Origin of the sequence: Lentibacillus sp. (assembly GCF_035301675.1) — a bacterium.
Taxonomy (GTDB): Bacteria; Bacillota; Bacilli; order Bacillales; family Amphibacillaceae; genus Lentibacillus.
Genome location: NZ_DATGTT010000047.1, coordinates 115,343 through 200,801, shown reverse-complemented (window position 1 = coordinate 200,801; position 85,459 = coordinate 115,343). Strand labels below are relative to the sequence as shown.

Below are 85,459 nucleotides of genomic sequence, written 5' to 3'. Positions count from 1 at the left end.
CTGTTGCCCTGCAGCAGTTAATCGAGCTTCTTGAAGATACTCTGAAAAAGAGTAATAAGAAAATGCAACAACTTATTAAAAGTCAACTACAACAGTGGATTGCGGGTCTGCCGAATTATATCAAGGCATACCTGCCTATTTCAGTCTGCGAAAGTTGAGTTATAATATAAGAGTATAAATTTTTGGCTTTATGAATGCTTTATCAAAAATAGCCACGTCCGGCTCCAGCGCTAAAGCTGTAGCGTGACTTCCTTCACCTCCGTCCGATAAGTCAACAGCGATTCCAGAGTTCAAGGAAGGCCGACTAAACCCGGGCTTTGCGCCCAACGTCGGCATACTCCCCATGAGGGGGCATGTTTCCTTTATCTCCTGCGGCCAGTGGGGCAGATTGGCTAAAACCGCCGCGATGCGCGGCAACGCCGACCCACCTGCAGCGCTGAGCGCAGTCCGTACGTCGCTAAACGGGCGCCCCGAGCCTTTGTTCTTGTTAAGAAACTATAAATTCCGTGGTTATGGATAATTTTGTGATTCTGCGGCGGGATTGGGGGTTGAGGAAGGTGAGGGGGTTGAGCAATTTGCACGAGGTTGGTGGATATCGCGCAGCTCCCATGGAATTTCGCGCGACATCCACAGGATTTCGTGCGAGGACCGGCTGATTTCGCGCCACGTCCACAGGATTTCGCGCGATGCTATAAAAAGTTGGTGCACCCCTTCGATAATGTTGATTTTCGGCAGCCGCCGAAAATCGTCATATCCCACTTCGAAAACCCGATGTGACCATTCCAAGATTATCCTCATAATTTCCACGGATTCCAGAGATGAAAGAAGACGCTAAAAAGATGGGACGCGGCTACTCATGGCTCATGGCGAATATCGGCAGAAGAAGCCGGGAATCTGCAGAAGAGAAATTAAATCAACGGAAGAGCGATATTATCAACAGATGACAGGAAAAAACAACAGATGAGCGGCAATATCAACAGAAGACGGGAGAAATCAACAGAAGAGGAAACTTATCTGCAGAAGATAGGATATATCATCAGAAGAATCAAAGAATCTTGGAAAAACCATCTATCCTCTAGTAAAACTGGCTGATTTGTTTTGAAAAAATAGGAGCGGGGTAAAATGCACCAATTATAATATCCGGCTAGTGCGGATTCTTCTTTAATAAAAAGAATTTGTCTCAACAACGTCCTGACTTAAAATAAAGACCGGCCGTCATCTGTTGAGGGATGACAGCCGGTTTTTGCTTAATTCGACCTGATTTCCTGCCGCATGAACAGCATGTAAGCAATCGCGAAACAAATTAATGTTGCTGCGATCAGGCCGGTTAACTGCGGCCAGATTAAAAGGAGGCTCTGATCCAGCGGCAGAGGGCTTGGTATGGCTCCTGAAGTCTGTCGTGTGGTCATAGGTCCAAGACTGCGTACGGTTGGTGAAAGCAGTGTTGTTGTTGATTCACTGAACAGATAATTCGGCGACAGGCGCATGAAATTCAAAATCGTCCCTTGTGCATTGATGGCCTGTTCCTGACTGGTAATGCTTCCTGATGAAAGCATGGACTTGGCAGCCATTTGGACGATCATATTGTAAAAAACACTGAAGAAAAGCCATGCAGCAATGCTGGAAAGGGCTGATGTTGCCGCTTGCCGGAATAACACGGAAAACAGAATTCCAAGGTTCAGCCAGAATGCGATATAGGCGATACATAGAGTGAGAAAACAAAAGACCCTGGCGAACTCCTCAAAGGTCGGCGGTATGCCAAGAATAAGAATGCCAAGTGCCATTACCAGAAAACCAAGTGAAAAAAACAGGACGATATTCAACAGTAATGCACCGATGAATTTGGCGTTCAACACATAATCCCTCGGTATTGGCTGCGACATCAATCTGCTCAGTGTTCCTTTGTTCCGTTCGGAGTTAATTGCATCAAATCCAAGCGCAATACCGAGTAAAGGCCCAAGAAAGGTGACAAAAGTGACAAAGTTTGGCAGGGTGCCATCTGATACGGTGAACAGTTTGAGAAATAGATAAGCATCCTTCCCGATTTGCTGACCGTTTTCGCTACTTTTGTCGATAGCGTCCTGAATGGTCGTAACGGCTGTATACAATGATCCAAAGCATGTCAGGGTTATGATCGCCAGTAAAATGATGATCCGCCAGCTTGTAATATTATCGGTGAACTCTTTTCTGACCAGAGCGAAAAAAGCATTGCGGTTTTCATTTGTTTTTTCCCTTTTATCTGTAATTGCTGCCGGCTTGAGTTTTTGTAATCGGCTAGACAGATTCATGCTGTTCACGCCCTTCAAAGTAACGGTGATAGATTTCATCAAGCCCGAAGTTTTTGTTGCTTATCTGAAGCAGTGCACTGCCGGAATCAATCACCGTCTTACTGATTTGCGGCGTGACATCCCGGCTGCAGTATACTTCGAGATATGACTTGTCATGATCGACCTTGTTCACACCGTCTATCAAACTGATTTTTTGCATCAAATCGGCATCAATCGGATCTGCCGATACTGTCGTGACAAACGTATCATCCACTAATAATTGTTCAGCCAGACTTGGGATATCGCCTTCCGCTAAAAGTGTCCCCTGCACAAATATTCCTGCCCGGTCACATATTTGCTGAACCTGATGCAAATGGTGGGACGATAGCAAAACGGTGATGTTTTCCAGCTCGTTCAAATTTCGAATCATTTTAAGCAATTCGCGAACGCCTTCTGGATCGATTCCTAAAGTCGGTTCATCAAGGATGATGACCTCGGGGTTTTTCATCAGGACATCCGCTAATCCAAGCCGCTGTTTCATTCCGCGTGAATATTTTCCGGTCTTTTTATCAGCGGATTCGTTCAAATAGACTTTCTGCAGTAAATCGTCGGCACGTTTTTTGGCTGTATTTTTCGGGATGTTGTTCATTTCCGCTGTAAATAACAGATTCTCAAGACCCGTCATATTGTGATAGAATCCCAGGTCATCGGGCAGATAACCGACTTTGCGTTTCACTTCAATCGGCTGACGGGTGGAATTGATGCCGGCGACGCGTACCTGTCCTGATGTTGGTTCACTAAGGCCAAGCATTGTGAGAATGGCGGTTGTTTTACCGGCGCCGTTCGGACCAAGCAGACCGTAAACTTCACCTTTAAAAATAGACAGAGATAAATGATCAACCGCAAACTGATCATCGTATTGTTTGGTTATGTCATTAAGTTCAATGATCGGCTGCGTCATAGATTATCTCCTCCCGTATTTTCTGAAAATGTAATACAACCCGCCAATAACCCCCAGAATGATGAGGACACCGATGACCCCCCATAGAGTTGATGTCTCGACTGAAACACGGAATTTCGCGTCGGATGATGCCTGCGCTGTTTCAGCGGTAAAGGTGGTGACATAATCACCTGCGATTGATTCATCCGGTGCTGTCATGGTTGCTTGTACTTTTGCTTGTTCGCCGGCCTTGATGGCTGAGATGCTTTTTTTGTCAAATTCTACGTCCCAGTCAGGCGGCGGTGATGCACTGAGGCTTACGTCTGTAAGATCAGCTGTACCATTATTTTTGACGACCAGATCGACCGTTTTATCCCCGCCTGCAGTGATTTCAGTACTTAAATTGCCTTTTGGTGTTGTTAGTTTTAGACTGTATGATCCCGTTATAACGGTTTCCAGTTTCAATTCCGCTGATGTGCTGCTCGTCGCTGCTTTAATCGGGATCTTATAGTTTTGGGCTTTTACATTTTTGGGCGGTTTCACTTCCACTGTAATATCTTTGGATCCATTTGGTTTCACAGCTGCCGAGGTGATTGACTTGCCGCCTGATTTAAACGTGACGCCCCATCCCTCAGATGCTCCGGAGCTCAGGGCATAATTTTGTTCTTCGGCTGTGCGGTTTTTCAGGGACACATTATATGTAAATGTGGAATCCGCATGTCCTTCCATGTTTTGCTGTTCGGTTGTCAGTTCTGTTTCAAAGGTCCCCTGCTCTGATACCGTGGTTTTAAACGGTAATTCCGCATAGCCATCACCATTACCATCAGCCGCTAACGTAAAGTTATAATCAGCTTTTTCAACTTCAAGCGGAACGGTTACTTCAAGTGTGATTTGCTGTTTTCCGCCCGGCTGAACGGACAGCTGTTGAATATCTCTTCCGTTTGCCGTTATGGTGCTGTTCCATCCGTCCGGCAGACCTTCCAGGGAAAACGTCAGATTTTGGATGGCTGAAGCGCTGTTCTTAACATCCACCTGATAACTGACCGTCTCACCAGGTGTTACCGATAAGCCGGTATAAGGGGTGAATAGTGTTAATCCGCCTGCAGCGTAGGTTTGGTTTACTGCCGGTGCTGTGCTCAAGAGAAGCATAACGACTGTTATGATTGATAGAATCTTTCTGAACATTTCCATTGACCTCCTGCTTGTTTATTTTTCATAGAAGTTACGGACGAAAATGCACTTTGGATTTGTTAATCGGTAAAAAAATTGATAAATTATTAGAAAACAGTTTTAACAGTATCCTGGGGGAAGTAACATGGGCAAAACTATGGAAAGCGTCCAGTTATTGAAGAATATTTCAATGGGTTCCCGCCATTCCTTTGATTTGCTATACGAAAAACATATATCGTTTGTTTTTCGTATAGCATTGCATGTGACCGGGAACAAACAAGAAGCAGAAGATGTTTGTCACGATGTTTTTCTTGAAGTCTATCAAAAAGCTGATCAATACCAGGTTTCCAAAGGAAGTGTTGAGGCGTGGCTGGCAATCAGAACAAAAAGCAGGGCACTTGACCTCGTCAGAAAGAAGAAACCGTTACTCCAAAATACATTGGAAGAATTGCTTTCAGGAGAAGAAGCAGGGGCTGATAAGCAGTTTCTTTCTGAGTTTAAAAAAGATACGGTTCTAAAAGCATTGGAACATCTGCCCAAGGAACAGCGGGAAGCCATTTACAGATCCTATTTTCAGGAGAAAACACATAAGGAAATTGCCAGCACGATGAATAGGCCGCTTGGATCTGTGAAATCGCTGATCCGGTATGGTCTGAATAATCTGCGTAAACAAAAATCCTTATTCAACAAGATGGACACCGGTGGGGGTGAAAAAGATGGCATCTCGTAAACATATACCCGAACAGACGTTAATTGATTTTGCCCTTGGAAATCTGGATGAAGCTGAATGTGAGAATGTCATATCCCATATACACCAATGTCCTAAGTGCGAGAGCATATTGGAGGGCTGGGAGCGTATGCTGCCGGCAGTTAATGAAGAGAAGGAAGCCCCTTCGAGCACGCTGAAAGACAGGCTGGATCAACGTATCGACGAGGAAAACAAACCAGCGAAAAGGAAGCGGAGACCTAAGACGGTTTACTGGCTTGGCGGGGTGGCTGCAGCACTTCTGTTAGCGTTTGGACTTACCACATTCAATAGCGGCAGTAATACTGCGTTAAATGAGGATGTTATCTATAATGACGAGATAAATGAGGCACAGGTTCAGTCAAGACCTGACACCAAAAGGCTTGAAATTATTCCTGTTTCCCGGTTTGATCATGTGTCCGGCAATGTATGGATTAATAATTCCACCCGGGAGATTCTGGTTGAGATTGATGGTTTGGCAGATCTGTCAGGGAAAAATTATCAGATATGGATGATTGATACGGATGATAATGTATACGGGGAATTGCTTCCGATTCAGAATGGCTCGGTCCGTATTTTATATCAGGGAGAAGGCGTTGATCAGTTTAAATTGATTAAAACGAGTGTGGAACCGGCGGGCGGCAGTGAACAGCCGACAGGTCCGGAACCTTTTTCAGTTGATTTGCCCCGTTAATCATTGATATGTATTGTTATAACATTAAAAACCGGACCTGCCATTTGCCGGCAGGTTCGGTTTTTAATCTATGATATTTTACGGGCTGGTGTTAGCACCACGCTGCGCCAACGATGATAAGCAGAATGAATAATACGACGATCAGCGCAAAACCGCGGCCGCCACCGCCATAGCCACCGCCGTAGCCGAATCCGCCACCATAGCCGTATCCGGGGCCGCCATAGCTTGCTCCTGCGACTTGGCCGCCGTAGCCACCGCCATAGCCGCATCCACATCCTTGATTATTTCCAAATCCCATTATAATCCTCCTCAAAAGTTTTGTATTTTTGACAGATAAAGAAGATCTTTCTTATCTGCATAAGAAGGCTCTCGTCATAAAGGCTTGACGATAAAGCCAAGTATTCTATTGTTTGCATTAATAGCCAACGTAAGCAACGCCGACGATAATTAACAGGATAAATAGGACTACGATTAGGGCAAAACCTCCACCGTATCCTGCTCCACCATATTCACTCATTCATCAACACCTCCATAACCGTTTGTTAGTAATATATGTAGGTGAATGAAGATTGATATGGGTACATCCCCAAATTACGGTAATTGGGCTCAGGCAAATGCCGTTTGGGCTGATATGTTTTTCCGCTGATCCCCCAATACAGCTGCCTCTTACTGAAACTTTGCCAAATACATATAATGTCGTGAGTTTCAGTAATATGGAGGTGAAAGGATGTCGGCCAGGTATTATCATGAATTATGCTGTAAAAATAAAGGCAGACCTGTCAAAATAACGACCCGTGATGGTGGGGTTCACCGTGGCATTATCCGAAATGTTGATAATCATCGTGTGTTTATAGAGCCGTTTCGCCGCAGGGGGAGTTTAGGCGGTTTCGGGTATGGTTTTTACGGACCGGGGTATGGATATGGTCCGGGTTTTGCCTATGGTATCGCATTGGGCGCGATAGGTACTTTGGTTTTGCTTCCATTTTTCTACTGGTAAAGGCTTGTTTCTTTAAAATCGAATAAAACAGGCGATCAGGCTTCGTCTGTTTTTTCGATTATTTGTTCCGATTTAACTCCCAGTAAGTCTTGTGACGGTACGTTTTCTTTACTCATGTAGTTTTTTACCAGGTGATATCCTGCGCAATAGCCGGCCATTTTTGGGAAAAAACCAAAACCATATAATAGCTGTGCATGCTTCCGGCCTGATTTCGGGGTATTCCGGTTCGGCAGTATCAGGTTCATGCATATCCTTTCCAATTGTGTATTGGAATAATATGCTGTCCATTGAGCTGTATACTGGTCACCGAACCTTTCACGGACGGCGTTTTCAGCCAGCCCTTCCAATATCACGGTATCAAGTAATGTGTATTCAGCTTCCTTTTTGCTGTATTTGGATAATCTGCAGATGTGATTGTATTCATGGGTCAACAGCGCGCGGATTTCTTTTTCCGTATTCATTTCTGAAACAAATAAAAACAGTTTGTCGGGAAAACTTAGCCCCGATTTTCCATTTTGTTCATGCCTTAATTTTCGATTATTTGTATCGGCAGGCAATATGAAAATCGGAATAACCGGTCCGTTCCATTCTTTCTGCAATTCTTTCGCTTCTTGCTGCACAATCTGCCAGATGCGGCGCTTCTGCAATTCTTTAATCAATTCATCCCCGTTTTTGAGCGGTTCGCGGTACATTCCATGCACGATTAAGTGCTGATGGATTTCCCCGGCTGACACATCTTCATCAAATAGATGTTTAAGTTTTTCGCAAAGTTCAAGCGGCTGATCATAAGCATCCAATAACCATTTATCAGTTCGAATGACACGCATAGCATTCCTCCTAAACATTTTGTATCTGATAGACTATGTCATTTGCCATGTCTCTGTTACTGTCCATATCTTAGACGGACACCTTTTCATATAGCTGGCTGTTTGAATAGGATATATTAAAGCGTAAATAGGGAGGTGTTCTCATGATTTATCTTGGAAGACCGCGCAGGCCTATGCCCCCGCCACGTCCTCCGATGCATCCGCCCCGTCCGCCAATGCAGGGAAATCGGCATCCGGCCGGGCAAAATATCCTGAATCAATTCCGGGATCAGGAAGGAAATTTGGATATTGATAAAATCACCACAACAGCACAACAAGTCGGCAAGCTGTACGGACAGGTAAGCCCACTGATCACAAAATTTATTAAGCGCTGATTCAGCAAGTTCATAGGAGTTGTATAAACGGATGACGATTCGAAAAGCAACAGAACGTGAAACCCGGGAGATTATCCGCCATTCAATGGATGTTTTAAAAGAATCAAGTGTGGGGCATATTCCTGAGGAACAGGAAAAAGCCCAGCAAATGATTTCTCCGCTTTTGGCTTCCGGGGGCTATTATCTGGTGCATACAGGCAATGGCAGCCTTCAGGGGTGGATAGGTGTCGGGAGTACAATTGACTATTATACAGACAAACCTGTAGGTGTCATTCCAGAACTTTATGTCCTGCGGCAATACCGGAAGCAGGGGATTGCAACAAAGTTATGTAAGGAAGCTATAGCAAGGTTGCAGCAGTCGGGGTATGCTGCCGTTCAGCTTAATGTGTTTGCCGGCAATTCAATTAAACAGCTTTATGGGAAACTTGGTTTTGAGGAAGTTACAACATTAATGCAAAAACGGCTCGATTAAGCAGGCAAATTTGGATGAGAGGACTGCCATTGCAATTGATAATGGCAGTCTTTCATTATGAATCATAAAAGCTGAATCAGTTGTGTTCTGACCATTTTCATGATAATTTAATTGACAGAATAGAAAAAATATATCGTATATAAAATGTTTGGAATGTTGAACGGAAGTTGACCTGGAAGGTGATTGGATGAATAATACACAACATAATTGGCAGGTTATCCGGTTTGATGGGGAGGACCCATTATCACTGGATGATGAGATCGCCACAGAATTTCCTATGACAGTTATATTAAACGGTGCAGAATTTGCTACAATGGTATGTTCACCGACCGATTTGGAGGAACTGGCAGTAGGCTTTCTTGCGTCAGAAGGGGTTATCCGTTCGTATAATGAAATCAGCAGTATATCAGTCGATGAAGGCAAAGGGTTTGCTTACATCGATATCACTAAAAATATCGACACCATCCCGCAGGATCACTCAAAACGTTTTATCGGATCCTGCTGCGGGAAGAGCCGGCAGTTTTATTTTAAAAGTGATGTCAGAACGGCCAAAACAGTCTACAGCCGTCTGTCAGTCACAGCTGATCAGTGTTATACCCTGATGAATCAGCTGCAATCGGAATCAGAACAATTCATCCGGACCGGCGGTGTTCATAATGCAGCCTTGGCGACGCCTGATGAAATGCATGCCATTCGGATGGACATTGGCAGACATAATGCCCTCGATAAAATTTACGGGCATATCCTGCAGCAGCGTGTTCCGGTTAAAAATAAATTGATTGTGTTCAGCGGTCGGATTTCCTCTGAAGTGTTGCTTAAGATATCTAAAATCGGCGCGGGAATTCTGATTTCAAAATCTGCACCAACAGACCTGGCACTCCAATTGGCAAATGATCTGGGCATTACGGTCATCGGATTTGCCAGAGCCGGCAAAATGAACGTCTACACTCATTCGCATCGTATTAAAGAAGCGAATTAGGAAACTAAAACCAACCGAATTTGCCGGCGATTGGGCAATTACAATTCCAGAAAAAGGAAACATTACAACCGGCAATGTTTGGACAACCTAACAAGAAATGAACCAAATGGAGGGTTAGGAATGTCGAAAAAGAAGCGAAATAAAGTTAATCCGGAAGACAGCCGCAACATTGCCGAGAAGGACTATGAACCGGAAAATTATTTCGGCAATACACAATTTGATAAGGGGATGGCGGAAACGCACGAACAAGTATCAGATGACTATAAAGAAGGAACGATTGACCGAAAGTTGGAAGAAAGATAACCTTTTCACAGCGTGGAACCTGGGAGTCAAGCGCCTGTTTTTACGGTCAGTCCTACAATCGCCCTGGCAAAGCCGCCACTGCAGCGTATTGTATATTAACTGGCCTGCAGTATGAGGAGCCAGCGCTCATTCAATTTTCACCTTAACGGAAAATGGAGTCTCTTTCTCAAAAAGAGGCTCTTTCTTTATGCTGAAAATCGATTATGAACGGTATAAATTATCTGCACTGAGTACATCATTTTGGAAAGGTCCTATACAAAGAAGGATTTAATACTGACTACGGCGAAATATGATATGAGGTTTATCGGGGTGATTCTTATGACCGCAAAACATTATAGCTTTGGAATGCTCTTTCTTTTTATAACCGTTTTATTGGCAGGGGCATTCGTTGTCAATAAATCGGACCATACAGAAAGCGAGGGAGGAGAGCGCGGTACGATGAGTGAAAAACTAAATCATTTGATTGAAAATGAACCGAAACTGCAAGGGGCTATTACGGGGATAAGTATCCGTGATGCGGAAACAGGGAAAAAGGTTTATGATCATATGGGGAATGTCAGGCTGCGGCCGGCTTCCAATATGAAATTATTAACCGCTGCGGCAGCACTTGCTGTATTAGGCGAAAATCACACGTTTTCCACAGAGGTGCTGGCTGGCAGCTCCACTGCAAATAATCAATTAAACGGAAATCTGTTTCTAAAAGGAAGAGGTGATCCGACACTAATGCCTGAAGACTTTGACAGGTTTGCGAAGAAAGTGAAGGAAAACGGGATTGATATGATTGACGGGGATATTATTGCCGACGATACGTGGTATGACGATGTTCGCTTGTCGCCTAATCTTGTCTGGAGTGATGAGCATTGGTATTATGGGGCGCAGATTTCTGCTTTAACAGTTTCACCTGATAAAGATTTTGATGCCGGTACGGTTATTGTTGAAGTCGATCCGGGTGATGCCGGGGAACAGCCGGATGTTACAGTAACACCTGATACAGAATATGTGCAGATCAGAAATAATGCTAAAACGGCTGTATCAGAGAGCGAAGAAGAGTTAACGTTCAATCGGATTCATGGGGAGAATAGGATTACAATTGACGGGTCCATCCCGGCCGATTCAGAAACCGTCAAGGAATGGATCGCCGTCTGGGAACCGACCGAATATGCGATGGATCTGTTCAGACAAGCACTGGTGAGAGAAGGAATCACATGGACCGGCAAAGTGAAGACAGGACAAGCTCCGGAGAAAGCTCACGTGCTGTATACAGATAAATCCATACCACTTTCCGAACTGCTCTTACCATTCATGAAATTAAGCAACAACACGCATGCCGAAATGCTTGTAAAAGAAATGGGTAAAGCTGTCCATAATGAAGGCAGCTGGGAAAAAGGTCTGGATGCAGTGGAGTCGGAAATGGAAGATTTCGGTGTTAAAATTGATACGACTGTCATACGGGATGGATCAGGGATTTCGCATATGAATCTCCTGCCGCCGGATGAAATATCCAAATTGCTGTATAACGTGCAAGACGAGAAATGGTTTGGGACATATTTAAATTCCCTTCCAGATTCAAGAAAATCAGACCGGATGGCCGGCGGGACACTGCGATATCGAATGGATAATCTCAATGTACAGGCTAAGACGGGGACAATTGATGGTGTCAGTTCGCTTTCCGGTTATGCACAAACGGAGAGCGGCGGAAAAATTATATTTTCTATCATGCTTAATAACTTGCTGGATGAAGATGATGGACCGGGGATAGAAGATAAAATAATTGAGATTTTGGTAAATCAATAGCAGAGGGAGCCCATATGAGGACTCCCTTTTTTTATCCCGTCAACTATTGTTGACTGTTGTTTTGCTGAGCTTGCTGAGCCTGTTGACGAGCTTGCTGCAGCTGCTGCTGAGCTTGCTGAGCCTGCTGATTTTGTTGTGCAGCGCCACCAGCTTGCTGTTGAGCATTTTGCAGTTGCTGTTCAGCCTGCTGAACCTGCTGCTGAGCTTGCTGCAACTGTTGCGGATCAGCACTTGCCTGTGCTTGCTGTACAGCCTGCTGCGCCTGCTGAGCCTGTTGAACCGCTTGCTGCAGCTGTTGCTGTTGTTGGTTTTGCTGTGCCATAAGTAGAACCTCCAGTTAAAATATTGCGCTGCAAAAGCGCTCCGTATCTATCGTGCCACATGTTTTGGAAAATATGTATTTGAATTAATACTTTTTCCACCCAGTTCCCTGTCCGAATGAAGGAAGTGAATCCAGTTTTTCGGGACTAATCATAAGGACATATAAGTCAATACAGATTGCTAACCCGTTATCCGGTATTGTGAATAATAACTTTCTTAATCTTTCATACTAAAGTCAACATATCGGTTAGTTCAGAAGGATGTTCTCATGAATAAGAAAACGTCGCAGAAAAGAGTGCAAAGGGATTTTGACAAGCTGTTACATGAATTAAAAAAGAAAGATGGATTTCTTTACTATAACCTTAATCATGATAACGGCACCATTCATTTAGGTTATTTAAAAACAGCTGTTGATCCTGAAAAGCTGGAAAAATATATTTTGCCGCGAATGCAGGAGTACATGTATAAAGATTTGACCGAACTGAAAGATCATATCCCGTTCACCAAAACCGAGTTATTGGATAATCCGGGTCAGAATGAAATTCATGAAAAGCTTGTGAAAGGTTTCGTATTTATTTACATGGAGAATGTCAGCCCGTCGTATTTGCTGATTCCGCTTCCGCTTGACGAAAAACGCCAGGTCACCATTCCCGAAGTCGAATTCAGTGTTGTCGGACCGAAAGAAGCATTTGTTGAAGATATTGATACGAACCTGAATCTGATCCGGAAAAGGCTGGCGATTCCCGAATTAAGTGTTAAGAAATTAAAAGTCGGTACGATCACGAAAACAGAGGTAGCTGTTGTCTCAATCGATGGAATAGCTGATGAGGAAAATGTCAATACCGCAGTACAGCGCATTAAAGATGTGGAAATTGATCAGGTGATCGACAGTTCATTTATCCAGCAGACAATTGCTGATAACAAAAATTCCCCATTTCCGCAGTTATTGGATACTGAGCGGTCTGACCGGATTGCCGCTGTACTGGCTGAAGGAAAAGTTGCCATATTTGTTGATGGTTCGCCACATGTTTTACTCGGACCGACAACATTGATTGAATTCTTTTCCGCGTTTGAGGATTATTTTTTAAACTGGATGACTGCGTCGGCATTCCGAATGATTCGTTTAATTGCCGTATTTTTCTCAATTTTAGTCACGCCGTTATACGTTGCAATCCTGACACATCATTTTGAAATCGTCCCGCAAACACTGCTTGTGACACTTGTCCATTCCAGAACGCAGGTGCCATTTCCACCGGTAATGGAGGCAATCATTCTTGAATTCACCATTGAATTGCTGCGTGAAGCGGGTGCCAGATTGCCGACCAAAATCGGCCAGACGATCGGTATTGTGGGTGGTATCGTTATCGGAACGGCAGCCGTAGAAGCCGGACTGACAAGTAATGTGCTGCTGATTGTTATTGCATTGGCCGCTTTGGGGTCTTTTACAACACCAGTGTATAAAATGAGTAACACGATCCGGCTGATCCGTTTTCCGTTACTGATTATTTCTCATGTTTATGGTCTGATTGGTCTGACAGTTGCTATTGCTTATATTATGGTGCATCTGCTAAGGCTGACATCACTTGGAAGGCCGTTCTTTGCACCGATTTTTCCATTCAGGCCTCAAGATTTCAAAGATGCCTTAATCCGTCTGCCGTTTAGCAAGCAAAATAAACGTCCATTTCAAGTACGTCCAAGTAAAGTTAAGCGGCCTGTTGCTAATGAAAATGACAAATAGAGGGATAGATGATGATTTCACGCGATGATAAAGTATCAGGGCTGATGGTCTTTTTTCTCATTTCAGCTTCCCAAATAGGTGTAGGATACCTTGGGTTTCAAAGCATCATTAATAAATACGCCGGTCATGATGCCTGGATATCAATAATCATTGCCGGTATTGGTATCAGCATCATCATATGGACTATGTACCAGATGCTTAAGAATGACGAGCAGGGCGATATTATTGCGATCCATCAGTTAACGTATGGGAAGTGGATCGGAAATTTTTTGACGCTTATATTTACGATCTATTTACTTTTAATGGCTACGGTCGTGCTGCGGACGTATATCGAGATTGTCCAAGTATGGATGTTTCCTCATTTGAAAGTCTGGGCAATGTTATTGCTGCTGCTGCCGCTGATTTATTATACGATATCTGATCAATTCCGGATAGTTGTCGGGGTATGTTTCCTAGGCATCGTATACCCGTTTTTTTTAAACCTGACGCTGTTTTTCCCGCTGAATTATGCGGATATTACGTATATATTGCCAATTATGGATCATACCATTACCGAAATTATGCAATCGTCAAGCTTAGCCGTTCTTAATTTTATGGGCATTTCAGCACTTCTTGTCTTTTACCCGTTCATACAAGAATCCCATAAATCGCAAAAATATGCCCATTACGGGAATTTCTATACGACAGGCTTATATCTGGCTGTTTGTCTGATTGCATATGTTTTTTATAATCAGAGTGAATTGGAAGAAGTCATTTGGGCAACATTGGGGCTCTGGAAAATTATCGAAATGCCATTTATGGAACGCTTTGAATTCTTTGGGATTGCCACACTGTTCTTTACGATTTTGTCAAACGTTGTACTGTTCATGTGGGCCTCAGCACGTGTGATCCACCGTACCTTTGGTGTTGCCCATAAAAAAGCGGCTGTTGTCCTGCTGATCATTTTATTCATAGCTTGTGTTATATTTTCAGGAAGAGAAGGTGTGAATATATTAAATGATACAGCCGGCAAAATTGGTCTTGTGTTACTGTTCATCTACATACCGGTGTTGTTTGTAATTAACTTTATTCGCAGGAAGGTGCGGAAAGATGTATCTTAAATATGTTGTTTTTTTCGTGTTTCTGATTACAAGTTTGCTGTTTAATGTTCAGATGCCGACGAAAGTGATTGATATGATTCAAATGATTACAGTAGTAGGGTACGATGCAACTGAACAAGATACGCTCCGGGGCACCGTTGTGGCACCCAAATATTTGCCGCAGGGTAAAGTGGAAGATTTTATTTATACAGATACCGCTGATACAGTATATGAAAATCGGGTTAAATTGAATGCGAAAGCGACTGAACGATTGTTGAGCGGTAAACTCAAGGTTGTGTTTTATAATCGGGAGTTAGCAGAACGGGGTATCAAAAATTTCGTTGAATTTATGAGGAGAGATCCATCTATTGGCGGTAAGGTATACCTGGCAGTAACAGAAGGATCGACGCTTGAGCTAATAAATTCAGTGCAAACCAGTAAGGGCAGAGGTATGTTTTTTACCGATTTATTTGAACATAATATCAAGCACGGGAATTTGCCGCAAACGAATTTAAAGGAATTTGAATCCGATTGGCAGAGTGAAACCACTGATCCGATACTACCGATGTTCAGTATTGAAAACAAAAAGCCGGAACTGCAGTCAATCGCACTCTTTGACGGTGATAAATATGTTGATAAATTACCGATCAAGGATGCGGATGTGTTTAAATTGTTATACGAAAATGTCAGTGATGGATCTTTCCAGCATAAAAATGACAAGTATTACATATCGATTGAAAATGTTGAATCAGACAAAGATGTGGCTTTTGAAGCCAAAAAAGAAAGCGGCGAGGTAACGGTTAATCTGCAGGTTCGGGGTGTTATCAGGGAATTCACCGGCCGGAAGCCCACAAATCGATTGCCAGCGATTGAAAAAGATATCCAAAAAGATTTAACACAAAAAGCGGAAAAACTGATCAAGCGTTTTCAGGAATTGAATATTGACCCCCTTGGAATTGAAGGGGATGTCAAGAGCAGTAACCGGAATTATGATAAACAGCATTTTAAGGAAGTCTATCCGGAAATGCCCATTAGCGTAAATGTGGATGCCAGGCTTACGGAAACCGGCACAAGGCGCTGAATTATCACAACAGGATGATGTTTCAGGGCAGCTTGCCCCGCACCCCGCCGGGAGTTCCCACTGATGAAGGTTCGAAATGCTAAAGTACACAAATTTGATATTTTGCAGATTACCGGGTGCCAGCCGTCAATGAATTGCTAATATCTCTTGATCTCATCAATCGACTGATATTTCTTATCAAAACCTAAATGAACGACTTCCCATAAATAAAACGAAGCGATAGTCAAATGGGGGTCCCAAACAGGTTTTTTATCAAGTAAAACCCGTCGGCGTTCAGACTTATCCACTTCATACAGCCACTTTGCGCCGCGCTGGATGCCGATATCATCAACAGCGAGAACATTCATCCTGCCGAGTGAAAAAATCAAAAACATCTCAGCCGTCCATTTTCCGATGCCCTTAATACTTGTCAGCAGTTTGATGGCCGATGTATTATCCATATCATTCATTTGGTTAAAGTTAATTGTGTTGTCATACGCTTTAGCGGTCAAGTCGCGCAAATATTTAATTTTTTGCCGGGAAAGGCCGGTTGTCCGCAACTGTTCATCGGATACCTCCAAAATAGCTGCCGGTTCAATACGATTCTCAAATAACGTTTCAAGACGTCCGAAAATGGTGCTTGCAGCCTGCACCGAAATTTGCTGGCCTACAATTGAGCGGACCAATGATTTGAAAAAGTCAGGGCGTGTCGAAACTGTTACATTCCCGACAATTTCTATTAGTTTATTCATTTGCGGATCGGACTCTCCCAACTCTTTAACAGCACTGTCATGTCGGTCAATCACAATTGTTCCCATAAGTCACCTCAAGCTAAGTTTATCCCGCCTTAAGGGGCAGTAAGGTCCCATTCCGGGTTTTCAGGAAGACCCGGGACAAGCATTCTGTTAATCTATAACATTCAGTGGGGAAAAAGCGCCCCGCTGAATGTAGTTTCACTTTAAATGATTTTAGTGTTTTTGACAAAAAACGGGTGTCAATGTATTGAATTGCTAGCCTAAATAGGGTAGATTTGATATGATAAATTTGACATGAAATATGCATCTTAACAGAGAGGCTTTAAACCAATCAGGAAAGGTGGAAGTTATATGAGTAAACCCAAAATAGTCGTTCTTGGCGCCGGTTATGCCGGAATGATGACCACAAAACGATTAATGCAAAAATTAAGTCCTGAAGAAGCGGAGTTGGTGCTCGTTAATAAGCATAACTACCATTATCAGACTACATGGCTGCATGAGGTGGCCGCCGGGACAAGAAATCAAAATCAGGCACGCATGATGATCAGTGACGTGATTAATCCGAGCCGTGTCAACTTGATTTACGATGAAGTTGTCGACGTGAAAAAAGACGAGAATCGTGTTGTCCTGAAAAACAGTGAGATTACATACGATTATCTTGTCATTTCCCTCGGGTTCGAAACGAATACATTCGGCATTAAAGGCATGGAGAAAAATGCGTTTTCCATTACTGATATCGACTCCAGCCGTATGATCCGCGAGCATATCGAGTATCAATTTGCGAAATACAGTACGGCCAAAAATCCAAAAGATGAAGATCTGGCAATTCTTGTCGGCGGCGGCGGTTTTACCGGCATCGAATTTGCCGGTGAACTGGTTGAGAAGGTACCGGAACTTTGCAAAAAATATGATATTGACCGCAGCAAAGTCCGTATCATTAATGTTGAAGCTATGCCGCGCGTGTTGCCTGGTTTTGATGATGACCTCGTCGCATATGCCAAGAAGTCTCTGGGTGACGGCGGTGTTGAATTCAGAGAAGGTGCAAAAATCTCTGAGTGCAAGAAAAACAGCTTTGTTATTGGTGATGGTGATGACGCTGAAGAAATCAAAGCCGGAACCATCGTCTGGACTGGCGGTGTAACAGGAAGTTCCATATTATCTAAATCCGGTTTTGAAATTACAAAAGGAAAAGTGACAGTGGACGGGGACATGCGTGCACCGGGCGAAGAAAATATCTTCATCCTTGGTGACTGTGCATGGGTTATGAACGAAGAAGAAGGAAAACCATTCCCGCCGACTGCACAAGCAGCCATGCAGCATGCTGATACATGCTCGGACAATCTAAAAGCGCTGTTGCGTCATGAACCATTAAGTAAATTCGTGTTTGATGATAAAGGTACTGTAGCTTCTCTTGGCAGTAAAGATGCTATGGGCACGGTATTCAGTGACAATAAATTGTATGGCAAACCCGCAGTATCCATGAAAAAAGTAATCGACAACCGCTACCTCTTCTTGCTTGGCGGACCGAAACTTATCTTGAAAAAAGGAAAACTACGCATGCTTTAATCAATTGAGGAGGGACATTTTCATGAAAAACGGAATATTATATGTGTTTTTGCTGGCACTTGCAGCAGTTGTAGGGTACACAGCGGCTACACGTTCGCTTGAGGACACAAGGGATTTCCGTTAATTGACGGAAGCCTGTACATGTAACCATCCTTGCCTCGCAGGCGGGGTGGTTTTTTGTATCTTCTATGAGTACACGGGGACATCCACTTTTGTTATTAAATTGTGATATATATCACGGTGTTCATGAAGTTATTCATATATAATAGCGATAGGGAGGTCTTATAATGAGTATTGAATTGATTGTTTTCCTGGTTGTTTTATTTATTGCCGCTATGGGCGGAACGTTTTTTGCATTTAAACAAGAAGAAAACAAAATGAAAAAGTATGAAGAGGAAGGCGACACGTCTGAAGAACAGTTAAGACGGTCACATGAATATGAATCATCTTCATTAAAATCCAATATACCCATACTACTGGCAATTTATGGGGTTACGATTGCAGCTTCCCTTATCGTCTTTGCGATTTATTTATTTTAATCTAAGTTTAGAAAACATTGTAGAAGGTCAGCTTTCAGTTTCAGCATTCATGTTTTTATCCTATTATCAAATACTACAGGACAGGAGGTGGTTGGATGATGACCGTTATCCTGTCCTTTTTATTGGCATCGGCGCCATTGACGGTTACCGACGATGATCAGGTGGTGGATAAAATCGTGAAAAAAGATTTTGAACTGTTTTATGCGGATCGGTTATGGGTGAACGATGCCAAGCTGGAACTGCAAATGGATGTTCTAAATGAAAAAATATATGAAGATCCTATTAATGCAAAATTGGATGAGGATGGACAAATCATAAAAGAAGAGCCAGGAAGAGCGCTTGACCGTCAGAAGTTCCACAAATTATTTTTGGGTTACTTTTATCAAGGAACACCTGAAGAGACAGCACTGCCTAAAAGGAAGGTCTATCCGCGGGTTGACAGCGAACTGCTTGCAGAAATCCGTGAACATAAGATTGGACACTACACGACAAATTTCAAAAAAAACAATGAAGAAAGGTCGCGAAATATCGAGCTGGCTGCCGAGGCGATTAATAATCATGTGGTTTTTCCGGGTGAGAGCTTTTCTTTTAACGATGTTGTTGGTAAACGCACGAAAGAAAAGGGCTATAAACGTGCGCCGGTTATTGTGAAAGGTGAACTGACCGAAGATATTGGCGGGGGAATTTGTCAGGTTTCATCGACACTATATAATGCGGTCAACTTGAAAAATATTGAGATAACAGAGCGTTATTCGCACAGCCGGAGTGTCCCTTATGTACCGCCCGGACGTGATGCAACCGTCAGCTGGTATGGCCCTGACTTCGCATTCACCAACAAGCACAAACGACCGATTCTGATACGTGCATCGGCTGACGATGGCAATATGACGATTGAAATTTTATCTTCAGAACCGTCATAATTTAGCGGGGTAAATCCCCGCTTTCATTTAACGGGGAATTTGGCTATAATTTAGAGGGGAGGGGAGTATTGGTTATGGCTATGGATATATTGAATTTGAATGATCATTTTCAGGATAATATGTCATCGAAATATAGGGAACAGCTTGAGGAGCTTTTGGAAGAGTTTAATCGCGAACACTATCCGAATGTCCTGTCAAAATCAGCAGATCTGCAGGCTGGAAGCGACTTGGATGGACAGCTTTCGGATAAATTGAAAATGGTCGATGCGATTTGCCACTCGGAAATCGGGGAAGGAAGAGCATCCTCCGAGATCATTTCCGAATTGTATGGTCACTCTGACATTGATTGGATGCTGCTTGGCGAATTGGCGTTCATGTGTGATTTTAAACTTGCCCGCCGTATTTTAAGCGCAGCTGTCAAGAAGATGGAAGACGATCATGAAGCCGATAGAATAAAATTGGCCCGTGGTTATCTAGTGCTGGCTGAAGCAGAGGAAAATCTGGAAAAATATGTGCGTGCCATCAAATATTTTAAACAAGGACTTGAATTTTTTCAGGAGGACGAAACACCTGATCAACATATGATTTTATACATTCATTTCAAAATCGGCATGATGTATTCAATGAAAAGAGAAACAGACGAATCACTTCATTACCTGACAAAAGTGATTGACATGGCCGGGGACACGAATCCGGACCTGAAAATCAACAGCCTGGTGACCATTGCGAAGACCTATGGCAGCAAGAATGATAACGAAAAAGCTTATCCATATCTGAAAGAGGCGCTCAAACTGCTGGAAGGGTCGTCACTGGAAGATGGAATGACCCATGCAGAGGCACTGACTGAGATGGCGTTTTATTACTTTCATGAGTCTAAATTGACTGAGGCAGTCTCATATTACGATGAGGCGATTGATATCTATAAACGTCTGCGGCATACATCGCACCGCAAACTTGGTATGATTTACATGCAATATGCGTATTGCCTTGAGCATATGGAACAGAACAGCATACAAAAAGCCGGGAAAAGCTATGAAAACGCCATCGAGCAGCTGGAGCTGACAAAAGATTGGGAACTTCTGGAAAATGCGCTTGCTGATGTGATTGCTTTTTATGATAATACCGGCAACCAGAGGAAGAAGCGCGAATATGAAAATAGATTCGTTAAAATGACGAATGCTTAAAAATATCTTGACAGGTCAGGTCATCCGACGTAATATTATAATTGATAATGAGAATCTTTTTCATTTATATCTCTTTTACAGGCAACGAGAACTCCGCTTTAATATTTTAAATAAATGAGTAAAGCTAAACAGGGTCAGTTGTCCGTAAATTCCCGGTTCGTTTTAACTAACATTCAGCGGGGAAAAACGCCGCTTGAATAAAGTTTCACTTTAATCTTTGAAGCAGGTGAGTGTCATCGATATTTTTGAAGTAATTCGGGGGAGACGAACCATTCTTCACTATCATCCCGAAGAAGTGGATAGAGAGTTACTGATTCACTTGTTTAATGAGGCGGCATATGCCCCGAACCATCAGTTGAAAGAACCCTGGAAAATTAAAATGTATGAGGGTGAATCGAGGTCAGCGTTTGGTGAAAAAATCGTTGACAGTTACATAAGACTCGGGCTCTTGGATTCGCTTACGGACGAAAAATTAAAACGTGCCCGGCAATCATATGATCGGTTTTTCCGATCCGTTCCGCACCATGCACTTTTTTATATGGAAAAGGAAGACGATGGTGGATACCTGGATGATGAGAATTATGCAGCGGTATGTGCATTCATTCAGAATTTCCAGCTTGCAGGATGGGCGAAGGGGATTGGGACAATGTGGACTGCCAAGCCAACACTTCGAGATGAAGTATTCATCAACGACATCGGCCTGTCACCTGAAAAACATCGGCTGGTGGCAGTTGTACAAATTGGTTATCCAAAATTAACCCCCCGCAGCAAAGGCCGGATGCCTGTGGAGGATTCCATCGAATGGTTTAACTGCGGGATGGAGGAGCGTGAATCATGAAGAAAATAGCGATTTTAGTTCTATTGTTGCTCATCGGGTTGTTAGCTGCATGCGGCAATAACGAGAGCACTGAACGGGAAGACAGTAATAAGGACAGCGGAGGCAGTGAAGACAGCAGCCAGTCAGTAACGATAGAAGACGCGATGGGTACCCAAACAATTGAACAAACACCTGAAAACATCGTTGCACTTGAATGGTCGTATGCTGAAAACCTGCTTGCTTTGGGTATTCAGCCGGCAGGTGTAGCCGATTTGGACGGCTTTGATCAGTGGGTGAATATCGATAAAGAATTCGATGAAAGTGTAGAGGACGTTGGGACACGGCAAGAACCAAATCTGGAAGCGATCAGACGCCAGGATCCGGACTTAATTATCGCGGTAAAATTCCGCCATGAGCAATATCTGGATCAGTTGAAAGAAATTGCGCCGGTGGTTACGTTTGCGCCCTATGGTGAAGAGGCAATTCAGGATCATTACGGCAACATGCTTAGTGAATTTAAAACAATGGCAAAAATAGTCGATAAAAAAGATGAGGCTGAGCAGGCTATTTCAGATTTAAATACATTTATCGATGAGCAAAGCCAGCGTGTTGCAGATGCAGGACTGAAAGGATCGCAATTTGTCGCAACACAGGCGTTCACGGCACAGAACACGCCGACATTACGCTTGTTCACAGATAATTCCATGGTAGGCAAAGTGATGAATAAACTCGGGTTTGAAAATGCTTATTCGGTCGATGAGCCGGAAGTATACGGGTATAGTGAGGTAACGGTGGAAGCACTGCAGAAGTTTCAGAATAAAGAGGACCTGCAATTTCTGTATATTGTTCAAGAGGAAGACAATATTTTTGAATCTGACTTTAAAGGAAACCCTGTCTGGGAAAATCTGAGTTTTGTTCAGAATGGCAATACACATCAACTGCCAGGTGATACGTGGACTTTCGGAGGTGTATTGTCTAATCAGGTGTTGGCCAAACAATTGGTGGATGCCATGGTAAAAGAGTGATTTGATGACTAATAATTTACGGAACTTAGTGATAGCGGTTCTCACCTTTGGAGGTGGAGCCGCGCTTTTGTGCATACTTACATTTATACATATTAACCAGGGAAGTGTCTCGCTAGCGCCCAGCACAGTTATTGATGCGATTATTGCCCCTGAGAATAATTTAGAACATCATACAGTCCGCACATTACGTCTCCCGCGTGCTATGATGGGCGTTATTGCCGGTGGTGCGCTTGCTGTATCGGGGGTCGTTCTGCAAACAGTAACGCGAAACCCGCTGTCATCGGCAAGTACGCTGGGAATTCATTCTGGTACGTATTTTGCGGTTGTATTCTGTACGGTGTTTTTCCCGGCAGCATTAATCGGGAATGGCATTGTTGTGGCATTTGCCGGCGGTGTGATAACATTTTTAATTGTGTTTACTCTCTCCGGCGGTAACAGGGCATCACCGGTTCGCATGGTATTGGCCGGTATGATTGTGACGTTTCTGTTTTCATCACTGACGAGTGTTCTGCAGATTTTTTATGAAAATGAAACAGCCGGCTTGTTTTTATGGGGATCCGGTACACTGGTGCAAAATGATTGGAGTGGTGTCCAATTTTCACTGCCGATTGTGGCAGCCGGTCTTCTGGTTATTTTATTAATGACTTTCAAGATGGACACGCTTAAGCTGGGGGATGATGTTGCGACTGCACTGGGGCAGAATGTGCACACAGTTAAATTTATTGCGGTCGGAGCAGCTGTACTGCTGACGTCTGTTACAGTCAGTGTCGTTGGCCCGATTGGATTTGTCGGTCTTGTGGCACCACATATCATTAAACTGATCGGCTATCGGAAACATTTGCCGCTTGTGATAGCGTCGTTTATTTGGGGAGCCAATGTCCTGCTGTTTGCGGATGTTTTGGCGCGTATTATTGATCCATCGTTTTCTGAACTGCCTGTTGGTGCCATCACCGCACTTATCGGAGCGCCGTGGCTGATTTATTTGGTTATGCAGATGAAAGGGTCTAAGTATGGAGATGAAAATGCCTCTATCATTGCCGGAAAAGCAACAGCAAAGATATCGCTGAAAGTTGTCATCCCCATTTTAGCTGTTATTATAGCTGTAACGATGTTCGTTAGTCTGGCATCCGGTAATTATGGGTTTGAACCGGTTCTACTATGGAACGCACTATTTGGGGAATCAGACGGTTTTATGCTTGGTCTGGTGATGGATTTACGCTTGCCCCGCGCTTTGGTCGCCTTGATCAGCGGGATGATTCTTGCTGTCAGCGGCTTGCTTTTTCAGGGGGTTCTGAGGAATCCGCTGGCAGATCCCTCGGTAATTGGCATTACTTCTGGTGCAGGAGTCGGGGCGCTGCTGACGATGTATGTTTTCAGTTTATCGGCTGCTTGGATTCCGATCGGAGCCATGGCCGGTTCATTTGTATTCTTCCTGTTTGTAATGCTTATGGCCATACGGGCACAATTTAAGCCGACTATCTTAGCACTGCTCGGTATTGGTGTGTCGGCTTTTGGTTCGGCAATTATTCAAATATTGGTCGTTCAGGCCGATATGGGTGTTGCTTCCGCTTTAACGTGGCTGTCAGGAACAACTTATGCCAGAGGCTGGTCAGAACTCATTAATTTATTGATTTGGCCTATTCTCATTTTGATGCCGTTGTTATTTATGCGGATTCGCATCCTTGATACATTATCTCTCGGGGATGATACGGCGAAAGGGCTTGGAGTCAATGTCATGCGCACACGGTTTCAGCTCGCATTAATAGCGACAGTACTGGCGGCGTTCAGCGTAGCAGCCGTTGGGTCGATTGGCTTTATCGGACTGATTGCGCCACATCTGTCCCGGCTGCTTGTCGGCTCATCAAACCAGCGGCTGCTGCCCGTGGCGATGCTTGTCGGGGGTGCGCTGCTGGTGGTTGCTGATGCACTTAGCCGCACACTGCTCGCACCAAATGAAATCCCATCCGGCATTTTGGTTGCCATTATCGGTGCACCATACTTCTTATGGTTAATGCGAAAACGGTCGTAAGTATAGCTGACATGAATAATGGAATTGAAAAACCCGTCTGCTCCCATTGAAAGGGAACAGGCGGGTTTTCTAGGTTAGGCTTTTTTCGTAAAAAGTGTTGCTTCTTCATAGTTGATATAAACTGCGACATAAACCAGAAGTTAGCGAGAATCTCTAACCACGCAGCTGGAATATACTCGCTTTCCGTGGGCTCATCAGCCGCCCGCGGAAAGCGGCGTGTATATCCGGAGCGGCAGAAGACGCACCAACTTATACCTTAAGTTATGTCGCAGTTTATGGACTTTGCGTCAAAGCAACAATTTTTTAGGAAGCAACCTTATATTATGACGTTGTATTTTGCTGGCGCTCTTTGATCCAGTTGATTAATCCGCCGCTCAGGACGACCTCGCGCTGACGTTCGGACAGATTATGTTCAGCAGTAATTTCATCACCGCTGTCTCCTACAGTCAGTTTTATATGGTCATCGTTTTTCACTTGGTTGCGCAAATCCTCAAAATGGAGGACTGTTTCTTGTTCAAGTTTTTCATAATCTTTTTCATTCGTAAACTTAAGCGGCAGGACACCGAAGTTTACAAGGTTCTGCCAGTGGATACGGGCGAAATCTTTTACAAGAACGGCGCGCAAGCCGAGGTAACGGGGCGCTAATGCTGCATGTTCACGGCTTGACCCTTGGCCGTAGTTAAATCCGCCGACAATGGCATGTCCGGATTTTTCTTTCGTCGCATTTGCCCGGTCAACATAAGTTGGGTCGACGATTTCATACGTGAACTTGCTGATTTCCGGCAGGTTACTGCGGTATGGCAGGACACGAGCGCCACCGGCAAGAATTTCGTCGGTAGAAATGTTTTCGCCGACTTTTAATAATACCGGCAGATCCAATGAATCCGGCAAACCGTCCATAGCCGGAATGGATGCTATATTTGGCCCTTTAACAAGTTCTTTGCTTTGTGCCTCTTCCGGCGGCAATGGTTTTTCAAGCAAGCGATCATCTACATTCGGCTCGCTTGGGTCAGTCACTTTCGGATAAGGAAAATCCATTGTTCTTGGGTCGGTAATTTCGCCGGTCAATGCAGATACTGCTGCTGTTTCCGGACCGGACAGGAATACACTGTCTTCTTTTGTGCCGGATCTGCCAGGGAAGTTACGCGGTGTTGTCCGTAAGCTGTTACGTCCTGATGCAGGCGCCTGCCCCATACCGATACAGCCGTTGCACCCGGCCTGGTGAAGTCTGGCGCCGGATTGCAAGAGGCTTGCAATATGCATCTCTTTCACAAGATTTGTAAGCATCTGTCTGGATGTCGGGTTGATATCGAATGATACGCCATTTGCTATGTTGCGGTTTTTTACGATTTCAGCCGCGACGGCGAAGTCCCCATATCCCGGATTGGCTGATGAACCAATGTAAGATTGATAAATCGGGGTCCCGGCAAGTTCCCGGGCAGGAACGACATTTCCGGGGCTGGTTGGCTTGGCGACCAATGGTTCCAGTTCGGAAAGGTTGATTTCTTCATGCAGGTCATATTTGGCATCATCGTCAGCAATCAATTCAATCCAGTCATCCTCACGGTCCTGCATGGCTAAAAATCGCTTGACTTCATTGTCTGAAGGGAAGACAGTGGCTGTTGCGCCGAGTTCTGCTCCCATGTTGGCAATGACATGGCGATCCATTGCTGTCAGTTCATCAAGACCAGGACCGTAATACTCGATGATTTTTCCGACACCGCCTTTTACATCATGGCGTCTGAGCATTTCCAGAATAACGTCTTTCGCGCTTACCCAGTCCGGCAGTTTGCCAGTTAACTTGACACCCATTACTTCCGGCATTTTAATGTAAATCGGTTCGCCGGTAATGGCCATTGCTACGTCGATTCCGCCGGCGCCCATTGCGAGCATGCCCATGCATCCGTTCGCACATGTGTGACTGTCCGATCCAAGGAGCGTTTTTCCGGGTATAGCTAACCGCTGCATATGCACGGGGTGACTCACACCATTTCCGGGTCTTGAAAAGTACAGACCGAAACGCTGTGCCGCGCTCTCCAGAAACAGGTGATCATCCGGGTTTTTGTTGTCTTCCTGGATTAAGTTATGGTCAACATACTGTGCAGAGGCTTCGGTTTTGGCATAGTCCAGTCCCATAGCCTCCAGTTCGAGCATGACCATTGTTCCGGTGGCGTCCTGTGTCAGGGTCTGGTCAATCTGGAGACCAATTTCCGCGCCAGGCTTCATTTCGCCGGATAGAAGATGCTCCTTAATCAGTTTTTGTGTAACATTCAAAGCCAATGTACATCCTCCTTTGGAATTACCTCTATCTATGTCTATGATACCCCATACCCCCAAATAGGTAAAATCAAACAATTAACTTAGGATGCTTAGTAAAAACAAATTCAGTCAGCGGGGGCTTAAAGCGAAGTAATTAAAAGCAGTGTCCAACAGCTTTGCCTATTTTTATATATCAACAGTTCAAAACAAATCAGACAGCTGTTTTATCAAGTGTAGACGCTTTTTCGGAGATTCTATTATTCTTCTGTTGATTTATCCTATCTTCTGCAGATTCCTGGCTTCTTCTGCTGATATTCGCCATGATTCCACAGGTACCGAATCGTTTAATTTCCTAGACAATGAAAAAATGCCACCGTTATGGTGACATTTTTTTCAGCTATGTTATTTGTGTGCTTCAATTTCGAAAGTGATTTTAACTTCATCTGAGACCAATACGCCGCCTGTTTCCAATGCAGCGTTCCAAGTCAGGCCGAAATCTTTACGGTTGATGGTTGTTTCGCCGCTGAAACCGGCTACTGTATTACCGCTCATTGGGTCTTTGCTTTGTCCTTTATATACAACGTCAAGTGTCACTGGTTTTGTTGTGCCAATCATTGTCAAATCACCGGTAACATCATAGTTGCTTTCGGATTTTTTCTTAATGTCAGTTGCAACAAATGTTGCTTTTGGATGATTCTCAACATCGAAGAAATCTGCAGAACGCAAATGATCATCACGATCATTATTTCTTGTATTAATACTTGATACATCAATGTTCACTTCAATTTTTGAATCTGTCAGGTTCTCAGGATCTGTTTCGATGACGGCATCAAAGTCATCAAACGTACCTTTTGCCTTCGAAATCATCATATGCTTTACTGAAAATCCTACTTCGCTGTGTACTGTGTCAACATTAAAAGTTTCTCTTGCCATGTAAATCCCCTCCAATAGTTACTTTACGTAACCAAGTATATAATTATAAATAAATATTGTCAAGTAATTATTCAATATTTATTTTGAATTCAGTATAAAATTCCCGGGTCTATATTTCGCTAAACTTGTTTTTCGTGCTATACTTATTATTAGATTTGGAGTGGTTGATCATGGCAGAGTTGAGCATTATTCCATGCGGAAGGAAAAAGATCTGGGATAATCAGCCTGAACTCGGGGCGGTGTGTGCAGAAGATGCTTATATCGGTACACTGCATAGGCGGTCAAGACAATATGCGGAAATGTTCACAAATCAGTGGGTGATTCTTTCTGCCAAGCATGGTTTTTTGTTTGCCGATGATATTGTTGACGGCCAGTATGATGTGACGTTTGGCCAAAAAAGTGATGAGATTATAACATTTGATAGATTAACCAGGCAGGTAAAAGATAAGCAGCTGGATCAGTTCGAACGGCTTGTTGTTCTTACGGGTAAAAAATATAAACCCGTCATTAACGGGGCTTTCGCCAGTGATATCCCCCGGGTCTATCCCCTTGTGCAATACGACGGGATTGGGTACATATTGCAGGCGCTGAAACAATCAGTCGAAACAAATACGCCCATTCATGGATAGAGTGAAACGTCAGTCAGCGTGACGCTAAACAGGAGAAGATATAATGACACGACCTTTACTTATAGCACTTGTTTTAATTGGTTATATGATTTATGTTGCCTTTAAGCATAAGGAAACCTGGAAAAAATTATCGATGGCACAGATTGGCGGGGTGTTCATCACGTTTGTCGGGATCGTCAGTGTGTCGGCAGTCATTTTATTTTATGGCAGCCGCTCTATCACATCTGCCATTTCAGGTGAAATTACCGCCTTTGTTGTTCAATTCCTGGCCATCATCATTATTATTGCTGTTGCAGGAATCAGTTTCGCCGTTATAGCCGGTAAAATAACAAATGGCATTATTCCAATTCAGCGAAAACATCAGAAGAAATAACTAAACCCCGCACAGGACTGCTGAGGGTTTTTTAATATGGATGGAATAAAAGCGGTTACATGAATTTTTCGAATGACAGCCGTTCCAAAAAGCCGTCTGTCTGCACAAAATAATAGTGCGATCTGCAATGACAGATAGGGGGAAGAACTGTGGATAAAGGCACTGTTATACGAACATCAGCACTTGCTGTGGCGCTTATAAACCAGCTTCTCGTTATGTTCGGAAAATCGCCGCTTCCGATTGACGCTGAAATGGTCGAACAGACGATTTCATTTTTCTTTATATTGGTTACATCCGTTTGGGCATGGTTCAAAAATAACTATGTTACCGAAACAGGGAAGAAACAAAAGGAAGTATTAATCGAAAATAATTGTTATAAGGGTTAACATCTTATAGTCAACAAGAATTATTTGTAAACGTTTTATCAATACGTTATAATACAAACAGCAAAAAAAGCATGACATAGAAGCCTGCAGGGGGAGCCATTTGGCTGAGAGTGAACAGGTTGCTGTTCTGACCCTTCGAACCTGTTAGTTAATACTAACGCAGGAATGGTGGCTTTTTTGATGGATAGATAGCAATGTGAGCGGAGTTCCCATCAGGAAGCTTCCCCTTGGCATTGCTTTTTTTGTGTTCAAATTTAGCAGATGGCGTGACGCCATCAGCAAAGGGGAGGATTTTGATGCGTTCCAAACGTACGTTATTTTTGATTGAAGTTGCTGTTTTTACAGCTTTGGCACTTATGCTTGACATTATACCGTTTTTATCAATCAAGCTTTGGGCACAGGGCGGATCGGTGTCGCTCGCGATGATTCCGGTATTTATCATTGCTTATCGCTGGGGTATGAAAGGCGGGCTCCTATCAGGGTTTTTATGGGGAATTCTGCAAGTAGCTGTCGGCACCGGGTATGTGCTGCACCCGATACAGGGGTTTATTGATTATGCATTGGCCTTTACTGTAATCGGTTTTGCCGGTATTTTTGCAAAACAAGTCCAGCAAGCAGTTCAGTCAGGCAATACAAAAGTGTATCTCACGTATATAACACTCGGAGTGATTCTGGGAAGCATGCTCCGGTTTGCAGCCCATTTTGCAGCAGGGGTGGTATTCTTTGAATCCGCTGTGGATGCGCAGTCTGTCTGGGTTTACTCATTTCTGTATAACGCTTCCTATATCATTCCATCCATTATTATCAGCGTGATTGCAGTTTTCCTGCTGTTTCACAAACAGCCGCGAACGTTGCTGCTGGCAGCCTAGGAAAGTTTGTCATCCGTATTAATTTTGTTTTGTTCTCTGGGAACGATGAGACATTTAAAGATTCTGTATAAACAATAGTCCTTTTTGTATACAAAGGGCTATTTTTTATGTATATACTGGAAAGAGAAGGGAGGCATTTCATGCGCGAACTTATCGGACAGTGTCAGGAATGCGGTGCAAACGTTTATTGTGAGAATGGTTTTTTTGACGGAGTGCAGGAAAATGGCAAACTTCTGTGCAATGAATGTGCTGATGAGAAAGAATCGACATAGATAAACCTTAATATCGACAAGCTGGTCCCTCAGAATCATAATTTGAGGTGCAAATTTTCACCGCTTCCTTTCGATGTGCATAGGCTATAGCACAGTTCAGAAAGGAAGTGTTTGACGTGGAAATAACCCTTTCACATTGGCTATACGGTATATTCACATTAACGATCATTTTAACGATGATTTTCCGTAAGGGTGTTGTTCTGCCAACCTTATTGGGAACATTTATAGTCGCATGGGTTTATCAGGGCAGTATTGTTGATGGCTTCACCGCAATTTTTAATGCCAACCTCGTTGCAGCGAAAGAACTTTTCAATATCTTTCTGATCATTACTTTTATGATTGCTTTATTGTATTCCTTGCGGGATCTTGGTGCGGATAAGCGAATGATTCAGCCTATCCAGAAGTTAATGGTCAATGGACACATTTCGTTTTTTGTATTGGTGGCGGTAACCTACGTGATATCTTTGTTCTTTTGGCCGACGCCTGCCGTTCCATTGATTTGTGCACTGCTTGTACCGGCCGCCATCAGGTCGGGTCTTCCGGCAATGACTGCCGCCGTAGCAGTTGCATTGGCGGGGCAGGGGATGGCATTGTCCTCTGATTACATTGTGCAGGTTGCTCCAAATCTGTCGGCGTCATCAGCGGGCATTGATACTGCACTTGTAGCGGATAAAGCAATTATTTTGTCACTGATTGCCGGAGGTGTTGCCATTGGAACAGCATACATCTTGTATCGGAAAACCATCCGTTCAACAAACAGTGAACAGAATGAAATTGAAATGAACCAGATACAAATGGAAAAAGAATCCGAAAACAAAGCAAAGTCAGCTCATTTAAACACGTGGAGCAGAGTGTTTGCGGTATTGGTTCCGGTATCTCTCTTGGCTGTTGTTATTTTCATGATGTACACAAAGCTTAATTCAGGCAGAATGACGGGGTTTGAAGGCGGGGATGGCGCAGCATTCGTCGGTGGTGTTGCTGTCATATTGCTGCTGTTGTCCACGATAGCATTCGGGCGTCAAAAAGCTTTGGACTACATTACAAACCACATTACAGAAGGGTTTGTCTTTGCATTTAAAGCAATGGGACCGGTTATCCCAATTGCAGGGTTCTTTTTCATGGGCAGTTCGGATTTTTCAGCAAACATTCTTGGTATCGAAGAAAATGCGCCCGGGTTCCTCTTTGATCTGGTTGAAGCTTCCCAGGGCTATTTGCCGGAAAGTGCGCTGCTCACGGTCTTTAGTATCCTGATTATTGGGATTATCACCGGGCTTGACGGTTCCGGTTTTTCCGGTTTGCCGCTGACCGGCGCACTGGCTGCATCGCTGGAAACCGCATCGGTTGATGCCGGTACACTCGCGGCCATCGGACAGATGGGATCAATCTGGACCGGAGGCGGAACGATAGTCGCCTGGTCTTCACTGATCGCAATTGCCGGTTTTTGTGGGGTCTCCGTTATGGAACTGGTCAGGAAAAACTTCGTGCCGGTGATACTCGGGTTATTCGCTGCTGCTATTCTTGCATTAGTCATATTCTAGCAATCATTCTGTAAAAATGTTAAGATTTTGTGATAAACGGTTATATGTAATATGAGTGAACCACCAACCATCCAAATAACAAAGACAGAAGGTGATAATATGGGGAACAGTACAGAAGCAATTGTCCAGGAATCATTGGATGCTCTGATGGAAGACCAATCATTTTTGCCGGAACTGAAAGATTTGGACCGGAAGAAAGCTTTTTCCTCCTTGCATTCAATTCTATCGACACCGGACCACGTCAACAAATCTTTTTTGCGGATTTCGCTTGAAAACGGCGAAGTCGAACGGATTCCTGCCTTTCGGGTGCAGCATAATAAAATGTTGGGACCTTATAAAGGAGGAATTCGTTTTCACCAAACAGTTTCTGAAGAAGAAGTGAGTAATTTCGCAGCACTTATGACATTGAAAAATGCATTGCACGAAGTTCCATTTGGCGGCGGGAAAGGCGGTGTTATTATAAACCCGAGAGAATACTCGGCAAAGGAACTGAATTTGATCTGCAAAAAATACGTGCAAAATTTCAATGAAAACCTTGGGCCGGATAAGGATATACCGGCACCGGACTTGGGAACCGGTGAACGGGAAATGGACTGGATGATGGGAGAATATAAAAACATCCATCCGGGTCTGCCGTACAGAGGCAGTTTCACCGGCAAAAGTGTTATAAATGGCGGTTCACTGGGCCGAAGAAAAGCAACCGGCAAAGGGGTTTACCTTTCTTTCCGTTACATGTTGAACGATTTTGTGAAAAAACAGGAAAAATGGCTTTCTGAAAGGGATAACAGATTTGCCAGAACCGCACTGGAACATGTCGATAAACCGTTATCGATTGCTGTGCAAGGGTTTGGCAATGTCGGTTCGGTTGCAGCGCTTGAAGCATATCAGTGCACCTATTTGAAAAATAAAGTGGTGGCTGTCAGTGACCATAACGTCACATTGTATAATTCGGAGGGCCTTGACATTCCGAACCTGGTTGAATATGCAAGCAATCATGAGGGCGACTTGCCGACAAATGAAGAACAGTTGGGTAAAGCAGAAGTTAAGGCGATTATCCGGAATCGTGACGATCTGCTGACAATGGATACAGATGTGTTAATCCTGGCTGCTCTGGAATCGCAAATTCATCAGGAAAATGTGAAAGATGTTAAAGCACGAATCATTGTTGAGGGTGCGAATGCCCCGATTACAAGGGAGGCTGACCAATACTTAAGTGATAATGGAGTCATCATCATACCGGACATTCTCGCAAATGCCGGCGGTGCGATTGTATCATATCTGGAATGGCTGCAGGGCAGGGACACACAATTTCTGAGTGAAGAGCAAGTATATGAACAAATGTATGATAAAATGAAACATACGTATGACACGATTTTTCCTGAATTCTATGGCGACCCGTTCCCGCTTAGACAAAATTGTTATATTCATGCAGTGATGAAAATTTCCACCATCATTTATCGGCAAGGGAAATTATTCTAAAACTGCGCATTGAAAAAGGCATTCTTTACAGGATGCCTTTTCATGTGTTCGGAAAAGTTTGACATGCTTAATTATACATGATAGTTTGTTTTTAAATATTTTTGAATAGATGATGTATTACGAAAATATGATTGTAAGCATGATGGATTTGAATATAAATTTTTGGGGGTATTTTGTAACCGATTACATAAATTTGGGAGGGGTAGCATGGAGAAAGTGAAAAATCGTTGGCTGATTGCTTTGTCAGGGGTTGGCATACATATTTGTATAGGCTCAGCGTATGCGTGGAGTGTATTTACAAACCCAATGGCTAATGAGTTTGGCTGGAGCACAAGCCAGATTTCATTAGCCTTCAGTATTGCCATCTTTTTGCTGGGGTTCTCAGCAGCTTTCATGGGAAAGTTTGTTGAGAAACGTGGACCTCGTATATCCGGTATGTTATCTGCTTTGTTCTTTGGAGCAGGTGTCATGGGTACAGGGCTTGCGACTGCTTTTGAATCACTGACCTTATTGTATTTTTTTTATGGTATCATCGGCGGAATTGGACTTGGTATCGGTTATATAGCACCAGTATCAACGCTTGTAAAGTGGTTTCCTGATCACCGGGGGCTGGCAACAGGACTTGCTATTATGGGGTTTGGTTTTGCGTCGCTGATCAGTGGTCCTGCAGGAGAGGCTTTGGTCAGTTCAGTAGGGATATCAAATGCGTTTTATATTTTGGGAGCAAGCTATCTCGTCATTATGATGGCTGCATCACAATATTTGGCTCCGCCTCCTGAAGGATGGAAACCCCGAGGAATGAGGGATGAAGAAGCTGATGACGCGAAGAATGAAAATGCGGATCTTTCGCAAATGACTGCCAATCAGGCAATTAAAACAAAACCTTTTTGGATGTTGTGGATGATGTTATTTCTTAATGTTACGACAGGTATTGCCATCATCTCGGTTGCATCCCCAATTGGGCAGGAAATGACTGGAATGTCCGCTGTTACAGCTGCAACAATGGTAGGGATAATGGGGCTGTTCAATGGTGCAGGCAGACTCGGATGGGCTGCTGTTTCGGATTATATTGGAAGACCGAATGTATACACCATATTTTTTATTATCGGGATTGTCTCATACTTTTTACTTCCGGTTATAACATCGGTCATTTTATTTCAAATTTTCGTGTATGCTATTGTTTCTTGCTATGGCGGAGGGTTTTCGTCGGTCCCGGCTTATATCGGTGACCTATTCGGTACCAGACAGCTTGGTGCAATACATGGCTATATCTTAACTGCTTGGGCGGTTGCAGGTGTCGTCGGGCCAATGCTGCTGTCATTGATCTATGATAATACAAATAGCTATCAATTGGTATTGATTATATTTGGCGTAATGCATGTTATTTCCCTATTAATTTCGCTTTGGATAAGAGTCATAATGCGGAAAATGAAAGAAGAAAAATTGAATATGGATAAGTCACAGGCTTCAAATTTTTAAGTCAAACAGAACCTAGGTTTAATTGTTTTTTAAAAGATATGAACTGTCTTTAAAAAGTGTTTTGCTTTTTCTTTTTCATTGATATGTTATAATATTTAAAAAATATAAAAATATATATTCATCGGATAAAATTAGATTATACGCGCTTTTGTAAGGGGATTCATCATATTTTTTGGAGGGGATAAAATGCAGGATCAGGAACATGTCGTGGTTACGATTGACGGGGAAGAATACCTGGCAGCTCCCGGGCAGAATCTGCTTGATCTAATTAACACAACAGGTAAATTTGTACCGCAAATCTGCTACAATGAATCACTTGGTCCCATACAGACATGTGACACGTGTATGATTAAAGTGGATGAATCGATTGTACGTGCCTGTGGAACCACCGTTGAAGCCGGCATGGAAGTGAATACTGAAATCGAACCAGTCAATGCAGCGCAGCAGGAAGCACTTGATCGTATTCTCGAAAATCATGAAATGTATTGTACTGTTTGTGATTACAATAATGGAACATGCGAAATTCATAATACGGTGGCGGAATTTGGTCTTGAACACCAGTCACGGCCGTTTGAGCCAAAGCCTTATGATATCGATGATTCAAGTCCTTTTTACCGTTATGATCCCGATCAGTGCATCCTGTGCGGACGTTGTGTGGAAGTCTGTCAGGATGTTCAGGTGAATGAAACGCTGCTGATTGACTGGGAGCGTGAACAACCGCGTGTCGTCTGGGATAATGATGTCCCAATCGATGAGTCTTCATGTGTCAGCTGCGGGCAATGTGTAACCGTCTGTCCGTGTAATGCGCTGATCGAGACGCCAATGGTTGGAGAGGCAGGTTATATGACTGATCATGAGCCGGGATTGCTGCGTTCCATGATTGAAGTAACCAAGAAGGCGGAACCTGGTTATGGACCGTTATTTGCTGTTTCCGACACAGAGGCATCAATGCGTGAGGAGCGCATTGAAAAAACCAAGACCGTGTGTACATACTGTGGTGTCGGATGCACATTTGACGTCTGGACAAAAGATCGTAAAGTATTGAAGGTCGAGCCGCAGCAGGATTCTCCTGCAAACGGTATTTCAACATGTGTGAAAGGGAAGTTTGGCTGGGATTACGTGAACTCGGAGGAGCGGCTGACAAAACCGCTGATCCGTGAAGGAGACTCTTTTGTCGAGGTTGAGTGGGATGAAGCACTGGAGTATACAGCAAAGCGCTTTGCTGACATTAAAACTGAAAAAGGTTCAGACGCTTTAGGATTTATTGCTTCATCAAAGGCTACCAACGAAGAATCGTACGCCATGCAGAAACTGGCACGTCAAGTGATTGGCACTAACAATGTGGACAATTGCTCGCGCTATTGTCAGTCACCTGCAACGAAAGGGCTTTTCCGCACAGTCGGACATGGCGGCGACTCCGGTTCGATTGATGATATTGCAGAAGCCGATATGGTCATCACAATCGGGTCCAACACAGCAGAATCTCATCCGGTACTGGCCTCACGGATTAAACGCTCACAAAAATTATTCGGACAGAAGCTGTATGTGTTTGACTTGCGGAAACATGAAATGGGACAGCGTGCTGATAAGTTCTTTCAGCCGAAAAGCGGCACAGATCTCGTATGGCTGTCGGCGGTAACGAAATACATTATTGATCAGGGCTGGGAAAACCGTGAATTTATTAACAAGTGGGTAAACGATTTTGATGCGTACAAAGAATCCCTGGAAAAATTCACATTAGAATATGCTGAGGAATTATCAGGCATTTCCAAAGATGAACTGAAACAAATTGCCGAGCAAATTGCCAGTGTCGATAAGCTGGCGATTTGCTGGGCGATGGGGGTAACACAGCACCAGCTTGGCAGTGATACAAGCACAGCCATTTCCAATCTGCTGCTGGTCACTGGCAATTATATGCGGAATGGAACCGGTGCTTATCCACTGCGCGGTCATAATAATGTTCAGGGATGCAGTGATTTCGGAAGTATGCCGGATTTTTTCCCGGGTTATGAAAAAGTTGCTGACGATGATGTCCGAAAGCGGTATGAAGATGCATGGGGTGTGGACATTCCAGCAGACCCCGGAAAAGACAACCATGAAATGATTGGGGCGATTCATGAAGGAGAGCTAGATTCACTGTATGTCCTTGGTGAGGACACCGGGATTGTTGATGCCAATATCAATTACGTGACAGCTGCTTTTGAAAAGTTGGAATTCTTCGTGGTTCAGGACCTGTTTTTAACGGAAACAGCGAAATATGCCGATGTTATTTTACCTGCTGTTCCAAGCCTTGAAAAAGAAGGGACGTTTACAAATACGGAAAGGCGGATCCAGCGTCTATATCAAGCTCTTGATCCTGTCGGCGATTCCAGACCGGATTGGGCGATCATCATGGATTTGGCAGCGAGGCTCGGCTTTGAGTGGGGATATAACAGTCCATCTGACATTATGGATGAGTCCGCATCACTTGCGCCATTATTTGCAGGTGTCAGTTATGACAGAATGACCGATTATAATAGTCTGCAATGGCCGGTTGCCGCAGATGGCACCGATACACCACTCCTGTTCACTGACGGATTTCCGTTTGATGATCATAAAGCGAAACTCTATCCACTGGATTATGAACTTATGTATGATACAAACGATGAATATGATCTTCATGTCAATAATGGAAGAGTGCTCGAACATTTTCATGAAGGCAATATGACTTATAAATCAGAAGCAATCTCGAGTAAAATGCCGAGTGCATTTATTGAAGTCGCGCCCGAGCTTGCGAAGGAGCGTGGCATCAACGAAGGTGCTGAAGTTAAGCTGATATCGGAAGCTGGTGAGGTGACCGGGCCGGTGCACATTACAGACAGAGTCAGCGGCAAGGAATTGTATTTACCGTTAAATGATAATGGCAGGACAGCCGTCAATTACTTAACCGACAATAGTGTTGATAAAGATACGAATACACCTGCTTTCAAAGAAATAGCCGTCAAAATGGAAGTCATCAAGAAAAAAGGAAAAAGTCCTCTTCCGCCAAATAATTACCGGCGGGGGAATCCGCAGCCGCAAATCGGTGTACAGCCTGAGCGGAAATGGGAACGAAACGACTATGAATTCCCGGGAAGTCAGGTGAAGCAGAATGGCTGAGCAAATTTCCAGGATTAAGCGCATGGAGGTATCTGAAGAAACCATTCGGGGGAGGAACCTTGATGAGGTCGTAAAGTCAGTCAGTGAAAATAAGGAAGCGATTTTAAAAGGGATCGATTTGCTGGAAGCCCTGAATCAAAGCGGGACACTGGATATGGTGAACGCATTTGTCAAACATCGTGAAGATGCATTGGAGTATGTAATGCGGGAGCTGAACAAGCCACAGTATTCAAGTATACTGGAAAACCTGACAAATCTGTTGTTGCTGTTGGGTGATATGAATATGGAGGATCTGCAGACATTTGCCGGCCGGTTGAATCACGGTGTGAGGGAAGCAGCTGCTTCAGAAGCAATGGAAAAAACATCATATATGGATTTGATAAAAGCATTAAAAGATCCTGAAATTAACCGAAGTATCACTATGCTGCTCCAATTTTTGCGCGGCATGGGAAAAGAATAGCCATGATTGCCCCCGGCAGCGTTCAGTATCGCTGCCGGGGGCAATTTTTAAAAGAAAAAGAATTCACAATATTTACTTTTAACTGTAATTAAAATAAAATAGAGTTGTATTAGTCACAGTCAATAATACATACCATGCACTGGAGGGTTCTGTGTTCAGAATCTTCCGAAACCAAAGGGAGGCAGGGAAAGTGAATAGTATTTTAATTGCAATTATTGGTCTTGCTGTTTTTGCACTGGGTTATCGTTATTATTCCAAGTTTATAGCGGAGAAGATATTCCGTCTTGATCCGGATTATGTTACACCGGCACACCGATATAAAGACGGGGTGGATTTTGTCCCGACAAACAAGTTTGTATTATGGGGCCACCACTTCACTTCGGTAGCCGGTGCAGCACCGATTCTTGGTCCGGCTATAGCTGTCTATTGGGGCTGGCTGCCCGCACTTTTGTGGGTGATTCTGGGCACCGTCTTTGCAGCGGGGGTCCATGACTTCGGTACACTGGCAATCTCAATCCGCAATAAAGGGCAATCAATCGGTACGCTGGCTAATAAACTGATTGGGCAGCGGGCTAAGATTCTGTTCTTATTCATCATTCTTATTCTCGTGTTAATGGTAAACGCCGTATTTGCCTGGGTCATTGCCAATCTGTTTGTTTCTTTTCCGGCGAGCGTTCTGCCGGTATTTATCCAAATACCACTGGCAGTTTGGATTGGTTATGCGGTGTATAAGGGTAAAACAAAAATGCTTCTGCCGTCTGTCATTGCACTTGCTGTAATGTATCTGGCAGCTGTCCTTGCCAGCCGCGTTGGTTTCCTGCAGATTGATTTGGTTTCATACTTTGGCGGTGAAGGAAGTGCCGGTATATTCGGACTCGGTGCCGTCAATAGCGCTTTTTTCATTTGGATCCTGATTTTAATGGTCTATGTTTATATTGCGTCGACATTGCCGGTCTGGAAACTTCTTCAACCGAGAGACTTTATTAATTCACACCAGCTTGTGGTCGGGCTTGCCATTTTATATTTAGGTTTACTGTTTACCAACCCGGAGATCACCGCACCAGCTACAAACCCAGGCGCTGATACATCATGGTTCCCGCTGTTATTCATCACAATTGCATGTGGTGCTATATCAGGTTTTCACGGACTGGTGTCAAGCGGTACATCTTCCAAACAGGTTGATAAGGAAACTGACGCACGTTTTGTTGGTTATTTCGGAGCAGTCGGTGAAGGTTCACTCGCGCTTATTTCCACTCTGGCGGTCGTCACATTTTTTGGCACCACGGATGAGTTTTTTGGAACGTACAGCAGCTTTACGGCAGCTAACGAGGCGGGTTTGAATGTCTTTGTTGAAGGGGCAAGTGTATTGGCTTCCGGATTAGGGATTCCGGCAGATATTGCTGCTACAATTGTATCGATTATCGTGGTCAGTTTTGCAGCTACAAGCCTTGATACGTCCGTAAGACTAATGCGTTATATCATTGCTGAACTGGGAACTGAATATAAAGTGCCTGCGCTGACCAAAACACATGTAGCAACATCTGTTGCGGTTATTTCAAGTGCTATCCTGGTATTGATGCCTGAAGGGTCAAAGGGATTTGGCTCCGGAGGCTATCTGCTTTGGCCGTTATTTGGTACATCCAACCAGCTTTTGGCCGGTATCAGTCTGCTGCTCATATCTATTTGGCTTAAAAAACGGGGAAGCAACTATTTGGTGACATTGATTCCAATGATCTTTGTGATGTTTATGACATTGTGGGCGATGTTTAAACAAGTGTTGTTTGAATGGTCCTGGTTCGGAAGCGATCCGAAAATGCTGCTGTTTGTTCTCGGTTCCATCATATTTGTCTTTGCGGTCTGGATTGTTCTGACAGCATTCAGCACATTAACACGCAATTCGTCGGGGGATCTGGATGAAAACACAAAATAGTGAAGACGAGGGATCAGGCACCTTAGCTGGTCCCTTCCCGATTGAAAATTCACTGGATAAAGGGGGGAGATCATGTTTGAACAGCTGAAGAAACTTGTGGCGTTCTATGAAGAAGTATTAAGTATGCCGCATCGCCAGGAAGTCGCCAGAGAACTGCGTGATCAGGATGATTTATTTTTATTGCTTTTATATTCGGAAATGATCGGTATCCCGAATCCGGTTTATTATTATACACTTGAATTATATCCGTATATGATTGAAGATTTTCATGACTGGCATTTGCGTATGGGAATGGATAAATCACCGCTGACCGGCATCAGATGCTGTTAGCAAGCACTGTCTGAGAAAGCCGGAACTGCAGCTGAGAGAAAGGGAGTCTTGAGATGCAGGTTTTAGACAAAAAAATTATCTTCGTTGGCGGCAAAGGTGGTGTCGGAAAATCGACTTCGGCTGCGGCAATTGCCTGGAAAGCCGCTAAAGATGGGAACCGGACGCTTTTAATTTCCACTGATCCTGCTCACAATTTGGGGGATATATTCGATGAATCGATCGGAGGCAAAATAACGGACATTTCAGAGAATCTCGCCGCGCTCGAAATTGATCCGGCCATTGAAACGGAAGAATATATTAAAGGGGTCAAAGAAAATATAAAAAACGTTGTGCATTCGAGTATGATGGAGGAAGTGCACCGGCAGCTTGATACCGCTAAAGCCTCACCGGGTGCAGATGAAGCGGCATTATTTGATAAACTGATTTCCATCATATTGGAAGAGAGTGATCATTACGATAAGATTATTTTTGACACGGCACCAACCGGGCACACCATCCGGCTGTTGTCGCTCCCGGAATTGATGGGTGTATGGATTGAAGGCATGCTGAAAAAACGGCAGAAAACAAATGAAAATTATACCCAGCTGCTAAATGATGGTGATCCTGTCGAAGATCCGATTTATGATGTATTGAAAGTGCGGAAGGACCGGTTTTCCAAAGCAAGGGAAATACTGCTGGACGGCAGTATTACGGGTTTTGCCTTTGTTATCAACCCGGAACGTCTTCCGATTGTGGAAACGGAAAAAGCAATCAAACTGCTTGATCAATACCACCTGCATGTGAAAACATTGATCATAAATAAACTGTTGCCTGACAATGCTGAAGGTGAATTTCTACTGAAGCGGAAGGAACATGAACAGCAATATTTGGATATGATTGAAGAAACATTTGCAGAACAGGAAAAAATCTATGTTCCATTGTTTCCACACGATATAACTGAGAAACAGCATCTAGAAGCATTCAGTAATCATTACTTGGAGGGGTAGTAGATGAAAGCATTTGTGCATGAAAATGGGGAATTGAAACTGAAAGACATGTACGAGCCATTTGCCGATCATGGCCAAGTTGCCGTTTCCATCCGGACGGCGGGCCTGAATCGAAGGGATCTTGCTGTGCCCGGACGCAGAGGGGAAGATGCCGGTGCGCTCATCCTTGGTTCTGACGGTGCCGGTGTGATTGAAGCCATAGGGGAGGGTGTCTCCGAATTTTCAGTCGGCGATGAAGTGATTATAAACCCTTCACTTGGCTGGTACGAAAACAGTGAAGCACCACCGGAACAATTTGATATCTTGGGCATGCCGGATAATGGGACATTCACTGAATATATTGTACTTCCAGCGGAACAGGTCGAACGAAAACCAGCACATTTGTCCTGGGAAGAGGCCGGGGTGCTCGCACTGTCCGGGCTGACCGGATATCGCGCATTGTTTACTAAGGGAAACATACAAGAAGGTGAAACGCTGTTCATGCCCGGTGCTGGCAGTGGTGTGGCAACTTATCTGATTCAGTTTGCCAAACAGGCCGGGGCGCGTGTGATTGTTACTTCCAGAAGCGAGGAGAAACAGAAACAGGCACTGGAACTTGGTGCTGACAGAGCTTTGGATACGAACAGCGATTGGCCGGCGGAAATTAAAGAGGAATCGATTGATATCGTGATTGACACTGTGGGACGGGCAACATTTAACCGATCGCTGGAAGTGTTGAAAAAAGGCGGTCGTATCGTTACGTTCGGTGCGACGACAGAAGATACAATTGAATTGAATCTGCGTGAATTTTTCTATGGTCAGTACAAGTTGATCGGCTCCACCATGGGAAGTCAGGAAGAGCTCCGTGCCATGCTGGAATTGGTTGAGGAATATCAAATCCATCCAATCGTTGACCGGACGTTTACTTTGAACGAGGCACACGATGCCATGAATTATCTCCAAGAAAGCAAACAGTTCGGTAAAGTCGCATTAAAGATCAGTGAATAAAAAATAACCGGACCCTCTGTGATGGGGGGGCTTTTTTCTTTCGGCTTTTTTCGTAAATTTTGTTGCGCGGCTGTTATAAGTGAAACTTCATTCAATGGTGCGCTTTTCGCACTGAATGTTAGTTGAACAGAATTGGACATTTACGGACACTTATCCCCAGCTTTGTGGAGGTTAGCTTCCGTTACATGCGGGAAAAACTGCGATGTACCTTTTGAGTAGAATTACAGGGGCTTAGTGCTGAATCGTTTCTGCGGAGAAATACTTGCTTTCCGCGGGGAACGTTTTCACTCTCCTCACTCACTATTGTTCGTTCCCGGGTCTTCAGACTGTTCCTTTCCCGCAGGAGTCTCTCATTTTTCTGCAGCTTCGGTTCAGACCCCCGCTTACAGAAGAGCAAGTGAATCAACAGAAGAAGAAAACAATCGACAGAAGAGCAAGTGAATCAACAGAAGAAGAGAAATATCAACAAAAGAGCCAAACATATCGACAGCAGAGCAGCGGAATCAGCAGAAGGCGAAATGTTTTTCCTGGTACATCAAAAAACGCCGCAGCTTATTGTAAGTACGGCGTTATTTTATCAATGGCCTCTTGCATTCGCTCGCTGTTTTTTTGATACAGCAGTTTGGAATCCTGGTTTTCTGTTTCCAGGGCAAATAATTCAAGGTCGGCCTGACATTTTTTCATCGAAGCAAGAAGCAGCGGTTTTTCTGTTGGTTGGGCAACAGCAAGTTTATCATCATACAAATCGACGGTTAATTGCCCGTCACTGTCGACCTGTCCGAGAAAAACGTTTTCGATACTGACATTCATTTTATCCAGTTCTGTTTCCAGCCAATTTGTGTTTAGCGAAGCGTTAGCCAAAGGTTCCAATAGTGCATGGCCATCCATAATGACCGTCTGGGGTTCTTTTTCAGGTGCAACTTGCGTACCGATTATTTTGGGCGTTATCGGCTGATGCTCCTTTTTAGGAAGTACATTCAATTTGCCTGTCGGTTCCAGAACGGCAAACTCGACATCAGCTGCATTGAAAACCTTATTATTGCGTAATTCCTCAAGCAAATTATCCGTGGTGAATCGTTCTTTCTTCAAATTGTCTTCCATAATCTTCCCGTTTTGAATAAGCACGGTACCCTTACCCTGAACTAAGTTGCGGAATCGTTTACTTTTCAGTGCAGTATATTCAATCGTTACTGTAATCAGGAACCAGACTGCCAGCGCCAGAAATCCATGTACAGCATTGGTCGTATAATCAGTCACATGTATAGCGACGATACTGCCGATAACAATTCCGGTGATATATTGAAAAATATCCAGTTGAGACATCTGTTTTTTGCCAAGTGCTTTCGTTATCACAAACAAGACAATTAAAAAGACAACTGAACGAACCACTACTTCAAGCCAGCCTGGCATGATATCCATCCTTTTCTTTATTGTTTAGGCAAAAATTTCATCCTTGTTGCCCGGTCGGTTGCTTAACTTTTATATTGCGGTTCTTCCTTTGTCAGGTACAGGACCTGATTTTCCAAGTCAAGTTGAACCGTTTTTAACGTGTTTTGAACTTCTTTAAAGATCTGTTCGGCTTCTTGGTCATTTGTTTTTGCTGCTAAGGTCTCTAGTGTTGCTTCAGCGCTTTTGATGGATGAAAAACATCCTTTTACCTGTGAGCTGACCGTCATAGTAATCCTATCCTTTCGGTTTGAAAATAATCGCACCGATGACACCAAAAATAATGGCAGCTGAGATACCGGCGCTTGTTACCTCAAAAATCCCGGTGACTACACCGATAATGCCGTGCTGTTCCGCCTCCTGCATGGCACCGTGGACAAGCTGATTCCCGAAGTTCGTTATCGGGACAGTTGCGCCCGCGCCGGCAAAATCGATTAACGGATCGTATAACCCCAGACCATCTAAAATCGCCCCTGTGATCACAAAAATGGTCAGTGTTACACCTGGGTTCAGCTTAAAAACATCAAAAAGAATTTGACCGATGACACATATCGTGCCGCCGACAACAAATGCCCATAAAAAAATCATGGCTTATCACTTCCTGACTCAATCGAGACTGCGTGTGCAATACAAGGGATGGAATCGTTTTGCTGAACACTTAATGGTGAATGAAGTGAGCCGGTTGCGACGACGAGAATACGTTTTAATTGCTTTTCCTTCAACAGCTTTAAAAAATGACCATAAACAGCGACCGCTGAACTGGCAGTGCCGCTTGCACCTGCGAGAACCGGCTGACCCTCACGGTAGATGGTCAAACCACAGTCCCGGTACATTTCATCGGTTATATTGATGTTTTTATCCTGCAGCATATCCATAGAAATTTCGCGGCCGATATGGCCGAGATCGCCCGTAATGATTAAATCATAATACGTCGGGTCAACATTCCGTTCTCTTAAATGCGTTTCAATTGTATCAACTGCAGCCGGTGCCATGGCAGCACCCATATTGAACGGATCAGAAATGCCCATATCGACAACTTTGCCAATGGTTGCTGATGTCACTTTCGGGCCGTCACCGTTTTTCGCAACCAATGCACACCCTGCCCCTGTTACTGTCCATTGGGCTGTCGGGGGCTTTTGTCCGCCGTATTCTGTCGGGTATCTGAACTGTTTTTCCGTTGCGGCATTATGGCTGGCAGTACCGCTTAAGATATAATCGGCGCCATTACCATTTATAATGAAAGCAGCGAGAGCAAGACTTTCCATTGATGTTGCACAGGCACTGAAGAGTCCAAAGTATGGCAAATCAAGTGTTTTGGCTGCGAAACTGCTCGGGGTTATCTGATTGATTAAATCCCCGCTTATAAAAAATTTCACTTGTTCTTTTTGAATCAAACTGTTTTTAACGGCAACCTGGCTTGCTTCTTCCATTAATGTCCGCTGTGCCTTTTCGAAGGATGATTGCTTAAGCCACATATCACCGTGCAAGATATCAAATGCATCCGGAATATTGCCATTAGCTTCAAACGGCCCGCCGACAGTTCCCGTTGAAATAATGACAGGTTCATTTTTAAAAATCCAGGTGCGGTGTCCGGTTAACATTATAAGCCACCCCATTGAATCAAAATCGTTTTAATTAAGGCTATGACAAATGCTGAAAAAACTCCATATACGATGACAGGGCCGGCCAGCTTGAACATATTACCGCCGACACCTAAGATAAACCCTTCTGATCGGTGCTCAATTGCAGCAGAAATGACAGAGTTGCCAAAACCGGTTACAGGAACTGCAGATCCGGCACCTGCAAATTGCCCGATCCGGTCATATACCCCAAATCCCGTTAAAAACATCGTGATAAAAATGAGGGTAGCGACTGTCGGATTGCCTGCTGTCTGTTCCGTAAAACCAAAAAAATATATATACACGGTGGAAATGATCTGGCCGATAAAACAAATAAAACCACCAATCAGAAAAGCCTTGATACAGTTTTTCAGCAGTGGACGTTTTACTTCCCTGTCTTTCGCAAAGGATTGATACCTTTGTGTATTTGGCGGTAAATTCTTCTTTTTTTTATCTGCCATACTTCCTCACACCTTTACGTTTTGTCCTTCATTAGCTTAATGAGACGGTTGACTTCTTTTTTTAAGTTTTTGCTTGATATATCATTCCGGGCTATTCTTTCTTCAAGTTTACTGATATCGAAAACCAGTCTTTTGTCAGTTGAAACCTCAACTTTATGGCCGGAGAATTTTTTTTCCATTTCTTTTTGTATTTTCTTGCCTATGTCAGCTAATTGGAACCGCTTGTTATGTTCAATTTCAAAGGCAATGATTAATTTCTTGTCTGTATTGACGGCATTAACGGCAGTGACCGAATCATGCCTGCTCACCTTTTCTTTTGCCTGGTTCGCAGCAGTTTGGTCAATGGATCCGCTGGTTGAAATTTTATTGAAATTGACATCTTGATTGTTTTGGGATGTATTATTGCCGGGTGAACAGCTTATCAGGAAAATCAGTGCCATCAGTGTCAGCAGAATTTGCAATGTTTTCATCGTATGTCTCCATAACGGCGAGGTTGGCTGAATCCGCCAACCTCGTCCAGTTAAAATCCTTTGTATTGTGGTTCTTCCTGCTCTATTTGCTGTACACGCGGTTCGACAGTCTGCAATATGGATTGCGTCTGTTGGGCTGCATCCTGATAAAGCTGCTTCGCTTGTTTGTTTTCTGTCTGAAGTGCGAATTGTTCAAAGCTCGCCTGTGCACTCTTCAAACCGGCAATGGTCTGTTTAACCTGCGATGAAACGGTCATGGTGATTAATCCTCCTTAAATTCGGGAAATTCCTTTATACCAAGTAAATAGAAAAATTTAGTTCCAATGACGGATTGATTTTTTTCTATGCACTTCACTATTTATAATTTTAATGATTGCCATTAATTATGCTTACTATTTTTTACCTTTTTAAAAATCATGTGGAACTTTTTGACGGGTCAAATCGTCATATTAGCAAGGGGGAGATGCGGATGAAAAAATGGGTCATTGTGTTTATTGGGACGGCATTTATCGTCACGGCCGTTATCTTCTGCTGGTTTAACGGGAAAGCCGATGCAGAGCTGGCTGGCAATGAAACAAGTCAGATACAGGAAGATGATTTTGTTTTACATATTCGGGCAGAGCCTGCAGACGGAGGTTTTCAGGTGTTCAGGGCAATTCAGTATGTCGGGGATGAATCTGTTGAAATCAAACACCAGACACCGCTTGTTTCGGTATCATTCAAGCAATCCAATCATGATTATACCGGGAAAACTGTTTCGAGCACGTTAGGTACGGGAAACAGTTATCATCCACAGGGTTCGAAAACGTTTGAAACACCAGGGAAAGGCATTTATACATTATTTTGCGAGGCTCGGTTCGTTGCTGATGGTGAACAAATGAAAATCACCCATCAAAAGAAACTGACCTTCCAATAGGAAAAGCATCCGTTAAATGGCAGGATGCTTTTTTACTGACTATCCTCAGATGCACCTAATGTGAACTCAATCTTTGTTGTTGGCTTTTCGCTATTTTCCCATTGTTCCAGAGTTTCCGGGGAGGGTGCGGTCAGATCGGGAACTGTTGCGGAAATGGTATTATCCTCATTCCATTCAACAGCTAGAATCGGCCTTGTATAATCCAGTACGTTCTCTTCGCTTGTTTGGCTGTAAAGGGTGGCAGGCTCCCACTTTTCCAGGTCCATCACAACAATGTCAGAGTAAGGGGGCTGCGATGATTGTTCTCTGTTAAAATGAAACAAAACTTTTGTCTTATCTGGTGAAATTGTCGTTTGAAACAGTTTAGCCAAATCGGCAATTAAAAAGGCTCTGTTTTCTTCCGTTTGATCAAGTAATAAATAGGAGCATTGCATGCCATGACAGGAAAATTCAAGTATATAATGGTTTTGATTTCCACTATTTATGCGATTCAGGTTCATTTCTTCAATTGCCTGTTGCCGGTCTTGCATTGTCTGTAAATAACTGTTAAGGATTGGGACCATCTTCAGATTAACCATGATCTCTTCTTCCGGGAGCGCAAACTCGATAAATTCATCCGTTTCCTCATCACCGTCACTCTCCTGCTCCACAATTTCCGGTTCCTGATCGGGATCTTCCGGTGGGGAGTTTGATTTGACGATTACCGGCTCCTCAGTACAGGCAGCCAGAAATAGTATCACAGCGAAAATAGCTGTCATCTTCTTCATATCCACACCCCCTTAAATTCACTGTATTTTTTCCAGCGTCTAACGGTCAATTGCATGCCGGAAAACGGCAGCTAACTTCCCGTAAATGTCAGAATCTGTTCAACCAACAGTGGGGGAGAAGCATCCCACTGAATGAAGTTTCACTTTGTATCATTATACTAAAAAAAGATGCGTAATGGGGCCTATTAAGAAAAAACACACCAGCCCTGGTGATTTTTGATACTGGGAATTCTTACAAAGGCTGTTCAAAACTCCCTGAACATTTCGTGACCATCAATTCTCATGATATCAATTTTCTGTCACTTTTGTTAAACTGATAGTACATACATTTATGGAAGGTTGATGGCAGATGGCAGAGATGCGAAAACCGATTGCGGTTGAAGACGCGATTAACCATGTATGGAAACATCGAATAGCAGGAGAAACAGAACATGTTTCCATAAATGATTGTGATAATAGAAGACTGGCAGAAGATATCGTTGCGAAACATCCTGTGCCGCCATTTCCCAAGTCACCATACGATGGTTTTGCGCTTCGTTCAGCGGATACGGCGGAAGCAAACCGGAATAACCCGGTGTCATTTAAAGTTGTTGAACATATCGGGGCAGGGCAGGTTCCGGAAAAAAGCTTACATAAAGGTGAAGCAACACGAATTATGACCGGAGCTAAGATCCCTGATGGCGCAGATTGCGTTGCCATGTTTGAAATATGTCAGACGTATGAAAAAGATAATCATTCCTTTATGTCCATAAAACGAACCATGGATTCGGGTCAGAATATCATCGGCGAAGGTTCGGAAGTTGCAGAAGGTGAAAAACTGATAGAGAAGGGGACCATTATTAGCCCCGGCGTCAAAGCGGTCTTGGCAACATTTGGCTACAGTCAGGTAAATGTTGCCAGGAAACCGGTCATCGGTGTGATTGCAACCGGTACCGAATTACTGGATGTGGGGGAGGAACTGCAGCCAGGCAAAATCCGCAATTCCAATGCTTATATGATTGCATCCCAAATAATCAGAGCAGGTGCCAGCTATAAATATATCGGGAAACTTGAAGATGAGTTCGACGCCAGCTACAACATGATAAATGAGGCATTGGAAGAAGTTGATATCCTGATTACCACCGGAGGCGTATCGGTTGGTGATTTTGATTTAATGCCCGCCATTTATGAAGAACTTGGAGCTGATGTTCTCTTCAACAAGGTGGCGATGCGTCCAGGAAGTGTCACGACTGTCGCGACAAATGGGCAAAAAATCCTGTATGGCTTATCGGGCAATCCCTCCGCATGCTACGTCGGTTTTGAACTGTTCGTCAGACCTGTATTACAGTATTATTTACACAGCGAGCATGCTTTTCTGCGAAGGGTTAAGGCAACACTTGCGGATGATTTCCCAAAACCGAACCCATTCACCCGATTTGTCCGCAGTTATTTAACATATGAAAACGGCCGGTTGCATGCTAATCTGGCTGGGATGGATAAATCCAATGTTGTCACATCGCTGGCACATACAACCGGCCTGATGGTGCTCCCAGGGGGAACCCGCGGATTTAATGCCGGCGATGAAGTGGAAGTATTGTTACTTGATGATCAACAGGGTCAGCGCGAATTTAAGGCTATATAGATAGAGATAAAGGAGAGGTTGTTGTGCAAAGTGAATCAGCACCAATAAAAGACCACTTCGGAAGAGTACTTAAAGACTTGCGTATATCGGTGATTGACAAGTGTAACTTCCGGTGCACCTATTGCATGCCGAAAGAAATATTCGGCGAGGATTATGTGTTTTTGTCGGAAAAAGAGTTATTGAGCTTTGACGAAATCATTCGGCTTGCTAAAGTGTTTGCAAAGCTGGGTGTCGAAAAAATCCGCATCACCGGCGGGGAACCTTTGATGCGCAGAAACCTCGATAAATTAATTGCTGATCTGGCAGCCATCCCGGGCATAAAAGATATTGCATTAACGACAAATGCCGTCATGCTGTCAAAGATGGCTGATAAGCTTAAAGCTGCAGGACTGAAACGGGTCAATGTCAGTCTCGATGCGATTGAAGATGACGTATTTAAATCGATTAACGACAGAGGTGTCGGGTCCAATCCCGTATTGAAGGGAATCGAGGCTGCCAAAAAAGCCGGGCTTGGCGTGAAAGTTAATATGGTTGTCAAAAAAGGAATGAATGACAGCCAGATTTTACCGATGGCTCGCTATTTCAAGGGAAAAGATATCATTTTGCGTTATATTGAATTCATGGATGTCGGCAATCATAATGGCTGGGATTTTAAAAATGTCATTTCCAAAAAAGACATCGTTAATACAATTAATCAGGAGATGCCAATTGAGCCAGCTGAGGAAAATTATTACGGCGAGGTAGCATCCAGATACCGTTATAAAGACGGTGAGGGAGAAATAGGTGTCATTTCCTCTGTGACGGATTCTTTTTGTGGTACGTGCACCCGCATCAGGCTTTCGGCGGACGGCAAGCTTTATACGTGTCTTTTTGCATCAGATGGATTTGATGTCCGGGATAAAATGCGCGAAGATGAATTGCCGGATAATGAATTGGAAGAAGAGCTGACCAGTCTGTGGGGCAGACGAAAAGATCGCTATTCGGAAGAACGCACTGAAGAGACCCGGCGCAATCGGAAGAAAATTGAAATGTCTTATATCGGCGGTTAAAATCATTTCTGTATAATGGGGGGTGATTGTGTGAAAACATTCAAGCTGAAATCTTTAAAAATAATAAATAATGAAGATGCTGATATGCTGGAACAATCAATCCCTCTGCTCGATGGTTTGATTATTAACAGGGAAGATGAAGAAAACCGCTGGGTAATAGAAGCATATGTTGAGCAGGAACAATTCGATTTTTTTCAGAACCTCCGCAGCCATAATGAACAGGTCATGATTGAGGTTAAAATTACAAAAGAGAGTAATGATCCTGCAACGTTCATTACAGCAATTACAAGTATTAATGAAATTGGCGATCATATGAATGTTCTGTTTATCGGCACCATTGTCGATCAGCGAAAAGAAATTATTAAGGAAAAGTTAAAGCTGCTGATTGAACAGGGCTATAAGGAAGAAGAACTGCTGCATAAATTTAAAGAACAGATCTAAGACCTATTTCCATTCGGTGGGAAAAAACAGTTTCACTTATGTTTTAATGGTACACAATCAAACGTTAATAAAGCCGGCGCGCTGCTTTTAAATTAGCGCCGGCTTTTTCAATGCTTTCAATGTTTACAGTTTGGCTTAAAAATTACCGAAATTGGAAGCATTAATCGTTGTTGACTGCTATAATGTGATTAAGATTTTTCAGGGCCAGCTGAAAATATAAAGCAAGTGCGAGGGGGTATTATATGATGAGGCATTCCTTGTTCCGATGGGTAAATCAATTATCACCGGTTCAACTGATTTTCCTTTTTTATTTTATAGCCGTTATTGCGGCTACGGCGTTGCTGGCACTCCCTGCAGCTCATCAGGATGGGGCAGACCCTCCATTCATTGATATATTATTTACGGCGGTCAGTGCACTCAGTGTTACCGGACTGAGCACCTTGACGATCGCTGAAACTTTCAGTACCACCGGGGCTACGATGCTTGCCGCTATTCTTCAGTTGGGCGGCGTCGGGGTGATGGCAGTCGGGACGTTTATCTGGATGATTATCGGTAAAAAGATCGGATTGAAGGAACGCCGTTTGATTATGGCAGATCAAAATCAGACATCTTTTGCGGGGATTGTCCGGTTAGTAAAAGAAATATTATTGGTTATTTTAATTATTGAATTGATTGGCTTTTTGATTCTTGGGACTTACTTTTTGCAGTATTTCCCGACAGCAAAAGAAGCTTATTTTCAGGGATTTTTTGGAGCGATCAGTGCGACGACAAATGGTGGTTTTGATATTACCGGTCAGTCTCTTGTTTTGTTTAAGGATGATTACTTCGTCCAGTTTATCAATATGCTGCTTATTATTTTTGGGGCAATCGGCTACCCGGTTTTGGTTGAAATTAAGGAATTTTTATTTGGAAAAGGGAATAGAGCCAATGCGTTCCGGTTTACATTATTTACAAAAGTCACGACCCTGACCTTTTTCATATTGGTTCTCATAGGTACCCTTTTCATCATGCTGCTGGATATAGGCGATTTTTTTGCCGGCAAACCCTGGCATGAAGTGCTATTTTATTCCTTGTTTCAATCAGTTACGACACGAAGCGCCGGGCTCAGTACGATGGATGTCAGTCAACTGTCCGAGCCGAATCACTTGTTTATGTCTGTACTCATGTTCATTGGAGCTTCGCCGAGCAGTGCCGGCGGGGGAATCCGGACAACTACATTCGCACTGGTTGTTATATTCATTATTACATATGCAAGAGGGAAGGGGAACATTCGCCTGTTCAATCGGGAAGTGTATGAGGAAGACCTTTTAAAGGCTGTTATGGTAACAATAATTGGGTTTATATTTGTATTTACAGCAATGATTATTATATCCATTGTTGAACCTTTCGATCTGACCGAAATCTTGTTTGAAGCAACTTCAGCATTTGGAACGGTCGGTTTATCTCTCGGCATAACTGATAACCTTTCAACTATCAGTAAAATTGTTCTTATGATTTTGATGTTTATTGGAAGAGTAGGGATCATTACCTTCTTGCTTATTTTCAAAGATAATAAGAAAAGCGGGAAGTACCGTTATCCAAAAGAGAAAATGATCATTGGCTGATGCTTTTTTCACTCTTTACAGTGTCTCTCCCGGGGGAGCGGGCAAACCGGACCGGCGCTTGTATCGGGGCATGCACCGGTCCGATTTATCTTACTCATCGGATTTCTTGATATCAAGAATTTTTAATTGGTCATTTTCGTGTCCAATGGTCAATTCATAGTTGCTTTTTTCTTCGTTTGTTTCTTCTTTTTCCGGCGATTTAGTTTCCGCTGTAACCGTGACAGTGGTTTTAACTTGGTTGTCATCTGTAACAGTGCTGGAAATGCCGGAATATTCAAGGTTCATAAAGTGGGTATAGCCCTCACGGAATTCTGAATAGGACTGGGATGATTGCATGGGACTTCCCAGCAGTGTGTAGGCAGCGATATAATCTCTGATGCTGATGCTTTCAAAAAAGTAATCTGCCACATACTCGGCATCCTCGATAAGCTGATCGGGGCTGTCGGTGGAGTTGATATCGTCGGCATTTTTGTACACCAGCTGATCATTTTGTGCCTCATTTGACCACGTTGTCACTTGCTCATAGATTTCATCTGCCGGGATGCTGAAACCGATCGTTCCATCACTTGTGCCCACCGAATTAATGCCAATAACATTGCCGGTTTCCCGGTTAATCAAGGGTCCGCCGCTGTTACCCTCGGTTATTTGCGCGGAAATTTGATAGACATTTTCATAGCTGAATCCATCAACTGTGAAATTGCGTTCCGTTCCGGAAATAATTCCCAGTGTTACTGTGTTTTGGAAGCCATGAGGGCTGCCCAGAGCGATGACTTCATCCCCAATTTCAGCTTTTGTTTCCGATTCAATGTTCAAGGCATTTTGATTGGCCAGCTGCTGTACACGGATAACGGCAATATCGGTATCCTCGCCTGTTCCAACGACAGCCGCAGGGTAGTTATGGCCGTTCGCTGTACGGACATTAATCACGTCAGCATTTTTTACCACGTGGGCATTTGTAATAATATCGCCTTTTTCATTAAATAAAAATCCGGACCCGGTGATTGTGCTCTGCTCATTTTGACCTTCTATCTGGACAACACTTTTTTCGGCATTATGAATGATAGATTTCAGATCAAGGCTGCGGGTATTTGATTCTATTTTTGTAATCGCAGGATTGTTTATTGAAACCGGATTTGATTGCCATGTATTGTATATAATAGTCAAAATGATTATGCCGGTTGCAACAAGCAATACAGATATAATCACCGGTCTCCTATTTTTTTTGTGCATATGTCCACCTCTTTGATTGCATGCTTTACTGTTCGGTATACCATTTGATTTTGTCGACTTTTATGTCGGTTTGATTGTTTTGATCAATATCAAAATGGGTGAACTCAAATTCACCGGTCTCATCCGGATAAAGTGTGTCCGGGTAGACATACACTTTATTTGATAAAAAGGCCTCATTATCATTCAGCAGTTCATATTCAACCAGAATGGAATTTATAGGAATGGTAGCGACACTTTTCACTTTTCCTTTTACGACCACTTTTCCCTGCTCATCGCTTTCGACATTGACTGACATGAGTTCGATCGCATCATTTTCATTCAATTTCCGTTCTTTCTCAGCTGAACTGATGGCCTGTTCAATGCGCTGCCGCTGAGCTGTCTCAAACGCCGTCTTTTCCTTTTCAATCGTGGTCTTCAGACTTTGCAGTTTTTCAGATTCCGGTGCATATTTTAACCCATCTTCAACCACCAGTAAGGCATCTGAGAATTGTTTTTCATTTAATTGTTCGCTTGCCTGTGAAAACGTATATTCAACAATGCGGGTTCGAATAGTGGCAGTTATCTCCTCAGCTTCATCGGTTTGAATGGCATCGCCTTCCCATAACAGCGTTTTTAATTTACTGATGTCCGGCTCCTGTTTCAGTTCATATTTGAGCTGTTCCAGTTTTATTATATTTCGCTTTTCTGTCAGCTTATCGATTAATGGGGTAACTGCATCCCCGTTAAAATTAACCAAACTGCTTTCAGCTTCTTTAATCAGTGACAGTGCCTTTTGAAATTCCTGCTGTTCCAGAAGTTTCGTCGCTTGTTCCATATCTTTTTCGGCATTTTTTGCAGTTTCGACAAAGCTTAGGGCTATATCTGCCTGCTTAAACGACTGATTGTGCTCAAGAGCGGACTTTAAGGATTCGCTTGCTTCCTGATATTGACCATCAATAGCACTTTCCTCGCCTTTATTGTATAATTCCTTTGCTTGCGATGTCTGTGCTTGTAAAAACAGATAATAAAAAACAGAAATCAGCAGGATGAGGGCAATAATCGATATGGGAAAATACCAGTTTTTATTGAATATTTTTGTGTTTGTAAGACGTTCATGGATATCTTCAGGAAGTTTTTTTCCGCATTTTATGCAATATGATTCATTATCCCGGACATTTGTGCCACAATAAGGACAGTGGTGCATCATTACACCCGCTTTCGGTGAGGTTATCAAAGGATGTATAGATAAGATCTCCTACATTCTCTTGTGTTAAGTTTATCATATTTTCACTTTTCCCCGCATTAACGGTCAGCAAATCCCCCACATTAAGTTATGAAGTAATCTAGGAAGGAAGTGGGAGACAGCTGTCCGTAAATGCCCGATTCTGCTCAACTAACATTCAGTGGGAAAAAGCGTCCCACTGAATGAAGTTTCGCTTTTCCCCGCATCTAATGGTCAGTAACCCGCCAAAGTACGGCGGCTAACTGACCTTAAATGCCCGATTCTGCTCAACTAACATTCAGTGGGAAAAAGCGTCCCACTGAATGAAGTTTCGCTTTATTTAAGACAGTGAAATTGATATGATAGACATGGAAAGTATGATTGCATAAATCGAAAGAAGGAGGTACAAACAAGTGTGGGAAACAGCTTTTGGTATCATTTGTTTTGGATTGCTTGCACTTAATATCGGCTATTGTATTTTTGATAATGAATAACAATAAGGGTCAGACGGTATGGGATGTGTCTGACCCTCTGAATTTAATTGGTCATCGACCATTCGTCTATAGGAAGGATAATAAGCTCTGATTTGCCGGCCACATCTTCTTTGCTTATAAAACCGAGCCCGTTACGGCTGTCTTTGCTCAGTTTTCTGTTATCGCCCATCACAAAATAACTGTCTTTTGGCACTTTGACAGGACCAAAATTTCCTGTGCTATTTTTGTTTGCTTTTGTAATAAACGACTGCTCGTATTTTTTACCATCAATATATAATCCTTGTTCGGTTGCGGAAATCGTTTCTCCGGGCAAACCAATAATCCGTTTCACATAACTTTTCCGAGGCTTGTTAATAATGACAATATCCCCTCGTTCAGCATCATTAAATAAATAGGTGAATTTGTTGAAAAGCACTACTTCACCGTCTTCAAGAGCAGGTTCCATACTTTCACCATCAACGACTGACGTAACAAAGACGAACGATCTGAGAAAAAAGGCGATTAAGAGGGCAACCAGGATAAGTTTCGCCCACTCTCCCAATCCACTTTTCTTCTGTGATTTCCCCACCAGATGACATCCTTTCATTTTTTTATATGCGCCGTGTTGCATTAGTAAAGATTGCTTCATGTTAAACAATCTTCTTTGGTTCATCATGATTCATTTTAAAACATGTTCAACTTCCTTCCAAAAGAAAAGAAATTTCCAGAAATTTCAATTGGAAGCTTGTCATTATTTGTTGAAATGTGCTAAAGTTAAGTAAGCTCTATAATGGAGGTGTCCTTTTAATAAATGTGTGCTGCAGACAAGCTTTTAAAACGCATCGAATACTTGCGGAACAAGATGGCTGATGTTGCCATGGAGAAAGGCTTTACAAGCCCGGAAGCCATTAGTATCAGCCAGGAACTGGACAAACTGTTAAACTTGTACGAATCTATGAAACATACGAATAACCGGAAAAAAGTAAAATGATTTGAAGCCCATCCTTCCTTTGATCGCCTTAAAATAATTCGAGGCGATTAGAGAACCTCTCTTAATTGTATTCATATCATATGCGTGATTACAAGCGCATATAGCATCCCCTCAATTGAAAATCAAACTGCCCGGGTTTCCCTTTTCGGCACTGGATTAATATCAGACTTAATTAATCTTGCCTGACTTACGAGGTGAACACCGGAATGAAACGGAATCTCCCAACCTTATTTAACTTTATCTTATTTAACTTTATTAAGTATCGTTTATTTCATCAGTAAAATTAAATATATTTTCTAGATCCAATCCATAGTCCAGCCCAAAGTTTCCTTTGTAAACCCCGGCCGGATGAAAGTGTTATAAAATGTTCAAATAATTTTGATTAGTATGATGAAAAATAGGGTATACTATAATTAAGACAAATTCAAAAAGTCAGATTTTGTCGCTTTTTGAATTAATAAAGGAGTGTATCACATATGAAACCAAGACATCAGAATTTTGAAGATCTGGTCAAGCAAAACAAACAAGAACTGCTTGAAGATGAGCAGAAAATCAAACAGATCGAACAACGGCTTGATAAAAAAGCAGCCGATCGAAACGCTGATAAAGTGAATCAATTATCGTAAAACAACCTTAAAAAGGGAGCATTCTGAAATGCTCCCTTTTTATGTTCCCGCTATAATTGTTTAAACAGTACGTGGTTTTCCAGATGAATGTGCTGGAATGTATCATTCTCCAGTTCTGCCAGCCGAGCATAGGTGATCCGATAGGAATTGCAAGCATCACTTGGCGGCTGGAATCCATTAGTGATCTCCCGCATGCGCTTCAGAATGTCACCACTGGCATCATGTTCATTTTCCAGACCGCCATTGGCTGTGTGGATTTGCTCCAAGAGTTCATTACTTGGGTTTTCTTCATATTCTTTAATCAGTGGGAAGACCTCTTCTTCTTCCTTTATCGAGTGTTCCTCCATATCTAACTTAAACTGGTTGTAAAGCCTGTGAAGCTCTTTTAAATGCGGATGATTTTTGCCATGGACACGAAAGATCTTTGAGACAAATTTCCCCAGTGCTGGCAATTCTTCATATAAGTAAGAATGATATTTATGGACGATATGATCGATTAACTCACTTGGTGTTTTGGCATCCCAGTCAATGACTTCATGATCTTCCTTTCGCCAATTCTGATAGGAATGATTAAGTTCAGCCATCACTGCTGATTCATCTATTTTACGTTCCTTAAAAACTTCCCTGAGCGGCCGGTCCCCGCCACAGCAAAAATCTATGCGGCGTTTCTTAAATAAATCACTTGCCTTCGGATAAATTTTGACGATGTCAGCGGGTTTATGTTCAACAGTAAATTCAGTCATCACAATTACCTCCTAAAATTGAACTTACCCTGATCATAACGGGTTTTTGTCCAAAATGACGTGATGGATATCACTGTTTTAGGATATTTTTGCCCGACGGGGGCTGATTTGGATAAGAATAACTGCGCCGATAATGCACAACATGCCAACCATTTGCACTGGCGTAAAAGCTTCCTGAAAAATAAATATACCAATCAATGTTGCTACAACCGGTTCTATCGTGGTCAGAATTGAGGCTTTGGATGCCTCGGTTTGGTTCAACCCGTATGTGTAAATGATATAGGCGAATGCTGTTGGAAGAAAACCCAATCCTGCGGCAAAAAATAAGACACGCGGCTCCATTAGCAAGGGCAATTTTTCCTGGTAGGGGAAGAATGGCAGTAATGAGATGGCCGCTATGATAAATGTGTAGGCTGTAATACTTAAAGTTGTGTATTTTTTCAATGCGAACTTACTGAAAACACTGTAAAGGGCATAGCCAAGTCCTGATCCCAGTCCGAATAAAATGCTTGTCAGCTGAAGGATATTTAAATCAAGAGGAATCAGACCGACAATAAGGGCACTTCCAATGACCGTAATCACAAGGGCTGTTATTTTCGGCTTTGTCAACGGCTCCCGGAAAAATATGAATGATAATATCATAACAAATGCCGGTCCCGTATAAAGCAGGGCAGTGGCCACAGGAATGGTTGATAAATCAATTGCAGTGAACATGCAAAAATTGAAAAAAACAATACTGAAAATTCCGGTCCCTATAAAATATTTCACATCAGAAAAGGATGCCAGTTTTAGTTTTTTCGGCTCCCTGATGATTAAAAAAAGAACCAATAATATCGCTGCAGACCACACTCTCAGCGTCACGACTTCCATGGGAGTGAAACCGTATGCATACAAATTCTTCACATACCAGCCAATCGTTCCCCAGAGTGCGGCACCGAGTATAATGTAAAGAAATGCTTTATTCAAAAACAGTATCTCCCCTTTGCTTCCTGCTGATAAGAAAGTAATAACAACATACGGCGATATATGTGTGTTGTCTGGTAATCCTCGTCTGGCTTGGGCACCAGGGTATTTTCGCCTCTATTTTATTATTATACCAGAGACTTTCGACGTATAATACGAAATTGATTGGTTTATATTGGATAATAAGCTGATAGGGAAGAGGTGAAGCACTTGTTGGATTGGATAGGTGCAGTGAAAGCACTGCAGATGCTTCCAGAACAGATTAATCCCGCATATATTTTTATTATGATAGGAATAACTGCAATCTATATTCTTATTCATCCGTTCATAAAATGGATCGTTGTTTCCAAATCAGTCAAATTATTAAACTACGTTATGAGCAGTTTGCTTGTCCTGGTATTTCTTTTAGGAGGAATTATGTTGACAGCTGTTTTCGAGATCCCTTTGTTGGAGGTCACGTTGCACAGTCTTGCTTTTTTTGGCGGATGTCTGGGGGTTATCCATTTATTGCTGCAAACCTTCCGGAATAAAAAGAAGCGCGTATGACGTACGCACTACCCTGGATCCTAAATTCTTCCTTCGTTTGTTTGATTAAGCGCAAACGTTAAAAAGAGCTGGAACATAACTTAAACGTTTAACATTAAAGGCGAATGATAACTGGAATATTTAAGTGTAATGTTAGGTTAAATCTTAACTACCGCTGCGGAAAAATGCTACACTAGTTTAGACGGAAACGAATTATACTATAAAAAATTCGAACTGATTCAAAGTCTAACTGAATCATCGATCGGATTTTTTCTTAGATTCATCACTTTTGTCCCAGCCTCACGTTAAAAGCACTTGCCTGGCAAGTGCTTTTAACGTGTTCTTCGTTTGGTTTTACTGGGAGGCCAGTCCATTTTTCCCAGTGACGATGGCGTGAAATAGGAGGACCGATATTTTTTTCGGCTGTTTTGAGTTTTTTTGACTGGCTGCCAGTCTATGTGACGGTAGACTATCTTTTTGGCCTGTGAAAGTGACATCTTTGTTGAAGGGTTTCGGTAGCTTTGGTCGAGTTCACCTAAATGCTCAAGTTTTTTGAAGTCGTCTTTCGTTGGGGGAATATGAAAAAAATACTTGTCCACTTTAACTAAAAGTGTTGAGTGCTGGTTACTGTATTTGGGATTGTTGGAGAAGTGCAGACCAATTTTTTCCGCACGCTTTTCTTTTAATAAGCGGTTGATTGATTCCTTTTTGATATAATAAAGGTGTTTGGGATCTGACGCTGTTTTAGCGTGGCGGTTTATTGTGAAAAGCGCCTTGGCAAGCTCATCAAGTGGAACGGTTTCTTTTTTGTGCATTCAGAGGACACTCCTTTCTATGTTTTTCCATCTACTGGTTAGTAACCCGCCAAAATACGTCGGCCAACTGCCCATAAATGCCCGATTCTGTTCAACTAACATTCAGCGGGAAAAAGCGTCCTACTGAATGAAGTTTCACTTTATAGTCTGGCGTGTTTCTATCGTACCTTATCATCATTTCAAATTCAATTTAAAATGAGGCCGGGGCATTACTAAAACGTTAAACATTAAAGACGAATGATGACCGGCTGCGAGGAGTGCTGCTTCACCGAAAAACTTTCAAGACAACGGGCACAAGGGGGGCTTACCAGCCGCCCGCGGAAAGCGGAGTGTGTTTCCGGAGCGGCATCATTGCACTCAAATATACTTTCAAAGTTTGTGTCAAAAACAACAATCTTGTAGACACAGCGAAAAGAAAAATCCGAACTGATCCGAAATTTAACTGACGAATTTGAATCATCGATCGGATTTTTTGATACATAATTTTTGTCCCAGCCGCTAGCTATTTCCCCGCATCTAAAGGTCAGTAACCCGTCGAAAAACATCAGTTAGCTGCTCATAAATGCCCGATTCCGTTCAACTGCCATTCAGTGGGCAAAAAGCGTCCCCACTGAAGGAAGGTTCACTTTACTTCATGGCTTGAATATCTTCTACTATTTTTTCCATGTTCGCGGCTTTTCGTCCATCATAGTTTTTGATGGCGTTTCCTTCCGGTGTGACAAGGAAAAAACTCGTCCCGTGCATAACCTGATCTGAGTCTGGGAGTTGTTCAACTGCTGATTTAAAGGACTTTACGGAAAACTCTTTGATTGTCTCAAAATCATAACCTGTAAGCAAATCCCAGTTTTCAAAGGTTCCGCCACGCTGCTTTGCATATTTCTTTAGCGTTTTCGGTTTATCATTTTTTGGATCAACACTAAATGAAACAAGCTTAACATCTTCAAGTCCGGCTTCCTTCAGTTGATCCTGAAGGGAGGCCATATTAGACGTCATTGGCGGACATACTGTTGTACAATTGGTGAATATGAAATCAGCTACCCAAAATTCACCTTCCAAGTCGCTTTTGCTCACTTTTTCACCATCCTGGTTTGTGAACGTGAAGTCCTGCACTTTATACGAAAAGTCACCATTATATTGATCACCGCATGCACTTAAGAATATAACAAATAATAATAGTGGAAAAACCCATTTAAATTGTGCCATGTGCTTTCCTCCTAATTGTAATCATTGTCAAGTGTAGCATGATTTCCAGAAAAAAACTATGAACAAAGTGTTACGAATGTATGGAGGAAAAGCGGGGTATCCGCAGTTCTTGCAGACTATTATGATGCCGGGTCCGCTTTTAGGGTATATGTATGGATTTCAGGCTTGCACAAGAATCTGTAAGGCAGTCGTGTCGTACCGATTCCACGATTGACATACAGGATGAATTCTCCGTTTTGAAATGTGTGTTTACCCTGCACATATTTGTGTGCATAAAGCGGGGTATAGAGATGACCTATAAATGGCAAGCGTACTTGGCCGCCGTGACTGTGACCCGACAGCTGAACATCGACGGGAAAGTGTACGGTGTTGTCTGCATAGTCCGGTTCGTGCGCAAGCAAAATGGTGTATAAATCCGGGTTTGCGCCGGTCAATGTGCTCTCCAGATCCGGGTCACCCAGCATAACATCATCGATTCCCGCCAGCACAATTTGCTGATTATCAATTTCAATGTTGGTGTGATTGTTCTGCAGCAGGCTGAAACCGGACTGATCCATTACTTTCTTGACTATTTCAGTTCCATAGCCGCCATGGTCGTGATTGCCATATATCCAGTATTTCCCATATTTTGCTTTTAAACTCTGCAGTATTCGGACGATTTCATTGTTCCAATGATATGTATGCGGTTTATCAACAAGATCTCCTGTAAACAGAATCAGATCAGGATTTTGAGCGTTAATCGTGCTGACTAGTTCCGAGAATTGTTCGATCGTGTAATGATAACCGATGTGCGTATCGGAAAACTGAACAATTTTAAAATCGTTGAAAACTTGTGGAATCTTTCCGGATACAAGTTCTTTATTATTAACATCAAGCATACTGGGTTCTATATCGTGTGCATAGTAATAGGTGCCTCCGCTTAGCCCAAGCAGGGCGAGCATACTTCCAATTGATCGCTTTAAGAACGTGCGTCTGTTCATAAGTGTCTACCTTTCAAAATGGATATCAATCATCATATTTATTTTAAATGGCTTTGAAGTATGATGCCAGTGAAATACGAAGATGTTAGAATCTGTTAATATTTTGACTTTTGTGTTAGCTAAATTTATTATTATAAATAAGTAGACAAAGAGAAAGAGGGGGAGACGATGAAGAACAAAACGGTGATTGTGACAGGTGCCTCGAGCGGCATGGGGAAATATATGGCTGCCAAATTTGCGGATGAAGGCGCAAACGCTGTGATAACAGGCCGTAATGAAGAACGTCTGAAGGCAGCACAAGAGGAACTGGAGAAAACGGCAGCAGGGAATGTGTATCCGATTCCGATGGATGTGCGTAAACCGGAAGATATTGAGCGGATGGCTGCAGAAACGGTTAATCAGTTCGGATCAATCGATCACCTAGTGAATAATGCAGCGGGGAATTTTATTGCACCTGCTGAAGACTTATCTGTCAATGGCTGGAACGCGGTGATTGACATCGTATTGAATGGTACTTTTTATTGCAGTCGTGAGGTCGGCAAATACTGGATTGACCAGAAAATAAATGGTTCCATACTTAATATGGCTGCGACTTATGCGTGGAACGCCGGGCCAGGGGTGGCCCACTCATCAGCAGCTAAAGCGGGAGTGCTTAATTTAACGCGGACGTTGGCTGTTGAATGGGGTAACAGATATGGCATCCGGGTTAATGCAATTGCGCCGGGACCGATTGAACGGACTGGCGGTGCGGACAAGTTGTGGGAGTCAGAAGAAGCTGCAAAGCGCACTCTTAATTCTGTGCCGTTGAAGCGATTGGGTAAACCGGAAGAAATTGCGGACCTGGCACACTTTTTACTCTCCGACAAGGCAGCATACATAAACGGAGAAGTCGTGACAATGGATGGTGGCCAGTGGCTCAATCAGTATCCATTTTGATGACTGGATGGTCAAAAGTGTGCAGCTATCCGTGCAGCACGCTTTTGTATCAGCTGATTTAATCAGGAATGTCCGGTTTATGGAGAGCATCCGGTATGGCATATTATCGTTTAGGATTTTCATATGGACATTCTTATTTTTGCTTTCGATATATGCATATTATGATGTAAGTGATTTATCATTGTTGCAATAATGACGGATTAATGATGGTATGAAATCTTATGACCAATGCGATTTGGGAAAACTTTAACTAAATGGAACTGTTTATACCGTGGTAAATCATGTTATTACTGCGTGTCTTATGGTAAACTATAAATGTGATCGATGTAATAAACTCCTTATTGTTTAGGATTGAAAAGGAGCGTTTTATTATGAGTGTAACACAGGATAAGAAATTAACAGATATAGTGATTGGCGATTTAATGATATCCTCGGAAAAAGTAGCACATGTGCAGGTTAATAATCCTTTAGAGCATGCTTTGCTGATACTTGTGAAATCGGGATACTCTGCTGTCCCTGTTTTGGATTCGTCCTATAAACTTGCAGGAACAATCGGTAAGACACGTATTTTAAATCAAGTTCTGGGGCTGGAACGGTTTGAAATGGAGCAACTATCCAACATGCAGGTTCATGAAGCTATGAATTCTGATATCCCGAGTTTATCAAAATCAGACACATTTATGGAGGGAGTAAAGGTAGTCATCAATTATCCATTCGTTTGTGTTGCTGATGAGGACGGCTATTTTGATGGAATACTGACAAGGCGCGCTATTTTAAAACAGATGAAACGGGATCATTATACATTTAAGTCGCATATATGAGATTCATTTATAGACACCCTTACCGCAGAATAGGGTGTTTTTTGCGTGAAAAGTAACTGCATATCTTTTCAAGTTCTGAGAAAAACTAGCTGTGAGATGTATTTGCAGCAGAGGAGGTATGCAACAATGGCGCGAATTGGTGTGGAGGAAACCATGACAGATGTGAAAGAAGCACTTGCAGAAATGGGGCATGACGTCGTAGATTTACAATCGGAAGATGACACTGCCTACTGTGATTGCTGTGTTATTTCGGGTCAGGATAAAGATGTTATGGGCATGTCAACGGCAAGTATCGCCGGTTCAGTGATAAACGCAGACGGATACAATGCCGAGGAAGTTTGTGATATGGTGAATGACAAATTAAACCAGCAGTAATCGTAAAAAAGCTTCGGCTGCAACTGAGCCGAAGCTTTATATCATTAACCCCGATTGTTTTGAACAGCAATCTGCTGAGGAAATGGTGTTTCAATTCCAGCATGATCAAAGGCTTCTTTAATTTGTTTCCGCATTGCACGTTCACATTCCCACTGAAGTCCGTTTTCAGTCTGACCGACAACACGCAGTACAATATCGGATGTGCCGAAACTTTGTACCCCGATGGCATCGGGTCCTTCTTTAAAGCGCTCATCGTCCTTGAATTCGGCACACACTTCCTCCAGCACTGTAATGGCTTTATCAAGATTGTCATTATACCGGATGCTGATGTCAACCAATGCCCGCATATTGCCGCGGGTGTGGTTTGCCACCCCTTCAATGTAGCGGTTTGGGACATAATTCAATGTTCCGTCAAAGCTGCGGATTTTTGTCGTGCGCAAACCGATTTCTTCTACAATTCCGTCATAGCCTGCTGTTGTCGCATAATCATCAATCTCAAGCTGACGTTCGAGCAGGATAAAAAATCCGGTCACAATGTCACTAACAAGCCCCTGTGCACCAAAACCAATCGCAAGGCCAATAATACCTGCACCTGCCAAAAGCGGTCCGAGTGGAATGCCGAGTACCCCAAACAACATTAATACCAACACAAAAAACATGACATAGGAAAACACGTTTTGTAATAATTTTTCCAGAGTTTTAATCCGTGACGGGGATAATTTTTGATTTGATCCCGCTTTATTCAGGGTTTTTTCAATGATTTTTTTGCCAATTGGGACCAAAATGATAAATGCCAGAATCATTAAGCCGATTTGTAAGATAACCGGTACTATACTCCCCAGTAAGCCGGCTAAATCAATGTTAATTCCAAAAATCTCCATATGTACTCTCCTTCCAGTAGACATTTTAAAACATATAACGAGTTATAACAACAAATTACCCTAATTGCAAAATATAAAACTCACGTACGAGGAAAGGCTTTGCGGCATATATAATATAGGAACCAATTAAAGAAATAAATTGGAGGTTTTAGGGATGAAATTGAGAGATCAGATGCCGGAATTGGGTCATTCCGGGAAATGGCTTAACAGCAAACCATTGTTCAAAAATGATTTAATCGGAAATAAACCGGTCTTAATCTATTTTTGGTCAGTCAGCTGTGAAACATGCAAAAAAGCAATGCCAAAAGTAAATGAAATGTGCAATGCCTATAAAGATCAATTAAGAGTTGTTACTGTTCATATGCCACGTTCCGAGCGTGATCAGGATTTATCGGAAGTTCGATCTACCGCAAAAGAACATAACATTTCGCATCCAATTATTATCGATAATCAGCATAGATTAACGAATCAGTTCAAAAACAGGTATGTCCCGGGGTATTACTTGTTCGATACAAACGGAAAACTGAGACACCGGCATTCGGGTTCGGGCGGATTGCAAATGCTGCAAAAAAGAATCAACAGAGCAGTGAACCAGACTGATAAAAACTGAGTTTGAAGCTTCTGCAACTACAGGCAGAAGCATTTTTTAGTTTTGGTGCTTCATGAACACCATGAACAAGTTGCTCAATTAAAAAGTTTTAAAAAATTACTAAAAAGGTGTGGCATTTTATTTCGGAACCCGTTATATTAGATATTATGGAAAGTCTTCGGGGAGGAATTTCACAATGAATACTTTCAAAAAATTAAAACAGTTTTATTGGCCGCATAAAAAATACCTTTTTACATCATTATTTTTCCTGTTTTTCGTGGTGGCCATAACAGTTGTCTATCCAATTGTGCTGCAGTTAACGATTGATGAAGTGGTATTACAGGAGCGGTATTCATTGATTCCATACATTGCTGCAGGATTCTTTTTTATCATGCTTTTCAAAGGAGTGGCTTCGTTTTTTCATCAATATATGGGGGATTTGTTTGGAATTACAACAGTTTATAAGCTTCGGGAAGCATTGTATGAAAAGCTTCAGGTATTATCATTCAAATATTATGATAATGCCAGAACAGGGGATTTGATGTCCAGGAAAACAACAGATGTGGAAGGCTTTCGTAATTTTATTTCGTTTGGGATATCCGATTTCATTGAAATCACAATGCTTATCCTGTTCAGTTTAGGCGTTATGTTCTATTACTCACTGCCGCTTGCTTTGATTACAATGGCAGCCATGCCGTTTTTAACTGTAGTGGTTTACAAATTTGATAAGCGGGTCCATCCTGCATTCAGAGGAATCCGTAAATCATTCGGCAGGCTGAACACACGCGTACAGGAAAACATCAGTGGTATGAATACAGTAAAATCCTTGGCGAAAGAGGACTTTGAAGTCGGACGTTTTTCTGCCAGCAATGATAACTACCGTCAAAATTATTTATCGACATCCGGTATATGGGCAAAGTATTTTCCGGTGATGGAATTTATCGGCAATATTTGCGTTGTGCTGCTGCTGGCATATGGCGGTTATCTGGTCATTAACGGAGACCTGAGCCTGGGGGCACTGACAGCATTTTTCAGTCTTGTTTGGTATATTATGGGACCATTGATGAACCTGGGATTTGTAATTAATATGTTTTCCCAGGCAAAAGCCTCCGGGGAAAGACTTCTGGAAATATTAGAGGCAAAAGAAGATGTTACGGAGATAGAAGGTGCCATCGATACGCCGATAGCCGGTCATGTCACATTTAAAGACGTGACATTAACGTATACGGAAGATGACGACAAAGCGCTTAAACATGTCACATTCGATGCACCGCAAGGAAAAGTCATCGGTCTGAGCGGAGCAACCGGATCAGGAAAAACAAGCATTACACAACTGATCCCCCGTTTTTATGAACCTGAAAAAGGAGAAGTGCTGGTTGACGGCAGACCGGTTGAGAACTATAAACTGAAAACGTTGCGCAGGCACATCGGTTTTGTTTTGCAGGAATCGTTTCTGTTTTCAACGACAATCAGAGAAAATATCCGCTACGGCAATCCGGAACTTCCCGAGGAACGGATCATTGATGCTGCCAAAAGAGCCCAGGCTCATGATTTTATTATGGGAATGCCAAAAGGTTATGACACGATGTTGGGTGAACGTGGTATGGGGCTTTCGGGCGGACAGAAACAGCGGATTGCGATAGCCCGGGCGATTTGCATAAACCCAAGTATATTAGTGCTTGATGATGCGACATCAGCCGTTGATATGGAAACTGAATTCAAGATTCAACAAGCACTTAAAGAGGTTATGAGGGGGCGGACCACCTTTATTATTGCCCATCGTATATCGTCACTGAAGCACGCTGATGAAATATTGGTACTGGAGCACGGAGAAATCGTCGAACGCGGCACGCATGAAGAATTAGTAAATCAACATGGTCCGTATGAACGGATTTACAATATTCAATATCAGGACCGGGAGCAAATTATTGAGACAGCAACATAGAGGGGGAGGAGCTATGGCTAAAGATACACCTGAAGAAAACCGTCATTTAAACCGGTTTTATTATACAGTTGACCATGCAGTGGAAAAGCCGTTTAACTGGCAGCAAATGTGGCGTTTATTGGGCTACTTGAAACCTTATGCCAAAACATATCTGCCTGGAGCGGTCATAGCAATGCTTTTATCAACAGCCGTACGATTGATTGTTCCCATCCTGATTGGTAAGGTTGCTTTTGATATTGTCATTGCAAATGAAAATATGACAATGCTTATCTATATGGTGATTGGTGTGGCTGTTTTATACTTGCTGAGCTATATTGGAAACGTCTTTCGGATAAAATGGGTGAACATCCTGGGTCAAAATGTTATTTATGATTTGCGGCAGCATTTATTTTCGCATATCCAGCGCCTGTCACACCGCTTTTTTGATACTCGTTCCGGCGGTTCGATTATCGTACGGATAATGAACGATACAAACTCCCTGCAAGAACTGTTTACAAACGGGATTATCAATCTGCTTATGGATGTTGTCACTTTGACCGGGATTGTCGTAATTTTATTGGTGCTGAGTCCGAAGCTGGCACTGGCTATTATGGTTATTCTGCCAATCATGTTTTATATTTCAACAAAGCTCAGACGCAATATCCGTCGCTCGTGGCAGGATGTGCGTATTCAGCAGTCACGTCTGAATTCCCATCTTAATGAAAGCATCCAGGGGATCCGAATTACACAGTCATTCTCTCAGGAAAAGGCAAACGAAGAGTATTTTGATGGGGTAAATACCGATAATTTTAAAAGTTGGAGAACGGCTACGAAGAAAAGTGCCATGTTCGGTCCGTTTGTTGAATTGAGTAATGCACTTGGGACGGTCATTCTTATATCATACGGTGCTTATCTTATTTTATTGGGAGAGGCGAACGGCGGTATTGCCATTGGAACGTTTGTATCGTTCGGGTTCTATGTCGGCATGTTCTGGGAACCGATATCACGTCTTGGTCAGATGTATAACCAGCTGCTGATGGCCATGTCGGCATCGGAACGGATCTTTGAATTCCTTGATGAACAGCCAAATGTCGTGGATAAAGTAGACGGTGAAGATTTAACCGGTATGAAGGGACAAATTGAATTTGATCGTGTGGAATTTTCCTATGATGAAGAACGGACTGCATTACATGAGATATCATTGGACATTAAGGCCGGTCAGACGGTTGCTTTGGTTGGACATACCGGAAGCGGAAAATCCACTATCGCTAATTTGATCAGCCGGTTCTATGACCCAACGAAAGGCGCTGTTAAAATTGACGGTTATGACTTACGTGACGTCAGATTGAATAGTTTACGCCGCGGGATCAGTGTGGTATTGCAGGACACATTTATTTTTTCCGGCAACATTATGGAAAATATCCGGTTTGGTCGTCCGGACGCAACCAATGAGGAAGTTATCGAAGCATCAAAAGTGGTTGGAGCAGATGATTTCATTCAGAGGCTCGCAAATGGATATGAAACGGAAGTGGAAGAGCGGGGGAACATCCTGTCGGCAGGTGAACGGCAATTATTATCTTTTGCCAGGGCATTGCTGGCAGATCCAAGGATTTTAATATTGGATGAAGCGACTGCAAGCATTGACACTGAAACTGAAGTGAAAATTCAGGAGGCACTGCAAAGGCTTCTGAAAGGAAGAACGGCCATCATTATTGCTCACCGTCTATCAACCATCAGAGAATCTGATAATATTTTTGTGCTGGAAAACGGTGAAATACTTGAGAACGGCAGTCATGATGAACTCATGAAACGGCATGGTGAATATTTTGAGTTAGTTAAATCGCAATTTGAAATGCTTGATGCCATGTAACAAAACGGAAGCAACAGCTTCCGCTTTTGTTTTAGGTTGCTGCTGTTTAAACCTTCGCAGCTCGTCCCTCGCTTGCGGGGTCTTCAGACTGTTCCTTTCCCGCAGGAGTCTCACCAGCTGCCTTGTTTTACAGCAAGTTTTTCTCTATCTGTTTCATTTCGTACAGGTAACCTTTATAGGCCATCAGTTCATCAAAGGTTCCGGATTCAATGATCGTTCCATGGTCCATGACGATGATTTGATCCATTGTTTCCAGGTTCGCCAGGCGGTGACTTACAAGCACAAGCGTATCGTTGTCTGCCTGTGTAAAAAGATGATTATAGATTAACCTTTCAGTCAGTGCATCGACAGATGATGTTGGCTCATCCAACAGCCAGAGATTTGCATTTTTAAGCATTGCTCTTGTGATTGCCAGCCGCTGCTTTTCGCCTCCCGACAGGTTCTCGCCTTTTTCATAAACATTATCATCCAGCGAAATATAAGCAAGTTCCACTTTCGCCAATGCTTCTTCCATTTTCTGATCGGTCAGCTGGACATCAGCAATCATTAGATTATCTCTGATCGTCCCGAAGAAAAAATGATTTTCCTGCAGAATGACATTGGTGTTTTCCCAAATGGATTCTTGTTTTATATGATCGATTGATTTTCCATTTATTCGAATTCCGCCTTTGTCATGAACGTTCATTTTCAGGAGCAGATTCAGCAACGTTGATTTACCAGAACCGCTAGACCCGACAATCGCTGTCTTTGACCCGGCAGGGAGCTTCAGGTTAATGTTTTTCAGCGTCTGCTGTTGTTCGTCAGGAAATGAAAATGAAACAGCCTCCATATCTATTGTAAAGCCCCGGTTTGCATTTAATGTGCATTTGTCATCAGTCTTGTCAGCATCAGTTTCTTGTTCCACTGCCTCGAACAGTCGATTCGCCGCGCGTTTACTGTCCTGATAATGGAATGGAAAAGCCGCCATTGGAGCAGCATCTTCAAAAACAGTCAGTGAAATCATCACCAGCATTGCCAGTAAAATACCTTCCAACTGACCGTCAGTAACCAGAAAAGCTCCCAAACCAAGCACAAGCCAGGAAATAATCAGGGATACAAACGAATTGACAGACTGGCTATACAGTTTATTAATATTCTCCCGTTCCTGCAGATCAATATATGCATCAGATGACAGCGTTAGCGTTTGCTTTTTCTCATCAACCTTCTGATATATTTTCAGGTCACGGAAACCATACAGAAATTCGGTCACTTCGGTTGATAAATCCCCTCTTTTTTCTCGTACATCATGGTCGATTTTTCGCTGTCTTAGTGCAAAATACGCCGGTACAACAAATACGGTCAATAAAAGTCCTGCGACAAGGACAAGTGCCACATAAATGGAAAAGAACATTGTAAACAGGATCGTACTTAAAAATACAAGTGCTAAAACAATCGGGGGATAAAAGACCCGCAGAAAGAAGTTTTGCAACGTCTCAACATCACCGACGATCCGTGATAGCAGATCTCCGCTTCTGTATTTTTGAAAAATCCCGGGAGCTAATGGCTCGAGTTTACTAAAAAACGCGACGCGCAAGTTACTTAAAATCGTGAATGTCGCCCGATGGGAGAAATATCGTTCCGCATACCGGGCAAATGCTTTGGTAATCCCAAGTAATTTTACGGCTGATGTCAAAATGATCAGGGTATAAAAGGGAGGGATCAAAGCAGATTTTGAAATAAGATAGCCGCTTGCTGCGAAAAGGCCGACTGCAGTTATCCCTGCTAAAAACCCGAAAATCATCGAATAAAAAATATCTTTTTTCTCTGTCATCGTTAACTTGACAATTACGGCTAAATCTTTCATTCAGTCTTCACTCCCTGCTGCACAGATACCATTTTTTGATATTCAGGAGCCGTCCTCATCAATTCGATATGGGTTCCTTCAGCTATTAGCCTGCCATTTTCCAGAAATAAAATCTTATCAGCATTTTTGATCGTATGCAGGCGGTGAGCAACTGTAATGACTGTTGCGTTTTGTGCCAATCGTTCCATAGATGATTGCAGGATGCGCTCGGTTTCAAGGTCCAGCCCCGTCGTCGGTTCATCGAATAGAATAACAGCGGGCTGTTTCAAAAAAGCTCGGGCCAGGGCCAGCCGTTGCATTTCGCCGCCTGAAAGCCCGCGTCCTGCCTCACCGACCGGTGTATCGTACCCTTCATCCAACGTTTGAATCATACCGGCTATACCAGCCTGTTCTGCAGCATATTCTATTTCTTTTCGGCTGGCATTGGAATTACCGCCAATTGCAATGTTTTCCGCGATTGTCCCTGAAAAAATATAAGGGTGCTGCGAAATGTAACTTAATTGTCTGAACCAATCATTCTCACTATAATGTGATAACGGTTCTTCACCAACGAAAATCTTTCCATTTGAAAGAGGGAGGAGACCGGCAATCAGATGCAAAAGTGTCGTTTTTCCTGACCCGCTCCGTCCGGCAATGGCAACCTGTCCATATGGCGGTATATTAGAAGTGATGCCGTGTAAGGAAAATTGGTCATGACCATAGTTAAAGCTGACATGATTGAGCCGGATAGATGCAGGCATTGCTTCGCCGGGCAACTGTTTTTCACCCCATTGAACCTGCTGCTCTGTCCGGTCCAATTCCTCAGTTACTTTCCTTGCTGCACCCATACTGCCACGCCCACTATGAAATGCACTGCCAAGTTCTTTGAGCATGGTGTAGAATTCCGGTGCAAGCACAAGCAGAAAGAAAGCGGTAAAGAATGATATCTGTTCATAAATAATGAGTTGGATAGCAAGTTCCAGTGCGACAAGCCCAATACTGAGCATTGAGATCAGTTCCAGCATAAACGAGGACATAAAAGCGATTTTCAGTATCACCATTGTGGCATCCCGAAAACTTAGACTGCTTGTGCGAATGACATCCTTTTGTCTCTTTGCATGGCCAAATAACTTTAGGGTGGTAAGTCCTTGCAGTGTATCAAGAAAGCTGCCGGAGAATGCGGACAGTTTTTCTTGCTGTTCTTCCGACTTATTTTTTGTTTGCATACCGATAATTATCATGAAAATCGGAATGAATGGAGCTGTAATGGTCATAATCAGGCCCGTATTTACATGCTGCGTGAAAATAGTGATTAAAATAACCATCGGAATAACTGATGTCTTAATCAGCTGCGGGATATACTCACTGAAATAACCGTCCATTTCATCGACAGCTTCCAGCATGGTACTTACTTTACCACCTGATTGCCCCTCCAGTGATTGTTTCACCGGTGCTTTACCAAACTTATGCAACAGTGCGTTTCGATACTTTCCTTTGACGTCTGCCGCCATTCTGATACCGACTCTGCCGTTTGTATATGATGCTGCTGTTCTGAGAAACAGGACAGTTAACAATCCCAGCATCATCCAAATAATGTCAGAAAATCCTTGCTGCTTCAAAAATATCCGGTCCACAACCGTCACGAGAAAATAGGCTTGCAGGATTATCGTTGCTGCTGTTATGACAGACAGGATAAACAGGGAAAGAATTTGCCGTTTATATCCGAATGCTACTTTTCTTAAGCTGTCCATAGCTTCCCACCCCCCAGAGCTGGCATCTGTCTATCAGTTATTTGTTTCCTTTGACATAGTCAGCGTTAAATAAAAACAATCGCATTAATAAAATCAATGAAGGAATCAGCATCAGTAAACCGCCTATAAACGCAATAACAAGTGCTATTCCCATCGATTCATGCGTGGCACTTTCGTGAATGGAAATAAAAGGATCAAGTAAATACGGATAATGCCCGATTCCATAGCCAAAAAAGGCGAACAGATATTGCAGCATGACACTAATAAATGCGATCCCGTAGTATTTGCCCAGGTACAGCAGCCAAGTGGCAATCATGAAGAATCCAACTGACAGCCCGAACATCCACCACAAGTCCAGCATACCTTCATAATGTCTTTCATTGTGCTGACTCATAAAAATAAATGTTGTCAGAGCGGCAATGATTGACGGTGTACTCCAAAATAATGCAAAATTGCGCACCAATTTTAATGCAGGATTATCCTGGGCACGTGCCGCGTAAAACGTCAAAAAAGTCGCACTGATAAATAATACCGACACAATCGCTAAAGCAACGATGCTCCATGACAGCGGACTTGTGAACAATTCCAGATACTGTAATGAGACGACACCGTTTTCTTCCACAATAAATCCACCTTCAGATATCGTTAAAGCAACCGATAAGGAGGCTGGAATCAGGAGGCCGGTCGCACCATATAAAAACGTATAAACCGTACTTTGTTTGGATCCGTAATTTTCAAATGCGTAAAACGAACCGCGTATTGCCAGCAAAATGATGGCGATGCTTCCCGGCACCAATAATGCCGACCCATAATAATAAGCTGATTCGGGAAAAAATCCGACAATGCCGACAAAGAAGAAGACGAAAAAAACATTCGTCACTTCCCATACTGGTGATAGGTACCGTGCAATCAGCTTATTGACCACGTGATCCTGCTTAGTGACTTTGGCGTAAAACGCAAAGAATCCGGCACCGTAATCGATCGATGCGACAATCAGGTAACCGTAGAGGAATATCCATAAAACAGAAATACCAATGATTTCATAGCTCATGATTCATCACCCTTTTCAACAGATGGATACTGTTTTTCCAATTCTTCCTCAGCCGGGTTATTTCGGAACACCTTACGCAATGTGATGATGCACAAAGTACCCAGCACAATGTATAAGGCGAGGAAAAGGATAAACATCAACCCGATATAAGGGGAGGAGGTAGCAGCTTCTTCTACCGTCATGTATCCTCGTATAATCCATGGCTGCCGGCCTTCTTCGGCATATATCCAGCCAAATTCAATTGCGAGCATCGCCAGCGGACCGCTCAGTACAATAAGCGAAAGCATTCCTTTACTATGCTCGTTGCGTTTTTTCATTTTACTTAAAATGAAATACAATAAAGCTACCACGGGCAGGAAGAAACCAATGGCTACCATTAAATCAAACATATAATGCACCCAGAGCGGGGGCCACATTTCCTCAGGAACTTCTTCAAGTCCTGTCACCTCAGCATTGAAATCACCATGGGCCAGAAAACTTAGGAATTTAGGTATCCGGATTTCACCGATTATTTCGTGTGCATCATTAAGCCACCCAAATAGGATCAAATCGGCACCTTCTTCTGTTTCAAAGTGCCATTCTGCCGCAGCCAGTTTTTCCGGCTGGTGTGACGCGAGAAACTTAGCTGAATAGTCACCTGCGATTGCTGTAAATACAGCAAATATGAATGTCATCGTCAGGGTAAGTTTCAATGCTTTTTTGTAATAGGCTGAAGCCTGTCTTTTCAGGATCATGAAAGCTGTTATGGCAGCAAGAATAGCAGCACAGGTCAAGTATGCTGAGCTTAACACGTGGAATACTTTTGTCGGAGTGGCCGGATTCAGCATGGCTGTAATCGGATTAACGGCTGCAAATGTTCCATTTTCCACGGCAAAGCCATCCGGTGTGTTCATAAACGCATTGACGGTTGTTATAAATACGGCAGAAAAACCTCCGCCAATGATGATTGGCAGAGAGAAAAGCCAATGGATATATTCATTTTTAAACCGGTCCCATGTATATAAATAAATTCCCAGGAAGATTGCCTCAAAGAAAAACGCAAAAACTTCCATAAACAGTGGCAAGCTGATTACGTTTCCTGCCACCTGCATAAAATTCGGCCACACCAGCGACAGTTGCAGTCCAATGGCAGTACCGGTCACAACACCGACAGCCACAGTAATGACAAACCCGCGGGTCCAGCGTCTGGCAAGCAGCCGGTAATGCGGGTCTTTCTTTTTAATTCCGATAAACTCGGCGGCCGAAATCATTAGCGGCACACCTACACCAAGTGTAGCGAAGATAATATGAAAACCGAGTGTCATGGCGGTGAGCAACCTGCTCATCAGGACTGTATCTAATTCCATTACTGATCCTCCCTTGTACGGAATGCTCTGTTTATAATAAAAGTTCATTTCATAAAATAGTCAATTATAGTTTTCCCTGGCAAATCCATTATAAATCATTTAAATGAATTACTTCCTTTTAACTGTGACAACCGAATGAAAACTTTGTAGCAAAACAGTTAACATAGCTTGTATTGATGCCAGATTTCTTATTGTATGGTAGACTGTGAGCAAATACATTGGAGTATGGAGGAACCGGTATGAAACGAGACTATGCAGTAATCGGTTTAGGCCGATTCGGCGGCAGTATTTGCAAAGAACTCAGCTCAGAAGGAATGCAGGTATTGGCCATTGATTCGGATGAGGATAAAATAAATGAATTTAAAAATATTGCCTCACATGCGGTGATTGCCGATTCCACAGATGAAGCGACACTGAAGGAACTCGGCATCAAGAATATTGATCATGTGATTGTTGCTATTGGTGATAATATACAGGCAAGTATTTTAACAACGGTTGTTTTGACAGACCTTGGCATCAAAAAAATTACAGTTAAAGCACAGAATGACTATCATGAAAAAATTTTAAACCGGATCGGTGCTAATCAGGTCGTCCACCCTGAACGGGATATGGGAAAACGGATTGTCCATAACATCATTTCCAGCAATATTCTTGACTATCTTGAACTTTCTGATGATCACAGTATTGTTGAAGTGAAAGCCGGTGGAAAAATGGTCGGTAAAACGCTGGTTGATTTGGATATTCGCGCGGAATACGGCTGTAACGTTGTAGCCATCAAACAGGGCAAGGATATTAATGTATCACCGGCTGCTGATGACGTGTTGAAAGAAGAAGATATTCTTATCGTGATTGGAGCTGACAAAGATATATCCAGATTTGAAAAACATCTTGTTATAGACAAGTAATTGCGCGTCCACAGTTTTAGCTGACAAACTGGAAAAATAGAACAAAAAAGATGGCATGAAAAAATATTTCATGCCATCTTTTTGCAGTTTGCATCTAGACTTCCATGATGATTGGCAGAATCATTGGTCTGCGTTTTGTTTTTTCAAAGAGGAATGGTGCAATTGTATCGGTTATTTCATTTTTTATTTCAGACCATTGACTGGTTCTGCGTTCCATCACTTTATCCAAATGTTTTGCAACAAGTTTCTGGGCTTCATTGATCAGATCTTCTGATTCGCGCATGTAAACAAATCCGCGCGATATGATATCAGGTCCTGATGCAATCTTGAATTCTTTCATATTTATACTGACTACAACCATGACCAGCCCTTCTTCGGACAGGATTCGGCGGTCACGCAGCACAATATTACCTATATCGCCGATACCTTTTCCGTCCACGTAGATAGAGCCTGATGGGATTTTCCCTGCAATCATAGCATTATCACTGCCCAGCGCCAGGACATCCCCGTTATCCATTACAAATGAATTTGTCGGGTTGATTCCGCAAGCTTCACCAAGTTTAAGATGCTCCTTCAGCATACGGTATTCACCATGGATCGGCATAAAATACTTCGGCTTCATAAGTCTGAGCATTAATTTTTGTTCATCCTGACTGCCGTGTCCCGATGTGTGAATATCGCTTAATGGACCATGGATGACATCTGCTCCGGCACGATACAATTTATTAATCGTCCGGCTGACGCTTACCGTATTTCCGGGGATTGGTGATGACGAGAACACAACCGTATCTCCAGGGATAATCTGTATTTGACGGTGTGTACCATTGGCTACTCGTGATAATGCTGCCATTGGTTCACCTTGGGACCCTGTACAAAGAATGGTTACTTTATGTGCAGGAAGACGGCTGATTTGGTTCGCTTCAATGAACGTATCTTTAGGTGCCTGGATGTATCCCAGCTCCTGACCGATTCGGATGGAGGATTCCATACTGCGTCCAAATACAGCTATTTTACGATCATGTTGGACGGCTGCTTCAACTACCTGCTGCAGACGGTAGATATTCGAGGCAAATGTTGCAAAAATCAATCGCCCGTCAACTTTGTTGAAAATATCATGGATGTTTTCTCCGACTTTCCGCTCGGACATCGTAAACCCTGGCACTTCACTGTTTGTACTGTCTGAAAGAAGGCAAAGTACGCCCTCTTTGCCGATCTCAGCCATTTTCGTTAAGTTTGCAGGATCGCCTACTGGTGTAAAATCAAATTTGAAATCACCGGTGTGAACGATGTTTCCTGGCGGTGTTTTGACTACGATACCAAATGAATCAGGAATACTATGGGTTGTTCGGAAAAAGGAAACGGACGTTTTGCGGAATTTTATAATATCATCTTCCTGAATCGTATTCAGTTTCGCATTCCGCAGAAGACCATGTTCCTCTAATTTGTTTCGAATTAAACCGATTGCAAGTTTTCCGGCATAAATAGGCACATTTATTTCGCGCAGCAGGTAGGGAATCCCTCCGATATGATCCTCATGCCCGTGCGTTATGAATAATCCTTTAATTTTATCCTGGTTTTGTGTCAGGTAAGTGTAATCCGGGATGACGTAATCGATTCCAAGTAATTCATCTTCCGGGAATTTAATTCCGGCATCAACGAGGATGATTTCATCCTGAAACTGGATACCATACGTGTTTTTCCCGATTTCACCGAGTCCGCCTAACGCAAAAACCGCTGTCTGATCATTTTTAACAAATTTCATTCTGTCAGACGGTCTCCAGTTTAAAATCCTCGGATTTCTTTTCATAAGCTAAATGTGCATCGTCGAGTACCTGAATATATTCAATATTATAGTTCCGGCCGGAAAGTTTATTTCTTACATCTCTTTCGGAGTCACCTTCTATATAAAGGCTTTTTGTCTGCTCACGTACAGGTATTTCATCAGGTAGCTCCTGATATAAAACTTTAAAAACCATTATTATTATCTCTCCTAACGCTTCGATTCTTTTTGATTAAAAATGTTTCGTTCCGTATTCCTGTTCAATTTGGTATAACATCATATCAAAATAGCTGATGACAGGACAGTTGTGAAGATGGGTTTGCCCATCAATCTGTCCGGCTGCACAGTATGTTAGTTTTCCGCAGCAAAATTGTTTGCCTCTCGTCTTTCCTGCATGATTTTAATCAGTGTAGTCCTTTTTAAAGGTTGTAGGTACACGTCCTTTGCCCAGAAAATCTTTCAAGCGTTTTTTCAGCTTTTCTCTCAGGCGCTTTAACATGAGATAAGCATCTCCTTTCAATTATTAAAGAAAAGCAATAAAAACGTTCGCCGATCCAATCCCTCTTAACTATAGTATAATACGATTGGTGTTATTTTGAAATGAAAACGCCGCATTTGTTTAAAAAAAGATATGCCTTTTTTATTCTGCAGGCACTTTCAACGTGAACTATTAACAGTTATTGTTGGCTTATAACATAAAATTATGCAGGAGCCTAAGGTTATAGATTCCTGCATTGTTACCATTAGCCGATTGATTTTGAATTTTCCGGAATGGCAAATGGGTTCTCGGTATTGATATGATCATAGAACATAACGCCATTTAAATGATCGATTTCATGCTGTACAACGATAGCGGAATAATCCCTTAAACGTAATTTCAGTTCGCCGCCATCCAGCCCTGTGGCTTTAACAGTGACTCGGGCGCTTCGGGGTACATAGCCTTCCACTTCCCGGTCGACTGAAAGACACCCTTCTCCGAATGACAGATATGCCTGTTCGACCGAATGACTGACGATTTTTGGATTAATCAGTCCGTAACTGTAAAGTTTTCCTTTTGAGTCCTCAAAGTGAACAGCGCACATGCGTTTATTAATCCCAAGTTGTGGTGCAGCCAGGCCGACACCGGGTCTTAAATTATATTCTTCTGCCAGTTTCTCATCCTGGCTGTTTTTGACAAATGTCAGCATATCGTTTAATAGCCGAATATCTTCATCAGAAGAAGGAATGGGCACTTCCTCGGCTTTTTCACGTAATGACGGGTGCCCTTCCCGAACGATGTCATCCATAGTTATCATTAATCGACACTCCCTAGCTCAATCATAAAAATGAAACTTCACTCAGCGGATGGTTTTCCCGCCCGCGAAAAGGGTAGTATATTTCCGGAGCGGGGTGAACGCGCAAACCATAACTTCTAGTTAGTTCGGATTTTTAGTAAAAAGACTTTTGTCCCAAGCACTCTACATGCGGGATAACCGTATTTTAACATATTATGTTTTGAAGTATCATAAATTTTGCTGCAGGACAGGCAAAAATTTAAAAAACTAATCCGATTTGATCAATGATATGTTATACTGTGATAGAAATTCCGGAGCAGGATTGGAGGAAAAAATAAAAGTGGTATCGAAAAAGTCATTATTTTTTAGTTTATTTATTCTGATTTTCATTTTGTCTGCCTGCAATGGTGCAGCAGCGTCTGAAAAAATTTATAATCATTTGGAAAAAGCTGTTGAACTTGAACAGCCGTTTGAAGAACAGCAGGACTCAATCGTTGAACTTGAGCAGGAAGAACAGAAAGTATACAGTCAGATTATTGATTTGAGCATGGAAAAATTTGATAAAATTAAGGAACTGTCCGACCAGGCGCTTGCTAATATAGAAAAGCGAAAGAAAAAAATAAATTCTGAAAAAGAAAGTATTGCTGCGTCTAAAGAGGAATTTACCAATATTGAAGATATAATTGGTGATTTGGAGGAGGAGGCTGCCCGCAAAAAGGCAGATGAAATGTACAATGTCATGATGGACCGATACGATGCTTATAATAACCTTCATGAAGCGTATTCCAACTCCCTCGCACTTGAAGAGGAACTATATGCAATGCTGAAAAAGGAAGATCTTGAGCAGAAGACGTTATCTAAACACATTACAAAACTGAATGAAAGTTATCAGGAAGTGATTGATGAAAATGAAGCATTCAATGAACTGACAACCGAGTACAATGCTTTAAAACAGGAATTTTATAAAGCAGCCGGGATTGAAGTGGAATATGACGAAAACGCACCGAAGGAAAAGGGAAGCAATAAAGACGAGCCAAAAAAATCAGAGCAAGAAGAGGAATCAGGTGAATAAGTCATCTGATTCTTTTTTTATGGTTTTTTCTAATCGGTTGCTAACGTTCTTATTTGAAGAATGGTAAGGCGGCGCCCTCCTGCAGTTGACTGGAAATTAGACTTTATCATGAAAAAATCAATAAATAAGACAACCTTTTGGGATAAGAGAGTTGTACTGATACAGTTTTTTTGTGTTATTATAACAGAAAACCATGTTTGGAAGCCAAATTGCAGGAAGCGCTATCATCCTTGGGGAAAATAAAAAAACTAAAGCAAAACAATTGACCGAATGGACATATTGGGCTAAACTTTAAACTGGATTAAAAATTGTACCAGTAAATTTTGTCTTTAAAATATAACAGTTTAACTGTTTTGTTCATGCTTGGATTATTATTCTTAAAAAAAGGGAACAGGTTTTAAAGCAAATGGGTACAGATTTTTTCATATTTCGGGAAGACTGGAAAAGAATATAAACAGTTAATCAGAAAGGAAGAGGTGACCATTTTGAAAGACGTACTTGAAAATATTGAAAGTCAGTTCGAAATGTTCCAGGTTCTTGATGAAAATGGTGAAATAGTGAATAAGGATTGGGTGCCTGACCTTTCAGACGATGATCTGAAGGAACTGATGCGCCGGATGGTTTACACAAGAGTGCTTGACCAACGTTCAATCGCGTTAAATCGTCAGGGACGCCTGGGCTTTTATGCACCAACGGCAGGACAGGAAGCGTCTCAACTGGGAAGTCATTTTGCGCTGGAGGAAGATGATTTCATATTGCCGGCATATCGTGATGTTCCACAATTAATCTGGCATGGTCTTCCGCTGTATCAGGCTTTCCTGTTTTCGCGGGGGCACTTTCATGGCAATCAGTTCCCGGAAGGTGTTAACGGTCAGAGCCCGCAAATTATTATCGGGGCACAAATTACACAGGCAACCGGTGTAGCACTGGGGCTTAAAAAACGCGGCAAGAAATCAGTGGCCGTTACATACACCGGTGACGGCGGAACTTCACAGGGTGACTTTTACGAAGGTATAAACTTTGCCGGCGTTTACGGCGCACCTGCCATTTTCTTTGTGCAGAATAACCAGTTTGCAATTTCAGTTCCGGTTGAAATGCAAACAAATGCGGAAACATTGGCACAAAAAGGCGTAGCTGCAGGTATTCCGAGCTATCTCGTGGATGGTATGGACGTATTAGCTGTTTATGCAGCTACCAAAAAGGCCCGCGAACATGCTGTGGACGGCAATGGCCCGACGCTGATTGAAACGATGACTTACCGTTATGGTCCGCATACCATGGCAGGGGACGATCCAACTCGTTACCGCACGGAAGATATGACTAATGAGTGGGAGAAGAGAGACCCGCTTGTCCGTTTCCGTAAATATCTTGAAGATAAAAATCTTTGGTCAGAAGATGAAGAAAATAAAGTGATTGAGGATGCCAAAGATGATATTAAGAAGGCAATCAAACAAGCGGATGATTATCCGAAACAAAAAGTTACCGACTTGATAGATATCATGTTTGAGGAACTTCCATCCAACCTGCAGGAGCAAATGGAAGAATATAAAGAGAAGGAGTCGAAGTAAATCATGGCACAAAAGACAATGATTCAGGCGATCACTGATGCAATGCACCATGAACTTAAAAATGATGAAAATGTGCTTGTTTTCGGTGAAGATGTTGGTCAAAACGGCGGCGTATTCCGTGCTACGGAAGGATTACAGGATGAATTCGGCGAAGACCGTGTGTTTGATACGCCGTTAGCCGAGTCGGGAATCGGCGGCCTTTCACTTGGTCTTGCACTGCAGGGATTTCGTCCGGTGCCGGAAATTCAGTTCATCGGCTTTATTTATGAAGCAATGGATGCGATTAACGGTCAGATAGCACGTATGCGCTATCGTTCAGGGGATAGTAAATCCGCTCCAATCACCATTCGTACGCCTTTTGGGGGCGGAGTTCACACGCCTGAGCTGCACGCAGATTCATTGGAAGGTCTCGTTGCTCAGCAGCCGGGATTCAGGGTGGTTGTTCCGTCGACACCGTACGATGCAAAAGGACTGCTGATTTCATCGATCCGAAACAATGATCCGGTATTCTTTATGGAACATATGAAACTTTATCGTTCATTCCGTGGTGAAGTGCCTGATGAAGGCTATACGATAGACCTTGATAAAGCGGATATTAAACGCGAAGGCAAGGACGTCACGCTTATTGGCTATGGCGCGATGGTTCATACCGCGCTAAAAGCTGCAGAAGAGCTGGAGAAAGACAATATTGAAGCGGAAGTGATCGACTTGCGCACGATATCTCCGGTCGATATGGAAACAATTGTTGAGTCGGTGAAAAAGACTAATCATGTAGTCGTGGTGCAGGAAGCACAGCGTCAAGCTGGGGTGGCTGCACATGTGATTTCGGAAATTCAGGAGCGCGCAATCCTTCATTTGGAAGCACCGGTGTTGCGCGTAACGGCGCCTGATACCGTTTATCCATTTTCTCAGGCAGAAGAAGTGTGGCTGCCAACGCATAAAGACGTAATTGAAAAGGTAAATGAAGTCATTAACTTTTAATCAATGATTGGAGGTCGTAATTATGGCGTATAACTTTAAACTGCCTGATATCGGTGAAGGTATACATGAAGGTGAAATTGCCAAATGGTTCGTTAAAGAGGGTGATGAGGTTCAGGAAGATGACGTGCTTTGTGAGGTTCAGAATGACAAAGCCGTTGTCGAAATTCCTTCACCAGTTGAAGGGACCGTGACAAAAGTCCATGTAGATGAAGGCGAAGTTGCTGTTGTGGGCAATACAATCATCTCGTTTGATGCGGAAGGTTATGAATCCGATGATGAGGAAGAGGAAGAAGCAGAACAGGAAGAAGCGGAAAAGACTGAAGACAAATCAGATTCGGCTGAAGAATCAGAGGAAGCCAGCGGTAATAAGGAAAAGGGCGATGAACAAAAATCCGGGGATCAGGATCAAACGTCCTCTAGTGATAAACGTGTCATTGCCATGCCGTCAGTCCGCAAATACGCCCGTGATAACGATGCGAATATTCAGGATGTCCAGGGTTCCGGCAAGAACGGCCGAATTTTAAAAGAAGATGTTGACAACTACTTGAGCGGCGATCAACAAGCTGAGCAGCCTGCTGAAGCAGATGAAGGTACACAAGAACCGGCGGCTGCACAGGCACCAAAAGGCGACTATCCTGAATCACGCGAGAAGATGAGCGGCATCCGCAAATCAATTGCCAAAGCAATGGTTAATTCCAAAACGAAAGCACCACATGTCACCCTGATGGATGAAGTGGATGTTACAGAACTAGTTGCACACCGGAAGAAATTTAAAGAAGTTGCCGCTGATCAGGATATTAAATTGACTTACTTACCATATGTTGCAAAAGCATTGATTTCCGCATCGAAAAAACACCCAATTTTAAATGCTGCTGTGGATGATGAGACAGATGAAATCATTCATAAGCATTATTACAACATTGGTATTGCGGCAGATACGGACAGGGGGTTACTGGTTCCGGTAGTCAAAGACGCCGACCGTAAATCAATTTTCACCATTTCTCAGGAAGTCAATGAATTGGCAGAAAAAGCCCGTAGTGGTAAACTATCACCTGAGGAGATGAAAGGTGCATCCAATACGATTACAAATATCGGTTCTGCCGGCGGACAATGGTTTACGCCTGTTCTTAACTACCCTGAAGCAGCTATTCTGGGAATCGGGCGCATTCAGGAAAAACCGATTGTCCGAGACGGCGAGATTGTTGCAGCTCCAGTATTGGCTGTATCCCTAAGCTTTGATCATCGTATTGTTGACGGTGCAACTGGACAGTTGGCTCTCAATCAGATCAAGCGACTGTTGAACGATCCACAATTAATTATGATGGAGGCGTAGATTATGGTAGTAGGAGATTTTCCAATTGAAACAGATACTCTGATTGTTGGAGCAGGACCTGGCGGCTATGTGGCTGCCATCCGTGCTGCTCAAACCGGGCAAAAAGTTACAATTGTAGAGAAGGGCGATTTGGGCGGTGTTTGTCTGAATGTCGGCTGTATCCCTTCAAAAGCCTTGATAGAAGCCGGACACAAAGCACAATCTGCTCATGGCAATGAAGAGCTGGGAATCACAACTGAAAATGTTTCGGTTGATTTTTCCAAAGTCCAGGAATGGAAAGGGCAAGTCGTCAATAAACTGACATCTGGTGTGGAAAGCCTGCTTAAAGGGAATAAAGTGGATATTGTGAAAGGTGAAGTATACTTTGTCGATAAAAACACTGTCAAAGTAATG

General features: G+C 42.9%; 88 protein-coding genes, 1 pseudogene and 1 riboswitch (1 of these 90 only partly in view). Of the genes and pseudogenes, 54 read left to right on the top strand and 35 right to left on the bottom strand.

Features of this window, described 5'->3' with window-relative positions:
- A pseudogene (locus VK097_RS07890) lies at positions 1-158 on the top strand (IS4 family transposase); the annotation flags it as partial.
- Between the two features lie 352 nt (positions 159-510).
- On the opposite strand, the gene VK097_RS07885 reads toward VK097_RS07890, so the two are convergent.
- Positions 511-786 (bottom strand): hypothetical protein, encoded by a 276-nt coding sequence (locus tag VK097_RS07885; protein ID WP_324211259.1) that lies wholly within the window; start codon positions 784-786, stop codon positions 511-513.
- A 32-nt stretch (positions 787-818) separates the two neighbouring features.
- Between VK097_RS07885 and VK097_RS07880 the strand changes: the two genes are divergently transcribed.
- Entirely contained in the window at positions 819-944 is a 126-nt protein-coding gene (locus VK097_RS07880; protein ID WP_324211258.1) for a hypothetical protein, read from the top strand.
- A 303-nt stretch (positions 945-1,247) separates the two neighbouring features.
- Here the strand turns inward: VK097_RS07880 and VK097_RS07875 are convergent, their stop codons facing one another.
- From VK097_RS07875 to VK097_RS07865, 3 genes are read right to left on the bottom strand one after another with little or no spacing between them, the layout of a single operon-like run.
- Complete coding sequence (locus VK097_RS07875) at positions 1,248-2,288, bottom strand: ABC transporter permease (protein ID WP_324211257.1); 1,041 nt, start codon at positions 2,286-2,288, stop codon at positions 1,248-1,250.
- Entirely contained in the window at positions 2,275-3,228 is a 954-nt protein-coding gene (locus tag VK097_RS07870; RefSeq protein ID WP_324211256.1) for an ABC transporter ATP-binding protein, read from the bottom strand. The genes VK097_RS07875 and VK097_RS07870 overlap by 14 nt, the downstream gene beginning before the upstream one ends.
- Positions 3,229-3,231: 3 nt before the next feature.
- Positions 3,232-4,392: a COG1470 family protein gene (locus tag VK097_RS07865; protein ID WP_414672164.1), complete on the bottom strand. Its 1,161-nt coding sequence runs from the start codon at positions 4,390-4,392 to the stop codon at positions 3,232-3,234.
- A 130-nt stretch (positions 4,393-4,522) separates the two neighbouring features.
- On the opposite strand from VK097_RS07865, the gene VK097_RS07860 reads away from it, so the two are divergent.
- Positions 4,523-5,107: an RNA polymerase sigma factor gene (locus tag VK097_RS07860; RefSeq protein WP_324211254.1), complete on the top strand. Its 585-nt coding sequence runs from the start codon at positions 4,523-4,525 to the stop codon at positions 5,105-5,107.
- Positions 5,094-5,816 carry an anti-sigma factor domain-containing protein gene (locus tag VK097_RS07855; protein ID WP_324211253.1) on the top strand — a complete coding sequence of 241 codons (723 nt, stop codon included), beginning with the start codon at positions 5,094-5,096 and terminating at the stop codon, positions 5,814-5,816. Before VK097_RS07860 ends, VK097_RS07855 begins: the two co-directional genes overlap by 14 nt.
- Positions 5,817-5,907: 91 nt before the next feature.
- On the opposite strand, the gene VK097_RS07850 is transcribed toward VK097_RS07855, so the two are convergent.
- Together VK097_RS07850 and VK097_RS07845 are read right to left on the bottom strand one after the other, a co-directional pair.
- On the bottom strand, positions 5,908-6,114 hold the full coding sequence (locus tag VK097_RS07850) for a YjcZ family sporulation protein (RefSeq protein WP_324211252.1): 207 nt from the start codon (positions 6,112-6,114) through the stop codon (positions 5,908-5,910).
- A gap of 117 nt (positions 6,115-6,231) precedes the next feature.
- Positions 6,232-6,333, bottom strand: a complete 102-nt coding sequence (locus tag VK097_RS07845; RefSeq protein ID WP_188633791.1) for a YjcZ family sporulation protein — start codon at positions 6,331-6,333, stop codon at positions 6,232-6,234.
- 210 nt (positions 6,334-6,543) lie between these two features.
- Here VK097_RS07845 and VK097_RS07840 point away from each other — a divergent pair, with 210 nt between their 5' ends.
- Complete coding sequence (locus VK097_RS07840) at positions 6,544-6,813, top strand: hypothetical protein (protein WP_324211251.1); 270 nt, start codon at positions 6,544-6,546, stop codon at positions 6,811-6,813.
- A 35-nt stretch (positions 6,814-6,848) separates the two neighbouring features.
- Here VK097_RS07840 and VK097_RS07835 read toward each other — a convergent pair whose 3' ends face one another.
- Positions 6,849-7,640, bottom strand: a complete 792-nt coding sequence (locus VK097_RS07835; protein ID WP_324211250.1) for a DUF2268 domain-containing putative Zn-dependent protease — start codon at positions 7,638-7,640, stop codon at positions 6,849-6,851.
- 143 nt (positions 7,641-7,783) lie between these two features.
- Between VK097_RS07835 and VK097_RS07830 the strand changes: the two genes are divergently transcribed.
- The 5 genes from VK097_RS07830 (at position 7,784) to dacB (ending at position 11,562) form a co-directional block, all read left to right on the top strand.
- A complete protein-coding gene (locus VK097_RS07830) occupies positions 7,784-8,014 on the top strand; it encodes a YppG family protein (protein WP_324211249.1) in 231 nt (76 codons plus the stop codon).
- A 31-nt stretch (positions 8,015-8,045) separates the two neighbouring features.
- Positions 8,046-8,486, top strand: coding sequence for a GNAT family N-acetyltransferase (locus VK097_RS07825; protein WP_324211248.1), 441 nt, complete (start codon positions 8,046-8,048; stop codon positions 8,484-8,486).
- 187 nt (positions 8,487-8,673) lie between these two features.
- Positions 8,674-9,465, top strand: a complete 792-nt coding sequence (fdhD, locus tag VK097_RS07820) for a formate dehydrogenase accessory sulfurtransferase FdhD (RefSeq protein WP_324211247.1) — start codon at positions 8,674-8,676, stop codon at positions 9,463-9,465.
- Positions 9,466-9,585: 120 nt separating this feature from the next.
- A complete protein-coding gene (locus VK097_RS07815; RefSeq protein ID WP_324211246.1) occupies positions 9,586-9,768 on the top strand; it encodes a YozQ family protein in 183 nt (60 codons plus the stop codon).
- A 318-nt stretch (positions 9,769-10,086) separates the two neighbouring features.
- Positions 10,087-11,562, top strand: coding sequence for a D-alanyl-D-alanine carboxypeptidase/D-alanyl-D-alanine endopeptidase (gene dacB / locus VK097_RS07810; RefSeq protein ID WP_324211245.1), 1,476 nt, complete (start codon positions 10,087-10,089; stop codon positions 11,560-11,562).
- 43 nt (positions 11,563-11,605) lie between these two features.
- Here dacB and VK097_RS07805 read toward each other — a convergent pair whose 3' ends face one another.
- On the bottom strand, positions 11,606-11,884 hold the full coding sequence (locus VK097_RS07805; protein ID WP_324211244.1) for a hypothetical protein: 279 nt from the start codon (positions 11,882-11,884) through the stop codon (positions 11,606-11,608).
- A 267-nt stretch (positions 11,885-12,151) separates the two neighbouring features.
- Between VK097_RS07805 and VK097_RS07800 the strand changes: the two genes are divergently transcribed.
- The 3 genes from VK097_RS07800 to VK097_RS07790 are packed head-to-tail and all read left to right on the top strand — an operon-like array spanning position 12,152 to position 15,781.
- Positions 12,152-13,621 (top strand): spore germination protein, encoded by a 1,470-nt coding sequence (locus VK097_RS07800; protein ID WP_324211243.1) that lies wholly within the window; start codon positions 12,152-12,154, stop codon positions 13,619-13,621.
- 11 nt (positions 13,622-13,632) lie between these two features.
- Positions 13,633-14,721 (top strand): GerAB/ArcD/ProY family transporter, encoded by a 1,089-nt coding sequence (locus VK097_RS07795; protein ID WP_324211242.1) that lies wholly within the window; start codon positions 13,633-13,635, stop codon positions 14,719-14,721.
- On the top strand, positions 14,711-15,781 hold the full coding sequence (locus VK097_RS07790) for a Ger(x)C family spore germination protein (RefSeq protein WP_324211241.1): 1,071 nt from the start codon (positions 14,711-14,713) through the stop codon (positions 15,779-15,781). The genes VK097_RS07795 and VK097_RS07790 overlap by 11 nt, the downstream gene beginning before the upstream one ends.
- A gap of 137 nt (positions 15,782-15,918) precedes the next feature.
- Here the strand turns inward: VK097_RS07790 and VK097_RS07785 are convergent, their stop codons facing one another.
- Positions 15,919-16,578, bottom strand: a complete 660-nt coding sequence (locus VK097_RS07785; protein WP_324211240.1) for a DNA-3-methyladenine glycosylase family protein — start codon at positions 16,576-16,578, stop codon at positions 15,919-15,921.
- A gap of 288 nt (positions 16,579-16,866) precedes the next feature.
- On the opposite strand from VK097_RS07785, the gene VK097_RS07780 reads away from it, so the two are divergent.
- The 7 genes from VK097_RS07780 to VK097_RS07750 all read left to right on the top strand — a co-directional run bounded on the left by VK097_RS07780 (position 16,867) and on the right by VK097_RS07750 (position 24,595).
- Complete coding sequence (locus VK097_RS07780) at positions 16,867-18,081, top strand: NAD(P)/FAD-dependent oxidoreductase (RefSeq protein ID WP_324211239.1); 1,215 nt, start codon at positions 16,867-16,869, stop codon at positions 18,079-18,081.
- A 287-nt stretch (positions 18,082-18,368) separates the two neighbouring features.
- Positions 18,369-18,620 carry a hypothetical protein gene (locus VK097_RS07775; protein WP_324211238.1) on the top strand — a complete coding sequence of 84 codons (252 nt, stop codon included), beginning with the start codon at positions 18,369-18,371 and terminating at the stop codon, positions 18,618-18,620.
- Positions 18,621-18,715: 95 nt separating this feature from the next.
- The gene (locus VK097_RS07770) at positions 18,716-19,540 is read left to right on the top strand and encodes a VanW family protein (protein ID WP_324211237.1); all 825 of its coding nucleotides are present in this window, start codon (positions 18,716-18,718) and stop codon (positions 19,538-19,540) included.
- 74 nt (positions 19,541-19,614) lie between these two features.
- Complete coding sequence (locus VK097_RS07765; RefSeq protein ID WP_324211236.1) at positions 19,615-20,724, top strand: tetratricopeptide repeat protein; 1,110 nt, start codon at positions 19,615-19,617, stop codon at positions 20,722-20,724.
- Between the two features lie 226 nt (positions 20,725-20,950).
- Positions 20,951-21,562: a nitroreductase family protein gene (locus VK097_RS07760; RefSeq protein ID WP_324211266.1), complete on the top strand. Its 612-nt coding sequence runs from the start codon at positions 20,951-20,953 to the stop codon at positions 21,560-21,562.
- Positions 21,559-22,566: an ABC transporter substrate-binding protein gene (locus tag VK097_RS07755; protein ID WP_324211235.1), complete on the top strand. Its 1,008-nt coding sequence runs from the start codon at positions 21,559-21,561 to the stop codon at positions 22,564-22,566. Before VK097_RS07760 ends, VK097_RS07755 begins: the two co-directional genes overlap by 4 nt.
- Before the next feature lie 4 nt (positions 22,567-22,570).
- Positions 22,571-24,595 (top strand): iron ABC transporter permease, encoded by a 2,025-nt coding sequence (locus VK097_RS07750; RefSeq protein ID WP_324211234.1) that lies wholly within the window; start codon positions 22,571-22,573, stop codon positions 24,593-24,595.
- 321 nt (positions 24,596-24,916) lie between these two features.
- Here VK097_RS07750 and VK097_RS07745 read toward each other — a convergent pair whose 3' ends face one another.
- A complete protein-coding gene (locus tag VK097_RS07745) occupies positions 24,917-26,875 on the bottom strand; it encodes an aconitate hydratase (RefSeq protein WP_324211233.1) in 1,959 nt (652 codons plus the stop codon).
- A gap of 381 nt (positions 26,876-27,256) precedes the next feature.
- The gene (locus VK097_RS07740) at positions 27,257-27,787 is read right to left on the bottom strand and encodes a YceI family protein (RefSeq protein WP_324211232.1); all 531 of its coding nucleotides are present in this window, start codon (positions 27,785-27,787) and stop codon (positions 27,257-27,259) included.
- Positions 27,788-27,957: 170 nt separating this feature from the next.
- On the opposite strand from VK097_RS07740, the gene VK097_RS07735 reads away from it, so the two are divergent.
- The 14 genes from VK097_RS07735 (at position 27,958) to VK097_RS07670 (ending at position 42,643) form a co-directional block, all read left to right on the top strand.
- Positions 27,958-28,416 (top strand): DUF6884 domain-containing protein, encoded by a 459-nt coding sequence (locus VK097_RS07735; protein ID WP_324211231.1) that lies wholly within the window; start codon positions 27,958-27,960, stop codon positions 28,414-28,416.
- A gap of 43 nt (positions 28,417-28,459) precedes the next feature.
- The gene (locus VK097_RS07730) at positions 28,460-28,789 is read left to right on the top strand and encodes a hypothetical protein (RefSeq protein ID WP_324211230.1); all 330 of its coding nucleotides are present in this window, start codon (positions 28,460-28,462) and stop codon (positions 28,787-28,789) included.
- Positions 28,790-28,938: 149 nt separating this feature from the next.
- On the top strand, positions 28,939-29,175 hold the full coding sequence (locus tag VK097_RS07725; protein ID WP_324211229.1) for a phage holin: 237 nt from the start codon (positions 28,939-28,941) through the stop codon (positions 29,173-29,175).
- A 79-nt stretch (positions 29,176-29,254) separates the two neighbouring features.
- A riboswitch (TPP riboswitch) is annotated at positions 29,255-29,358 on the top strand.
- A gap of 113 nt (positions 29,359-29,471) precedes the next feature.
- Entirely contained in the window at positions 29,472-30,044 is a 573-nt protein-coding gene (gene thiT, locus VK097_RS07720; RefSeq protein WP_324211228.1) for an energy-coupled thiamine transporter ThiT, read from the top strand.
- A gap of 140 nt (positions 30,045-30,184) precedes the next feature.
- A complete protein-coding gene (locus tag VK097_RS07715) occupies positions 30,185-30,316 on the top strand; it encodes a hypothetical protein (protein WP_324211227.1) in 132 nt (43 codons plus the stop codon).
- A gap of 116 nt (positions 30,317-30,432) precedes the next feature.
- A complete protein-coding gene (locus VK097_RS07710) occupies positions 30,433-31,854 on the top strand; it encodes a hypothetical protein (protein WP_324211226.1) in 1,422 nt (473 codons plus the stop codon).
- A 99-nt stretch (positions 31,855-31,953) separates the two neighbouring features.
- The gene (locus VK097_RS07705; RefSeq protein WP_324211225.1) at positions 31,954-33,333 is read left to right on the top strand and encodes a Glu/Leu/Phe/Val family dehydrogenase; all 1,380 of its coding nucleotides are present in this window, start codon (positions 31,954-31,956) and stop codon (positions 33,331-33,333) included.
- A gap of 207 nt (positions 33,334-33,540) precedes the next feature.
- Entirely contained in the window at positions 33,541-34,812 is a 1,272-nt protein-coding gene (locus tag VK097_RS07700; RefSeq protein ID WP_324211224.1) for an L-lactate MFS transporter, read from the top strand.
- A gap of 186 nt (positions 34,813-34,998) precedes the next feature.
- On the top strand, positions 34,999-37,950 hold the full coding sequence (gene fdhF / locus VK097_RS07695) for a formate dehydrogenase subunit alpha (RefSeq protein ID WP_324211223.1): 2,952 nt from the start codon (positions 34,999-35,001) through the stop codon (positions 37,948-37,950).
- Positions 37,943-38,410, top strand: a complete 468-nt coding sequence (locus VK097_RS07690; RefSeq protein WP_324211222.1) for a helical membrane plugin domain-containing protein — start codon at positions 37,943-37,945, stop codon at positions 38,408-38,410. Before fdhF ends, VK097_RS07690 begins: the two co-directional genes overlap by 8 nt.
- A 190-nt stretch (positions 38,411-38,600) precedes the next feature.
- Complete coding sequence (locus VK097_RS07685) at positions 38,601-40,340, top strand: carbon starvation CstA family protein (RefSeq protein WP_324211221.1); 1,740 nt, start codon at positions 38,601-38,603, stop codon at positions 40,338-40,340.
- A gap of 72 nt (positions 40,341-40,412) precedes the next feature.
- Entirely contained in the window at positions 40,413-40,670 is a 258-nt protein-coding gene (locus VK097_RS07680; RefSeq protein ID WP_324211220.1) for a cory-CC-star protein, read from the top strand.
- 53 nt (positions 40,671-40,723) lie between these two features.
- Complete coding sequence (locus VK097_RS07675) at positions 40,724-41,656, top strand: ArsA family ATPase (protein WP_324211219.1); 933 nt, start codon at positions 40,724-40,726, stop codon at positions 41,654-41,656.
- Positions 41,657-41,659: 3 nt separating this feature from the next.
- Positions 41,660-42,643: a zinc-binding dehydrogenase gene (locus tag VK097_RS07670; protein WP_324211218.1), complete on the top strand. Its 984-nt coding sequence runs from the start codon at positions 41,660-41,662 to the stop codon at positions 42,641-42,643.
- Between the two features lie 552 nt (positions 42,644-43,195).
- Here the strand turns inward: VK097_RS07670 and VK097_RS07665 are convergent.
- The 7 genes from VK097_RS07665 to VK097_RS07635 all read right to left on the bottom strand — a co-directional run bounded on the left by VK097_RS07665 (position 43,196) and on the right by VK097_RS07635 (position 46,896).
- Entirely contained in the window at positions 43,196-44,053 is an 858-nt protein-coding gene (locus tag VK097_RS07665) for a DUF421 domain-containing protein (RefSeq protein WP_324211217.1), read from the bottom strand.
- Positions 44,054-44,115: 62 nt separating this feature from the next.
- Positions 44,116-44,319 carry a DUF1657 domain-containing protein gene (locus VK097_RS07660; RefSeq protein WP_324211216.1) on the bottom strand — a complete coding sequence of 68 codons (204 nt, stop codon included), beginning with the start codon at positions 44,317-44,319 and terminating at the stop codon, positions 44,116-44,118.
- 7 nt (positions 44,320-44,326) lie between these two features.
- A complete protein-coding gene (gene spoVAE, locus VK097_RS07655) occupies positions 44,327-44,677 on the bottom strand; it encodes a stage V sporulation protein AE (RefSeq protein WP_324211215.1) in 351 nt (116 codons plus the stop codon).
- On the bottom strand, positions 44,674-45,690 hold the full coding sequence (spoVAD, locus tag VK097_RS07650) for a stage V sporulation protein AD (RefSeq protein ID WP_324211214.1): 1,017 nt from the start codon (positions 45,688-45,690) through the stop codon (positions 44,674-44,676). The genes spoVAE and spoVAD overlap by 4 nt, the downstream gene beginning before the upstream one ends.
- Positions 45,690-46,169, bottom strand: a complete 480-nt coding sequence (spoVAC, locus tag VK097_RS07645) for a stage V sporulation protein AC (RefSeq protein WP_324211213.1) — start codon at positions 46,167-46,169, stop codon at positions 45,690-45,692. The genes spoVAD and spoVAC overlap by 1 nt, the downstream gene beginning before the upstream one ends.
- Positions 46,170-46,183: 14 nt before the next feature.
- On the bottom strand, positions 46,184-46,639 hold the full coding sequence (locus VK097_RS07640) for a YhcN/YlaJ family sporulation lipoprotein (protein WP_324211212.1): 456 nt from the start codon (positions 46,637-46,639) through the stop codon (positions 46,184-46,186).
- A gap of 50 nt (positions 46,640-46,689) precedes the next feature.
- Positions 46,690-46,896 (bottom strand): DUF1657 domain-containing protein, encoded by a 207-nt coding sequence (locus VK097_RS07635; RefSeq protein ID WP_324211211.1) that lies wholly within the window; start codon positions 46,894-46,896, stop codon positions 46,690-46,692.
- Positions 46,897-47,108: 212 nt separating this feature from the next.
- On the opposite strand from VK097_RS07635, the gene VK097_RS07630 reads away from it, so the two are divergent.
- Positions 47,109-47,555: a hypothetical protein gene (locus VK097_RS07630; protein ID WP_324211210.1), complete on the top strand. Its 447-nt coding sequence runs from the start codon at positions 47,109-47,111 to the stop codon at positions 47,553-47,555.
- A 32-nt stretch (positions 47,556-47,587) separates the two neighbouring features.
- Here VK097_RS07630 and VK097_RS07625 read toward each other — a convergent pair whose 3' ends face one another.
- On the bottom strand, positions 47,588-48,322 hold the full coding sequence (locus tag VK097_RS07625) for a hypothetical protein (RefSeq protein WP_324211209.1): 735 nt from the start codon (positions 48,320-48,322) through the stop codon (positions 47,588-47,590).
- Between the two features lie 349 nt (positions 48,323-48,671).
- On the opposite strand from VK097_RS07625, the gene VK097_RS07620 reads away from it, so the two are divergent.
- From VK097_RS07620 to VK097_RS07605, 4 genes are all read left to right on the top strand, one after another.
- Complete coding sequence (locus tag VK097_RS07620) at positions 48,672-49,943, top strand: molybdopterin molybdotransferase MoeA (protein WP_324211208.1); 1,272 nt, start codon at positions 48,672-48,674, stop codon at positions 49,941-49,943.
- A 23-nt stretch (positions 49,944-49,966) separates the two neighbouring features.
- Positions 49,967-50,992 carry a GTP 3',8-cyclase MoaA gene (moaA, locus tag VK097_RS07615; protein WP_324211207.1) on the top strand — a complete coding sequence of 342 codons (1,026 nt, stop codon included), beginning with the start codon at positions 49,967-49,969 and terminating at the stop codon, positions 50,990-50,992.
- A 30-nt stretch (positions 50,993-51,022) separates the two neighbouring features.
- On the top strand, positions 51,023-51,433 hold the full coding sequence (locus tag VK097_RS07610; protein ID WP_324211206.1) for a YwpF family protein: 411 nt from the start codon (positions 51,023-51,025) through the stop codon (positions 51,431-51,433).
- A gap of 245 nt (positions 51,434-51,678) precedes the next feature.
- A complete protein-coding gene (locus tag VK097_RS07605) occupies positions 51,679-53,037 on the top strand; it encodes a TrkH family potassium uptake protein (protein WP_324211265.1) in 1,359 nt (452 codons plus the stop codon).
- Positions 53,038-53,127: 90 nt separating this feature from the next.
- Here the strand turns inward: VK097_RS07605 and VK097_RS07600 are convergent, their stop codons facing one another.
- From VK097_RS07600 to lepB, 3 genes are all read right to left on the bottom strand, one after another.
- Positions 53,128-54,267 carry a S1C family serine protease gene (locus VK097_RS07600; protein WP_324211205.1) on the bottom strand — a complete coding sequence of 380 codons (1,140 nt, stop codon included), beginning with the start codon at positions 54,265-54,267 and terminating at the stop codon, positions 53,128-53,130.
- A gap of 25 nt (positions 54,268-54,292) precedes the next feature.
- Positions 54,293-55,450, bottom strand: coding sequence for a zinc-ribbon domain-containing protein (locus VK097_RS07595; protein WP_324211204.1), 1,158 nt, complete (start codon positions 55,448-55,450; stop codon positions 54,293-54,295).
- A gap of 555 nt (positions 55,451-56,005) precedes the next feature.
- A complete protein-coding gene (lepB, locus tag VK097_RS07590) occupies positions 56,006-56,530 on the bottom strand; it encodes a signal peptidase I (protein ID WP_324211203.1) in 525 nt (174 codons plus the stop codon).
- A gap of 222 nt (positions 56,531-56,752) precedes the next feature.
- On the opposite strand from lepB, the gene VK097_RS07585 reads away from it, so the two are divergent.
- Both VK097_RS07585 and VK097_RS07580 read left to right on the top strand, forming a co-directional pair.
- The gene (locus VK097_RS07585; RefSeq protein ID WP_324211202.1) at positions 56,753-56,932 is read left to right on the top strand and encodes an aspartyl-phosphate phosphatase Spo0E family protein; all 180 of its coding nucleotides are present in this window, start codon (positions 56,753-56,755) and stop codon (positions 56,930-56,932) included.
- Between the two features lie 476 nt (positions 56,933-57,408).
- The gene (locus tag VK097_RS07580; protein ID WP_324211201.1) at positions 57,409-57,558 is read left to right on the top strand and encodes an FbpB family small basic protein; all 150 of its coding nucleotides are present in this window, start codon (positions 57,409-57,411) and stop codon (positions 57,556-57,558) included.
- 50 nt (positions 57,559-57,608) lie between these two features.
- On the opposite strand, the gene ric is transcribed toward VK097_RS07580, so the two are convergent.
- Together ric and VK097_RS07570 are read right to left on the bottom strand one after the other, a co-directional pair.
- Positions 57,609-58,301 carry an iron-sulfur cluster repair di-iron protein gene (gene ric, locus VK097_RS07575; protein WP_324211200.1) on the bottom strand — a complete coding sequence of 231 codons (693 nt, stop codon included), beginning with the start codon at positions 58,299-58,301 and terminating at the stop codon, positions 57,609-57,611.
- Positions 58,302-58,379: 78 nt separating this feature from the next.
- Positions 58,380-59,267, bottom strand: a complete 888-nt coding sequence (locus VK097_RS07570) for a DMT family transporter (protein ID WP_324211199.1) — start codon at positions 59,265-59,267, stop codon at positions 58,380-58,382.
- A 207-nt stretch (positions 59,268-59,474) separates the two neighbouring features.
- Between VK097_RS07570 and VK097_RS07565 the strand changes: the two genes are divergently transcribed.
- A complete protein-coding gene (locus VK097_RS07565; protein WP_324211198.1) occupies positions 59,475-59,810 on the top strand; it encodes a hypothetical protein in 336 nt (111 codons plus the stop codon).
- Positions 59,811-60,121: 311 nt separating this feature from the next.
- Here the strand turns inward: VK097_RS07565 and VK097_RS07560 are convergent, their stop codons facing one another.
- From VK097_RS07560 to VK097_RS07550, 3 genes are all read right to left on the bottom strand, one after another.
- Positions 60,122-60,604 (bottom strand): YkyB family protein, encoded by a 483-nt coding sequence (locus VK097_RS07560; RefSeq protein ID WP_324211197.1) that lies wholly within the window; start codon positions 60,602-60,604, stop codon positions 60,122-60,124.
- Positions 60,605-61,231: 627 nt separating this feature from the next.
- Entirely contained in the window at positions 61,232-61,807 is a 576-nt protein-coding gene (locus VK097_RS07555) for an SCO family protein (protein WP_324211196.1), read from the bottom strand.
- A 119-nt stretch (positions 61,808-61,926) separates the two neighbouring features.
- The gene (locus VK097_RS07550) at positions 61,927-62,787 is read right to left on the bottom strand and encodes a metallophosphoesterase (RefSeq protein WP_324211195.1); all 861 of its coding nucleotides are present in this window, start codon (positions 62,785-62,787) and stop codon (positions 61,927-61,929) included.
- Positions 62,788-62,955: 168 nt separating this feature from the next.
- Here VK097_RS07550 and fadH point away from each other — a divergent pair, with 168 nt between their 5' ends.
- The 3 genes from fadH to VK097_RS07535 all read left to right on the top strand — a co-directional run bounded on the left by fadH (position 62,956) and on the right by VK097_RS07535 (position 64,919).
- A complete protein-coding gene (gene fadH / locus VK097_RS07545; RefSeq protein ID WP_324211194.1) occupies positions 62,956-63,723 on the top strand; it encodes a 2,4-dienoyl-CoA reductase in 768 nt (255 codons plus the stop codon).
- A 371-nt stretch (positions 63,724-64,094) separates the two neighbouring features.
- Positions 64,095-64,544 (top strand): cyclic-di-AMP-binding protein CbpB, encoded by a 450-nt coding sequence (cbpB, locus tag VK097_RS07540; RefSeq protein WP_324211193.1) that lies wholly within the window; start codon positions 64,095-64,097, stop codon positions 64,542-64,544.
- A 126-nt stretch (positions 64,545-64,670) separates the two neighbouring features.
- A complete protein-coding gene (locus VK097_RS07535; RefSeq protein WP_324211192.1) occupies positions 64,671-64,919 on the top strand; it encodes a YkuS family protein in 249 nt (82 codons plus the stop codon).
- Between the two features lie 44 nt (positions 64,920-64,963).
- Here VK097_RS07535 and VK097_RS07530 read toward each other — a convergent pair whose 3' ends face one another.
- Positions 64,964-65,800: a mechanosensitive ion channel family protein gene (locus VK097_RS07530; protein ID WP_324211191.1), complete on the bottom strand. Its 837-nt coding sequence runs from the start codon at positions 65,798-65,800 to the stop codon at positions 64,964-64,966.
- A 154-nt stretch (positions 65,801-65,954) separates the two neighbouring features.
- On the opposite strand from VK097_RS07530, the gene VK097_RS07525 reads away from it, so the two are divergent.
- From VK097_RS07525 to VK097_RS07515, 3 genes are all read left to right on the top strand, one after another.
- Positions 65,955-66,410 carry a redoxin domain-containing protein gene (locus tag VK097_RS07525; RefSeq protein WP_324211190.1) on the top strand — a complete coding sequence of 152 codons (456 nt, stop codon included), beginning with the start codon at positions 65,955-65,957 and terminating at the stop codon, positions 66,408-66,410.
- 175 nt (positions 66,411-66,585) lie between these two features.
- Complete coding sequence (locus VK097_RS07520; protein ID WP_324211189.1) at positions 66,586-68,334, top strand: ABC transporter ATP-binding protein; 1,749 nt, start codon at positions 66,586-66,588, stop codon at positions 68,332-68,334.
- Between the two features lie 13 nt (positions 68,335-68,347).
- Positions 68,348-70,183: an ABC transporter ATP-binding protein gene (locus tag VK097_RS07515; protein WP_324211188.1), complete on the top strand. Its 1,836-nt coding sequence runs from the start codon at positions 68,348-68,350 to the stop codon at positions 70,181-70,183.
- A gap of 127 nt (positions 70,184-70,310) precedes the next feature.
- Here VK097_RS07515 and cydC read toward each other — a convergent pair whose 3' ends face one another.
- Genes cydC through VK097_RS07495 form a run of 4 tightly spaced genes read right to left on the bottom strand, consistent with a single transcriptional unit; the run spans position 70,311 to position 76,153 of the window.
- Entirely contained in the window at positions 70,311-72,026 is a 1,716-nt protein-coding gene (gene cydC / locus VK097_RS07510) for a thiol reductant ABC exporter subunit CydC (protein ID WP_324211187.1), read from the bottom strand.
- Positions 72,023-73,756 carry a thiol reductant ABC exporter subunit CydD gene (gene cydD, locus VK097_RS07505; protein ID WP_324211186.1) on the bottom strand — a complete coding sequence of 578 codons (1,734 nt, stop codon included), beginning with the start codon at positions 73,754-73,756 and terminating at the stop codon, positions 72,023-72,025. Before cydD ends, cydC begins: the two co-directional genes overlap by 4 nt.
- A 37-nt stretch (positions 73,757-73,793) precedes the next feature.
- Positions 73,794-74,807: a cytochrome d ubiquinol oxidase subunit II gene (locus VK097_RS07500; protein ID WP_324211185.1), complete on the bottom strand. Its 1,014-nt coding sequence runs from the start codon at positions 74,805-74,807 to the stop codon at positions 73,794-73,796.
- A complete protein-coding gene (locus VK097_RS07495) occupies positions 74,804-76,153 on the bottom strand; it encodes a cytochrome ubiquinol oxidase subunit I (protein ID WP_324211184.1) in 1,350 nt (449 codons plus the stop codon). The genes VK097_RS07500 and VK097_RS07495 overlap by 4 nt, the downstream gene beginning before the upstream one ends.
- 239 nt (positions 76,154-76,392) lie before the next feature.
- On the opposite strand from VK097_RS07495, the gene VK097_RS07490 reads away from it, so the two are divergent.
- The gene (locus VK097_RS07490; RefSeq protein ID WP_324211183.1) at positions 76,393-77,058 is read left to right on the top strand and encodes a potassium channel family protein; all 666 of its coding nucleotides are present in this window, start codon (positions 76,393-76,395) and stop codon (positions 77,056-77,058) included.
- A gap of 94 nt (positions 77,059-77,152) precedes the next feature.
- On the opposite strand, the gene rnjA is transcribed toward VK097_RS07490, so the two are convergent.
- From rnjA to def, 3 genes are all read right to left on the bottom strand, one after another.
- A complete protein-coding gene (gene rnjA, locus VK097_RS07485; RefSeq protein ID WP_324211182.1) occupies positions 77,153-78,820 on the bottom strand; it encodes a ribonuclease J1 in 1,668 nt (555 codons plus the stop codon).
- 4 nt (positions 78,821-78,824) lie between these two features.
- Positions 78,825-79,034 (bottom strand): DNA-dependent RNA polymerase subunit epsilon, encoded by a 210-nt coding sequence (locus VK097_RS07480; protein WP_324211181.1) that lies wholly within the window; start codon positions 79,032-79,034, stop codon positions 78,825-78,827.
- A gap of 547 nt (positions 79,035-79,581) precedes the next feature.
- A complete protein-coding gene (def, locus tag VK097_RS07475; RefSeq protein ID WP_324211180.1) occupies positions 79,582-80,133 on the bottom strand; it encodes a peptide deformylase in 552 nt (183 codons plus the stop codon).
- A gap of 319 nt (positions 80,134-80,452) precedes the next feature.
- On the opposite strand from def, the gene VK097_RS07470 reads away from it, so the two are divergent.
- The 5 genes from VK097_RS07470 to lpdA form a co-directional block, all read left to right on the top strand.
- Positions 80,453-81,184, top strand: a complete 732-nt coding sequence (locus tag VK097_RS07470) for a YkyA family protein (protein WP_324211179.1) — start codon at positions 80,453-80,455, stop codon at positions 81,182-81,184.
- 485 nt (positions 81,185-81,669) lie between these two features.
- Positions 81,670-82,752, top strand: a complete 1,083-nt coding sequence (gene pdhA / locus VK097_RS07465; protein ID WP_324211178.1) for a pyruvate dehydrogenase (acetyl-transferring) E1 component subunit alpha — start codon at positions 81,670-81,672, stop codon at positions 82,750-82,752.
- 3 nt (positions 82,753-82,755) lie between these two features.
- Entirely contained in the window at positions 82,756-83,733 is a 978-nt protein-coding gene (locus tag VK097_RS07460) for an alpha-ketoacid dehydrogenase subunit beta (protein ID WP_324211177.1), read from the top strand.
- 22 nt (positions 83,734-83,755) lie between these two features.
- Positions 83,756-85,066: a dihydrolipoamide acetyltransferase family protein gene (locus VK097_RS07455; RefSeq protein ID WP_324211176.1), complete on the top strand. Its 1,311-nt coding sequence runs from the start codon at positions 83,756-83,758 to the stop codon at positions 85,064-85,066.
- Positions 85,067-85,069: 3 nt separating this feature from the next.
- Positions 85,070-85,459, top strand: the 5' portion of a protein-coding gene (gene lpdA / locus VK097_RS07450) for a dihydrolipoyl dehydrogenase (RefSeq protein WP_324211175.1). The gene runs 1,017 nt beyond the window's last position; the window shows 390 of its 1,407 coding nt (coding positions 1-390); its start codon is at positions 85,070-85,072; its stop codon lies off the right edge, out of view.

Excerpts from the sequence above, each read along its gene's own strand:
- VK097_RS07665 (WP_324211217.1), bottom strand. The coding sequence starts at position 44,053 with ATGCCAGGCTGGCTTGAAGTAGTGGTTCGTTCAGTTGTCTTTTTAATT.
- VK097_RS07785 (WP_324211240.1), bottom strand. The coding sequence starts at position 16,578 with ATGGGAACAATTGTGATTGACCGACATGACAGTGCTGTTAAAGAGTTG.
- spoVAC (WP_324211213.1), bottom strand. The coding sequence starts at position 46,169 with ATGGCAGATAAAAAAAAGAAGAATTTACCGCCAAATACACAAAGGTAT.
- VK097_RS07580 (WP_324211201.1), top strand. The coding sequence starts at position 57,409 with ATGAAACCAAGACATCAGAATTTTGAAGATCTGGTCAAGCAAAACAAA.
- rnjA (WP_324211182.1), bottom strand. The coding sequence starts at position 78,820 with ATGAAATTTGTTAAAAATGATCAGACAGCGGTTTTTGCGTTAGGCGGA.
- VK097_RS07520 (WP_324211189.1), top strand. The coding sequence starts at position 66,586 with ATGAATACTTTCAAAAAATTAAAACAGTTTTATTGGCCGCATAAAAAA.
- VK097_RS07775 (WP_324211238.1), top strand. The coding sequence starts at position 18,369 with ATGAGTATTGAATTGATTGTTTTCCTGGTTGTTTTATTTATTGCCGCT.
- VK097_RS07735 (WP_324211231.1), top strand. The coding sequence starts at position 27,958 with ATGGCAGAGTTGAGCATTATTCCATGCGGAAGGAAAAAGATCTGGGAT.
- VK097_RS07530 (WP_324211191.1), bottom strand. The coding sequence starts at position 65,800 with ATGGAGATTTTTGGAATTAACATTGATTTAGCCGGCTTACTGGGGAGT.
- VK097_RS07840 (WP_324211251.1), top strand. The coding sequence starts at position 6,544 with ATGTCGGCCAGGTATTATCATGAATTATGCTGTAAAAATAAAGGCAGA.
- VK097_RS07805 (WP_324211244.1), bottom strand. The coding sequence starts at position 11,884 with ATGGCACAGCAAAACCAACAACAGCAACAGCTGCAGCAAGCGGTTCAA.
- dacB (WP_324211245.1), top strand. The coding sequence starts at position 10,087 with ATGACCGCAAAACATTATAGCTTTGGAATGCTCTTTCTTTTTATAACC.
- VK097_RS07700 (WP_324211224.1), top strand. The coding sequence starts at position 33,541 with ATGGAGAAAGTGAAAAATCGTTGGCTGATTGCTTTGTCAGGGGTTGGC.
- VK097_RS07715 (WP_324211227.1), top strand. The coding sequence starts at position 30,185 with ATGCGCGAACTTATCGGACAGTGTCAGGAATGCGGTGCAAACGTTTAT.
- VK097_RS07705 (WP_324211225.1), top strand. The coding sequence starts at position 31,954 with ATGGGGAACAGTACAGAAGCAATTGTCCAGGAATCATTGGATGCTCTG.
- VK097_RS07560 (WP_324211197.1), bottom strand. The coding sequence starts at position 60,604 with ATGCACAAAAAAGAAACCGTTCCACTTGATGAGCTTGCCAAGGCGCTT.
- thiT (WP_324211228.1), top strand. The coding sequence starts at position 29,472 with ATGCGTTCCAAACGTACGTTATTTTTGATTGAAGTTGCTGTTTTTACA.
- VK097_RS07750 (WP_324211234.1), top strand. The coding sequence starts at position 22,571 with ATGACTAATAATTTACGGAACTTAGTGATAGCGGTTCTCACCTTTGGA.
- VK097_RS07550 (WP_324211195.1), bottom strand. The coding sequence starts at position 62,787 with ATGAACAGACGCACGTTCTTAAAGCGATCAATTGGAAGTATGCTCGCC.
- VK097_RS07620 (WP_324211208.1), top strand. The coding sequence starts at position 48,672 with ATGGCAGAGATGCGAAAACCGATTGCGGTTGAAGACGCGATTAACCAT.
- VK097_RS07850 (WP_324211252.1), bottom strand. The coding sequence starts at position 6,114 with ATGGGATTTGGAAATAATCAAGGATGTGGATGCGGCTATGGCGGTGGC.
- VK097_RS07880 (WP_324211258.1), top strand. The coding sequence starts at position 819 with ATGAAAGAAGACGCTAAAAAGATGGGACGCGGCTACTCATGGCTCATG.
- VK097_RS07835 (WP_324211250.1), bottom strand. The coding sequence starts at position 7,640 with ATGCGTGTCATTCGAACTGATAAATGGTTATTGGATGCTTATGATCAG.
- VK097_RS07555 (WP_324211196.1), bottom strand. The coding sequence starts at position 61,807 with ATGGCACAATTTAAATGGGTTTTTCCACTATTATTATTTGTTATATTC.
- cbpB (WP_324211193.1), top strand. The coding sequence starts at position 64,095 with ATGAGTGTAACACAGGATAAGAAATTAACAGATATAGTGATTGGCGAT.
- VK097_RS07675 (WP_324211219.1), top strand. The coding sequence starts at position 40,724 with ATGCAGGTTTTAGACAAAAAAATTATCTTCGTTGGCGGCAAAGGTGGT.
- VK097_RS07740 (WP_324211232.1), bottom strand. The coding sequence starts at position 27,787 with ATGGCAAGAGAAACTTTTAATGTTGACACAGTACACAGCGAAGTAGGA.
- cydD (WP_324211186.1), bottom strand. The coding sequence starts at position 73,756 with ATGGACAGCTTAAGAAAAGTAGCATTCGGATATAAACGGCAAATTCTT.
- VK097_RS07595 (WP_324211204.1), bottom strand. The coding sequence starts at position 55,450 with ATGCACCACTGTCCTTATTGTGGCACAAATGTCCGGGATAATGAATCA.
- VK097_RS07640 (WP_324211212.1), bottom strand. The coding sequence starts at position 46,639 with ATGAAAACATTGCAAATTCTGCTGACACTGATGGCACTGATTTTCCTG.
- VK097_RS07790 (WP_324211241.1), top strand. The coding sequence starts at position 14,711 with ATGTATCTTAAATATGTTGTTTTTTTCGTGTTTCTGATTACAAGTTTG.
- VK097_RS07525 (WP_324211190.1), top strand. The coding sequence starts at position 65,955 with ATGAAATTGAGAGATCAGATGCCGGAATTGGGTCATTCCGGGAAATGG.
- fdhD (WP_324211247.1), top strand. The coding sequence starts at position 8,674 with ATGAATAATACACAACATAATTGGCAGGTTATCCGGTTTGATGGGGAG.
- fadH (WP_324211194.1), top strand. The coding sequence starts at position 62,956 with ATGAAGAACAAAACGGTGATTGTGACAGGTGCCTCGAGCGGCATGGGG.
- VK097_RS07625 (WP_324211209.1), bottom strand. The coding sequence starts at position 48,322 with ATGAAGAAGATGACAGCTATTTTCGCTGTGATACTATTTCTGGCTGCC.
- VK097_RS07815 (WP_324211246.1), top strand. The coding sequence starts at position 9,586 with ATGTCGAAAAAGAAGCGAAATAAAGTTAATCCGGAAGACAGCCGCAAC.
- VK097_RS07585 (WP_324211202.1), top strand. The coding sequence starts at position 56,753 with ATGTGTGCTGCAGACAAGCTTTTAAAACGCATCGAATACTTGCGGAAC.
- fdhF (WP_324211223.1), top strand. The coding sequence starts at position 34,999 with ATGCAGGATCAGGAACATGTCGTGGTTACGATTGACGGGGAAGAATAC.
- VK097_RS07455 (WP_324211176.1), top strand. The coding sequence starts at position 83,756 with ATGGCGTATAACTTTAAACTGCCTGATATCGGTGAAGGTATACATGAA.
- VK097_RS07635 (WP_324211211.1), bottom strand. The coding sequence starts at position 46,896 with ATGACCGTTTCATCGCAGGTTAAACAGACCATTGCCGGTTTGAAGAGT.
- cydC (WP_324211187.1), bottom strand. The coding sequence starts at position 72,026 with ATGAAAGATTTAGCCGTAATTGTCAAGTTAACGATGACAGAGAAAAAA.
- VK097_RS07795 (WP_324211242.1), top strand. The coding sequence starts at position 13,633 with ATGATTTCACGCGATGATAAAGTATCAGGGCTGATGGTCTTTTTTCTC.
- def (WP_324211180.1), bottom strand. The coding sequence starts at position 80,133 with ATGATAACTATGGATGACATCGTTCGGGAAGGGCACCCGTCATTACGT.
- VK097_RS07600 (WP_324211205.1), bottom strand. The coding sequence starts at position 54,267 with ATGCACAAAAAAAATAGGAGACCGGTGATTATATCTGTATTGCTTGTT.
- VK097_RS07670 (WP_324211218.1), top strand. The coding sequence starts at position 41,660 with ATGAAAGCATTTGTGCATGAAAATGGGGAATTGAAACTGAAAGACATG.
- VK097_RS07860 (WP_324211254.1), top strand. The coding sequence starts at position 4,523 with ATGGGCAAAACTATGGAAAGCGTCCAGTTATTGAAGAATATTTCAATG.
- VK097_RS07490 (WP_324211183.1), top strand. The coding sequence starts at position 76,393 with ATGAAACGAGACTATGCAGTAATCGGTTTAGGCCGATTCGGCGGCAGT.
- VK097_RS07770 (WP_324211237.1), top strand. The coding sequence starts at position 18,716 with ATGATGACCGTTATCCTGTCCTTTTTATTGGCATCGGCGCCATTGACG.
- spoVAE (WP_324211215.1), bottom strand. The coding sequence starts at position 44,677 with ATGATTTTTTTATGGGCATTTGTTGTCGGCGGCACGATATGTGTCATC.
- VK097_RS07730 (WP_324211230.1), top strand. The coding sequence starts at position 28,460 with ATGACACGACCTTTACTTATAGCACTTGTTTTAATTGGTTATATGATT.
- VK097_RS07500 (WP_324211185.1), bottom strand. The coding sequence starts at position 74,807 with ATGAGCTATGAAATCATTGGTATTTCTGTTTTATGGATATTCCTCTAC.
- VK097_RS07830 (WP_324211249.1), top strand. The coding sequence starts at position 7,784 with ATGATTTATCTTGGAAGACCGCGCAGGCCTATGCCCCCGCCACGTCCT.
- VK097_RS07845 (WP_188633791.1), bottom strand. The coding sequence starts at position 6,333 with ATGAGTGAATATGGTGGAGCAGGATACGGTGGAGGTTTTGCCCTAATC.
- VK097_RS07480 (WP_324211181.1), bottom strand. The coding sequence starts at position 79,034 with ATGGTTTTTAAAGTTTTATATCAGGAGCTACCTGATGAAATACCTGTA.
- VK097_RS07780 (WP_324211239.1), top strand. The coding sequence starts at position 16,867 with ATGAGTAAACCCAAAATAGTCGTTCTTGGCGCCGGTTATGCCGGAATG.
- VK097_RS07765 (WP_324211236.1), top strand. The coding sequence starts at position 19,615 with ATGGCTATGGATATATTGAATTTGAATGATCATTTTCAGGATAATATG.
- ric (WP_324211200.1), bottom strand. The coding sequence starts at position 58,301 with ATGACTGAATTTACTGTTGAACATAAACCCGCTGACATCGTCAAAATT.
- VK097_RS07875 (WP_324211257.1), bottom strand. The coding sequence starts at position 2,288 with ATGAATCTGTCTAGCCGATTACAAAAACTCAAGCCGGCAGCAATTACA.
- VK097_RS07535 (WP_324211192.1), top strand. The coding sequence starts at position 64,671 with ATGGCGCGAATTGGTGTGGAGGAAACCATGACAGATGTGAAAGAAGCA.
- VK097_RS07680 (WP_324211220.1), top strand. The coding sequence starts at position 40,413 with ATGTTTGAACAGCTGAAGAAACTTGTGGCGTTCTATGAAGAAGTATTA.
- VK097_RS07755 (WP_324211235.1), top strand. The coding sequence starts at position 21,559 with ATGAAGAAAATAGCGATTTTAGTTCTATTGTTGCTCATCGGGTTGTTA.
- VK097_RS07800 (WP_324211243.1), top strand. The coding sequence starts at position 12,152 with ATGAATAAGAAAACGTCGCAGAAAAGAGTGCAAAGGGATTTTGACAAG.
- VK097_RS07690 (WP_324211222.1), top strand. The coding sequence starts at position 37,943 with ATGGCTGAGCAAATTTCCAGGATTAAGCGCATGGAGGTATCTGAAGAA.
- VK097_RS07460 (WP_324211177.1), top strand. The coding sequence starts at position 82,756 with ATGGCACAAAAGACAATGATTCAGGCGATCACTGATGCAATGCACCAT.
- spoVAD (WP_324211214.1), bottom strand. The coding sequence starts at position 45,690 with ATGTTAACCGGACACCGCACCTGGATTTTTAAAAATGAACCTGTCATT.
- VK097_RS07660 (WP_324211216.1), bottom strand. The coding sequence starts at position 44,319 with ATGACGGTCAGCTCACAGGTAAAAGGATGTTTTTCATCCATCAAAAGC.
- VK097_RS07495 (WP_324211184.1), bottom strand. The coding sequence starts at position 76,153 with ATGGAATTAGATACAGTCCTGATGAGCAGGTTGCTCACCGCCATGACA.
- VK097_RS07515 (WP_324211188.1), top strand. The coding sequence starts at position 68,348 with ATGGCTAAAGATACACCTGAAGAAAACCGTCATTTAAACCGGTTTTAT.
- VK097_RS07825 (WP_324211248.1), top strand. The coding sequence starts at position 8,046 with ATGACGATTCGAAAAGCAACAGAACGTGAAACCCGGGAGATTATCCGC.
- VK097_RS07630 (WP_324211210.1), top strand. The coding sequence starts at position 47,109 with ATGAAAAAATGGGTCATTGTGTTTATTGGGACGGCATTTATCGTCACG.
- VK097_RS07870 (WP_324211256.1), bottom strand. The coding sequence starts at position 3,228 with ATGACGCAGCCGATCATTGAACTTAATGACATAACCAAACAATACGAT.
- VK097_RS07605 (WP_324211265.1), top strand. The coding sequence starts at position 51,679 with ATGAGGCATTCCTTGTTCCGATGGGTAAATCAATTATCACCGGTTCAA.
- VK097_RS07855 (WP_324211253.1), top strand. The coding sequence starts at position 5,094 with ATGGCATCTCGTAAACATATACCCGAACAGACGTTAATTGATTTTGCC.
- VK097_RS07865 (WP_414672164.1), bottom strand. The coding sequence starts at position 4,392 with ATGTTCAGAAAGATTCTATCAATCATAACAGTCGTTATGCTTCTCTTG.